The sequence below is a fragment of the Luteimonas sp. Soil_N_1 genome (genome assembly GCF_057656255.1).
Map to the genome: position 1 here is coordinate 2,381,384 of NZ_JBDGKS010000001.1, position 113,109 is coordinate 2,494,492.

Sequence of the window (113,109 nt, forward strand, 5' to 3'; positions counted from 1 at the left end):
AGCCGCCGTGCGTAGTCGCCGCACTGCCGTTGGCGGCGTGGGTGGGCTCGCCCTGCACCGGGGCCTGGATCCAGTCGAGCTTGCCGGTCGCCAGCAGGTCGCGGATGGCGTCGTTCGATTCGATGAAGCGGGCCATGCCCAGCAGGGGTGTGCCGTGGCGGTGTTCGTGGCGGACCCAGCTGCGGGCGCGGGTTTCGAAGGCGTGGGCGACGAGGTACAGCAGGGACTTGTTGTAGACGCGGGCGCAGTGGTCGTCCTGTTCGGCGCGGTCGGTCAGGGTGAACAGTGCGGCGTTGCCGATGGTGCCGGCGGCGAGTGCGGGTGCCAGCGTCTCTTCGAACAGGGCCATCGTCATGGCCGGCGCCCAGAGATTCAGGCTGGCGATGCGCTGGCCGATGCCCGGCATGCTGGCGGCCGGGCCTGCGGATACGAGGCCGTCGGCGGTCAGCAGTTGTGCCAGCGGTGCCAGCAGCACCGAGCCGGCGCTGTGGCCGACGAGGTGCAGTTCGACGTCGGGATCGGCCCGCATCCAGTCGCCCAGCAGGCGGGCAACCTGGGCGGCGCCGCCGGCTTCGGTGAGCTGGTCGCCGTTGCGCACGACGGCGGTTGTCGCCAGCAGCGCGTTCTCCTTCATCTCTTCCCACATCGCCTTACCGCCCAGCGCGCGCGCCAGCGGTTCGATGGTGTCGTCGATGCGGTCGAGCAGCACGCCCTTGGCCCGGTCCATCAGGCCTTCGCTGCGTGGGCGCACGGCGTCGCGCAGCAGGTTGCCGAGCGTGCTCCAGAAGCCGGTCTTCCACACGAAGCACAGCGGGTAGACCTGCTGCGGCAGCATCAGCTCGCGCAGGTCGGCGACGCGCTGGATCGCGGCCTGCTCGGGCACCAGACCGCCGTGGGCGTAGAGCATGATCCGCTTCTTCGGCCAGTCGCGGGTGATGCGCGGCAGGTCGTCCTGGATGAGGTTGCGCACCGCATCGGCGCTGGTGCCGAATCGGCCGCTGGTCCGCAGGCGGCCGTCGTTGCCGAGGCTGACGATGTGCGGGCGCAGGTCGGCCTGCGAGTAGCCGTTCGACTGCCGCGCCAGGGTGGAGTTGCTCGCCGCGACCGCTTCCACGCGCTGCAGGCGCACCGGCACGGCGAGGCGCGCGACCCAGACATCGGTACCGCGCTGCAGCCACTCGTCGTAGCTGACCCAGCCGTAGCCCTGCCGACCCCAGCCGGTGCCCCAGGAGTTCTGGATCCAGAAACCGTCGCGGTCGTAGCCGACGATGGCGAAGGCGTGCCAACCGGCGATGGCCTGCTCGGCCCAGTCGATGACGCCGCTCGTCGGCGGCGCGCGCCAGCCGGTGTGCACGGCGGCCGAGGCATACAGCACGCCGACCTCGGCGAACGCGGCGTGCATCGCCACCAGATCCTTGTGGTTGACGCGGTAGTAGGCGCCGAGCGGATGCGCCTGCGCGGCGCGCGCGCGTTCCTCGGTGTAGATCGCTTCCAGCGGGCCGGGCGTGGCAGGCCAGCATTCTTCGGCGCAGACGCCGTGGCGATGCCAGCCCTTCATCGCGCCGCGGCAGCTGGACCCGTCGTAGTCCTCGCCTTCCCACTCGTCGTAGCGGCGCGCCATGTCGTAGAGCATGCGGGTGCTCATGCGCTCGGTGACCGGGTCAGGCCGGCGGCGCCGCAGCAGGGTGTGCGCGACCGTCGCCAGGCCGTAGGCGGTGCAGGCGCCCTCCTCGCCCTGGTCGAGCACCGGCACGCCGAGTGACGTGAAGCGGGCCAGCGGCATTTCGCTGGGCACGTCGACCAGCGTGGGCTCGAACATGCGGTCGCGAAAATCGGCGGTGTCGGGGCGTGCGTCGAGCAGCCGCGTGATGGGGGTGGTCGTGCGGGGCGCCTTGCGCGCGCCGGTCGCCCTGGTCGTCATGTTGCCTCCTTCCGTGCATGCGATGAACGCAGCCGGCGACGGGCGCCGGCCTGGCGGATCCCCGTCCGCAGTGTGCACCGGAAGCGGCGCGCGTCGATGACAGGGCGGGCACCGCTGCGCTGCCTGCGTGCGTGACTGCGCGCGAGGGCGCGGACGGAGGTGCTGTGGTGCGGGTGCCGCGCGGATCAGGTCGTGCCGCGCGCGGCCCCACGCGCGGCGATCTGACCCTCGACCATCACGTCGAACGGCGCGAGCAGCGCCTCGAATCCGCCGCCCGGCTCCAGCATCTCCAGCGCGGTGGCGACGGCCTCGACGGTGGATAGCGCGCCGGGCTCGATGGCGCGCCGCACGCGGTAGCGTGATGGTGCTGCAGGTGCGAGCGCGAGGCGCGGCAGGTTTGCCAGCACGGGATTGAGCCGCAGCAGGCGCCGGGCCTTGCGCCAGGTGCCGTCGAGCACGATCAGTAGCGTGTCTGTCCCGGGTGCGGTGCTGCGCCACCCGGCCACATCCACGGCGGGCGCGCCGGGAAACAGCAGCATCGGGCGCAGGCCGGGCGCCGCGAGCAGGTCTTCGAGATCGTCGAAGCGTTCGCCGATCCGCAGGCAGGCGCGTTGCAGGCCGAGTGCGGCCAGGCGCGCTGTGTTGAGCGGATGCGCGGCTTCGTCCGGATGCTGCAGCAGCAGGATCCGGCTGCGACTGGGCAGGTCCGGAATCCATGCGCACAGGCAGTGCGAGGCCGGGCGCTGGCAATGGGAGCAGTGGGCGCGGGACATGGGTGTGGGCGCGATCGGCATCCGGGCAATGGCTTGGTGTGGCGCCCTGCCCGGCAGCTCAGTCCGGAATCGCCAGCGCCAGGGTCTCCTTGATCTCCTCCATGACGATGTAGCTGCGCGATTCGCGTACGTGCGGCAGCGTCAGCAGGCTGCTGCCGAGCAGTTCGCGATAGGCGGCCATCTCGGGAATGCGGGCCTTGATCAGGTAGTCGAAGTCGCCGGACATCAGATGGCACTCGAGCACGTTGGGCAGGCGCAGCGCGGCGCGGCGGAATTCCTCGAAGATGTCGCCCGACTTGTAGGACAGGCCGATCTGCACGAACACCAGCAGGCCGGCCTTGAGCTGCATGGGATCGAGCCGGGCGTGATAGCCCTGGATCACGCCCTCGCGCTCGAGCCGGCGCACGCGTTCGGTGCAGGGTGTGGTGGACAGGCCGACGCGCTCGCCGAGCTCGGTGAAGGAGATGCGCGCGTCTTCCTGGAGGATGCGCAGGATGCGCGCATCGATGCGGTCCAGCTCGCGGCTGCGGGTGTTGCGGGGCGTGGCCATGAATCCTCCAGCGGCGGTCTCGCCAGCAGGCTTAATCACCAGATAGACCCCGATAATCAGGGCAAAACACTGGACTTGGATCACTATACTGCGCGCATTCCGGGCCGCAAGCGCCCGGGGCGGCGGAATTTCTGGCGGAGATACGCAGATGCGGGTCCTGGTGTTGGGAAGCGGCGTGATCGGCGTGACGAGCGCCTGGTATCTGGCGCGCGCGGGGTTCGAAGTCACGGTGCTGGACCGGGCTGCCGGCCCGGCCTGCGAAACCAGTCATGCGAATGCCGGGCAGATCTCGCCGGGCTATGCCTCGCCGTGGGCGGCGCCCGGTGTGCCGCTGAAGGCGATGCGCTGGCTGATGCAGCGTCACGCGCCGCTGGCGATCCGGCTGACGTCGGACCCGCAGCAGTACCTGTGGATGGCGCAGATGCTGCGCAACTGCACCGCCGCGCGCTATGCGGTCAACAAGGAACGCATGGTGCGGCTGGCCGAGTACAGCCGCGACTGCCTGGATGCCCTGCGCGCCGAGACCGGCATCGCCTACGAGGGCCGGCAACTGGGCACGCTGCAGGTGTTCCGCACGCAGGCGCAGCTGGAACACGCCGGTCGCGACATCGCCGTGCTCGACGAGGCCGGCGTGCCCTACGAACTGCTCGACCGTGCCGGCATCGTCCGCGCGGAACCGGCCCTGGCCGGCGTTGCCCACCGCCTGACCGGTGCGCTGCGCCTGCCCGACGACCAGACCGGCGACTGCCGGCTGTTCACCGAACGCCTCACCGAACTGGCGCGCCAGGCCGGGGTGACGTTCCGCTTCGGGGAGACTGTGGAGCGCATCGAGGGCAGCGGCGACCGGATCGAGGGCGTGCGCATCGACGGCCGCCTGGAGACCTTCGACCGCTATGTGCTGGCGCTGGGCAGCTGGTCGCCCGCGCTGCTGCGGCCGCTGGGCCTGCAGGTGCCGGTGTATCCGCTCAAGGGCTACTCGCTGACCATTCCGATCCGCGATGCCGCGATGGCGCCGGTGTCGACGGTGCTCGACGAGAGCTACAAGGTGGCGATCACGCGTTTCGACACGCGCATCCGCGTGGGCGGCATGGCGGAGATCGCCGGGTTCGACATGCGTCTGGATCCGCGGCGCCGCGCGACGCTGGAGAAAGTGGTCGGCGATCTGTATCCGCAGGGCGGCGATGTCGCATCGGCCGACTTCTGGACCGGCCTGCGGCCGACCACGCCCGACGGCACGCCGATCGTCGGCGCGACGCGCTACCGCAACCTGTTCCTCAACACCGGCCACGGCACGCTGGGCTGGACGATGGCCTGCGGCTCGGGCCGCTATCTGGCCGACGTGATCGCCGCACGTCCCACGGCGATACGTGGCGACGGACTGGACCTGTCCCGCTACGGCCACGCACGCCGCGATGCAGTGCGCGCGGCGACACCCGTGGCTGCAGGCGCGACAATGGCGCGCTGACATCTGCTGCAAGGACACCCCCGCATGCGCCCCGCCCGCGCACTGATCGACTTCGACGCGCTGCGCCACAACTATCGACTCGCCCGCCACCTCGGTGGCGGCAAGGCCCTGGCGGTCGTCAAGGCCGATGCCTACGGTCACGGCGCGGTCCGCTGCGCGCAGGCGCTCGAAGGCGAGGCCGACGGCTTCGCGGTGGCGTTTCTGGAAGAGGCGCTGGTGCTGCGCGAGGCCGGCATCCGCGCGCCCATCCTGCTGCTGGAAGGCGTGCTGTCCGCCGACGAAGTGCCGCTGCTGGTCGAACACGACCTGTGGACGGTGGTACACGCGCCCTGGCAGGTCGAGGCGCTCGAACGCGCGACGCTGGCGCGGCCGGTCGATGTCTGGCTCAAGCTTGATTCGGGCATGCACCGGGTCGGCATCGATGCGGTCGACTACGTCGCCACCTGGACCCGGCTGCGCGGACTGCCGCAGGTCGGGCAGCTGGTGAAGATGACCCACTTCTCCCGCGCCGACGAACCCGACCACCCGCGCACGCGCGAACAGATCGCGACGTTCGCCGAAATCACGTCGGGCCTGCCCGGCGAGACCAGCCTGAGCAATTCGCCGGCGTTGCTGGCATGGCCGGAGACGGGCGGCGACTGGGCGCGCGCAGGCCTGATGCTCTATGGCGCCTCGCCGTTCGCGCCGGGGCACGCGGCCGATGCGCAGCTGCAGCCGGTGATGACGCTCGAATCAAAGATCATCGCGGTGCGTGACCTGCCGGCGGGCGAACCGGTCGGCTACGGCGGCGTGTTCGTCGCACCGCGCCCCACCCGCGTGGGCGTCGTTGCGATGGGCTATGCGGACGGGTATCCGCAGTTCGCCGCCACCGGCACACCGGTCGCGATCGACGGGCGCCCGGGCGCGCTGATCGGACGCGTGTCGATGGACATGCTGACCGTCGATCTGACCGACCATCCCGACGCGGGTGTCGGCAGCCACGTCGAACTGTGGGGACGTCACGTGCCGGCCAACGCGGTGGTCGCGCGCAGCCACACCAGCGCCTACCGCCTGCTGTGCGGCATCAAACGCGTGCCGTTGCAGTCGGCCGGTTGATCACGGCCCGGCCGCGGCTGCGGCATCTGCCGATGACGCTCCGGTCCGGCGTATCTGCGATGCTGGTCGGCCTGCCCCAACGCATCCTCCGGCCGTCCCCTCCATGAAGAAGCGCGTCAAGAAACTCATCGGCTGGGGTCTGTTCACGCTGCTGGTGATGGCGGTGAGCAGCATTTTCGTGGCCGACCGGCTGCTGCCGCCGGCGACCGGACTGCCGGGCCATACGCTGCCGCTCGCCGACGACGCGACGTCGCTCGATCGCGAACTGGTCCCGCTGCTGGCGCGCCACCCCGGGCAGACCGGCGCGATCCTGCTGCCAGATGGCGTGGACGCCTACGCCGCGCGCGCGATTTCCGCGCGCCAGGCCGGACGCAGTCTCGACCTGCAGTACTACATCTGGCGCGACGACCTGACCGGCCGGATGCTCGCCAACGAAGCCTGGAAAGCCGCCGAGCGCGGGGTGCGCGTGCGCATCCTGCTCGACGACATGGGCATCGGGAAGATGGATGCCACGCTGCTGGCGATGGACTCGCATGACAACATCGAACTGCGCGTCTACAACCCGTTCCGCAACCGCACCGGCGTGATGCGTCTGCTGGAGATGGTGCAGCGCGCGTGGGGCGTGAACCACCGCATGCACAACAAGGCCTGGATCGCCGATGGCCGCGTGGCCGTGGTCGGTGGCCGCAACGTGGGCGTGGAGTACTTCAGCGCGGCCGAGGAGTTCAATTTCCACGACCTGGACATGGTGCTGTTCGGTCCGGCGGTCGCCGATGCCAGTGCGATCTTCGACGACTTCTGGAACAGCGAAGCCGCGGTGCCGATCGAGGCCCTGAACCGCAAGCAGAGCGAGACGCTGCGGACGGTGCTGGCGCAGATCCACGAAGAAGCCGGCACGCCCGAGGCGCGGCGCTACCTCGACGCGATGGAACTCTCGCCCAGCGTGCGCCGGTACTTCTCGCAGGAACTCACGCCGATCTGGAGCGAAGGCATCCGCATCCTGTCCGACCCGCCGATCAAATGGCGCGGCGACGACCGCGAGAACTGGCTGGTCGAACACCTTGTCGACAACATCGCCGAGGCCCAGCGCACGGCGCTGCTGATCTCGCCCTACTTCGTGCCCGGCGTCGACGGCACGGAGGGACTGGTGGGCCTGTCGCAGCGCGGCGTGCACGTGTCGGTGGTGACCAACTCGCTGGCGGCCAACGATGTAGTCGCGGTGCACGGCGGCTATGTGCGCTACCGCAAGACCCTGCTCGAGGGTGGCGTGCATCTGTTCGAGACGCGCAGCCAGTCCGACGTGAAGGCAGGCAGCAGCCTGTTCGGCAGCAGCGGCGCCAGCCTGCATACCAAGGCGGTGCTGGTGGACGGGCGCCGGGGCTTCGTCGGCTCGTTCAATCTCGATCCGCGCTCGGCCAACCTCAACACCGAGATGGGCGTGCTGTTCGACGACGCGGCACTGGGCGCGGCCCTGCTCGAGGAATACCGCCATCTCACCTCGCCGGGCCTCAGCTACTGGGTGTATCTGGACCCCGACGGCGATGTGCGCTGGCTGGACCGCGACGAAGATCCGCCCGAGGTCCTGCAGCTCGAACCCGACAGCACGCGCATGCAGCGGGTGATGGCGAACGTCGTGCGCTGGTTGCCGATCGAGTCGCAGCTTTAAGTCCGGGCGATGCTTTTCTGCATCCGCGCGGCATCGACTGCGCGTGCGCATATCGTTCCAAGCTGCTCTCCGCAGCGTGAGTGTCCTCGACTGGAATGTCTGATCGAACTGCCCGCGCCCTGCACGTCGCGATTGGTGCGGTGCGTCACGTATTCCAGTGACGGGATGCGCCCGGGAACCGCATGAAACCCGTTGATCCTGAAGGCATTCCACATCTCCGGCTGCGGCGTCGACCAATCCTCCGGAGGACGGGCGTAAAATGCCCGGATAACTCGACACCCTGCGGCCCTGCCGGATCGAACCGGTCGCCAAGACCGACCCGCACAGCCCCCTCGCCGCCTTCTGCCACCTGACGTCGGGCCTTCCGCCCGTGACGGAGTTTTGAATGATTTTCGAGCACCTCGACACCTACGGCCACGAGCAGGTCGTGTTCTGCCACAACAAGGACGTGGGTCTGAAGGCGATCATCGCGATCCACAACACCGTGCTGGGTCCGGCGCTCGGCGGCACCCGCATGTGGCCCTACGACTCCGAGCAGGACGCGCTCAACGACGTGCTGCGCCTGTCGCGCGGCATGACCTACAAGAACGCGGTCGCCGGCCTGAATCTCGGCGGCGGCAAGGCGGTGATCATCGGTGATCCGGCGTCCGACAAGTCCGAAGGCCTGTTCCGCGCGTTCGGCCAGTTCGTCGAGTCGCTGGGCGGCCGTTACATCACCGCCGAGGACGTCGGCATCGACGTCAACGACATGGAACTGGTCTATCGCGAGACCCAGTTCGTCACCGGCGTGCACCAGGTGCATGGCGGCTCGGGCGACCCGTCGCCGTTCACCGCCTACGGCACGATGCAGGGCCTGCTGGCCTCGCTCAACCGCAAGTTCGGCAACGAGGACGTCGGCAACTACAGCTACGCCGTGCAGGGCCTGGGCCATGTCGGCATCGAGTTCGTGAAGCTGCTGTCCGAGCGCGGCGCGAAGGTGTTCGTCACCGACATCAACAAGGATCGCGTCGCACGTGCGGTCGGCGAATACGGCGCCGAGGCCGTGGGCCTGGACGAGATCTACGACGTCGACGCCGACGTCTACTCGCCGTGCGCACTGGGCGGCACGGTCAACGAGCAGACGCTGCCGCGCCTGAAGGCCAAGATCATCTGCGGCGCCGCGAACAACCAGCTCGCCAACAACGCGATCGGCGACGAAGTCGAGAAGCGCGGCATCCTCTACGCGCCCGACTACGCGGTCAACGCGGGCGGCGTGATGAACATCTCTCTGGAGATCGACGGCTACAACCGCGAACGTGCGATGCGCATGATGCGGACGATCTACCACAACCTCACGCGCATCTTCGAGATCGCCGAGCGCGACGGCATTCCGACCTACATGGCTGCCGACCGTCTGGCCGAGGAACGCATCGAGATCATGGGCAAGCTCAAGCTGCCGCTGGGCCGGGCACAGCCCCGCTTCCAGGGCCGCGTGCGCGGTGCCTGATCCGCTGCTGACGTCATGACGCAGAACGCCACCTCCGGGTGGCGTTCTGCGGTGTGGTCCTCAAGCCGTGTGTCGTTCGAACAAAGGCCGCCCCTGGGCGGCCTTTTTCCATCCGATCCAGCGGATCTCAGAACCCGTAAGCAAATCGCATCGACGCCATCCGATCGCTGCCGCGCGGCCCGAAACGCTGATCGACGCCCAGCATCATTCGCGCACGCGGCGTCAGCCAGGATTCGAAACCGACGCCCACGAGGCCACCCGAACGTGCCGGTGCGAGTCCGGCGATCGGTGACCAGGCCTCGATGCCGGTGAAGCTCGCCTGCAGGTCGAAGCCGCTGGACGACAGCGTCTGCTGCCACTCGCCGTAGCCGTGCAGCGAGAAGTTGCGCGCATCCCAGCGCGCGCGCATGCCGGCGATCGCCTGGCTGCGCTGCACGTCCCAGCCACTGCTGCGCAGACCGAAGCCGTCGCCACCGGCTTCATCGAAGCCGTCGCTGCGCAGGCGCATCTGCTCGGCACCGATGTAGGGGCCGAATGCGGTGGTGCCGACGCGCCACTGGTGACCCGCCTCCACCGCCGCCTGCGTGAAGTTGCCGGCGTAGCGCGTCGATACACCCTGCCAGTCCGCGCCTGCGAACACCTGCCGCTGCATGTCGCGGTCGAAACGACCGCTGCCGAGCTGCGCCATGACGTAACTGTCGCCGAAGCTGCGCGCGAGATACGCCTGCGCCTGCGTCTGCCGATCGCGATTGCGATCACCTCGCGCGGCGGCGATACCGTCGCCGCGCAATTCGCCGAACGCGAAGCCCGCCACCAGCCCGTTGCCGAGCAGATGATCGCGCCCGATGCTCCAGCCATCGACGCTGAAACCATCGCGCGCGAAACCACCACTGCCGCCCTGCCCCAGCGATTCCTTCCACACGCCCACCGCCGCGTCGCGCGCAGCCAACGCGCCCACGCGCGATGCGATCGCTCGCCGCCCCATGTCGACGTTGTCGAACGTCGCCGTCAACGCCGCGGCATGCTGCGCACCGGACATGCTCGCGAACGCGACTTTCGCCGAGGCCGGGTCATCGATGCCTTGGAGTTCTCCAGCACGAAGCCTGAAAGCGGTAGTGCTGTCCGAATTCTCCGCAGGAAGCGCGTCCAATCCAGAGAACGCGGTTTCGAGACGGCGCGCAGAAGACAGCGACGCGGGCTCGATGACACCAAGTCCTGAAGCAACGGCCAGTACATCGAGACGGGCAATGTCGAGGTAGACCGTCCGCTTCGATTCGTAGCGGATCGACCCTTCGAAGAACAATCGTCCGGCATCGTGCGTCAACGTTGCGAACTCGCCTTCGAACCCGTTGAGCGCTCTGAACACGGACACGGAATTCTGCGCCGTGTAACCCGAGCGGACACCCGACACATGCAGACCACCATCCAGCCGGGCCGCTCCATGCGCTTCCAACGCGCCATTGCCCAGGACCACGTCGAGGCGGCCAGCCGGCGTCTGCAGGAAGTCACCGAACACGCGCTGCGATGACAGCGTACTGACGCTCACCACGCCATCGTTCCTCAGATCCCCCCACAAAGCTCCGCCAATCAACAGCCTGCCGGCTGATCCGACTTCTACATCCGATTTCCGCAGTTCCCCGGTTACCAGCAGGCTGCCGGACTCGACGCGAGTGACGCCCGTGTAATCGTTGTATCCCGCAAGTTCCAGCGTGCCGCCGCCGCGCTTGATCAACCCGCCGTCACCGGAAATTCCGTTGCTCCAGCGCGATGTTCCATTGTTCATGGAGACCGTCACATCGCCCCAGTCGAAGCGCGCGGGGCCTTGCGCGGCCTTGGAAACGTTCAACAGGCCATAACCGAACACGTCATCGACACCTGGAGCCCCCAGGTCGGTCGCGGTACCGAGCAACGTCTGACGTACGAGATCGTTGTCGAAGTACGGAAACGCCTCCCAGACGAGTGCTGCCGCCCCGGAAACCTGCGGCGCAGCGAACGACGTGCCGCTGCCGTAGTAGAAGTCCGGTGCATCGCCCGGTCTCATCTCGAAATCGGGAAACGCCACCGTGCCGGGTGCGACCAGGCAGTAGCGCATCGCAAGGCCGCACGCGTTCGAGTAGGACGCGAGTCGCCCTGGATTCGCGGTGTCGAGGGCGGCAACCGCCAACCAGCCCTTCTCGAGATCAGCCGCAGACAAAGCACCGTTGCGACCAGGCTGGCTTGGCAACGCAGCCATATCGGTCGGATTCGCCTTCGACTCGTTCCCGGTCGCGAACACCACCAGACCATCGTGATCACGGATGAAACTGCGGTATTCCTCTGCGATCGGCGCGGTCTCGTCAGGCGAGTTCCAATAGAGACCACCCCAGGAATTGTTCATGATCCGCATGCCGCGATCGATCAGATCCTGGTGAACGGGTTCGAGGCCCAGACCCTGCCCGCCACCGACCTCGTTCCCGTTGCCGGAACCGTCGTCCACTGGCGGCGTGTCACTGATGATGCGCGCGGACAGCAGTCGCGCGCCGGGCGCGATGCCACCGGGCCAATCGCCCACCTTCTGTCCCGCTGCGATCATCGCGACGATGGTGCCGTGGCCGACTTTGTCGCCAACCGTCAGATCGTTGCGCTGAGGATTGAGATACACCAGGTTTGCGGCGACACGCCCGCCGAATGCCGGATGTCCCGCATTGATGCCCGAGTCGATAATGCCGATCGTGGTGCCGTGCCCAGTCAGACCGGAGGCGAGCGCCTCGCCCGCACGCGTGATCAACAGGTGGGCGTCCAGCGAAGGCGGCGGCGTTGCGGGTGTTGGTGGTGGCGGCTCCGGCGGCGGCGAAGTAGGTGGCGGTGCCACCGGTGGCGGCGCCACTGGCGGAGGCGCAACAGGCGCCTCTGATCTGACATTTCCGCCTCCGCCGCCGCATGCGACGAGTCCCGTCAGAACAGCAACCGCCAACCCCGAACGGCGCAGCAGGCGCAGCGTCGCGACATCATTCAACATGGACATCCCCTGTATTCCCCGTGGCGCTTCATGCGCACCCGCGTACTCTAGCGGGAAGGAATCAGGACTGACCAGACTTGGCAGCAGACATTGAATCTGTCTGCACCCAGGAAGAAAAAGGCCGCCCCTGGGCGGCCTTTGTCCATCCGATCCGACGGATCTCAGAACCCGTAAGCAAATCGCATCGACGCCATCCGATCGCTGCCGCGCGGTCCGAAGCGCTGATCGACGCCCAGCATCATCCGCGCACGCGGCGTCAGCCAGGATTCGAAACCGACGCCCACGAGGCCTCCCGAACGTGCCGGTGCGAGTCCGGCGATCGGTGACCAGGCTTCGATGCCGGTGAAGCTCGCCTGCAGGTCGAAGCCGCTGGACGACAGCGTCTGCTGCCACTCGCCGTAGCCGTGCAGCGAGAAGCTGCGCGCATCCCAGCGCGCGCGCACGCCGGCGATCGCCTGGCTGCGCTGCACGTCCCAGCCACTGCTGCGCAGACCGAAGCCGTCACCACCGGCTTCATCGAACCCGTCGCTGCGCAGGCGCACCTGCTCGGCACCGATATAGGGGCCGAATGCGGTGGTGCCGACGCGCCACTGGTGACCCGCCTCCACCGCCGCCTGCGTGAAGTTGCCGGCGTAGCGCGTCGATACACCCTGCCAGTCCGCGCCTGCGAACACTTGCCGCTGCATGTCGCGATCGAAACGACCGCTGCCGAGCTGCGCCATGACGTAACTGTCGCCGAAGCTGCGCGCGAGATACGCCTGCACCTGGGTCTGCCGATCGCGATTGCGATCACCTCGCGCGGCGGCGATACCGTCGCCGCGCAATTCGCCGAACGCGAAGCCGGCCACCAGCCCGTTGCCGAGCAGATGATCGCGCCCGATGCTCCAGCCATCGACGCTGAAACCATCGCGCGCGAAACCACCACTGCCGCCCTGCCCCAGCGATTCCTTCCAGACGCCCACCGCCGCGTCGCGCACAGCCAACGCGCCCACGCGCGATGCGATCGCTCGCCGCCCCATGTCGACGTTGTCGAACGTCGCCGTCAGTGCCGCGGCATGCTGCGCACCGGACATGCTGTCGAGCGCCGCGACTGCCGCGGCTTCGTTCTGGATGCTCTGGAAAGCGCCCGCCGCGCTGATGAATCCCGGGTCGATCGGTGCCCCGCTCGTCGAGGACTGTCCATCGATCTGCGAGAACGCACCTTCCACCCGCTCTGCCGCGCCCAGCGACTGGGCGGTGATCGTGGACATCGACATCGCGGTGGCGGTGACATCGAGACGGGTGATGTCGAGGTAGGCGCGATTGGCTTCATAGCCCAGTGCGCCCTCGAGGAACACACCCGTCCCGCGCGTGAGGCTGGCGAAGGTACCCGACACACCGCCTCCCGCCTGCACGACCGTTTCGCGGGCCGCGTGGGTATAGCCACTGATCCTGCCGGCGACCTGCAACTCGCCGGCGAGACTCGCGGTGCCGGACACCTGCAGGGGCGCGCCGACCTGCCACGCAAGACGGCCGCTCGATGTCTGCTGGAAATCGCCTGCGACCGTGCGTCCTGCGGTATTGCCGGTGACCGCCAGCGTGCCGCGGTTGACGACGTTGCCGCCGATGCGTGCGCCCCCGAACTGCAGGGTGGCGCCGGCCTCCACGGTCGCGGCGCCCGGGATCGACGATGCGAACGCGAGCGTGCCGCCTTCCGCCCGCGTGGCGCCGCCGTAGGCGTTCGTGCCGGTCAACCGCAGCGTGCCGCTTCCCCGCTTCACCAGGCCGCCGGCACCACTGATGTCGTTGGCCCACGTCGAGGTGCCGCTGCCGAACTCCGCGGTGACATCGCCCCAGTCGAACTTCGCAGGTCCGAGGATGGCCTTGCCGACGTTGAGTGCGCCGTAGCCGAACACCGGATCGACACCCGGCGCACCGATGTCGGTCGCGGTGCCCAGAATGGTCTGGCGCACGAGGTCGTTGCCGAAGTACGGAAAGGCCTCCCAGACCAGCGCCGCCGCGCCGGACACCAGCGGCGCGGACAGCGAGGTGCCGTTGTAGCGGTAGTAGGTCGGTGCAGTCGGCGCATCGTTGGTGCCGGTGACGATCACCGTGCCCGGCGCGACCAGGCAGTAGCGCATCGCCACGCCGCAGGCATTCGAATAGTCGGCGAGCTGGGTGGTGCTGCCATCCGCAAGCGCCGACACCGTCAGCCAGCCGCGTTCGAGATCGGCGGCCGGCAGGCTGCCGTTGGGTCCACGCTGGCTGGGCAGTGCCGCCAGATCCGAGGGATCGGCGCGCTTCGAGTTGCCCGACGCGAACACCACCAGGCCGCCGTGGTTGACGATGAAAGGCCGGTATTCGCCCGCGATCGCACCGGCTGCGGCATCGCCCGTCAGATACAGGCCACCCCAGGAATTGTTCATGACCCGCACGTCGCGGCGGATCAGTTCGGCGTGGATCGCTTCGACACCGATCCGGCCGGTGACCGGGTTGCCGTTGCCGGTGCCGTCATCCACCGGCGGCTTGTCGTTGATGATGCGCGCCGACACGATTTCCGCGTTCTGCGCCACGCCACCGGGCCAGGCGCCGAACGGCCGTCCCGCCGCCGTCTGTGCGATCGCGGTGCCATGGCCGTCCACGTCGTCCACCGACAGATTGTTGCCGGCGCCGACGTAGTTGAGGTTGGCGACCACACGGCCGCGCAGGGCCGGATGGTTGCGGTTGACGCCGCTGTCGAGAAACCCGATGCGCACGCCGCGCCCGGTAAAACCGGCATCGTGCGCGGCGTAGGTGTTGGTATCGACCAGATGCCTGCTGTACGCGGGATCCGGTGGGTAGACGACGGTCGGCGGCGGGCTCGTGGGCGGCGGCGCCAGTGGCGGCGGCGGTGTCGGCATCACCAGCCCGCCCCCCGAACCCCCTCCGCAGGCCGCGAGTACCGCGCCCAGTGCACACGCGAGTGTGGTGCGCCGGATCTCCATTGCGCCAATGCGCGCCCTCTTCGCATTCGACATCTGTCTTCTCTCGTTTCTGGCGGACACTGGATCCGCGCCTTTCCCCTGTCGCGGCATCTATACGCGCAATCGCAGACCCGTGCCATCGGGGCCCGTACCAGGGCGTACGACGCGGCCTTGCGCCGGGTGCGATAATCGCCGGACCAAGCAGTCCACCCAATTGGAGTCACCTCCCCCATGACTGACATCGTCATCGTCGGCGCCAAGCGCACCGCCATCGGATCCATGCTCGGCCAGTTCACCGGCGTTCCCACGACGACCCTCGGCGCGACCGCGATCACCGCCGCGCTCGAACACGCCGGCGTGTCGCCCGATCTCATCGACGAAGCCATCATCGGCTGCGTGCTGCCGGCCGGTCTGGGCCAGGCACCGGCGCGCCAGGCATCGCGCGCGGCAGGCATTCCCGACAAGGCCGGCTGCGTGACCATCAACAAGGTCTGCGGCTCGGGCATGCAGGCGGTGATGTACGGCCACGACCTGATCAAGGCCGGCACCGCGAAGTTCGTCGTCGCCGGCGGCATGGAGTCGATGACCAATGCGCCGCACCTGCTCAAGGGCTCGCGCACCGGCATCCGCTACGGCAGCACCGAGATGCTCGACCACATGGCGTGGGACGGCCTGACCAATCCCTACGACGGCAAGTCGATGGGCGTGTTCGGCGATGTCGCGAGTCACAAGTACGGCTTCAGCCGCGAGGATCTCGACGCCTACGCGATCGAGAGCGCGAACCGCGCCAAGCACGCGATCGAATCGGGCGCGTTCAAGGACGAGATCGTTCCGGTGACCGTTGCTTCGCGCAAGGGCGACGTGTCCTACGACACCGACGAGCAGCCGGGCCGCATCCAGACCGACAAGATCCCGACCTTGCGCGCGGCGTTCGGCAAGGAAGGCGTGCTGACCGCCGCCAGTTCGTCGAGCATCTCCGACGGCGCCGCAGCGCTGGTGCTGACCTCGTCCGACGAAGCGGCCGCGCATGGCCTCAAGCCACTGGCGCGCATCGTTGCCCACGCACGCCACTCGCAGGAGCCGGAGTGGTTCACCACCGCGCCGGTCACCGCGATCCGCAACGTGCTCGAGAAGGCCGGCTGGTCGATCGAGGATGTCGACCTGTTCGAGGTCAACGAGGCGTTCGCCAACGTCGCAATGGCGCCAATGAAGGATCTCGGCATCCCGCACGACCGTCTCAATGTGAATGGCGGTGCACTGGCGCTCGGTCATCCGATCGGCGCGAGCGGCGCGCGGCTCATCGTCACGCTGATTCACGCACTCAAGGCGCGCGGCCTAAGTCGCGGTGTGGCCACGCTTTGTATTGGTGGCGGCGAAGCGACCGCAATTGCCGTGCAAATGGCGTGAACTTCGGATAACGTGTTTTTTACGAAATTACCACGCACGTCCCGCTTGACAGCCGTCTGAGGCTTGTCATCATGTCGGCGGCGCGCATTAAGCGCGTTGCCCAAACTTTCAGACGAGGAAGACACAATGACGATCAACAAGGCTCTGCTTGCCCTGGCTCTGGGTATGGCGCTGGCTGCTTGCAGCAACGCCGACCAGGCCAACAGCTCGGCTGAAGGCGCTGCTGAAGCCGCCGCGGACGCGCAGGTTGCGGCCGACCAGACCGTGGATCCGGCTGTCAGCGACACCGCCCAGGCTGCTGCTACCGACGCCGCCACCGCTGCCGACGCTGCTGCTGACGCCGCTGCCGACGCTGCCGCTGCCGGCACCGACGCTGCTGCCGAGCACGCTGCCGATGCTGCTGACCACGCGGAAACCAAGGCCGAAGAAGCCAAGGACGCTGCGGAAGAAGTCGCACCGTAATCTTCGCGATGGCCTAGTGCCATCTGCAATGATTGCGAAGGCCGCCAGGTATCCCCTGGCGGCCTTTTTTTTGGCGCGTGCGCAGGCGCCCGTGACCGGCGATCAGCCGGTTCAGCGACGGCTCGGTTGCAGACGCTTTTCTTTGCATCTCCCTCACGCAGCCGCATTCACGCTGCGCACCGGGATCTGCCCCATAGGAGACATGCCATGCATTTCAAGCCGATGACCGCCATTGCCGCCATGCTGGTGCTGGGGCTGTCCGCCTGCAGCAACTCGAACGACGCCGAACGCGAACGCGCGCAGGCCGCCGCTGCCACCGACCGCGCCGGCGAGGCGATTTCGGACGCTGCCGCCGCCACGGCGGACGCCGCACGTGCCACCGCCGATGCCGCCGGCCAGCACACCCGTGATGCGGTGCAGGATGCCGAAGTCGCCGCGCAGGACGCAGCGCGTCGCGCCGACGCCGCTGCCGAGGAAGCGGCCCGCGCCGCCGGTCAGGCGACGCAGGATGCAGGCCAGGCGATCGAGAACGCGGGCGAGCGCGTGGAAGAGCGCGCAGACCGCTGATCCTTCGACCCTTGGAAGAACGGAAGCCCGCCGATCGGCGGGCTTTCTGTTTGTGGGGCCTGCGGCAGGCTGCGACGGGCAGCGGATCGCCGCGCGAGTGCTTGAGCGGGCGATCGTGCAATGTGCAGAACCGGCACGGCACGGGCGCGTACCCTCGCCGCCTGGCGGGCGCTTCGAGGACACGGAAACCGCGTCACCGGCGCGTGATCACGACCTCGGGCAACGCTTCTTGAACATTCGGCAAGTCCTTGCTGGATCACGATTCCGGACCGTCGGTCACACTCGGGTGTCGTGATTTGCGTGCTAGGCTCGGACTCCGCGCTTGCCTGACGCGGCGGCGCGGAAATACCTGTTCGAGCGGCCTGTTCCGCTCTCCTGTCTGTCCATTTCCGAGGTAACGCGCGACATGGCCATTTTTCCGCAGTCCGGCACCGCCAAGAAGGATTCCCCCGCTTTCGGCACAGATGCTCCGCCGCCGCCCGCACCGGCTCGCGAGACGGCACAGCCGGCGGTGGCCGACTTCCCGACCGCGACGCACACGCCTGCCCAGACGGCCAGCGCACCGGCGCCGGTTGCAGCGCCGAGTGCCGCAGCGCCGGTCAGCAAGGAATCGATCATTGCCGCCGATCTCACCATCGAAGGCAAGATCGAAGGCTCGGGTGATGTCCGCATCGCCGGCCGCTTCAAGGGCGACGTCAATGTGCAGGGCAACCTGACCATCGAACACGGCGCCAAGCTCAATGGCGGCGTGCGCGCCAAACAGGTTCTGGTCTCGGGCGAGCTCGAGGGCAACATCGAATCCGCCTCGCTGGTGGAGCTGCGCGATTCGGCCGTGCTGACCGGCGACCTCAAGGCGGGCTCGCTGACGGTGGCCTCCGGCTGCAAGATCCGCGGCCATATCGAATGTGGCTGGGGCGACGTCAAGCAGCCGCCCGCCGGCAACGCCAAGGACAAGGCCGCCAACGACAAGTCCAGCGACTGACCGTGAGCAGCCGCCCGGGCGCGGCAGGTGCCATACGCACCTGCCCGCACTGCAAGACCACGATCCTGGAGAGCGCTGCGCGCTGTCCGGCGTGCCAGCAGTCCGTGAAGATCGAAAGCGCGCCCGGCTCGCCGATCGTCGCGCGCCATACGGTGCAACGCGAGGAATCGACCACTGCGCTGCAGGTCGAAGGCCGGATCCGGCACCCCTCCGAAGGCGGCGCCTGGGAGTACTCGGTGGTCCTCGTGATCCGCGACCAGGACGGCAAGGAGATCAACCGCCAGGTCGTCGGCGTCGGCGCCCTGCTGGTGGGCGACGAACGCACCTTCAATCTGTCGGTGGAAGTCACGCCCACGTCCGACATGCGTCGTCCGACGCGCTCACCGCTGAGTCGCGGCCGCCACTGATCACGCGTGGCGGTCACGTCTTCGGGTGACCGGAGACGTGACACATCACGTCTCACACGCCGCGCCCGGAACAGGCGCCTCTAAGGAAAGCCGCTGCGGGTGCTGGCGTGTGACGTTACCGGCTGCGTGGCAATGCGTTCCGCGCGCCCGCCCTGGCCGTTGCGATCCCCATCGCGCGTTTCCTGCATGGCATGGGGTGCCCGGGAATTCCGTCAGACAACAGGATCGACGTCCGCACGTCCGCTGCGGCGTGCGCGACACTGCGCGCAGTCGCGTCCGGGCGTCAGGAGGAGCGGTCAGCGGCCACACCTTCAACCCGCGTCGAGCGGACTGTCGCCGCAGTCCTTGCCGGACCACCGGACACCCGTTCAGGCCTCCGCCCGGCCGCCATCCGGCGCAACAACGCGGCCGCGGATCTGGTGTATATGCTGGAACCCATGGACCTGCCGATCGGCGTCGACCCTGCCCTGTGTGCCGGCTGCGGCAATCGGCCGGCCGGCACGCGTCGATGCCCGATCGGGCGCAGGACCGCGGCGGCATCGACGGGACGCAGATGAACCAGGCGCCGGACATGGAAGAGATCGTGATGCAGGGCGACCGGCAGCAGCACGTACCGCTGCCGGATGCGCTGGCGGACGCCGCTGCAGATCCCGACCTGCCCGATGCGACCCGCTACCTGCTGCTGCAGGCACACCGCGCGCTGGTGGCGATCCGCTCCGAGGCCGACGCCGCGCACCTGCGCTATCACGCATTGTTCGATGCCGTGCCCGACCCGGTCAGCATCCTCGATGCCGACGGCATCGTGCTCGATCTCAACCGTGCCGGTGAACAGGCCTATGGCCGGCCGCGCGCGGACATCGTCGGCCAGCCGATCGAGGTACTGAATCCGGACCTGCCGCGCGACCATCTCGCGCCGGTCTGGAACGCGGTGCATCGCGGGCGCACCTACGTCATCGAAGTCACGAACATGCGCGGCGACGGCTCGCGCTTCCCGGTCGAGGTGCACACCGCGGGCTTCGAGCACGAAGGGCGGCCGTGCCTGGTCGCGGTGGCACGCGATCTGAGCGAGCGCCGCGAAGCCGAGGTGCGCTATCGCGAACTGATGGACGTCGTCGATCGCGGCATCGCGATCCACGATGTCGCAGGCCGCTTCGTCTACGGCAACCCCGCGGCGCTGCGTCTGCTCGGCATCCGCCAGGGCACCGCGCTGGGCGACACATCCAACCTCGGCGACTGGGTCGCGATCGCGCCCGACGGTGACGAGATGCCCTGGGACGCGCTGCCGCCGGTGCGTGCGCTGCGCGACGGTCGCATCGTCGAGAGCACCCTGGTCGGTCTGTATCACCGCATGCGCCGCGAGCTGTATTGGCTCATGGTCACCGCCGTGCCGCAATACCCGCCCGGCGGCGACCGGCCGCACCAGGTGCTGTCGCTGTTCTCCGACGTCAGCGCGCTCAAGCGCGACAGCGCGATGTTCGATCGCGTGCAGGCACTGGCCCACATCGGCGGCTGGGAACTCGATTGCGGCACCGACCGGCTGTATCTCACTGCCGAGGCCGCGCACATCCTCGACCCGGCGCAGCCGCCGCCGACGATGGAAGCGCTGGTCGGTCTGTTGCTGCCGCCCGACCGCAGCCGCCTGCGCGACGCGCTGGGCGCGGCGATGCTCGAGGCCGCCGGCTTCGACATCGAACTGCAGGGTCTGCGCGGCGATGGCAGCGCGTTCTGGGTGCGCGCGATCGGCGGGCCGCGCCAGGGCGATCCGGCGACCTCCCGCCTGACCGGCACGCTGCAGGACATCGCGCGCGACAAGCACGACGAGGCGATCCTGCGGGCGCAGGCGCGCACCGATCCGCTGACCGGCCTGCTCAACCGTGACGCGATCCTGTGCGAGCTCGAGGCGCGCATGGCCGATCCCGCGCGCGCCGGCGTGGCGGTGCTCTACATCGATCTCGACCGCTTCAAGTTCGTCAACGATGCGCTCGGCCATGCTGCCGGCGACGAGTTGCTGATCGCCGCCGCGCACCGCATCGGCCAGGCCGTCGGTGCGTCGGGCAGCATCGCCCGCTTCGGTGGCGACGAGTTCCTCGTGGTCTGCGACGCAGGTGCGGGCGCCAGCCATGCCGAGCGCGTCGCCAATGCGATTCTCGATGCCTTCGGCGACGGCTTCCGCTTCGACACCGAAGAGTTTTCGATCACCGCAAGCATCGGCATCGCACGCGCGCCCGAAGACGGCGACCGGCCGCAGACACTGATCCAGAACGCCGATGCGGCGATGTACGAGAGCAAGCGCCGCATCCGCAACGGCTGGCAGCTGTTCACCCCGACTCTGGCGCAGACCCAGCAGGACCGGCTGCGCGTGGAAACCCACCTGCGCCGCGCGATCGACAACGACGAGTTCCATCTCGTCTATCAACCGCAGGTCGACCTGCGCAGCCGGCGCGTGATCGCCGCCGAGGCGCTGATCCGCTGGCGCAACCGGCAGCTGGGCGAAATGCGGCCCGACCACTTCATCGATCACGCCGAGAGCACCGGCGACATCGTCCGCATCGGCGCCTGGGTGCTGCGCGAGGCTTGTCGCCAGACCGCGGCATGGCGCGATGCCGGACTCGGCGTCATGCGCGTGGCGGTGAACGTGTCCTACCGGCAGTTCCTCGGCGACGAACTCGCGGCGCACGTGCGTGACGTGCTCGAGGAATTCGGCTTGCCGGGCAGCGCGCTGGAACTGGAGTTCACCGAACGCGTGCTGATCGAGGATGCGCCCGACACCGTGCGCACCTTCGCCGCGCTGCGCGACATGGGCGTGCAGCTGAGCATCGACGATTTCGGCGAGGGCTACAGCGGTCTGAACTATCTGCGTCGCCTGCCCATCCACGGGCTCAAGCTCAGCCAGCTGTTCGTCGGCGGCGTACCGGGCGACCGCTCCGACGTCGCCGTGTGCCAGGCCGTCGCGGGCATCGCGCGCAGCCTCGGACTGGGTCTTGTGGCCGAAGGCGTGGAGTCGGAAGCGCAGCGGCGCTTCCTGCTGGATCTCGGCGTGTCGATCGGCCAGGGCTTCCTGTTCGCGCCGGGCCTGTCACCCGATGAGTTCGCACGACGCCTGCAGGACGAAGCCGGGGGCGCGTCTGAACACGCCTGACCGGCGCGTGCGGCCGGCCGGTTAAACTGCGGGTTTTCCGTCCAAGGATCCGCACATGACGCCCGATTCCGTCCGCGCCCTCATCACCGGTGGCGTCTCCGGCCTCGGCCTCGCCGTCGCCCGCCACCTCGTCGCCGGCGGCGGCAAGGTCGTGCTGTTCGACGTCAACGACGACAAGGGTGCCGAAGCGGTGGCCGCACTGGGCGACGCCAATGCGCGCTATCTGCGCACCGACGTGACCGACGAAGCCGGCGTGGTCGCGAACGTCGCCGCCGCCCGCGAATTCCTCGGTGGGCTCAACGTGGCGGTGAACTGCGCCGGCATCCTCGGCGCCGGCCGCGTACTCGGCCGCGAGGCGCCGATGCCGCTGGAGACCTTCAGCCGCACCGTCATGGTGAATCTCGTCGGCAGCTTCAACGTGGCCAAGGCCGCAGCCGCTGCGATGCAGGGCAACGACCCGGGCGAGGACGGCGAGCGTGGCGTGATCGTCAACACCGCATCGGTCGCGGCGTACGAAGGCCAGATCGGCCAAGCCGCGTACTCGGCGTCCAAGGGCGGCGTGGTCGCGATGACCCTGCCGATGGCGCGCGAACTCTCGCGCTTCGGCATCCGCGTCAACACGATCGCACCGGGCATCTTCTGGACGCCGATGGTCGACGGCATGCCGGACGAGGTGCAGCAGTCGCTGTCGGCCTCGATCCCGTTCCCGTCGCGCCTGGGCCGCCCGGAAGAGTTCGCCGAACTCGTCGCCTACATCGTCGGCAGCCGCTACATCAACGGCGAGACCATCCGCCTCGACGGTGCGGTGCGTCTCGCGCCGAAGTGATGCGCCGCGCCGTCCCGACATCGTGGATCGCATGTGGACTGGCTGCGCTGCTGTGCGGCTCACCCGCTCTTGCGCGCGAGTCGACGCCGATGGCGCTCGCCGCCGCGCTGACACCGGCGGGCTACACCGCGGTGGCGCTGACGCGTCACGGCGATTCGCATCTCACGGTCGACGTCCGCATCAACGGCGTCGCCGGCACCTTCATCCTCGACACCGGCGCAGGCCGCACGGTCATCGACCGCGCGGCGCAGTCGCGCTTCGACGAAGGCCGTGACGTGGTGGCCGGCGGCCAGGCCACAGGCGCAGGCGGCACGGGCATGGCGATCAGCGCCCTGCCCGGCAACCGCCTGCGCATCGGCGACTACCGCGATGATGCGTTCACCGTGCATTTCCTCGCGCTCGACCACGTCAATGCCGCGTTCTCGCAGCGCGGCGAAACGCCGGTCGACGGCGTGATCGGTGCCGACATCCTCGAACGCGGCGGCGCCGTAATCGACTATCCCAACCTGCGGCTCTATCTCCGCAATCCGGCTGCCGCGGATGCGGCGGCGTCCTCTCCATCCAGCAGCGAACAACGATGAAAGCCTACGACGTCAAGAAAGGAAACGTGATCGAACACAACGGCACCGTCTATCAGGTGCGTGATATCGAGCGCAGCGCGCCGCAGGGTCGCGGCGGCGGACTCAAGATGCGTTTCACGCTGTACAGCGTGCCGGGCGGCAACAAGTTCGACCTCAACATCGGCGGCGACGACGATCTGAAGGAAGTCGAACTGCAGCGCCGGCAAGCGACGTTTTCTTACAAGGATGGCGACGCATTCGTGTTCATGGATGACGAGGATTACACGCCCTACACGCTCGACGCTGATGTCGTTGGCGACGCCAGCGGCTACATCACCGATGCGTTGTCGGGCTGCTACGTGCAGATCATCGACGAACAACCGGTCGGATTGCAGCTGCCGCCGAACGTGGTGCTGGAAGTGATCGAGACGCCGCCCGAACTGAAGGGCGGGACAGCGACCAAGCGCCCGAAACCGGCAAAGCTCAACACCGGCATCGAAATCCAGGTCCCGGAGTACATCACCAACGGCGAGCGGATCCTGGTCAGCACCAGTACCGGCGAGTTTGGCGGTCGCGCGGACTGAGCGTGCCATGGCGGCGCGCTGCAGAGACAGCGCGCCGTTATTCTGCGGACGAAGGCGCATGCACGTGGCTGTTTGCGGCCGCGACCCAAGCCTGCAAAAGGCAGGACGCACCTTCGCAGGATGGGTGGAGCCCCGCGACACCCATCGCCGATCACTCAGTCCAGCTGCAGCCCACCCGCTTCTCGATGCAGCGCGCGCAGTCGCGCACCGAGCGCGTCCACATTCCGGTCCAGCGCCGCGATTCGCGCCTGTGCCTCGGGCGCCAACGCCGCGCGCGCTTCATTCTCAAGCTGTCCACGCAGTCCGCGCAGCCCTTGCGCACGCGTTTCCACATCGACCTGAAGCAACTCACGTTCCGCCGCCTGCGGCAAGCCGTATCCCTCGGTCAGCAACTGCGCCGGCCGACTGAGGCTGTTCCCCGCCGCCAGCAGTGCGCGCAGGGTCGCGATGGCCGGCGCCGCATCGGCAGCGTGCCGCGGATCGAGCAGCTGACGCTTCAGCACCTCGCGCAACCGCAGTTCTTCCCGTCGCCGCGCCGCATGTTCGAGCACCAGTAACGCCGCGCCATCGCGCAGCTGGGCCCCCGCGAGCCATGGCGCGCGCGCATCCGGCGGTAGATCCAGCCAGTCATCGAATCGCGCAACCGGCAACGGCTGCACCGCGCGTGCGATGTCCAGCAGCGCCTGATACTCCGCATCTGCAGACGGAAAGTAGTAACCAGAACGCACCGCATCCTCGCGGTCGAGCACGCTCTGATCCGCATCGCCACTGCGCACGAGTTTCCGCAACAATCTGGTCGGCGTGATGCTGCGCAGCCGCGCGTCGGCGAGCCGCGGCACGCCTGTCTGCAGCAGTTTCCAGGTCTCGACCGCGCAGTTGTTGCCGACGAAGTAGTAACGCCCGTCGTAGCTCCAGTGCAGGTTCGCGGCTTGCGTCAGCAACGAGGTGATTTCGTCCGGCGACAGCTGCAGCGTAATCGACTGCAGCCCGCGCAACTCGATCCGTGTGTACTCGTCGATCACCTGGTCGAGCGGCAATACGAACAGGCGGGATGGATAACGGCCGGTCAGTCCGCGCAAGCTGGAGATCTGCACATCGTCGACGAAGGCGCGGAACGACAGCACGCGGTGATGCGCGAGATCGAGGCGGCAGTCAGGCCCCGGCGCGCGGCCGGGCGCGCAAATCACCAGCCGCAGCATGCTGTGGCCCCAGCGGCTCATCGGTCGCGCGTTGCCCTCAGCGAGCAGGTATTCGACGGCGTAGACGCGCGCCGGATCCAGCGCGAGCAACGGCGCGACGTCGGCACCCGGCTCGGCTTCGACGAACGGCAGATCCGCCGCGCAAGCAGCCTGTGGCGGCGCCCAGTCGAATTGCGTGGCGAAGTAGGCGTGCAGCGCGGGGCGCCGACAGGCGTATTCGGCGTCGAGCAGAAAGTGTTCGAGATTGACCGCGACAAACTCGGCCGGCGATACGAGCTCGTAAACATCGGGACTGCGATCGCGCATCGCGTTGTCGCGCACGCGCAAGCCGAAGCGCAGTGGGCGCTGGGGCCAGCCTGCGAGATCAAGCAATCGTGGATCGCGCGACAGGCCGCCATGGGTCGAGCGGTCGTAGCGATGGGCGAATTCGTGCAGCAATGCAGCCTGCAGGGGCCGCGCTGCCGCGTCATCGGTCAACAGCGTACGTTGCAGACGCAGATGGGCGCCGAAGGTGCGACCGTGTACGTCGTCAGGCAGGTCCTCGCGCCAGTCGATGACAACATCGAGTCCCGGCGCATCACGCCAGTTCGGTGGCAATCGCGCCTGTGCGTCGGAGATCGCGGCGTCGGCACGCGCCGACTCGGCGGCCGTCAGCGGCGCACCGGCTGCCTGTTGTGCAACCGACCAGCCGGCCGCCGACGCGACCGGCGCCAGCAGAAACGCGACAACGGACAGGGCGGCGCGCAGATACAAGCGCGCCTGCCGGATCAACGCGCCAGGATCGCCTGGGCGAGTGCGAGATCGGACGCGTCGCGCGCGGCGCTCTGCGTCTCGCGCAGATGACGCAATGCCGCTTCCAGTCGTGCGCCGCGGATGCGGCCCTCACTGGCGACGAAGCCGGCAGCGTCTTCGCGCGCCTGCAGCACCACCTTGTCGTCGCCGGACGTGCTGCCCGACGACGCCGACGACCCACCGGACGAGGCGCCCGCGCTGGTGCCGGCGAAACTGCCGGCGAACGCCGACGCGGACAGACCGGTCAGCAGAAGAACGAGTGCGGTACGGACCATCATGCGGGGACTCTCCGGGCGGGAACGGCAGCCGACACTCTAGCGTCGGCGTGTTGTAGCGGGCTGAACCGGACTCAATCGAACAGCTTGCCGGGATTGAGGATGCCGGCCGGATCCAGCGCATGGCGGATGCCGCGCATCACCGCGATCTCCGCCGGGCTGCGCGTCGAACCCAGATACGGCTTCTTGACCAGGCCGATGCCGTGTTCGGCCGAAATACTGCCGCCGTGCTCGGCCAGCGTCGCCGCCAGCAGCTTGGTCACGCGTTCGCACTCGACGACGAAATCGGCGTTCGCCATGTCGGCCGGCTTGAGCACGTTGATGTGCAGGTTGCCGTCGCCGATGTGGCCGAACCAGACCACGTCGAACTGCGGGTACTCGGCGGTCAGCAGGGCCTGCGTGCGGGCGAGGAAGGCCGGCATCGCCGAGATCCGCACCGACACGTCGTTCTTGTACGGCACGTGCGGCGCGAGACTTTCGGTGATCCCCTCGCGCAGGCGCCACAGCGCCGCGGCCTGGGTGTCGCCGTGGCTGATCACGCCGTCCTCGACCCAGCCCTGCTCCATGCAGTACTCGAACGCCGAGAGCACCTGCACCTCGCCGGCTTCGCCTTCGCAGGCGAACTCGGCCACGACGTAATACGGATACACGGCCTCGAACGGCGGCTGCGCGCCGTGGGCGACGACGTGGTGCAGCGCGCGATCGGTGAAGAACTCGAAGGCTTCCAGCGGCAGGCGCGCGCGCAACGCCTGGAAAACCTCCATCAATACTTCGAACGACGGCAGCGCCAGCAGCATCACCCGCGTCTCCGGCGGCGGCGCGGCCAGCCGCAGCGTCGCCTCGACGATGATGCCGAGCGTGCCTTCCGATGCAACGACCAGATGCCGCAGGTCGTAGCCGCTGGAGTTCTTGACCAGGCCGCGATTGAGATCGAGCAGCTCGCCGGTCGCGGTCACCAGCTTGACCCCGGCCACCCACTCGCGCGTGTTGCCGTAGCGCACCACGCGGATGCCACCGGCATTCGTCGCGATGTTGCCGCCGATCGAACACGAACCGCGTGCGGCAAAATCCACCGGGTATTGGAGATCATGCGAACGGGCCGCTTCGTGCACGGCTTCCAGCGCGATGCCGGCCTCGACGGTGAGCAGACGATCGGCCGGCTCGAAGCCGAGCACCTTATTCATGCGCTGCAGGCTCAGCACGAGTTCGCCGTTCGCCGCGACCGCGCCACCTGACAGACCGGTGCGGCCGCCCGATGGCACCACGGCCACGCCTTGCGCGTGCGCCCAGCGCATCGTCGCCTGCACCTCTTCGACATCGGCCGGCAGCGCGATCGCCAGCGGCGCCGGCGTCCAGCGGCGGGTCCAGTCGACGCCGTAATGCGCGAGATCCGCAGGCTCGGTCAGCAGCCGCAGGGTCGGCACAGCGGCCTGGAGACTGGAAACGCGGGAATCGGACATCGTCGGGCGCCGGTCGAACGGGACGCCAGCGTGCCAGCGCACCCGGGACGCGTCCAGCGGTGCGGCGCAACACGCCCGGCGCGATTCTGGCACCATGGCCCGCGCTGTCCCCCACGCGCGAATCCAACCCGATGAAGACCTCGTTTCCCCGGCAGGACATCCGCGTCCTGCTGCTCGAAGGCGTCAGCCAGAGCGCTGTCGATACCTTCCACGCCGCCGGCTACTCGCAGGTCGAGATCTATCCCAAATCGCTGCCGGAAGACGAGCTGCGGGCGAAGATCGCCGACGCGCACATCGTGGGCATCCGTTCGCGCACGCATCTGAGCGCCGAAGTGCTGGCCGATGCGCGCCGGCTGATGGCGATCGGCTGCTTCTGCATCGGCACCAACCAGGTCGACGTGGACGCGGCGGAACTGGCCGGCATTCCGGTCTTCAACGCGCCCTACTCCAATACGCGCTCAGTCGCCGAGCTCGTCGTCGCCGAGGCGATCATGCTGCTGCGCGGAATTCCGCAGAAGAACGCGGAGTGCCATCGCGGCGGCTGGAGCAAGTCCGCGCTCGGCAGCCACGAAGCGCGCGGCAAGACGCTGGGCATCGTCGGCTACGGCCACATCGGCACCCAGGTCGGCGTGCTGGCCGAATCGCTGGGCATGCAGGTGCTCTTCCACGACATCGAAACCAAGCTGTCGCTGGGCAATGCGCGCAGCGCGACGAGTCTGGAAGACCTGCTCGCGCGCAGCGACGTGGTCACCCTGCACGTGCCGGAAACGCCGTCGACGAAGCTGATGTTCGGCGCGGCCGAAATCAACGCGATGAAGCCCGGCGCGCATCTGATCAACGCCTCGCGCGGCACCGTGGTCGACATCGACGCGCTCGATGCCGCATTGCGCAGCGGCCAGGTCGGCGGCGCGGCGATCGACGTGTTCCCGGTCGAGCCCAAGGGCAACGACGACGCGTTCGAATCGCCGCTGCTCGGCCACGACAACGTGCTGCTGACCCCGCATGTCGGCGGCAGCACGCTGGAAGCGCAGGACAACATCGGCATCGAGGTCGCGGCGAAACTCGTGCGCTACAGCGACAACGGCAGCACGCTGTCGGCGGTCAACTTCCCCGAAGTCACCCTGCCCGAGCACATCGGCAGCCATCGCCTGCTGCACCTGCACCGCAACGTGCCCGGCGTGCTGTCGAAGATCAACGAAGTGTTCTCGCGCGAAGCGATCAACATCGACGGCCAGTACCTGCGCACGAATGCGAACGTGGGTTACGTGGTCATCGATGTCGCCGCAACCGAAGAACAGGCCGCGCATCTGCGCAGCGAGCTGCAGAAGATCGACGGGACGATGCGGACGCGTGTGCTGTACTGAGTCGTCAGCCGAGCGTGGCGACGGATGTCGCTGCGCTCACGGCCCCGACAGACGCAACTCCGGCGGCAGTCAGACGGCCGGCACGTCCAGGCAGCGACGTGCCATGCGGCGCAGCGAGGCGTCATAGGCTTCGCCGTCCACAACATCGCGCAGCGGCACCCAGGCCAGCGCGTGCGATTCCTCGCTGACGGCGAACGTCTCGTCCGCGCCCGCGCGCACGACGTAGCGCACGTCGTAATGCCAATGCCCGGGAACGCTTTTGTGCTCGGGAATCCAGTGCCGGTCGAGATCGAAGATCCCCGGCTGCACGGTCACGCCGACAAGACCGGTTTCCTCTTCGGTTTCGCACAGGGCGACACGCGCGAGATCTCGGTCGCCGTCGGCGTGGCCGCCCGGCTGCAGCCACATGCCGAGCTTGCGGTGATGCGTCAGCAGCGTTCGCGCACCGTCACTGCTCACGACCAGCGCTGACGCGGTGAAATGCCCGGCCAGTCGTGCTCGCTCGAACGGATCCTCTGCATCGCCGAGCAGCTCGATGAATGCGTTGGCCAGCACCTGTTGCGCAGGCTGCAGCACACCGAACCGGGCGAGCTCGTGCGCCAGCGCCTGCACCGCGACAGGCAGGAGCGCAATGCGTTCGGAAACAGGCGTGGACGGGTTCGACATGGGCGGATTTGCTGCAGCGCGGCGTGACGGGAGCGGCAGCATCGGCGTTCCCGTGCGTGCGCACAAGCTGCGGCTGTGTTGCTTGTGCCGGAACGCAGCGTTTGGCATGGTACGGCGATTGCCGCGTGGCCGCGGGGGACTCGACGGCACGTCCGTCAGCCATCACGGACCGCACCGAACGACCAACCGGGGACACCGATGTTCAAGAACCTGATGATTACCAAGCCGATCGCGGCGCAACCGCATGTGGATGCGGGCGAGCCGGTCGAGGGCAGCCTCGGCGGCGAAGTCGGCTTCAAGCGCACGCTGACCGCCAAGCATCTGGTGATGCTGGGTCTGGGTGCGGTCATCGGTGCCGGCATCTTCGTCATCACCGGTACCGCGGCGGCCAACCACGCCGGTCCGGCGATCATGCTCAGCTTCGTCATCGCCGGCTTCGCCTGCGCGATGGCCGGCCTGTGCTACGCCGAGTTCGCGGCGATGATCCCGGCCTCGGGCAGCGCCTATAGCTACACCTACGCGACGCTCGGCGAGGCCCTGGCCTGGTTCGTCGGCTGGAGTCTGGTGCTCGAATACCTGTTCGCGGCCTCGACCGTTGCGGTGGGCTGGTCGGGGTACACGGTCAGTTTCCTCGACAGTCTCGGCGTGCATCTGCCTGCGGCACTGACGCAGGCGCCGATCAATTTCTGTACGCACGAGGCGGCGCAGGCTGGTCTGTGCGAGTTCGGCAAGTTCGTCACCACCGGGGCGCTGTTCAATCTGCCTGCGGTGCTGATCATCGGCGCGGTCGGCGTTCTCTGCTATGTGGGCATCACTCAGTCGGCGACCGCGAACGCGATCATCGTGTCGATCAAGGTCCTGGTGATCCTGCTGCTGCTGGCCTTCGGCGCGCAGTACGTGAACGCCGAAAACTGGCTCCCCTTCATCCCGGAAAACCAGGGCGGCGACCGCTTCGGCTGGGAAGGCGTGCTGCGCGGTGCGTCGATCGTGTTCTTCGCCTACATCGGCTTCGACGCGGTGTCGACCGCAGCGCAGGAGGTCAAGAACCCGCAGCGCGACATGCCGATCGGCATCCTCGGTTCGCTGTTCCTGTGCACCCTGATCTATATCGCGGTGTCCGCAGTGCTGACGGGCATGGTCCCCTACACCACGCTGGGCACGGCCAAGCCGGTCGCGACCGCGCTCGAGGCGTACCCGAGCCTGTTGTGGCTCAAGACACTGGTCGAAATCGGCGCGATCGCCGGCCTGACGACGGTGATCCTGGTGATGCTGATGGGCCAGCCGCGCATCTTCTTCTCGATGGCGCAGGACGGCCTGCTGCCGCGCTTCTTCGGCGCGATCCACAAGCGTTACCGCACGCCCCACAAGGGCACCGTGCTGGTCGCGTTCGTCGCGGCGATCATGGCGGCGTTCCTGCCGATCCAGCTGCTCGGCGACGTGGTGTCGATGGGCACCTTGGTCGCGTTCGCCACGGTGTGTCTGGGCGTGATGGTGCTGCGTCGCACGCAGCCGAACCTGCACCGCCCCTTCCGCGTGCCGGCCGTGTTCCTCGTCGGCACCCTCGGCGTGCTGGCCTGTCTCGGTCTGGTCGCGACGATGCCGCTGCTGAACTGGATCGTGCTGCTGGTGTGGACGGTCATCGGTTTCACCATCTATTTCCTCTACGGCTACAAGCACAGCAAGCTGCGGCAGCAACTGCCGCCGCGCTGATCCGAACCAACCGCACGGCCCGCCTTCCGCGGGCCGTGTGTCCATAGAGCCTCCAGACCTGCGGCCGTTCGCGCCGCCCTCCACGCGGATCGCACGATGTCCACGACTTCCACGGCCAAGAAGATCGGCCCGGTGCTGGCGACCTTCATGGTCGCCAACAACATGATCGGTTCCGGTTTCTTCCTGCTGCCGGCCACGCTCGCGCGCTCGGGCGCGGTGACGGTGTTCTCGTGGCTGATCGGCACACTGCTGGCGGTCGCGCTCGGTGGTGCATTCGCGCGGCTCGCGCGCCAGTACCCGGATCTCAACTCGCCCGACGACTACATCCGTCCCACCCTCGGCCGCGACATGGGCTTCCTGGCGACCACGCTGTACTGGCTGTCGTCGTGGATCGGCAACAACGCGATCGCGGTCGCCGCCGTCGGCTACCTGGTGATCCTGCTGCCGGTCAGCGAGACGCCCGGTGTGCAGGTAGCGGGACAGGTGCTGCTGATCTGGGCGATGTTCGCGTTGAACCTGCTCGGCCCGCGCAACATCGCGCGCTTCCAGTCGTTCTGCGTGGTGTTCGGCCTGCTGCCGGTCGCCGCGATCCTGATCGCCGGCTGGGCCTACTTCGATCCCGACATCTATCGCGCCGGCTGGAACGTCAGCGGCCAGTCCGATGCGGCGGTGGCGATCGGTTCGCTGGCGACGGTGTTCTGGGCCTTCATCGGACTGGAGACCGGCGCGATGGTCGCCGGCGTGGTGCGCAATCCCGAGCGCAACGTGCCGATCGCGACACTCGGCGGCATCCTGCTCGCAGGCGTGGTCTACATGGTCTCGTCGGTGCTGATGATGGGCATTGTGCCGGTCGACGAACTGGCGGCTTCCAGCGCGCCGTTTGCGCTCGTTGCCGGGCAGATGTTCGGCGTCTGGGCGATCCCGGTGATCGCTGCGGCCGCTGCGCTGAAAGCCACCGGAACACTCGGTGGCTGGATGCTGGTCACCGGCGAGTCCGGCGCGCGCGCTGCGCAGCGTGGGTTCCTGCCGGCGATCTTCGGACGCCTGCTGAAGAACGGCGCGGCCGGTCCCGGCCTGCTGATCGTCGTGTCGTCTATGACGCTGATCGCGTTCATCACCGTGACCGATACCGTCGGCAGCCAGTTCGAAACCATCATCAACATGGCGGTGACCCTCGTGGTCATGGCCTACGCCGCTGCCGGTCTGAGCCTGATGCTCGGCAACCGCCAGCACCCGGCCGGGCGACGCGAACGCCTGCTCGGCATGGGCGCGCTGATCGCCTGCGGCCTGCTCGTGTGGTCGACGCCGATCGACACGCTGATGGGCGCGGCAATCATCGCGCTGCTGGCCTGGGCCGCGTATCGCGGCTTCTCCTCGCGTCGCCGCGACGCACCGCCCGCGCCATGAGTGACCGGCGCGACGACTACTGGTTTCCGGCGAAGACGCTCGGTTACGGCTGGGGCCTGCCGCGGCGCTGGCAGGGCTGGGTGGTGCTGGCGGTGTATCTGGGCGCGATCGCGGTCAGCGCATGGCGGCTGCCGCCTTCGACACACTCGATAGCGTTCGGCATCTGTGTGCTCGTGGCGACGGCGCTGCTGATCGCGGTGTGCGCACTGAAAGGCGAACCGCCGCGCTGGGGCTCGACACGCTGACGCAACGACGGCGCGTTAGAATCCGCGGCATGTCCGACACGCCCACGCCCTACGACATCCACCGCCTGCGCGAGCTCGCCGGCGAGCTGATCGTCAACATCCGCGAACTCGCCCAGTCCGGCTGGACGCCCGCCACCAGCAGCAACTTCTCGCGCCGCCTCGATGATCGCCACGCGGCGATCACGGTCTCCGGCCGCGACAAGGGCAAGCTGAAGGAAGGCGACATCATGGTCGTCGACTTCGATGGTCTCGCGGTCGGCAGCGACCACCGCCCGTCTGCCGAAACCCTGCTGCACACCCAGCTGTATCGCCGGTTCCCGGAGATCGGCTGCATCCTGCACACGCATTCGCCGACCCAGACCATCGCCTCGCGCCTGTTCGCCGACGAGGGCCATGTGCGTCTGGAAGGCTACGAACTGCTGAAGGCGTTTGCCGGCAACAGCACGCACGAGATGGCGGTCGACGTGCCCGTGCTGCCCAACAGCCAGGACATGCAGGTGCTGTCGGCGCAGGTCGAATCGCTGCTCGACGCCGGCCCGATGTGGGGCTATCTGATCGACGGTCACGGCCTCTACGCCTGGGGCCGCGACATGGCCGAAGCGCGCCGCCATCTGGAAGCCTTCGAGTTCCTGCTGCATTGCGAACTCGAACTGCGCCGTCTGCGCGCGACGCACTGACGCCTCCGGCGTCACCAGCGGTGGAACGACGGCGTTCCGCCGCGGTCAACGTTGCGGACATGCGGCTTTGCTAGGCTGGACGGCCCGCCACGCGCCGAGCCAGACCGCCATGAGCCGCCTCCGCATTTTCGATGCCACCGCCCCCGACACGCCGCTGTTCGACAGCCGCGACGGCGACGCGATCGCCCGCGAACTGCAGACGATCGGCGTCACCTTCGAACGCTGGCAGGCCGCCCAGCCGGTGGGTGCCGGCGCCTCGCAGGACGAGGTCATCGCCGCCTACAAGGCCGACATCGACCGCATCAGCGCCGAGCGCGGCTTCAAGTCCGTCGACGTGATCAGCATCGCGCCCGACAACCCGAAGCGCGAAGAACTGCGCGCCAAGTTCCTCGACGAACACTTCCACAAGGAAGACGAAGTGCGCTTCTTCGTCGACGGCTCGGGCCTGTTCACGCTGCACGTCGAGGGCAAGGTCTACGAAATCGAATGCGTCAAGGACGACCTGATCGGCGTGCCCGACGGCGTGACCCACTGGTTCGACATGGGCAGCGAGCCGCGCTTCGTCGCGATCCGCTTCTTCGAGCAGCCCGACGGCTGGATCGGTCACTTCACCGGCTCGGATATCGCGCAGAAGTTTCCGCGTTACGAGCCGGGTTCGCGCTGAGACGTGTGTCTGCGCGCCTGACCCGGGCGTCGTCGGGACGCGAGTTCGCCCTTACACTCTGACGCCCCACGACCACCGGCTGACGCGCGGATGATCCTGACCGACATCGAAGGCACCACCAGCAGCATCTCGTTCGTCAAGGACGTGCTGTTTCCCTATGCGCGCCGCGCCCTGCCCGGCTTCGTCGCCGCGCATCGCGACGATCCGGAAGTGCGCCGCTGGCTCGACGTGGTCGCGACCGAACACGGTGCGATCTGCGACGACAAGGTGATCGTCGAGACGCTGCAGGGCTGGATCGACGCCGACCGCAAGCACACCGCGCTCAAGGCGCTGCAGGGCATGATCTGGTCGGCCGGTTACCAGGACGCCGACTTCACCGCGCACATCTATCCCGACGCCGCCGACGCGCTGCGCCGCTGGCATGCGGATGGCGAAACGCTGGCGGTGTACTCGTCGGGCTCGGTGCCGGCGCAGAAACTGTTCTTCGGCCACAGCGACGCGGGCGATCTCACCGGACTTGTATCGAACTGGTTCGATACCGAGGTCGGTGGCAAGCGCGAGGCGGAGAGCTATGCGCGCATCGCCGATGCGCTCGATGCGGCGCCGGCGGAAATCCTGTTCCTGTCGGACGTGGTCGAGGAACTCGACGCCGCGCGCGACGCCGGCATGCGCACCGTGTTGATCGACCGGCTCGACGATTACCCGCAGCCGCGCGACGCGACCGCCGCGAACGGTCACACGCGCGTGACCGCGTTCGACCAGATCGACGCGATCCGCTGACATGCGGCCGGCGTCCGGTCGGCCCATGCTTCAACACTGGATGCAGGCGACAGCGCTGCTGTGCCTGCTCGTCTGCGCGCCGCTGCAGGCGACCGAACCGCTCGCGACGCGTGACCACGCGCTGATCGATGCTGCGGTTTCGGCGATGCCCGCAGGCACAGGCGATGCCCCGGCGCTGTACGTCGTGGGCGTGGCCGGCGACGCCAGTGAGGACGTGTTCCGCAACGAAGTGCGTTTTCTCACCGAACGGGTGGCGCCGCGTCTCGGCGCAGGCACGCGTGCACTCGCGCTGGTCAACCACATCGACAGTCTGAAAGGCGCAGGCACCCCGCTCGCGACCGGGTCGAACCTGCAGCATGCGTTGGCCGCGCTCGGTGCACACATGGACCGCGAGCGCGACGTGCTGCTGCTGTATCTGACGATGCACGGCTCTCCCGATCACGCGCTCGGCCTGGCACTGCCCGACGGCAGCGAGGACACGATCACGCCCGACGCATTGCGCGCGGCGCTCGACGCCTCCGGCATCGTGAATCGCGTGGTCGTGATCTCGGCCTGTTACTCGGGTGGCTTCGTGCCCGCGCTCAAGGATCCCGACACGCTGGTGCTGACCGCGGCGCGTCCCGATCGGCCGTCGTTCGGTTGCGGCAGCGAATCGACGATCACGTTCTTCGGCCACGCCTGGCTGCTTGACGGACTCAATGCGGATCGCGATTTCGCGAACGCCTACCGCTCGGCAGCACGCGCGATCAAGCAGCGCGAACGCAAGCTCGGCTACGAACGCTCCGGTCCGCAGATCGCCGCTGGCGCGCGCATTGGCGAAACGTTGTCGCGCTGGCAGGCCACGCTGCCTGCAGAGCCGCCGCCTGCGGTGTATCCGTACCCGATCGCGCCGTGAGCGAAAGTCCCAGAGCCACGCAGCGCCGGCTTCAAGCGCAGTTTCTGTCGTTAGGAATGCGCTGACGCGCAATGGGACTGTCCCAGCCGCACCATCACGGGCAAGCGCGCTCTGACGTCCGAATCGATCCGCAAAGAACCGCCCTTCCGAGAGTGATTCTCGTTTCGTCATGGCCCTGCGGTGCCTCGATAGAATCGCACCGCGCCGCACGCCAGCCATCGCCAGCAAGCGACGCGCACGACCCGCCCGCCAGCCTTCGCGCGCCAGCCGGTCATCTTCGAAGAACCCGCCACGTGCGGGTTTTTTGTGGCTGCCATCCATGGCAGCCGCCCGCCGAGCCGTCGCGCTGCGACGTCAAAAATCGCGCCGGCGATCTTTTGTTGCCTGCGACCCAACGGGTCAGCCGTGCAGACGCTCGCCCCGCGCGAGCATGTCCGCCAGTGCCTGCGCCCGGCGCGCGCGTCCAGCCGCGGTCTTCAACGTCGCGACCCGGAAGCACACCGCATAGCGGTTGGTCCGGTCGAGCGTGTCGAATGCGGCCTGCGCGCCGGGCGTCGCCGCGAGTGCGGCCTGCAGTTCGTCCGGTGCCGCCATCGAGGCTGCGCCGGCATAGGCGGCGTCCCAGCGACCATCCGCCTTCGCCGCGTCGATTTCGCGTTGCCCGGCCGGGCCGATGCGCCCGGCCGCGTGCAGACGTCCGACATGCGCGACGTTGCGCTCAGACCAGAGACTGCGCGCGCGTCGCGGCGTGAAGCGCTGCAGGAACCACGCGTCATCGAAGCCGCGTTTCTGGCCGTCGATCCAGCCATGGCACAGCGCGACATCAAGCGCCTGCGCATAGGTCACCGACGGCATCGCATTGCCCTGCTTGGCGATCTTCAACCACACCCCCGTGGCATCCGCATGCGCGAGCAGCCACGCTTCCCATGCTGCCTCGTCGGCGAATGCCTGGACCGGCAGGCCGTCGGGCTGCGGCGAACTCATGACCCGGAACCAGCACTTTCGAAACGGTCGAGGCGATACGTGGTGCGCGCACGCTGTTCGCCCTGCCAGGCGTCGAACACGCGCACTTCGACATTGTGTTCGCCGACCTCGCGATCGGTCGGCAGCGCGCCACGCCACAGATGCATCGACGGTGTCGCTTCCGGCGAACGGTCCAGGCCGCGCAGCGCCTCGGCGAGATCGTCGCGTGCGTTCTCCAGCAGCAGGCGCGGATCGGCGCGCTCGACGCGACGCATCGGCGCCCACGCGCCATCGCCGACGCGGAACTCGACGCGCGTGTCGGCCTGACCCATGTAGACGTTGGCGTAGACGCCCCAAGCCGGATACGCGCCCTGCCGCAGCACACGCGGCGCGTGCAACGCCATGGCCTGTGTGGTCGCCGGATCGTCGGATGTGCGCGCCGGATGCCAGACGAGGCGATAGGCGCCATCGGCTTCGATGTGCAGTGTCGCGAAGCCGTTCGGCGTGCCGTCGGCCATGGTCGCGTCGGGAATGCCGTCGGAATCCGGCGCGCCACTCCAGAACGCGCCGCTGACCGCGCCGACGTTGTATTCGTGCAGCGGCGTCCCGCCGTGCCAGCCGGTTGTCGCGTCGTGCCACACATGTTGCTGGGTGTGGCGATGGCCGGTGAGCAGCAGCACGCGCGGGTGTCGCTGCAGGGCGGCAAACAGCCGAGCGCGATCGGCGCTGCGCATCGTCTCCGGCGCGCCGGCGGCAGCGGTGTTGAACCAGGGCACATGCGCGGCCACGACCAGCAGGCGATCGACCGGCGCCGCGGCGAGATACGCCTCGACGAATGCGAACTGGTCCTCCCGCAGACCGCCGACGTAGGCCGGACGTGCGCCCGGCTGGTAGATCACGTTGTCGAGCACGAGCACGTTCGCCTGCGGCGTTTCCCAGGCGTAGGTCTCCGGGCCGTAGGCGGCGCGGAACGAGGCTGTCGAACCCGCATCGTCCGTCGCATCGAAATCCAGATCGTGATTGCCCGGCGCGTGCAGCCACGGCGTGTCGAGACGCGCGGTCGCGCGATCGATCAGCGGATACAGCGCGGGATCGTCATTGGTGACATCGCCGAGCATCAGGCCGAGCCCGAACGGGCCGACGGCGCGCGCGGCCTCGACCACGGCGCGGTCGTAGTAACCCACCTCGTCCGCGGTGCCGGTCTGCGGATCGGCGAATACCGCGACATCGAGCGTGCCCGCCGCTTCACCTGCCTGCAGTGCGAACGTGCAGGCATCACCATGGCTGCCGGCCGCGCGCCAGAACGCGGGATTCGCGCCCTCGCGCGGCGGCGTCCAGCCCGCAGGCTTGATCACGAACACCGGCGCGTCGCGACCGGAGAGGCCCTCGAACCGCCCGTCCGCACCGGTTTCGACGATGCGGCGGCCATCCGACACACGCACGCCCGCAATGCCTGCGCTGGCGCCATCGGCCTGCGTGCCGACCACGCGACCCGCATCGCATGCGAACGCGACGCCTGTCGACAGGAGCAGCGATACGAACGCGACCGGCAGGAACGGACGACGGTGAATGGGCGACATCGGCGGCACCTGTGTTGCAGGGGAATCTGCCTGATTATGCCGCTGGATGCTTTCGGCCGGCCGCTGGTCTACGCTTCTGCCGTTGGGGTGTCCATGGAGATGGACATGGACAGTGCAGGGATGCAGGACTCCGGGGCGGACACATGACGTGGATGGGCGGGGCGACGTCGGGATGGTGGCGCTGGCTGCTGCTGGCCTGCCTGTGCTGCGCGTTCGTGGACGCGCGCGCGGATGTGATCCTCGCTGCGGGGACCGACAGCGTGGCGCTGGCCCCCCACCTGCGGTATCACCGGAGCCCTGACGACAGGCAGGACCGTCCCGATGTCTGGCAGCACGTGGACGTCGGCGACATGGCGCCCCTGCCCGGCGGCAACGACGCGTTCGGCTTCCAACGCGACACGTTCTGGTTCCACGCGCGCGTGGTCAACCAGCATCCCGGCGAGACACGCTGGATGCTGGTCCAGGAATATCCGCTCAGCGACGAGATCGACGTCTACGTGCGCTACGCCGACGGACGCCGCATCCACGTCGCAGGCGGTGACCACCGCCCGTTCGCGTCGCGCAGCGTGCGGTACAGGCACCCGAACTTCAGTCTCGAACTCCCGCTGGACGAGCCGGTCGACCTGCTGGTGCGCGTGCGCAGCCAGAGTTCGATGCAGGTGCCGTTGAAGCTCTATACGCCCAGGGCATTCACGGAAGTCTCGCGTGACGCGCAGCTGGCGATCGGCCTCTACTACGGCATCCTGCTGGCCCTGTTCTTCTACAACCTGGTGCTGTGGCTCTCGCTGCGTGATGCCAGCTACTTCTGGTATCTGTGCCACATCTCCGCGTTCGGCCTGGTGCTGTTCACGCTCAACGGCCTGGGCTTCGAATACCTCTGGCCCGGCTCTTCGTGGATGGCCGACCACATGGTGCCGATCTCGATCTGTCTGGCCCTGATCGCGATGCTGCAGTTCTCGCGCACCTTCCTCGAACTGCCGCGACGCTGGCCACGCGGCAACCTGCTGCTGCTCGCGCTGATGGCGTTCTTCGTACTGTTCGGCATCGCCTCGATCTGGCTGCCGCTGCGCATCTCCACACCGGTGGCGTCGCGTGCGGTGCTGCTGGGCGTGCTCGGCATCGTCGTCGCGACGGTCGTCGTGTTGCGTCGCGGCTACGCACCGGCCTGGCTGCTGCTGCTGGCCTGGTCGATGTTCCTGCTCGGTACCGCGGTGTTCACGCTGCTCGCGTTCGGCCTGCTGCCCAAGAATTTCGCGACCGAGTACGGGGTGCAGATCGGATCGGCGCTGGAGATGCTGCTGCTGTCGATCGCGCTGGGGCATCGCTACGCGGCACTGCGCAACGAGAACCAGCGCATCAGCGCCGACGCCAACCAGAAGCTCGAACGCAAGGTGGCCCAGCGTACGCAGGAAGTCCGCAGCGCCCTGCTGCAGCTGGAAGAGGCACATGCCAGGCTGCGCGACTCCAGCCGGCGCGACGGCCTCACCGGGCTCTACAACCGCACCTGGTTCCACGAGGCGTTGCGCGAGCTGGCGCAGCAGGCCAGCGACGGTGGCAAGCCGCTGGCCGTGCTGATGATCGATCTCGACCACTTCAAATCGATCAACGACCGCCACGGCCATCTGGCCGGCGACGACTGCCTGCGCTGGGCGGCGCGACGCATCGGGCGCATCCTGCGTCCGCACGATGCCCTGCTTGCCCGGTTCGGCGGCGAGGAATTCATCGCCGCGATCCCGGACCGCGACCTCGACGCGGCGTGGCGCATTGCCGAGGAGATCCGACAGGCGCTCGGCGCGGAGTCCTGCCCCAGCAGCGACATCGAGATCCGGGTCACCGCGAGCATCGGTGTGCATGTGGTCGCGCCGGACGCCACCGATCCCGTCGACGCGGCACTTGCCCTCGCCGACCGAGCGCTCTACACCGCCAAGGCCAACGGCCGGGACTGCGTGGAACTGTCTCCGGACGCCTCCTGAGCCGGCCCTGCTACGCCCGCCTCCGGCCCGACGGTTTCGTGGGGCTGCGGCAGTCCGGTATCCTGTGCGGCTTCACGGCCCCGTAGCTCAGCTGGATAGAGCGTCCCCCTCCTAAGGGGAAGGTCGCCCGTTCGAATCGGGCCGGGGTCACCAATCGCGACTTCCCCCGCCGGCCCTGCGCCGCGTCGCGCCGCTTCCCACCGTACGTCCGTCGATGGCCACATCGGCGGCGTCCGCTCACAAGGAGTTCTGTCCATGACCCATTCCGTCCTCACCGCGCTCGGCCTGTCCGGCACCGAATCGGGCACCTATCTGGGCAACGGCGAGTGGTCGAAGACCCGCGATGCCGGCGTCATCGAACCCGTCAACCCGACCGATGGCGAAGTCCTCGCCCGCGTGCAGGCCTCTTCGCAGGCCGATTACGACCTGATCGTCGAGCGCGCCCAGGCGGCGTTCAAGATCTGGCGCAAGACGCCCGCCCCGCGCCGCGGCGAAGCCGTGCGCCTGTGCGCCGACGCGCTGCGCACGCACAAGGATGCGCTGGGTTCGCTGGTCGCGCTGGAAATGGGCAAGTCGAAGCCGGAAGGCGACGGCGAAGTGCAGGAAATGATCGACATCGGCGAATTCGCCGTCGGCCTGTCGCGCCAGCTCTACGGCCTGACGATGCACTCCGAGCGTCCGGGCCACCGCATGTACGAGCAGTGGCACCCGATGGGCGTGGTCGGCATCATCAGCGCGTTCAATTTCCCGGTCGCGGTGTGGGCCTGGAATGCGCTGGTCGCCGCGGTCTGCGGCAACATCTCGATCTGGAAGCCGTCGCCGAAGACGCCGCTCTCCGCCATCGCGTCGATGAAGATCTGCAACGAGGCGCTGAACAAGGCCGGCTTCCCGGACATCTTCTTCCTGTTCAACGATGCCGGCAGCGATCTTGCGCAGGGCTTCGTCGACGACAAGCGCATCGCGCTGGTCAGCTTCACCGGCTCGACCAAGATCGGCCGCCAGGTCGGTGAGCGCGTCGCCAAGCGCATGGGTCGCTCGCTGCTGGAACTGGGCGGCAACAACGCGATCATCGTCGACCCGACCGCCGACCTGAAGCTGGCGATCCCCGCGATCGTATTCGGCGCCGTCGGCACCGCCGGCCAGCGCTGCACGACGACGCGCCGCCTGTTCGTGCACGAGTCCATTTACGACGACGTGCTGGCCAAGCTCAAGACTGCCTATGGCCAGGTCGAGAAGAAGATCGGTGATCCGACCGATGCCGCCAACCTGATGGGCCCGCTCAACAGCCGTGACGGCGTGCAGGCGTATCTCGATGCGGTCGCCAAGGCCAAGGCCAGCGGCGGCACGATCGAGAGCGGCGGCCGTGCACTGGATGACCGCAAGGGCAACTTCGTGCTGCCGGCGCTGATCAGCGGTCTGACCAACGATGCCGAGGTCGTGCAGACCGAGACCTTCGCCCCGATCCTCTACGTGATGAAGTACAGCGATCTGGAAGAAGCGATCGATCTGCAGAACGACGTGCCGCAGGGCCTGTCGTCGTCGCTGTTCACGACCGACCTGCGCGCGTCCGAGCAGTTCCTCGCCGCCTGGGGTTCGGATTGCGGCATCGCCAACGTCAACATCGGCACCAGCGGCGCGGAAATTGGCGGCGCATTCGGTGGCGAAAAGGAAACCGGCGGTGGTCGCGAATCGGGTTCGGACGCGTGGCGCGCCTATATGCGCCGCCAGACCAACACGATCAACTATTCCGACTCCATGCCGCTCGCCCAGGGCATCAAGTTCGACCTCTGAGGTCGATCACGGGCGTCGCGGATTCGATCCGCGGCGCCTGCGTGCTTGCGCGCGACGCCCTGGTGTCTGAATAATCGTGTCTTCCCCCGCTTTCCCTGGACCGCCGCCGATGGCGCCGCGAATTCCGGCCTGCATGCCCGCCGCGACGCGCAACTGCGCGTCGGCTTCGCCTGTGTCCGATCCGGTACGAGGTCCACACGCATGAATGCTCCCGTCGCCTTCCGCCAGACCAGTGCGATGGCGATCGTCAGTCTCGTTGCCGGCCTGCTCGGCTGGTCGCTGCTGCCGGTCATCGGCAGCGTCGTCGCGATCGTCACCGGGCATCTGGCCCGCGGCGAAATCCGCCGTCGCCCCGACGCGCTCGAAGGCGATGGCCTCGCGGTCGCGGGCCTGGTGCTCGGCTATCTGATGGTCGCGATGGCAGTCGTCGGGTTCCTTTTCATCTTCCTGTTCTTCGGCGGCCTGCTGGCCTTCATCGCGGCGGCGTCCTGATGTACGCGAGCGCCCGTCCGCTGCTGTTCCGGCTCGATCCCGAGCGCGCGCACGGGCTCACGCTGACGGCAATGGACACGCTGCATCGCGTGGGCCTGTCGTCGCTGATCGCGACACCGCCGCAGCCGCTGCCCACCGAAGCCTTCGGTCTGCAGTTCCCGAATCCGGTCGGTCTCGCCGCCGGGCTCGACAAGAACGGCGATCACATCGATGCACTGTTCGCGCTGGGTTTCGGTTTCGTCGAGATCGGCACGATCACGCCGAAGCCGCAGGACGGCAATCCGAAGCCGCGCATGTTCCGCCTGCCGCGCCACCGCGCGCTGATCAACCGTCTGGGGTTCAACAACCAGGGCGTCGATGCGCTGGTCGCCAACGTGGGCCGCGCAAAACGCGCCGGCATCCTCGGCATCAACATCGGCAAGAACAAGGACACGCCGAACGAATCGGCGGCCGACGACTATCTGTTCTGCCTCGAGCGTGTGTATCCGCTGGCGGACTACATCACCGTCAACATCTCCTCGCCCAACACGGCCGGCCTGCGCGAACTGCAGGAAGAGCAGGCACTGCGCCGGCTGATCGGCACGTTGCGCGACGCGCAGGAGCGCCTGGCCGCGCAGCACGGCAAGCGCGTGCCGTTGCTGGTCAAGGTGGCGCCCGATCTGAGCGACGACGACATCGAGGCCGCGGCCCGGGTGCTGTCGGATCTGCAGGTCGACGGCGTCATTGCAACCAACACCACGATCTCGCGCATCAGCGTGCAGGACGACCGCCGCGCCGACGAGACCGGCGGGCTGTCCGGCGAGCCGCTGATGAACAAGTCGACCACCGTGCTGCGGATGATGCGCACGCGCCTCGCCAGCGGGATTCCGCTCATTGGCGTGGGCGGCATCCTGTCGGGCGCCGACGCGGTCAAAAAGATGGCCGCTGGTGCGTCGCTGGTGCAGGTGTATTCGGGTCTGGTCTATCGGGGGCCGGCGCTGATCGGTGACTGTGTCGAGGCGATCCGTCGCCGCCGCGAAGCCCCGAGCCGCGGCAACCTGCCCAGCCTCTGATCGCAGCGATGTCCGATTCCTTCCGTCTGCTGCAGCCGGCCGATCTGCGCCCGCGCAACACCTTCGGCGTGGCCGCGCATGCGCGTCGGCTGATCGAAGTGCTCGATGCCGCGGCCGTGCCGCAGGCGCTCGCCGCGCTCGACGGCGATGCATGCCCGCTGGTCATCGGCGGCGGCAGCAATCTGCTGTTCGCGGGCGACGCCGTCGATGCGCTCGCGATCATCGATGCGCGACGCAGCGTGGTCTCGGACGATGGCGAGCGCGTCGTCGTGCGCGCTGCTGCCGGCGCCGACTGGCACGGCTTCGTGCTGTGGACGCTGGCGCAGGAGCTCGGCGGGATGGAGAACCTGGCGCTGATTCCGGGCACGGTCGGCGCCGCGCCGATCCAGAACATCGGCGCGTATGGCGTCGAGGTCGGCGAGCACGTGGTCGCGGTCGAAGCCTTCGACCAGGACACGCGCAACTTCGTGCGACTCGATCGTGAGGCCTGTCGCTTCGGCTATCGCGACAGCGTCTTCAAGCAACTGCCGGATCGCTGGATCGTCACTGCTGTGGAATTCGCGCTGCACCGCTTCGCCGAACCGGTGCTCGATTACGCGGGCCTGCGCGATGTGCTGGCCGCGCGCGGCATCACCGCGCCCCGTCCGCTCGACGTGGCCGAAGCTGTCATCGACATCCGCCGCAGCAAGCTGCCGGACCCTGCGGTGATCGGCAACGCAGGCAGCTTCTTCAAGAATCCGATCGTGCCGGCCGCACAAGCCGCCGCACTGGTCGCCGCGCATGCGGGCATTCCGGTGTTCGCGGTCGATGAAGGACTGCGCAAGCTTTCTGCCGCGTGGCTGATCGATCGCTGCGGCTGGAAGGGCCATCGCGACGGCGATGCCGGCGTCGCGTCCGGCCATGCGCTGGTGCTGGTCAATCACGGCAACGCGCAGGGCACCGAACTGCTGGGCCTGGCCCGACGCATCGCGGCCTCGGTGCAGATGCGCTTCGGCGTGGTGCTGGAACCCGAACCGAAGATCGTCGGCGCGACGTGGTGAACGCAAGCGCCCTGCTCCGCTGGCGACCCGCGACCGTGCAGGGACAGGCCGCGCTGCTGATGCTCGGCAGCACCTCGGCGTTTGCGCTGATGGCGATCGCGATCCGCTACGCGTCGGCCACCATCCCGACCACGGAAGTCGCGTTCTTCCGCAACTTCTTCGGCCTGCTCGCCCTGCTGCCGATCCTCCTGCGCAGCGGCGCCGGCCTGCCGCGCACGCGCAATCTGGGCCGCTACGTGATCCGCACCGTCGTCGGACTCGGCTCGATGCTGTGCGCGTTCTGGGCGATCGGCCATCTGCCGTTGTCGCAGGCGATCTCGCTGTCGTATGCGGCGCCGCTGTTCGCGACGATCGCCGCGGTGATCTGGCTCGGCGAGATCGTGCGCATCCGGCGCTGGATGGCGGTGTCCGCCGGTTTTCTCGGCGTGCTGGTGATCCTGCGACCGGGCGTGGCGTTCACGGCTGCAATGCTGGTACCGGTGGTCGGCGCGCTGCTCGCGGCGCTGGTCGCGATCCAGATGAAGCAGCTTTCGAAGCTGGATCCGCCGGACACGATCGTGTTCTACACCTACCTGCTGTGGGTGCCGTTTTCGCTGATACCCGCCCTGTTCCAGTGGGTCTGGCCGGGCCCGACGGTGTGGCTGTGGCTGGTCGCGACCGGCGTGCTCGGCACGTTGGGCCAATGGCTGTGGACGCGGGCGCTGCGCCTGGGCGAAGTGTCCGCGCTGCAGCCGATCAGCTTCGTGCAGCTGCCGATCGTCGTGTTGTTCGGCTGGCTGCTGTTCGGCGAGGTCATCGACATGTGGACCGCGATCGGTGCCGGCATCGTGTTCGGTGCGAACGGGTACATCGCGCACCGCGAAGCGGTGCTGTCGCGCCGGGCCGCGACACAGCGGCCGACTGAAGCAGCGAAGCCGAGCGAATAGATCCTGCAGGCGCGGCAGCTGCCGCGCGCAGCAACCTCAGACGTCGTCTTTCGCGACCTCGCGCAGCTTGCCCTGATGCAGCTCCATGACCCGGTCGAGTTTGCGCGCGAGCCGGCGGTCATGCGTCACCAGCACCAGGCTGGTGTGCTGCGCGCGGTTGAGTTCGAGCATCAGCTCGAACACCGTGGCCGCAGTACGCTCGTCGAGATTGCCGGTCGGCTCGTCACCGAGCACGCAGGCCGGCTTGTTGACCAGCGCACGCGCGACCGCAGCTCGTTGACGCTCGCCGCCCGACAGCTCGCCCGGCTTGTGGGCCAGACGATGGCCGAGACCGACGGTCTCCAGCAGATCGCGCGAACGCTTCGTTGCGTCGGCATCGCTGGCACCGTTGAGCAGCGCCGGCAGCATGACGTTCTCCAGCGCCGTGAACTCGGGCAGCAGGTGATGGAACTGGTAGACGAAGCCCAGCGAGCGATTGCGCAACGTGCCGCGCGCGGCGTTCGACAGCGTGCTCATCTTCTGGCCGGACACGTACACCTCGCCAGCCGTCGGCGTATCCAGCCCGCCGAGCAGATGCAGCAGCGTGCTCTTGCCGGCGCCGGATGCGCCGAGAATCGCGACGGTCTCGCCGGCACGCACCGCGAAGTCCAGGCCGTCGAACACGGGCGTGTCCAAGGTGCCTTCGGCGTAGGTCTTGCCCAGGCCTTCGGCCGCGAGCACGACGGTATCGGGCGCGGTCGTGGGTGCAGCCGTGATCGTGTCACTCATAGCGCAGCGCCTCCGCCGGTGCCGTGCGCGCCGCGCGCAGTGCCGGATAGATCGTCGCGAGGAAGGCCATCACCAGCGCGACGCTGGCGATCATCACCACGTCGCTGACCTGCAGATCGATCGGCAGACCGGTCACGTAATAGACGTCCTCGGGCATCAGCACGACGCCGAACAGGCGTTCGATCGCGCCGAGGATGTGTTCGAGATTGAAGGTCAGCAGCAGCCCACCGGTGATGCCGAGGATCGTGCCGATCACCCCGATCATCGTGCCCTGCACCATGAACACCTGCATGACCCCGCCGGGCGTGAGCCCCAGCGTGCGCAGGATCGCGATGTCAGCCTGTTTGTCGGTCACCAGGCTCACCTGCGACGCGACGAGATTGAACGAGCCCATGACGATGATCAGCGACAGCAGGATGCCGATCATCGTCTTCTCGAGTTTGAGTGCGCGGAACATGTTCGCGTTCTCGATGCTCCAGTCGCTCACCCGGTACACGCCGCCGAGCTTGTGCACGAGGTCGCGCGTGACCTGCTGCGCGCGATCCATGTCGTGCAGTTTCAGACGCACGCCGGTCACGCCGTCGCCGATCCGCAACAGCCGCTGCGCATCGCTGAGATTGACCACCGCGAGGCGCCGGTCGAAATCCTGGTAGCCGGCCTCGAAAATGCCGCTGACGGTGAAGCGTTTGAGCTGCGGCACCGCGCCCATCGGCGTGACCTGGAAGTCGGTGGTCACGATGACACTGTCGCCGACGCCGACACCGAGCCACAGCGCGAGTTCGCGCCCGAGCACGATGTTGAACGTGCCCGGCTGCAGATCCTCGAGCTTGCCGATGACCATCGACGTGGTGAGGTCGGACACCTGCGCTTCGTCCTCCGGCACGATCGCGCGCACCGCGGCAGGCTCGTTGCGACTGCCGCGCAGCAGGGCCTGCGTGTCGACGTAGGGCGCGGCGCCGGCGACGCGGGGATCCTCGCGCGCGACATCGACCGCGCGTTGCCAGTTCGACAGCGTGTCGCCGTCGGCGCTGATCGTCGCGTGCGCGACCATGCCGAGCATGCGGTCGCGGATTTCCTTCTGGAAGCCGCTCATCACCGCGAGCGTCGTGATCAGTACGGTCACGCCGATGGCGATGCCGAGGATCGAGGCCAGCGAGATGAAGGAGATGAAGCCGTTGCGCCGCTTGGCCCTGAGATAACGCAGGCCGATGGCGGCAGGAATGGGTCTGAGCATGGACGTCCGGTCATGGGGGCCGCGGCGTCCGCGGCCGCCGGGCCGGTACGCCGCCCGCCCGGGGCGCCGCTATGGTGCCATCGAATCCGGTGTCGGTCGCGTCACGAGCGCGGACGCGGCCAGACGGAGTTCACGTCGCGCGGGCGGCGGCAGCGTATCGGGCCACCACAGCAGGCGACGCACGCGGCGCCCGTCGCGCCAGCGCAGGACCGCCAGCGGGCCGCGCCATTCGAGTTGCGGCGTATCGAGAACGACGCCATCGAGGTGGGCGGCACCTGCGGCATCGATCACGAGTGCGCGCACCGGTGCACGTCGCTCGACGGCGATGCGATGCAGGCTCGCGGCGATGACCACCGGCATCGCGCAGAGGGTGGCGATCATCGGCAGTTCGGACAGCCACAGCGCGATGCACGCACAGAAGCCGATCGCTGCGAGCGCGGTCTGCAGCAGGATCGAAGGTCGCCACGCCAGCCGCAGCGGCAATGGCTCAGCCGGGCGGGAGCTGCCGGATCGACTGGACGAGGGTGTCGAGCTGCGCATCGTCGGAACGCTCATGGCCGAGGAACCACTTCCAGAGCCTATCGTCCTCGCAGTCCAGCAGTCGTCGGAAAACCTCGCGCTCGGCTTCGGTGGATGTCGCCCAGCAGCGGTCGAGCCAGCGCTCGAACAAGCGGTCGAGCTCGCGCATGCCACGCCGGCTGCGCCAGCGCAGGCGACGGAGTTCGGTGGCGTCGTCGTAGGTCATGCCGCCCTCAATCCCGTACAGGCCGAGCATGCTCAGCCGTCATTCCAGAAAACCCGGAATGACGGGCCTCGAGCACACGGTTGCGCATCCTCGGCGCGTCCGATCGATGCATCGCATCGACCAGACGCCTGCCGATCAGCCGCGACGCGCCAGCATCAGCTGCTTGATCTCGCCGATCGCTTTCGCCGGATTCAGGCCCTTCGGGCAGGTCCGGGCACAGTTCATGATCGTGTGGCAGCGATAGAGCTTGAACGGATCTTCCAGATCGTCCAGACGCGCACCGGTGTCTTCGTCGCGGCTGTCGATGATCCAGCGGTAGGCCTGCAGCAGCACGGCCGGGCCGAGATACCGCTCGCCGTTCCACCAGTAGCTCGGGCAGCTGGTCGAGCAGCAGGCGCACAGGATGCACTCGTACAGACCGTCGAGCTTGGCGCGGTCTTCCTTGGACTGCAGACGCTCGCGGTCCGGCGGCGCCGCGCTCTGCGTGCGGATCCACGGCTGGATCGACGCGTACTGCGCGTAGAAGTGGGTCAGATCGGGCACCAGATCCTTGACCACTTCCATGTGCGGCAGCGGGTAGATCGGCACCTCGGCCTTCTTGCAGTCCTCGATCGCGCGGGTGCAGGCCAGCGTGTTCGTGCCGTCGATGTTCATCGCGCACGAACCGCAGATGCCCTCGCGGCACGAACGGCGGAAGGTCAGCGTCGGATCGATCTCGTTCTTGATCTTGATCAGCGCGTCGAGAACCATCGGACCGCACTTGTCGAGATCGATCTCGTAAGTGTCCGTCGACGGGTTGCGGCCGTCGTCGGGGTTCCAGCGATAGACCTTGAAGGTGCGCGTGCGCTTGGCGCCCGTGGCCGGGAAGTGCCGGCCCTGCTGCACCTTGGAATTCTTCGGAAGCGAAAATTCTGCCATCTGGGTTCCCCGGCTCAGTAAACGCGTGCTTTCGGCGGCACGACTTCGACTTCGTCGTCGAGCGTGTACATGTGCACCGGGCGGTAATCGATCGTCGTGTTGCCGGCATTGTCGGCCCAGCACAGCGTGTGCTTGTGCCAGTTCTCGTCGTCACGGTCCGGGAAGTCCTCGTGCGCGTGCGCGCCTCGGGATTCCTTGCGGTTCTCGGCCGAGACGATGGTGACCAGCGCCTGTCCCAGAAGGTTCTGCAGTTCCATGGTCTCGATCAGATCCGAGTTCCACACCATCGAGCGGTCGCTGACCTTGACGTCGGCGAACGAGGCGTGGATCTCGCGGATCTTGTCGACGCCCTCGGCCAGCGTCTTGCTGGTGCGGAACACCGCGGCGTCGTTCTGCATCGTGCGCTGCATGTTGTCGCGGATCACCGAGGTCGGCGTGCCGCCGGTCGCATGACGCAGCGCGTCGAGGTTGGCCAGCGACTTGTCGCAGGCATCCTTGGCGAGCGGCTTGTGGCGCGCGCCCGGCGTGAGCGTCTCGGCGCAGCGATTGGCCACCGCGCGACCGAACACCACCAGGTCGAGCAGCGAGTTCGAGCCCAGACGGTTGGCGCCGTGCACCGACACGCAGGCAGCTTCGCCGATCGCGTACAGGCCCGGGACCACCGCATCCGGATTGCCGTCCTTCAACTGCACGACTTCGCCGTGGTAGTTGGTCGGAATGCCGCCCATGTTGTAGTGGACGGTCGGAATCACCGGAATCGGCTGCTTCTCGACGTCGACACCGGCGAAGATCCGCGCGCTCTCGGCGATGCCGGGCAGTTTCTCGTGGATTTCCTTCGGGTCGAGATGGGTCAGATCCAGATGGATGTGATCCTTGTGCTCGCCGACGCCGCGGCCTTCGCGGATTTCCATCGTCATCGAACGCGAGACGACGTCGCGCGAGGCGAGATCCTTGGCATTCGGTGCGTAGCGCTCCATGAAGCGCTCGCCACTGGCGTTGCGCAGAATGCCGCCTTCGCCGCGCACGCCTTCGGTGATCAGACAACCCGCGCCGTAGATGCCGGTCGGGTGGAACTGCACGAACTCCATGTCCTGCAGACCCAGACCGGCGCGCAGCGCCATGCCGCCACCGTCGCCGGTGCAGGTGTGCGCGGAGGTCGCGGAGAAGTACGCGCGGCCATAGCCGCCGGTCGCCAGCACCACGCCCTGGGCGCGGAACAGGTGCAACGTGCCCTCGGCCATGTCGAGTGCGAGCACGCCACGGCAGGCGCCGTCCTCGTCCATGATCAGGTCGAGCGCGAAGTACTCGATGAAGAACCGCGCGTCATGCGCCAGCGACTGCTGGTAGAGCGTGTGCAGGATCGCGTGGCCGGTGCGGTCGGCCGCCGCGCAGGTGCGCTGGGCGATGCCCTTGCCGTATTCGGTGGTCATGCCGCCGAACGGACGCTGGTAGATCTTGCCTTCTTCGGTGCGCGAGAACGGCACGCCCTGGTGCTCGAGCTCGATGATCGCGGGGATGGCCTCGCGGCACATGTACTGGATGGCGTCCTGGTCGCCCAGCCAGTCGGAGCCCTTGATCGTGTCGTAGAAGTGGTAGCGCCAGTCGTCGTCGCCCATGTTGCCGAGGGCTGCAGAGATGCCGCCCTGCGCTGCCACGGTGTGCGAGCGCGTCGGGAAGACCTTGGTCAGACATGCGGTCTGCAGGCCCTTGTGGGCCAGGCCGAAGGTCGCGCGCAGGCCAGCGCCGCCGGCGCCGACGACGATCATGTCGTAGGTGTGTTCGGTGATCTTGTAAGCGTTGGTCATGTGGTTCTCAGCCCAGCAGTGCGATGCGCGCAATCGCGTACAGCGATGCGAGCGCGCCAGCGGCGCAGGCGAATGTGACGAGGAGCTGGAGGCTGACCTCCAGCGCGCGCTGGTGGATGTAATCCTCGATCACCACCTGCAGGCCGAGCTTGGCGTGCCAGAACATCGCAATGGCGAACAGCGCGAAGGCGATCGCATTGAACGGACGCGCGATGACCGTCTGCACGGTGACGAGGTCGGCGCCGGCGAGCGACACCAGCGTGCCGATGAACCACGCGACCAGCGGCACCAGTGCCACGGCGGTGACACGCTGCCACCAGAAATGACCGGTACCGGTCTTGCCCGAACCGAGGCCGCGAGCGCGACCGACCGGCGTACGGAAATCAGGCCGCTGCACGGCCTGGTCCGGCGTCTTGGACTCGCTCATGCGCCACCCCGCAATGCAATGAACCAGATCACGGCGGTCAGCACGACGGCCAGGGTGATCACGGTGTACCCGGAGCGATAGACCTCCGGCAGTTCGAAGCCCATGCCCGCATCCCACATCAGGTGGCGGATGCCGTTGAGCAGGTGATAGACCAGCGCGAACGAGAACGCGATGAGCGCGAGCGTGCCGAGCGGCGAACCGAGGCAGGCCGATGCGTTCGCGTAGGCGTCGCCGCCTTGCGCGACCGCCAGCAACCACCAGGCGAGGCCGAATGCACCGACCGAGGCGATGATGCCGGTGACCCGGTGCATCAGGGACATCACCGACGTGATCTGCAGGCGATAGAGCGTGCCGAGCATGAACGGTGACAGGGGGCGGTTACGGTGTGCCATCGTTGTACTGCTCTCCTCGCTGGCGGCGTCTCGCCGCGTGGCTGGTATTGCGGATCTGCCCGCCAGACACGACGTGACGGATCAAAAATCGATGCAACGACCGTTCTTTTCCCAGTCGCCATACCGCGTGGGATCGAGACCGTTGCGGCCTCCGATCTCTTCTGCGGGCGGCGATGCCGGAACAGGCATTTCCGCAGGCGTCGACGACGGTGTGTCCGTGTCCTCGCCTATGATGTCCGGATTGGTCATTCGTTCAATTTTAGTTCCCACAGGCATGTCAGACAAGCTGCAATCCACTTCCGTTGCTGCATTCGCGCTTCCGGACATCGCGTCGTTGACGCTTCGCGGACGCGATTGCATCGCATTCGCGCAAGCACAGTTCATGAGCGACATCGCGACGCTCGGCGACGGACAGTGGCAGTGGAGCGGTTGGTTGACCCCGAAGGGACGCGTGATCGCCCTGTTCGCCGTGCTTCGCCACAGTGCCGAACGGCTCGATCTGATCGTGCTCGATGCCGATGTGGATGCATTGGCGACATCGCTGAAACGCTACGTCTTCCGCAGCAAGGTCTCGATCGAGGTGCGCAGCGACGTTTATGCGACGGGACGGTTCGCATCACCGTCGATCGCGCAGAACGCGACCGCGGCAATCGGCGCCGTCGGAATCGAACTGGACTTTGGCTCGCCCGCCGAACCGCGCACGCTCGTACTGCACGCAACCGATCCCAACGCCGCACCCGATGCCGATGCGCAGCGGCGCTGGCGCGCGTTCGACATTGCCCACGGCCTGCCCCGCCTCGACGCGGACCAGCGCGAGCAGTGGACGCCGCAGCAGCTGTCGCTGGAACGTCTGCGCGCCTTCAGCGTCGCCAAGGGCTGCTATCCGGGACAGGAAATCGTCGCGCGCACGCACTTCCTCGGGCAGGCAAAACGCGGCCTGGCCGTTCTGCGCGGCGCTGCCGATGCCGCAGCTGGCGAAGACGTGCGGTCCGGCGAACAGACGCTGGGCAAGGTCGTCTCCGTGGCCGGCGATCTTGCGCTGGCCGTGCTGCCGCTCGAACGGGCCGATACCCCGCTGCAGATCGGCGGGGTCGATGTGGTCGACACGCCGCTGCTGGACGGCCTCGCCCGCTGATCCCACGGGCGTTTCCGGCCCGCCCTGATCGCCATCCGACTGTCGTGATCCGGCTGCTATGCTCGGCCGCGACAGGGGGCGCACGCGCCCGGGGGAATGTCGAAGCCGTCGCCGCACAGGCCGAGGCCGGTGTGGCGACATGGATCAGGGGAACCATCCAAGGGGTCGTCATGAAGCACAGTTCGCTGTCCGCGGCATTTGCCGCGTCTGTTGTCGCGTGTGTACTCGCCGCCTGCGCCAGCTCCAAGCCGGTACAACCGCCCGCGCCGCCACCGCCGCCGCCCGAACCCACCGCGTTCGTCGAACAGCTCGACGCCGACGGTCTGTTCGCATTCGGCAAGGCCGATATCCGAGACATCAGCCCGGCAGGCCGCGCGGCACTCGATGCACTCGCCGGTCGCCTGTCGGGCCGCACGCTCGATGTCGTCCACGTCATCGGTCACAGCGACCGCATCGGCAACCCACAGGGCAACCTCCGCCTGTCGAACCGCCGCGCCGAGGCCGTGCGCGCTTATCTGGTCGAAAACGGCGTGCCGTCGGACCGCATCACCGCGGTGGGTCGTGGCGATGTCGAGCCGGTGACCGAGTGCACGTCGGAGCGCGGCCAGGCGCTGATCACGTGCCTGGCGCCAAACCGGCGCGTGGAAGTGCGGGTGCGCTTGGCGGACTGAATGACTGGAAGACGCGCGACGGTGTCAGCTTCGCGCAACCCGCACCACATGCAATGTCAGAAGGGAATTCGAGCCCCTCTCCCTCAGGGAGAGGGGTTGGGGTGAGGGCAGACGCGCACGTCATCGCGAACCGAGCGATAACCGTCGCCAATGGAGATGCAAAGCAATCGCTGCGCCTCACACCATCGTCAGCGCCGCCGCAACGATGTCCGCCTCAGACGGAATCACCAGGAACGCCGCACCCGCCAGCGGCGTGAAGGTGTCGGCGCCCACCACGCGACGCAGCGGCATGTCGCCGAAGCCCGCTTCGGCGATCGCAGTGACGATGCCCTCGCCCACACCCGCGCTGCGACGCCCCTCGTCGACGACCAGCACGCGTGCGCATTCGCCGACATGGTGGGCGATCTCGCCTTCGTTGAGCGGCAGCAGCCAGCGCAGATCGACCACACGCACCTTCCAGCCGCGCTCGGCTTCGATCAGCCGCGCCGCGCGCAGGCTCATCGGCACGCCGTTGCCGAACGTCAGCACGACCAGATCGGTGGCCTCCGCGTCGTAGACACGCGCTTCGCCGAACGGCATCGCCTGGTCCGGCGGCGGATAGGCCGTCGACCATGCACCGTCGCCGGCCGCATACAGATCCTTGGTCATGTACAGCGCGATCGGCTCAAGGAACAGACACACGCGACCGTCGACCTTCGCCATCGCGGTGAGCGAGCGCAGCATCGTCGCCGCGTCGTCGCCGCGCGAGGGGCAGCCTACGACGATGCCTGGAATGTCGCGCAGCGCCGCGATCGAATTGTCGTTGTGAAAATGCCCGCCGAAGCCGCGCTGGTAACCCAGCGACGCGATGCGCACGACCATCGGATTGCGGTACTGGCCGTTGCTGAAGAACTGCAGGCTCGCGGCCTCGCCGCGAATCTGGTCACCGGCATTGTGGAAATACGCGAGGTACTGGATCTCGGGCAGCGGGAGCATGCCCATATTCGCGAAACCCTGGGCCAGACCGAGAATCGTCGTTTCGTCGAGCAGCGTATTGAACACGCGCCGCCCACCGAAGGTCTTCTGCAGGCCCTTGGTGACGGTATAGACACCGCCCTTCTGCGCGACGTCCTCGCCGAACAGCAGCGCTTCGGGATATTTCGCGAACAGGTCGTGCAGCGCCTGGTTGATCTGCACCGCCAGATGCTTCGGCGGCTGGCGTTCGGGCAACGCAGCCTCGCTGCCGAAGGCAGCGATGCGCGCATCGGCATCAGGCACACGTGTCGCTTCGGCGTGTACCCGCTCGGGCGAATACGGCGCGAGCGGTGCCATCACATCGTCCAGCCGGGTCAGGCGCGGACGGCTGTCGGCATCTTCAGCCGCGGCGAAACAGCGCACGCGCATGGCTTCGTACAGTTCCAGCAGTTCGTTCTTCGAGAGCAGTCCGGATTCGAGCGCAATCGCCGCGCCGCGCAGCAGCGGATCGCTGGCCTCGACAGCGCACAGCTCCGCCAGCGCGCGCCATTCGATCTCGAAGTCCGTGCCGGCGTGGCCCATGAGCCGGGTCGTGCGCAGATGCAGGAACGTCGGTCGCCGTGTGCGCCGGCAGTGCGCGACCGCGCGTTCGACATCGCCGTAGCCGGAGGCCAGATCCAGCCCGTCGGCCGCGAAGTAATCGAGATCCGGCCGGTTCGCGAAGTTGCGCGCGATCCAGCCATCCGGCGTCTTCACCGAAATGCCGATGCCATTGTCCTCGCAGACGAACAGCACCGGCGCAGGCAGCTTCTGGTACGCGCTGTACGCCGCGGCGTTGAACGCGGTCTGCGCGGTCGCGTGATTGCTCGACGCATCACCGAACGAGCACACCACGATGCTGTCGGCCGGCACCGGCAGTGCATGACCGATGCGACGCGCGTGCTCGATCGCGATCGCGGTGCCAAGGGCCTTGGGCAGATGCGAGGCGATCGTCGAGGTCTGCGGCAACACCCACAGCGGTTTGCTGCCCCAGACCTTATGCCGGCCGCCGCTGGCCGGATCGTCCGCGCTGGCGGCGAACGACAGCGCCGAATCCATCACCGGATCCATGCCCGGCACCTTGCGGAAACGCTCGGCCATGAAGCCGCCACTGCGGTAATGCAGGAACGCCGGATCGGTATGCCGCGTGGCGCGCGCGACCATCGCATTGCCTTCGTGGCCACTGGAACCGATGGTGTAGAAGACCTTGTTCTGCACGCGCAGCACGCGCGCCATCAGATCGAGATGACGGCTGATCAGCTGGGATTCGAAGAGCTCACGGAAGCCACGTGCATCAAGCGCGCTGCCGTCGAGGATCATCTCGTGATCGGCCGGCGCCATGTCGCGCGAGCCGTCCCATTCGCGGACGAACTGTTGGAAATTCGCGTCGCAGATTTCGGCGCGGTTGAGGCCCTTCATGCGGGCCGGGATCGGATCGGGAACGACTGCAAACATCGAGTCACCTTCAGTCCGTGGCCGCGAGCCTCGCGGCGTTGACCGGCGCGGGCGCCGGAATGTCGATGAAACCCGGCGTGCCGCGGACGCGCGCGAGCCAATCGCGCAGCGCCGGATACGGGGCCAGGTCGAAGCCGCCGTCGGGCGCGACGGCGGTATAGGCGAACAGCGCGATATCGGCGACGCCATAGGCGCTGCCGGAGAACCACGGCGCGCCGCCAGCAAGATGGTTGTCCATCACCTCCAGCGCGCGGTGGCCACGCGCCTGCAGCGCGGGCAGCTCCGCGCGGCGCGGCGAATCGGCGTCGGTCCAGCCGCGGATGAAACGCGCGACCGCGATCGCCGGCTCATGGCTGTACTGCTCGAAGAACATCCAGCGCAGCGCCTGCGCGTGCTGCCAGGGATCGCTCGGCAGCAGCGGCGTTCCGGCGGCGAGAAAACACAGGATCGCGTTCGACTCGACCAGTACGCGGCCGTCGTCGAGTTCCAGCATCGGCACCTGGCCGTTCGGATTCTTCGCGAGGTAAGCCGGCGTACGCGTCTCGCCGCGACTGCTGTCGGTTTCGATCCACGTATACGGCTGACCCAGCTGCTCGAGCAGCAGACGCACCTTGTGGCAGCTGCCGGACGGCGAATAGCCGTGGACGACGGTCACGTGCGGGTCGCCCCGCCCGCCTGCCACTGCGCACGCGACTGGCCCCATATCTCCACCTGGTCGGTGTCGAACGGTGCAGGCAGCAGGCCCATGCGCAGAAAGCGGGAGCCCAGCTTTTCCGCGACGCGTTTTGAGCCGGAATTCGCCAGCGCGATGGTGTGGATCACCTCGTCCCAGCCGAGCGTGTCGAACGCCCACTCGATCGTCGCGGCGGCCGCTTCAGGCCCGTAGCCCTGCCCCCACGATGCGCGACGCAGGCTCCAACCCACCTCGGTGCCCGGCCAGCCGAACGGCTGCCAGGGCCCGACCCGGCCGATCCAGTCACCACTGGCTTTCTCGATCACCGAAAACATGCCGAATCCGAGCAGGTGCCAACTGCCCAGCAGTCCGGCGAAGCTGCGCCAGGCGACCGGCGGTGGCTGTACACCACCGAGGTGACGCATGGTCTCCTCGTCGCTGGAAAAGTCGGCGTAGGGCTCGAAATCCTCGCGCCGCGGCAGGCGCAGGATCAGGCGTTCGGTTTCGAGCTGGACATCCGGATACGACACGTCATGTCTCCTGGAACGTCGTTGCAGCGGCACTGGACCCGGACGCATGTACGACGCCCGGACGCCTCGATTCAGAACGCGTTGATGCCGGTCAGCTCGCGTCCGACCACGAGCTGGTGCACGGTCTCGGTGCCCTCGTAGGTGATCACCGATTCGAGGTTGAGCGCGTGGCGGATCGGGCTGTGTTCGGTGGTGATGCCGGCGCCGCCAAGCAGGTCACGCGCCTCGCGCGCGATGTCGATCGCCATGCGGCAGTTGTTCCACTTCGCCAGCGACACCTGCGTGGGTTGCATGTTGCCGGCGTCCTTCAGACGGCCGAGCTGCAGCGACAGCAGCTGCGCGCTGGTGATGCGGCGCGCCCAGTCGGCCATCTTGATCTGCGCACTCTGCGTCGCCGCGACCGGGCGCTCGAACAGGATGCGTTCCTTGGAGTAATTCAATGCCTCGTCGAGACAGGCGATGGCTGCGCCAATCGGCCCCCAGGTGATGCCGTAGCGCGCCTGCGTCAGGCAGCCCAGCGGCCCCTTGAGTCCCTTGACGTTCGGCAGGCGGTTCGCCTCCGGCACACGCACGCCATCGAAGTACAACGCGCTGGTCACCGACGCGCGCAGGCTCATCTTGTGCTTGATCTCCTGCGCGGTGAACCCGGCAAAATCCCGCTCGACGAGGAAGCCCTGGATGCCGTCGTCGGTCTGCGCCCAGACGATCGCGACGTGCGCCAGATTGCCGTTGGTGATCCACATCTTCGAACCGTTGAGCACCCAGTCGTCGCCGTCGCGTTTGGCGTGGGTCTTCATGTTCGCCGGGTCGGAGCCGCCATGCGCTTCGGTCAGACCGAAGCAGCCGATGACCTCGCCCTTGGCCATGTCCGGCAGCCAGCGCTGGCGCTGCGCTTCGCTGCCGTAGGCGAAGATCGGATACATGCACAGCGAGGACTGCACGCTCGCGAAACTGCGCAGCCCGGAATCTCCGCGCTCGAGTTCCTGGCAGATCAGGCCGTAGCTGACCGAGTTGAGTCCGGCGCAGCCGTATTCCTCCGGCAGCGTCGCGCCGAGCACGCCGAGACTGGCCATCTCGGGGATCAATTCGTCCGGAAAGCGCGCCTGGTCGAAGCAGTCGCCGATGATCGGCAGCACCCGCTCGTCGGTGAAACGCGCCACCGCGTCCTGCACCGCCCGCTCCTCGTCGGACAGCAGCGAACGCACGTCGTACAGGTCGTAGGGATGCAGGGCCATGGCGGGCAATCCAATCGTTGGAGACGCAAATTATAAAACGCGGAACGGATGCACAACGTAGAAAAAGTTTCTGATGAAGATACTTTTTTTACACAAATTGTATGCCTGAATTACACATATGGGGATCTGAAGCAGTTTTTCTTTACATTTTTCATATTGCAAAGAAATTTATTGCATCGCACAAAGCTGGAACGATTGACTGCCCGGGGGGGCGACCGATGGGAACCGGACCGTGGACGCGCCGCCATGCCCTGAAGCTGGCCATGTATGGCCTTCCGTTGGCGCTCGCCGGCGGCCGGGCCGATGCAGCGCCCATAAGGATAGCCCCCGTTGATCCGCTGGCCGGCCTGCCGCCGGTGGTCTTCGATGCGTTGGGAGAAGTCCGGACGGTCTACACCCCTGAACTGGTCGAACAGATCCTCAGCAGCGGTACGCGGGCGATCTCCATCACGCTGACTGACCCGAAAGCCCCCGAAGTCGATGCGTTCGACCTGCTGCTGAAAGATCTGGCCGACTACAACGTCTACTTCCGGCGCCACGCCGACGTGTACGTGCGCGCGAACGCCGTCGCAGATGTCCGTGAAGCAGTCGAGTCGCGACGGTTGGCCGTGTTCTACAACCTGCAGGACTCCTCGCCGGTGGAGGGCGACCTGACACGCGTCGCACTGCTGCGGCAACTCGGGGTCACGAGCATCCAGCTCACCTACAACCAGCACAACCGGGCCGGCTCGGGCTGTTTCGAGAATCCGGATACCGGTCTGACCCCGTTCGGACACGCACTGATCGCCGAAGTGGAACGCCAGCGAGTGCTCCTCGATCTGTCCCATGCCGGCATGCGCACGATGGCCGATGCGATCGCTGCGTCTTCGCGACCAGTGGTGATCTCGCACACCGCATGCAAAGCGCTGCGTGCCCATCGCCGCAACACCACCGACGAGAACATGCGTGCAGTCGCGGCAGGCGGCGGTGTAGTCGGCATCACCCAGATCCGGACGTTTCTCACCGACGCGCGCAGCGACAACCTCGACGTCTACTTCGATCACATCGATCACGCCATCCAGATCGCTGGGATCGACCATGTCGGCATCGGCAGTGATCGCGACCATCGCGTCATCCCCGATACACCGGAAGAACTCGCGATCCTGCTGCAGGAAGAAGGTGCGCAGATCTCGCCACAGGATTGGCCGCTCTATCTCGAACGACTCAACGGACCGCATCGCATGGACGTGATCCGGGACGAACTGAAGAAACGCCGCTATTCGCAGGCCGACATCGATCGGGTCATGGGCGGCAACGTCCTGCGCCTCTATGCGGATGTCGTGGGCTGATCCACTCCAGGACCTTTCATGAAATCGAAGACCGTGTTCGGGGCGCTGCTCGCCGCCCTCGTGCTTTCCGCTGTCTGCAATCCGGCCTCGGCCCGGGACGACACCCGTCACCCGCAGGGCAATGACCTGTTCGGGCGGCCGATGTACACCACCAGCACCAACCCGATGAACGTCACCAGCGACGATGCCCTGCAACGCGCAGTCGCCGAGGCGAAAGCCGCTTACGAAGCCGCGCCGACCGTCGACAACGTCACCTGGTACGGCCGCCTGCTCGGCTACCAGGGCCTGGCCCGCGAGGCGGTCGCGGTGTATTCCGCCGGACTCGAACGCCATCCGGATTCGGCCAAGCTCCTGCGTCATCGCGCACATCGCTACTTCAACCTGCGCGAGTTCGATAGATCGATCGGTGACGGTCTGCGTTCCGCCCAGCTCTATCGCGACCGGCCACTCGAACGCGAGCGACTGGGACCCGATTATTTCCCGAGCACAGCGGACGTTGTGCAGTTCTATCTCTACTACCACCTGGGTCACGCCTACTTCGCCAAGCAGGACTACGCGCAGGCTGCGGACTGGTTCGGCAAGGCACGCGAGGTCGCAACGGGCACCCAGGACGCCTCGAGCGTTACGGCCGGCGTCTACTGGCAATACATGAGCTTGGCGCGCAGCCAGCGCTACGACGCGGCGGATGCCCTGCTCGCCGATTACACCCTGACGCTCGTCGATCTCAAGGACAACATCGAAGCGAACTACTACTTCGACGGGATCCAGCTCTACAAGGATCTGCGCGACCCCGAGACCTACTACAGCACCCTCGACAGCGGCAAAGCCTTCAGCACGTCCGACGCCATCAGCGCCGGTACCGCCTATTCGTTGGCCAACTACTGGCTCGTCCGCGGCGAGACCGCCAAGGCCAAGGACTTCCTGCGCATCGCCGCCACGGTTGACACCTGGAGCTTCTTCGCGCGGGTGCAGGCCGAAGCCGACTGGATCGCCCTGTTCGGCAACGAGACGCCCTGACCGACGCCGCGCTTTCGCCTTACCCGTACCCCTCTCCGATCCACGCCATCCGACAACCGAGCACACGGACACCGACATGACCATCAAACCACTCCGGACACACCTGTTGACCCGCGGCGTTGCCATCGCGCTGGTTGCGGCGGCGCCACAGTTCGCCTTCGCACAGGCGACCGGCACCACGTCGCAAGCCGGTAGCAACGACGCAGTCACGCTCGACAACGTCGTCGTGACGGGCTCGCGTATCCGCAGCAAGAACCTGATGAGCTCGACGCCGGTGACCGGCATCAGTCAGGAAACGATGAAGATCAGTGGGTCGTTGTCGGTGGAGGACTACCTCAACACCCTGCCGCAGTTGACCGCGGGCAACACCAAGTCCAGCAACGTCTTCGGCGATTCCGACCAGACTTCCACGCTGAACCTGCGCGGCCTTGGTGCGAAGCGCAGCCTGATCCTGGTCAACGGCAAGCGCTACATCGGTTCGGGCCCGAACGGCGTCGTCGACGTCAACAACATTCCTGCGTCGCTGGTCGATCGAGTCGAGATCGTTACAGGTGGCGGCTCAGCGGTTTACGGCTCCGATGCGATGGCGGGTGTCGTGAACTTCATCCTGAAGGACAAGTTCGAAGGCCTGCAGGTCGAGGCCCAGTACGGCATGTCCGGCGAAGGCGACGCCAGTGTCTGGAGCACATCGGCGACGATGGGCGGCGCCAGCGAGCGCGCCTCGGCGTGGCTGCACGTCAACTATGAAGAACGTGAACTGCTGCGCGGCAACCAGCGCGACCTGTCGCGTTACGCGTTGGCCGACAACGGTAACGGCTTCACGCGCACGGGCTCGGCCAGCCGGCGCGGCGGCACGCTGCTCGCGATTCCCACGCCGAATGGATCCGGCGGCTTCAGCAACCGTGACTACGCGCTCAACGATCTCGTGCCGACGCCGTACGTCGCCGCGCGCGATGCGTTCTTCGATGCGACAGGTGACTACGCCATCCAGACACCGATGGAGCGCACCAACATCTTCGGCCGCTCGGAATTCTTCTTCAACGACTACACCAGCGCCTACGCCGAGATCAGCCATAACAAGATCCGGTCGGCCGCCGCGTTGTCTCCGTCCGCGCCCAACGTGCGCGCCACATTCAACGCACCGCCGATGCCTGCGAACGCGTCATGGATCTCCCCGGAAATCCGTGCCCTGCTCGACGCACGACCCGATCCGGATGCGCCCTTCGCCGTCCGCTTCCTGGTGCCTGACTCGTTCCCGAAACGCGAAATCTCTTTCAACCGTGACACCTCGCGCATCCTTGGCGGCCTCAAGGGCCAGTTCGAATCCGGCTGGGCATGGGATGCGAGCTACAGCTACAGCACCGTCGACACCACCGAAATCCAGCTCGGCGACGTGTCCCGTCGAACGATCGTCGAGGCGTCGACCCCGAGCCCGACCGACCCGACCCGCTGTGCGAACGGAAATCCCGCGTGCTCGCTGATCACCAGCCTGACCGAGTGGACGCCTGCGCAGATCGCCTACCTGCGTTCGGACAATCTCAGCACGATCAAGACGACCGAGAAGGTGTTCTCGGCGTCCGCCACCGGCGACCTGTTCAATCTGCCGGCGGGCCCTGTGGGATCGGCATTCGGCGTCGAGTGGCGCTCGGTATCGGCGCAGGACAATCCGGCACCGATCGTCCGGGACTTCATCTCCGCCGGCTTCGGCGAGCGCAGTGCGACTGCGGGCGAGTTCGACGTGTGGGAAGTCTATGGCGAGGCCAATATCCCGCTGCTGACCGATGCCACGTTCGCCGATTACATCGGCCTCGAGATCGCCGGCCGCTACTCCGACTACTCGCTGGCCGGCAGCGTGAGCACGTACAAGGCCGGCGGCGAGTGGCGGGTGAATCCCTCGTTCCGCTTGCGCGGTGTCTATCAGCGCGCCGCGCGTGCGCCCAATATCAACGAGCTGTTCGGCGGCGCGACCCAGACCTTCCCGCAGATCGTCGAGCCCTGTTCGGCGACGGCCAATCCGACCGGGGCGATCCGCGACCTGTGCATCGCCCAGGGCATCCCGGCCGACCAGATCGGGATCTACCAGCAGAACGGTGCGGCAATTTCGGGCCTGCTCGTCTCCAATCCGAACCTGCAGCCGGAAGAGTCCGACACCATCACCCTCGGCTTCGTCGTGACGCCGGCCTCGCTGCCCGCGCTCAACGTGACCGTGGACTACTACGACATCAAGATCTCGAACGCGATCGAACGTCTGGCGGGTGGTGCTATCGGCACACTCAACGCCTGTTTCCAGAGTCTCGATGTCAACAGCGAGTTCTGTCAGACCATCCAGCGTTCGCCGACCAACTACGAAATCGCCGATTTCCGCGTCCCACTCGCCAATGTCGGCGCGCTGCGGACCTCCGGTGTCGACGTTGCCGCGAACTATGCGTGGAATCTCGATGGTTTCGGACTGCCGGGCAACGGTTCGCGACTCGCGCTCACCACGTTGTTGACCTGGGTCGAGAAGAACACCTTCCAGGCCAACCCGAGCTCGGCGGTCATCGACCGCGTCGGCACCGTCGGTGGCGACATCGCAGCGATCCCGGAATGGTCCGCCAACACGCTTCTCAACTGGAGCACCGGTGGCCTCAACGTCACATGGGCCACGCAGTACATCTCGTCGTTGAAGGACCGCAAGTACGCCAACGCACTCGACGCAGGGAGCGCCAATCCCCGGGCAGGCATCACCAATCCCGAAGTGCCGTCGTACTGGTATCACCATCTGAACGCCTCCTACGCCTTCGGCGACGGCTCCTTCAAGGTGTTCGGCGGCGTCCGGAACCTGTTCGACAAGCAGGCACCGCTGCTGTCATCGCCGATCGAGGGCAATACGGACGCCAACACCTATGACGTGATCGGTCGCTACTTCCACGTCGGATTCTCGAAGAAGTTCTGATCGGGATCAGGATGAAAGCCGCCTGCACGCCACGCCGGCCCCACTTCGGGGTCGGCGGATCATCCCTTCCCAGCTGCAGACACGCGCGGACATCCGCGCGCGCCTCAGTCTTCGGAATGGCTGCTCATCAGCACCATCGCGGTGTGCGTTCGATGGACACCATCCATCGCGACGATCTGGGTGAGGATCTGATCCATGCGGGAGAAGTTGCCCGAGTCGACCTTGAGCTCGACGAGCACGTCGTACTGACCGGTGATCGTATGGAACGACCGCACCTCTTCGATCTCCGTCATCGCGGCCCGCATTTCCGCCCAGTGCTTCGGGTCGCGGATCATGAAAATGAAGGCGCGGATGAAGGTGTTGTTGAACTCCGGCTTCAACTGGACCGTGTACTTGTCGATGGCGACCGCATCAAGGCGGTCGAGCATCGACTGCACGGTCGGACGCGACAGCGACATCTCACGGGCGAGCGCCGAGACGGTTTTCCTCGAGTCCTTTCTGAGGATCTTCAGCAGCTCCGCCTCTTTCTCGCTCAGGATCATCAGCACGCCTCTTGCCGGAATGTCGGACACGACGACTCTACACCGGAGAAACCCGATCGGGGCCCGGTTCCAGCCAGCAAAAACCGTATGAATCGAGGACATGGCCCATGGGCTTACTGACGGCGATCACCCGACGCAAAAGCATCGAATCCCTGCATGAGCAGCTGGGCGCGCGGCGGGACTTTCCACGCACGCTCGGTCTCTGGCAGCTGACGAGCATCGGACTGGGCAGCATCATCGGTGTCGGCATCTTTGTCCTGGCCGGACAGCAGGCCGCAGTCAATGCAGGACCCGCCGTCGCCCTGGCCTTCATCATTGCGGGCATTGCCAGCGCGGCAGCCGCACTGTGCTACGCCGAGTTCGCGGGCATGATCCCGGTGACCGGCAGCTCCTATACCTATACCTACGCGGTGCTCGGTGAGCTCGCTGCCTGGCTGATCGCATGGGATCTGCTGCTCGAGTACGCGTTGATCGTGGCCGCGGTCTCCAGCGGGTGGGCGGGCTATCTGCACAACCTGCTCGATGCCGCAGGCATGTCGTTGCCCATATGGGCGCGCGGAGCGCCCGGCAGTGGTGACGGCCGCGTTTTCAACGTGGTGGCCGCGCTGGTCGCGATGGGCGTCGCGGTGCTGCTGAGCCTGCGTACGGAATGGGGCGCGCGCTTCAATACCGCGATCGTCATCGTCAAGGTCATCGGCGTGCTGCTCATCATCGGCGTCGGAATCTTCCACATCGATCCCGCCAACTGGCGGCCCTTTATTCCCGAGCAGACCATCGATGCTGCGGGTATCGCCCAGTACGGCGTCTCCGGTGTCGTCTCCGCCGCGGCGGTCGTGTTCTTTGCCGTGTTCGGCTACGACACGCTGACGACCGCGGCCGAGGAGTCGAAGAATCCGCAACGGGATCTGCCGCGGGCGATCCTGCTGTCACTCGGCATCTCGATGGCGATGTACATCGCCATCTCGATGGTGCTGACCGGCATCGCCCATTACTCCACGCTCGACAACGACGCGCCTGTCGCCAACGCCTTCAAGTCGATCGGACTGGGATGGGTGGCGGTCGCAGTGTCGATCACGGCAGTGACAGGCATCATCAGCGTGGTGTTCGCCTTCATGCTCGGTGCGGCGCGCATCTGGTTCTCGCTCGCGCGCGACGGACTGCTGCCAGCCTGGTTCGCGAAGGTGCATCCGGTGCACGGCACGCCCTACCGGCCGACGCTGATCATCGGCGCGTTGACTGCAATTGCGGCGGGCATGCTGCCGATCGGCGATCTTGCGATGCTGGTCAACATCGGCGCACTTTCGGCTTTCGTCGTGATCTGCGCCTCCGTGATGATCCTGCGTTACCGGCGTCCCGAGATCGAGCGCAAGTTCCGCACGCCATGGATGCCGTTCGTCCCGTTGCTCGGCATTGCCTTCTCGATCTGGCTGCTGGCGCAGTTGCCCGGCACGACATGGACACGATTCCTCGTCTGGATGGCAGCCGGTCTGGTCGTTTATTTCCTCTACGGCATCCGCAAGAGCAGGCTCTCGACATGACCGCAATCCGGCTCGGCGTCTTGCATCTGACGATGACTGTCGCGCTGCTGCTCCCCACGTGTCGGGACGCTGCAGCGCAGGGGCCTGCCACTGTCCTCGTTACACCGCAGTCGCTGATCGGCACGCCGCTGCGCAATCCAGCGTGGTCCGCAGACTCGCTGGCGAATCTCGAACAGGATGTCGCGATCGCGCAGGCTGCAATGGACATCGCACCCGACCGGGAAGCGTCCTACATCTGGCTCGGTCGCAGACTGGCCTATCTCAATCGTTTCGACGAAGCGATTGAAGTGTTCACCCGAGGCCTGGAGAAGTTTCCGGACAGCTACAAGCTGTTGCGCTTCCGCGGGCGCAAGCTGGCCCGCAGCCGGCAGTTCGATGCTGCCCTGGCCGACTACACACGCGGCATCGCGCTGGTCGAGAGGGTCCAGGACAGCTACGAGCCTGACGGCATCGCCAATGCCCGCAACCAGTTCCTCGGCTCCTACCGCAGCAACCTGCACTACTACCACGCGCAGACGAGCTGGGCCGTCGGCGACTACGCCACCACGCTGGCGGGGATGGAACGCTCGGCGCGGGAGCCGCTGGTACAGAACGAAGATCATCAGATCGCGATCCGCTACTGGCGGTATCTCGCCCTGCGCAAGCTCGGCCGGCATGAAGAAGCCGCATTGGCCGTAAGCGACACGCCAGCAGGTCTGGAACTGCTCGAGAACGACAGCTACTACGACGGTGTCCGCTACCTGCAGGGCACGCTGCCGGAAGCTGAAGTCCTCTCGAAGCACGATCCGGTCAGCGGATTTGCCGTCGCGATGCGGCATCTGTTCGAAGGCGACACCGCCGGCTCCGAAGCCCTCCTCGAGAAGATCATCGTCGAGAGCCCGCAAGGGTTCTGGCCTGCCGAAACCGAACTCGTTTCACTCAGAGCATCACGCGATTGATCCGGCTGTCCTCTCGACGCCCGGATCCACTGCGCACGAACACCGCAATCCGTTCTGTAATGCAGAACGCCACCGCTCATACCAGTTGGAGAACCTGATGGTCCGCAAGCTTCTTTTCATTCCGCTCGTTGCTGTCTTCAGCGCATGTGCCAGCGCTCCCTCGCCCGTCGATCGCAGCGGGATGACGCCGGCTTCGCAGTCCTCGACGACCACAACGACTGCCGCCGCGATTGCGCCGGTGACGTCGCTGTCAGGAAAGCCTTTGTTGCCGCCGGACCCATTGCCGCAACAGGCCAAGCTCGAAGCCGATCTCGCCCAGGCGCGCGCAGATCTGGCCGCCCGCCCGAACGATCCGGAAGCCGTCATCTGGGTCGCACGTCGCCTCGGCTACCTCTGGCGTTTCCAGGAGGCGGTCACCGTGCTCGATCAGGGCATTGCCCGGTGGCCGGACAATCCGAAGCTCTACAGGCATCGCGGCCACCGCCACATCACCCTGCGCCAGTTTCCGCAGGCCCAGGCCGATTTCGAGCGAGCAGCCCAACTGATCGCGGGCAAGCCGGATGAGATCGAGCCTGATGGCGCGCCCAATCCGTCCGGCATCGCGCGCACCACCCTGGCCTACAACATCTGGTACCACCTCGGTCTCGCCCGTTACCTGCAGGGCGACTACACAGGTGCGCTCGCCGCCTACGAGGAGCTGCTGAAGACGTCCGCCGCCAACAATGACGACTCCATCGTCGCCGTCACGGACTGGATGTGGATGTCGCAGATGCGTCTGGGGCACAAGGCCGAGGCCGCCGCGCTGCTCGACGGAATCACGCCGACGATGGAGATTCTCGAGAACGACGGATATCACCGCCGCCTGCTCATGTACAAGGGCATCGAGACGCCGGACGCACTGCTCGACACCGACACTGCGGATACGACGACCATCGCCACGCAGGGTTACGGCGTCGCGAACTACTACCTGGTGACGGGCGAAACCGAAAAGGCGAAGGCCGTCCTCGCGAAGATCCTGGACGGCGCAGGCTGGCCGGCCTTCGGTTACATCGCCGCGGAAGTCGACATGCAGCGACTGGAGCAGCGCGGCGCCAGGTAAGACAGACGCCTCGGGCGCAAACGAAGACGCCGCAGCCTTGCAGCTGCGGCGTCTCCGGGATCATCAATGAAACACTCGCCAGCCCGAGGGCGGCTCAGTTCTGACGCGATACCGCAGTGCCCAGATCACGATCCTGCGTTGTATCGAGCGCAGCGGTCATGACCCGCCCGTTGATCACCGGCAGACGCTCTTCCGGACGCTCGTCCATGCGGATCGTGCGCTCGGTGCCCTCGTACACATAGGTCACGTCGTAGCCGACCGTGCGCTCTTCGTCGCCCAGCAGGATGCGGTTGCCCGGCTTGGCGTCGGTGCGCATCGAACCGGTGGTGCCATCCGGATTGCGGTAGCTGACGTTGTAGGCGACCACGCGCGAGGACTGCGACGAATCCTGGACAGTGCGGCACTGGCGGTCGATGCGCTCCGTGACACGGCCGCCGACGTGGTTGCGGTCGACGCGGTTACCGACGAAGCCGCCGGCGGTCGCGCCGGCCGCGGTCGCCAGCTTGCGGCCGTTGCCGCTGCCGATCTGGTTGCCGACCAGGCCACCCACCAGCGCACCGACGACGGTGCCGCCGACATTGCCGTCGCGCTCGGGCAGACGCTCCTGCACCACGACGTCTTCGCAGACTTCGCGCGGCGAGCTGCTGGTCATGGTCTCGCGGATCGGTTCGCTGCCAAGCACCGTGGCGTAGAGCTGCCCGGTTTCGGTCACCGGACGGACATCCAGGACATCGGCGTAATCGACCGCATCCCGGGCCTGCTCGACGGACCCGGGCGCCTCGGAGCCCGGCGCGATACCGGCGCCCGGTACGGGACCCGCCGAATCGCGATTGTTGTGATAGGCACCGACGGCCACGCCGCCCACCAACAGGGACGCCAATGCGATTGCGATCGTGTTGCTCTTCATGGGGCTCTCCTTCGGGCCGTGGCGGCCAGTCATTCTTGCGTGACCCGATTGCAGCATCCTGTCCCTGAACAGCCACCCGAATCCAGGCCTCCAGGCTGACGCGGCACTAAACCGGGGTTGCAGAACGGCGTGCTAGCGTCCATCTGCATACCGATATCCAGTCGCAGGAGCCGAACGTGCCCAATCCACTGTCCGTCCCGCTCATCGCCTGGCTGTCGCGGCTGAGCTATCCCCGCCTTTTCATGGTGTCCGCGGTCCTGTTCGGCATCAATCTGTTGATTCCGGATCCGATCCTGCTGGTCGACGAAGTGCTGCTCGGCGTAGCGACCGTCGTGCTGGCCAAACGCAAGCGCACGCCCAAGCCTGGCGACGAGGCGCCGCGGCCGCCGCTCGACGGTGAGGCGCGCCGCTCCTGAGTCCCGCCATGCTGGTCGACAGCCACTGTCATCTCGATGCGCCCGGGTTCGATCCCGATCGCGACGCCGTCGTTACGCGGGCGCGTCAGGCCGGCGTCGCGCATCAGGTGATCCCGGCGACCCACGCGGCGGCCTGGCCGAAACTGCGTGAGGTCTGCGCCGCCGGGCCCGGACTGCACGCGACGTATGGCCTGCATCCGACCTTTCTGGCCCACCACGCGCCTGCGCATCTCGATGCGCTCGCCGAATGGGTCCAGCGCGAGCGGCCGGTCGCGATCGGCGAATGCGGGCTCGACCATTTCGTCGAGGGTCTCGATCCCCACGCACAACTGCATTACTTCGAAGGTCAGCTGCGCCTCGCGCACGCGCACGACCTGCCGGTGATCGTGCATGCACGGCGCGCGGTCGAAGAGACCATCGGCCTGCTGCGTCGTTTCGACGGCCTGCGCGGCGTGGTCCACAGCTTCAGCGGCAGCCTGGAGCAGGCGGCGCAACTGTGGAAGCTCGGATTTCTGATCGGACTCGGCGGACCGCTGACCTACGATCGCGCGAAGCGCCTGCACCGCGTGGCAGCGGACATTCCGCTCGAGCAACTGCTGCTCGAAACCGACGCGCCCGACCAGCCCGACGCCGACCACCGTGGCGAGCGCAACGAACCGTCGCGACTGGTCCGCATCCGCGACGTGGTGGCGCAGCTGCGCGGCATCACGCCAGAAGAAGTTGCTGCGCAGACCTCGCGCAATGCGCTGGCGCTGTTCCGGATCGCAGCGGACTGAAGCGTCCGCTCAGGCCGCAACTTCGGCCGGCGGCTTGAGCAGCAGTTCGATCGCGCGCCCCACGGCCGCGAACGCGAAGGCGCCGGTGATGTGCGTCGCCGCGCCCAGACCGCTGCCGCAATCCAGATTCAGTGCCGCGTCCGGACCCAGCTGGGGGCGGAGGCCGCAGACCGTGCCATCCGCCTGCGGATAACGCACGTTCTCCAGCGAATAGATCGCCGAGACGCCGAAATAACGCTTGGGCGTCTTCGGAAAGTTGAACTCCGCGCGCAGCTTCTTGCGGATCAGCGCGAGCATCGCGTCGTGTTCCGTGCGCGACAGGTCGCGGACGCGCACCAGGGTCGGATCGATGCGCCCGCCCGCGGCGCCGACGGTGATCACCGGCAGCTTGCGGCGACGGCACCAGGCGATCAGCTCGACCTTGCTGCGGAAACTGTCGCAGGCATCGATGACGAGATCGAAACCGCCGCCCAGCATCTCTTCCAGATTGGTCGGCGTCACGAAGGCCTGCACGGCATGCAGTTCCATCGAGGGATTGATCGCGCGGCAGCGCTCGGCCATCGCCTCTGCCTTGTTGCGCCCGTACTGTCCGGCCAACGCGGGCAACTGCCGGTTGGTGTTGGACACGCAGATATCGTCCGCATCGATCAGTGTCAGCGCGCCCACGCCGGTGCGCGCCAATGCCTCGGCGACCCAGGAGCCGACACCGCCCAGGCCCACGACCGCGACGTGCCGCTGCAGCAGGCGCGTGACGCTCCCCTGCCCGTACAGGCGTTCGATGCCGGAAAAGCGTGCGCGTGCGTTCTCGTCCATCCGCACAGTTTAACGGCGCCAGCTTCCGGCCGGCCGCGTGCTAAGGTCCCGCCGCCCCAGCGACCCGTCAGGAATCCATGATGTCCGACACACCGCCCTCTGCCGCGCCACCCCGCAATCCGTCCGCTGCGGCGGGCTATCTGGTGGTGTTCGCGATCGGGTTGCTCGTCGGCATCATGCTGATCGTCGTGCTGTTGCGCGCGTTCGAAAGCCGCAAGACCTGGCAGGACCGGTACCCCGCGGCGCTGATGCAGCTGTCCCAGGCGCAGATGGCCCAGCTTTCGGGCGCTCTGGAAGCGAACCGCTGCGCATCCGCCGACGCGCTCCCACACCTGCAGATGCTGCGGGCGCTGTCGAACGACCTGGAACCCGCGTTCCCGGACCTGCGCGACCATCGCCGCTTCTCTGCACACGCGGCGGAGAGTCGCCGCACGCTCGACGCGGCACTGTCGTCACCGCCCATGGACTGCGCACAGCTGCGCACCACGATCGACGCGGTCAGCGGGACCTGCAGCGCCTGTCACCAGGACATGCGGGGCTGAGAGAGCCGACACGATCGGACTGAACGGGTGCTGCATGTGTCAGTCCCAGCCAGCCGGATTGCTGCGCCATTCACGCGGAGATGCCTAGCGTTGGCATGTCGGGCACTGATGCCCGCGCTCCCTGAAATGCTGCAAACGCACCGGAGGTTGACCCCATGAAGACTGGTCTGATCGGCACCGCGGTCCTGGCCGCATCCGTCGCCCTCGCCGGCTGTGCGACTTCGCCCGGATACTCGTCGGGTTATGGCAACAGCGGATACGGCAACAGCGGCTACGGCCGCCCGTCCAACTGTCGCGACTGCGGCACCGTTACGCGGATCGAGACCGTCCGGGGTGACGGCAGCCCCAATGTCGCGGGCCCGCTGATCGGCGGCATCGTCGGCGCGGTCGCGGCGAAGGAACTCGCGCGTCGCAACACCGACAGTGAGGGTCGCCGCAACGTGGCGATCGGCGCGGGCGCGGTGGGTGGCGCCGTGGCCGGCAATGCGATCCAGAACCGCAGCCAGGGCGCCGGCGGTTACAACGTGCATGTCCGTATGGACGACGGCCGCACCGCGGTCCTGTCGCAGTCGGACGTGAATGGCCTCCGCGAGGGCGCCTACGTACGTGTGCAGAACGGACGCGCTTACGTCTATTGAGTCATCTGGACATGGAAAGGGGCTGCTCCTGGAGGGCAGCCCCGTCTTTCCGGCCCGGGAACACCAGGCCATCGTGGCCCGGTGAGACCCGACGGTCGATGGGTCAGGTCTTAACCGGTAGTTTTCGCCACGACGCGCAGCGGGTTGCCCAAACCGCCGGACGCCCCGTCAATCCGCAATCGCGTAGATGCCCGGCAGATTGCGGCCCTGCTCGTGGAAATCCATGCCGTAGCCGAACACGTAACGGTCCGGCACTTCGACACCGACATAGTCGGCCTCGATACCCTCGACCAGACGGTCGTGGTCCTTCACCGCGAGCACAGCCACGCGGACGTCGGCCGCGCCCTGGTCCTCGACCCACTGGCGCACGGCCTTGAGGGTGTGGCCTTCGTCGAGGATGTCGTCGACCAGCAGCACACGGCGACCCTGCAGCGGCGTCGCGGGACGATGCAGCCAGGCGAGGCCGGAGCCGGTGGTGTTGCCGCGGTAACGGGTGGCGTGCAGATAGTCGAACTCGAGGTCGACTTCGTTCTCGCCGATCGCGAACGCAAGCTGCGCGGCGAACGGCATGCCGCCGTGCATGATCGTGATGTACACCGGCGGCACGTCGTCGTCGCCGTATTCGTCGGCGATCTCTTCGGCCATCGATTCGATGGCGTCTTCGAGCGCGTCGCGGTCGAACAGCAGGTCGGCGGTGTCGATCACGTCATCGAGGCGTGGGACGTTCATGCGATGTCTCCGGTGCGGGGGGCGGTGGCGTCACCGGCGAGCGCGCCGTCCCAGCCGAGCGGACCGCGTCCGATCAGGCCGGTCAACGCCATGGTGTTGAGTGTGCGCCCTTCAACGGCGGCCAACGATTCGGCCACCAGTTCGGGATGGCAGACGAGGACGACATCGCAACCGGCGTCGAGGTGCGCGTCGACGCGCGACTTGATGCCGCCTGCAGAAAACGCCGCGGCCATGCCGATGTCGTCGGAGAACACCACGCCGCGGAAGCCCATCTGCTCACGCAGGATCGTGTTGATCCACAGCGGCGAATAGCCGGCCGGCTCCGGCGCGACCTGCGGATAGACGACATGCGCGAGCATCACCGCGTCGGCACCGGCATCGATGCCGGCCACGAACGGCACCAGATCGTGCGCACGGATGGCCTCGAGACTGCGGTTGTCGACGGCGTCGTCGAAATGCGTGTCCTCGCGCACCGAGCCGTGGCCCGGGAAATGTTTGAGCGTCGCGGCCATGGCGGCCTCGTGCATGCCATCGACATAGGCGCGCGTGAGTGCGGCGACGATCCGGGGATCTTCGGAAAACGCGCGATCGCCGATCGCGAGATTGCCGTGACCGACATCGACCACTGGTGCGAAGCTCAGGTCGACGCCGCTGGCGCGCACTTCCTGCGCCATCAACCGTGCATGTGCGCGTGACGCTGCGATCGCGGCGTCGGGATCGGCGAGATACTGCGCACCGAAGCCTGCCAGCGACGGCAGCTCGGAATAGCCATCCTGGAAGCGCTGCACGCGACCGCCTTCCTGGTCCACGCAGACCAGCTGCGGACGCGGCGCGGCATCGCGGATCGCGGCCGACAGTTCGGCGATCTGCGCGCGCGAGGCGAAGTTGCGCTTGAACAGGATCACGCCGGCGCAGGCATCGTGCTGCAGCCAGTCGCGCTCCTGCGCGGTGAGTTCGGTGCCGGCGACGCCGATCACGAGCATTGCGGACCTCTCCATCGAACACGCCCCATGGCGCGGACGGGCATTGTCGCAGATGCGGATGCGCGTGCCGTCAGGCGGCGCGGCGTGTTCAGTCGCAGCCGGACGGACCGCAGGCAGGCGCGGACGCAGCGCTCGGCGCAGCGCTGCCCAACGCCTGGCGCAATGCATCGGCCATCGCGTCCGGCGGTTGCGCGCCCTGCACCGCCAATCGCCCGTCGATCACGAAGGTCGGCACCGCGCGGATGCCCATCGCCTGTGCCTGCGCGATCTCCGCACGGACTTCGGCATCGAATTCGTTGGTGTCGAGCATCGCGCGGATGCGCTCCGCATCCAGACCGCCGGCTACGCCCGCAGCGACGAGCACCTCGGCATCGGCGAGATTGCGGCCTTCGGCAAAATGCGCGTGAAACAGCGCCTCGCCCACCGCATCGGCATCGCCCTCGCGTGCGGCCAGCATCAGCAGGCGATGCGCCGGCAGCGTCGTGACCCGGACCTGGTCGCGATCGAAATCGAAGGGCAGACCTTCGGCGCGTGCGGTGGCCTGCGTCTGCGCCAGCATCTGCGCGGTGCGCTCGGCGCCGCCGAACTTCTTCGCATACGCCTCGCGCAACGGCACCGGTGTGGCGTCGGCATCGGGGTCGAGCTGATAGGGATGCCAGTGGATCTCGAACGCCGGCGCGTCGTCGCCAAGCAGTTCGATACCGGCCTGCAGACGGCGCTTGCCGATCCAGCACCAGGGGCAGACCACGTCGGACCAGATGTCGATTCTCATGCGCGGATCATGCACCCGATGCGTGCGCGCGGAGACCTCAGCCGCGTTCCGCAGCGTCCCAGCGCGAGAACGGCCGCGCCGCGAGCGCGAGGTTGAAATAGCGCCGATGCGCAGTGACCTCGGCGCCGAGCCAGTCAGGGTGTGCGAAGACTTCGTCGGCAGCGTCGAGTTCAATCTCGGCCACCACGAGCCCGGCGTTGTCGCCGAGGAATTCGTCGACTTCCCACAGATGCGCGCCATGACGCACGAGGTGTCGGCGCTTCTCGACCAGGCCGCCGACACACAATTTCAGCAGCGCCTGCGCGTCGTCGACCGGCAGCGGCAGTTCGAACTCCTGCCGCGTGGTGCCTGCTTCGCGCGACTTGATGTTGAGGAAGGCGACATCGCCCTCGATTCGCACGCGCACCGACGCGTTCTGCGCGCCGCTGGCGATCGACGCGGCATCGTTGAGATACCCCTGCGCCATCGGCACCACCGCATGCGCAGCGGCGCGCCAGGCGTCGCTTGCGACGAGGAACTTGCGCTCGATCTCGATGCCCATGGGGTCCTCAGCGCTTCTCGAACAGGGCAATGGATTCGACGTGCGCGGTTTGCGGAAACATGTCCATGACCCCGGCGTCGGCCAGCGTCCAGCCGCGCTCGTTGACCAGATAGCCTGCATCGCGCGCCAGCGACGCCGGATGGCAGCTCACGTAGACGATGCGCTTGAAGCGCTCTAACGGCAGCTGGCGCAGCACGTCGATCGCGCCGGAACGCGGCGGATCGAGCAGCAATTTGTCGAAGCCCTGACGCATCCACGACGCGCTGCGCTGGTCCTGGGTCAGATCGGCCGCGTGGAACTGGGCGTTCGCCAGTCCGTTGTACGCCGCGTTCTCTTTCGCCCGCGCCACCAGTCCGGCCTCGCCTTCCACGCCGACCACCTCGCGCACGCGGCGCGCCAGCGGCAGCGTGAAATTGCCGAGTCCGCAGAACAGATCGAGCACGCGGTCGTCGGGCTGCACGTCGAGCAGCTCGAGCGTGCGCGCGATCATCGTGCGGTTGAGTCCGGCGTTGACCTGGATGAAATCCAGCGGCCGGAACTTCAGTTCGATGTCCCAGTCCTCGAGCCGGAACGACAGCGCCGGCGCTTCGGGCCACAGCGCATGCACGCTGTCATTGCCGCCAGGCTGCAGGAAGATCGCCATGCGGTGCTGCTGCCCGAACGCGAGCAGCGCGGCCACATCGGATTCGATCAGCGGCTGCAAATGGCGGAACACCAGCGCGATGCCATCGAACTCGGGGCGCGGATCGCCAGCGATGAACTCGATCTGTGGGATCGTGCTGCGCGCTTCCATGCCGTCGATGAGCTGCGCCAGCGCAGGGATGATCGCGGCGATCGGCGCGATCACCGTGTGGCATTCCTGCAACTCGGCGACGAAGCGCGGATCGCGCTCGCGGAAGCCCACCAGCGTCTTCTCCTTCTTCTCCACGCGCTTCACCGAGAACCGGCCCTTGCGGCGGTAGCCCCAGGCGTGATCGACCAGCGGCGCCATCCAACGCTTCGGCGTGACATGACCGATGCGCTCGAAGTTCTCCCGCAGCACGCGGTCCTTGGCGATGATCTGCTGCTCGGCATCGAGATGTTGCAGCACGCATCCGCCGCAGGTGCCGAAGTGCGGGCAGCGCGGCGTAATGCGGTGCTCGGAAGCCCGCAATACCTGAAGCGTCACCGCCTCGTCGAAACTGCGCGAACGCGCGAAGCGCTGGGCGACAACCTGCTCACCCGGCAGCGCGCCAGTGACGAACAGCGCCTTGCCATCCGGCAGTCGCGCGACGCCACGGCCGTCATGGGTGAGGTTGAGGACATCGACCTCGAAAGGGGTCTGATCGAGACGTTTACGGGCCACGTGGCGAAGGCTGCGGGCAGAAGGGCCGCGTATTGTCGCAGAAGCGGCGCGCAGGCCGCCCGGCCCGGAACGCAAAAGGCCGCCCGCAGGCGGCCTCCGCTTGCATCCACGATGCGCGTTACTTCTGCGTCCAGCTGCCGCCCTGCTGGTACCACCAGCCGGCGCGTGCGCTCGAAATCCACTGGCGCGCGAACACGTCGCGAATCTGCGATTCCCACTCGGGGTGTCCGTTCGCGACCGCGATCTCGCGATACACCGCCTGGCGGTCGCGATTGTCGTCGGCGACGGCCGAGTTCACCGCGACGCGGTCCTTGATCGGCAGCTGTGAGGCATCGCGCACGACGATCGAGCCATTGCCGCCGAAGCCCAGCGCGCCGGAATCGAAATGCGCACGCAGCGTGCCGTTGAAGCGCTGCTCCATGCGCGTCTGGATGGCCTGGATCGCCGGTGTGCGGATGCTGATGTCGGGCGTCTGCGCCTGCGCGCTGCCGATGCCGATCAGCATCCACGGGTCGAAGCGCGTCGACGTCTGCGCCATGCCGCCGCCGGGCACGGTCGCGGGCGGCGTGTCGGTCGCCGGCGCCTGGTCGCCAATCACGTTCTCGACGAACTCGCGCGCCGCTTCTTTCGCTTCGGCGGCGGGAAAATACACATTGATCGTCACGCAGGCGGTCAACGCCAGTGCGGCCACGGCCGGCAAACCCATCCAACGCGCCATCGACACTCTCCTGTCAGAAATTCGGGGCGCCGGTCATTCGATCACCGGCGCGACATCACCACCTGCGGCGGCCGCCAGACGCTCGACCAATGTGGGCCAGTCAACGTCGCGATTGAATCCCACGACATCGAGCCGCGGCAGGCCGGCACCTTCGACGATAGTAAAGGCGTTGCCCTCTGAACGCAGGCCGCCCATCCGGCAGACGGCGTTGCGCAGGCGGCACGAGATGCCGATGCCGCGATAGCCGAAGTCGTCGAACAGCGCGATCGCCCTGCCCTGCAAGGTCGTCACGAACGAGGCGTCGCCGACGCTGGAGATGTCCTGCACCGCGCGCTGGCTGATGCGCTGGCGCACGCCGCGCGCGGCCTCGGTGTGCAGTTCGGCATCGAAGGCGGTCGCATTCCAGTCGACCAGTCGCAGTCCGTCGATGCGCCCGTGCAGCTTGCCCTCGATACTGCCGAAGCCGAACACACCGGTCAGCGCATGCAGATCGAGCGCCGACAACGCGAGATCGCCGGTCACCGTCGGCAGCACACCGAACGGCCGCTCGATCGCCAGCGACGACACATCGATACGACCGTCGAACAGCTCCATCGACAGGCCGCCATCGAAATCGATGCGGTTGTCGGCATAGCGCACCGTCGGAATGCGACCGGCGAGCGTGCCTTCGAACGCGGGCCAGTCGAGCGATTTCGCCAGCACGCCGATATCCAGCGCATCGAGCCGCAGCTCGGTCTGCATGCGCAGGCCGGTGTCGCCGGCGGGCGGCTGCAGCTGCAGCGATTCGAAGCCGATCTCGCCCCCGAGGAACGAGAACGCGACCGGCTCGCGCAAGTGCAACATGCCGGCGCCGCTTTCCAGGCTCCACGCCGCCGCATCGAAGGGCATGCCGTACAGCGCACCCCCACGCCAGGCGAAGGCGCTGCGCACAGGGGCCGACGCGGAGTAGCGCACCGCGCCGTCGAGACGATCGAGCCGGAAGCGGCCGCCTGCATCGCCGATGTCGAGACGGCGCAGCGCGATGTCGGCGCTGCGCAGCGTCGCGCCTTCGAGTTCAAGGCCCGCCCGGAAACCGCCCGACAGCGACAGGCCCGGCACACCGGCCAGGCCCAGCCAACCGGACAGATAGCGCGCCGGCAACGCCGTGGCGTCGTCGCTGGCCAGGGTGAGTGCGAGCGCACCGATGCCGAAGTCCGGGGTCAGGCGCGCGTGGCCGTCGACGTGCAGGGTGTCGCCGTCGCGCCACTGCAGCCGAGGCAGCGTCCAGTCGCCGTCGCCGACACGGCTCATGTCCACGCCGATACCGACCGGCGTCTCCGGCAGCGACACATAGGCATTGCCGAACAGCAGCTCGCCGCCGCGCAGGCTGCCATCGACGCGCGCCTGCAATGCGTCATCAGGAAACGTCAGACGCACTTCGAGATCGCCACCGACGTCGCCGGCGGCGACGCTTCCGTCTTCGGTTTCGAGGGCCAGTCCCGCGATCGCGAGGTCCGCGTCCACACGCATCGGCCGGCCAGCCGGCGTCGCGATCCGGACGTCACCATCCAGCGTGCCGCCAGTCAACCGCGCGGAGCTCCAGCCGGCGCGGACCAGCGCTTCGACCCAGGCCGCTGGCACGCGTCGCAGGTCGATCCGGGTGGCATCGGGCGCCGCCGCGTTGCGCGACAGGCCGACACGCGCGCCACCGCCAGACAGCGTGGCCGTCGTGGTGGCCGCATCCAGCACCAGCGACAGCTGCAACGGCGCGCCCTGGCCGCTGCGCAGCGGGCCATCACAGCGCCAGCGGGTGTCGTCGCCCAAGGTCTCGCGGCGCAGCGGACAGCGCCAGTCGACATTCTCGAAGCGCCAGCCCAGCGCGCCGGCGTCGATGTCGCCAGCGCGGAGACGCAGCTGGCCATCCGGCGCCTCGGCCGGCCAGTCCAGCGTCAGGCGCGCGTCATGCAGGATCGCACCGGCCGCTTCCACCTTCGAAATCCGGGCCTGGATCGATTGCGCCTGCACCGCAATCGGTACACAGGCGAGAAACAGGGGTAGGATCGACAGGACGGGGCGCGGCATCGCCGCAGGATACCCGTGACATCGAGGACGCGATGAATCGATTGCTGCTGGTCGAGGACGACCCCACAAGCCGCAGTTTTCTGCAAGCCGCCAGTGCCGCACTGCCTGCCGATGTGGACGTCGCCGGCACGGCGGAGGACGCCTATGTGCTGGCCTCCGTGAACCGCTATGACGTCTGGCTGATCGACGCCAACCTGCCCGACGGCCGCGGCAGTGGCCTCCTCGCCCGCTTGCGGGCCGATGGACTGGCGACTCCGGCGATCGCGCACACCGCTGCACGCGAACGCCGCGCGCTCGATGCCCTGCGCGCCGACGGATTCGTGCTTGCGATGAGCAAGCCGGTCACTGCCGACATCTGGCGCGGGGCGATCCGCAGGGTCCTGGATCGGCAGCGCGCAGCGGAACCGCTGCCGTCTGCGCCGGCACAGGCGGACAGCACGGAAGGTCCGGCGGGTGGGCTCGCCCTGTTGTGGAACCGGGACGCCGCGCTTGCGGCGGTCGCCGGCGATGCCGGGAACGCGCGCGGACTCCAGGCCCTGTTTCTCGATGAGCTCGATGCGGTGCGCACACGCATCGCTTCGGCAGTAGACGCAGGCGACGTGGACGCGATCCGGGATGTCCTGCATCGGCTGCGTGCCGGATGCGGCTTCGTCGGCGCCGATCGTCTCGGACTGGCAGCCCGGCACCTGCATGCCCAGCCGATGTCCGCGCCTGCGCTCCACACGTTCTTCGACACGGTGGACGCGACCCGCGCCGGCAGCGTCGAGCGTCCGGTTTGAAACGGCGGAGCCGCAGCCGGCCACGCGGTCTCCACGCACACGGTGCCCGTGGCTTCAGCGCCGCGCCAGTTGCGCGGCCAGCTCCCAGGACTTGAGTCCCCGCGGTCCGATGTGGTGGGACAGGACACCGCGCAGCGCCCGTCGCAGGCTGGCCATGTCGGCAGACTCCGGCGCGATATCGGCGGCCAGTGAAAGCAGGGCTCGGCCGGTGGCGGCGTTGCTCCGGTCGGCCGCGTCGCCATCGTGATGCAGCCGGCGGGGTCCGTGCTCGGGATCGAGCCGGTAACGCGCCGCGGGGTCGATGTCTTCGCCATCGCCGTCGAGCCCGTACTCGAAGCCCAGACCGATCGCCTCCAGCAGATCACGTTCGAAGCGACGCAGCGTCCACGCCAGTCCCGGCACCGCCAGGCGCTGCCGGACCTCGCCGAACGCGGCATACAGCGCCGGCGCGGGGTCCTGTCTCGGCGCCAGCCGCAGCACCAGTTCGGCGACGTAGAAGCCGGCAAGCATGGCGTCGCCAACCAGGCGCGGCGCCGCATCCAGCGCCTCGGCTGCCCGCAGTTGTGCCAGCTCGCCACGCAGCACCGCGGTCAACCGCACGTGCTGCAGCGGCTGCAGCGCCGCGCGCAACACATGCTTCTTCGGGCCCTGCACACCGCGCGCCACGAGTCCGAGGCGGCCATGTTCGAGCGTCAGGACTTCGACCAGCAGACTGGTCTCGCGCCACGGTCGCGCGTGCAGCACGAATGCGGGCTGATCCTCGATGCGCACGGTTGCCCCGCGGGCGGCGTCAGCCGGCGCCGATACGGGCGAAGAACGCCTCGCCGGTCAGGCGTTCCTCCGACCCGTCAAGGGCGTACCAGTCCGGCTTGGCGTCGATGAAGATCTCGGCCTCGAAGTGCGCGCCGGGAATCGCATCGAACAGACCGGCGGCGATGTAGTACTGGGCATTGCCGGTACTGAAGAAGAACAGGCTGCTGCCGCAGGCGCTGCAGAATGCGCGCTCGGCCCATTCCGACGAGGCGAAGCGTCGCACCAGCGTCTCGCCGGCTTCGATGCGCAGATCCTCGCCAGCCTGGAGCACCATCGCCGGGCCGCCGTGCCAGCGGCGGCAGGCGCCGCAATGGCAGGCGTGCACGTCATGCGCACCGGCCGCCACGCTGAGCGCGACACCGCCGCACAGGCAATGTCCATGCAGACGGTCGGCGCTGCCGGCGGTTTCGCTCATGCGTGCGCGTCCTCAGTCGCCGTAGCCGAGCGCCTTGAGCGCGGCTTCGTCGTCGGACCAGCCTTCGCGCACGCGCACCCAGGTCTCCAGAAACACCTTGGCATCGAACAGACGCTCCATGCCCATCCGCGCCTTGGTGCTGATGTCCTTGAGGCGTGTGCCGGCCTTGCCGATCACGATCGCCTTCTGGCCCTCGCGCTCGACCCAGATCACCGCGCCGATGCGCAGCATCCTGCCATCCAGCGTGAAGCTCTCGATCTCGACCGTCGTCGCATACGGCAGTTCGTTGCCGAGCTGGCGCATCAGCTGCTCGCGCACGAGTTCACCGGCCAGGAAGCGCTGGCTCTTGTCGGTGATCTCGTCTTCGCCGAACAGCGCGTCCTGCGCCGGCACCAGTGGCAGTACCGTCGACTTCAGCTGCTCCAGCCCCTTGCGCTTGAGCGCGGACAGTGGGACGACGCCGGCGAAATCGCGGCCTTCGGTGACCTTCTGCAGGTACGGCAGCAGCAGGGACTTGTCCTTGATCCGGTCGACCTGGTTGACGACCAGCACCACCGGCACGCCGGCTTCGTGCAGCGCATCGAACGCCAGGCTGTCCTCGTCGTCCCAGCGACCGGCGACGACGACCAGCAGCGCCGCATCGACACCTTCCAGCGCGCCGCGTGCCGCGCGGTTCATGATGCGGTTCATCGCGCGCTTCTGCTCGTGATGGATGCCGGGGGTATCGACGAGCAGCAACTGGCCTTCCGGGAAGGTCGCAATGCCGAGCAGACGGTGGCGCGTGGTCTGCGGACGATTGGAAACGATGCTCACCTTGGCGCCGACGAGGGCGTTGACCAGGGTGGACTTGCCGACGTTGGGTCGGCCGATGACGGCGACGTAGCCGGCATGGTGGGGCGTGGTGTGGGGTTCGGTCATGCCGGCATTCTACGGAAATGCCGGTGGCGCGACGCGGCGCCCGTTCCAGCTGGCGTTGCTGGCGACTCAGCCAGGGCCTTCTAGCATGCCCATCACCGCTTCGGCGGCCTGCTGCTCGGCCGCACGGCGTGAACTGCCCTGCCCTTCGGCGGTGACGCCGGCATCGTTGAGCGCGCAGCGGACCAGGAACGTCTTGGCGTGTTCCTCGCCGCTCTCCGACAGCAGTTCGTAGACCGGCAGCGCTTTCTGCCGTCCCTGCAGCCATTCCTGCAGACGGGTCTTCGCGTCCTTGGCGACGCGGCCGCTGGCCAGCGCGACGAGGGTCTTCTCGAACAGCGGCAGCACGACGTCGCGGCAGGTGTCCAGACCGGCATCGAGATACACGGCCGCGATCACCGCTTCCAGCGCGTCGGACAGGATGGAGTCACGACGATGGCCGCCGGACTTCAGTTCTCCCGGGCCCAGGACCAGACGCGCGCCAAGGTCGAGTTCGCGCGCGACCGCAGCCAGCGACGACTCGCGCACCAGTTCGGCGCGGGCACGGGTCAGCGTGCCTTCGTCGGCGTTCGGCCAGCGGGCGTACAGGGCCTCGGCGACCAGTGCGCCGAGCACGGCATCGCCGAGAAACTCGAGACGTTCGTTGTGCGGTGCCCCCGCACTGCGGTGGGTCAGCGCCTGCGCCAGCAGCCCGGGATCGCGGAACACGTGGCCGGCGAACCGGCCCTGCTGGCGGTCAAATTCCGTCGCCACCACGGCTCAGCGTCTGGGTCGCGTGGAACTTGCCGACCACGTCGAGGTTGAACATCAGCGGACGACGCACTTCGTACTGCACGTCCATGCGCCAGCCGTTGTCCGCACGCTGGATCTTGAAGTGCTCGGGCTTCACGTTCTGGGTGTAATCGATGCGCATGCGCCGGAAAAACAGATCCTGGATGCGGGCCGGATCGGCGTTCGCGACCGCAGGGTCGCTGGCCATTCCCTTCAGCGCGGATTTGACGCTGTAGTACTCGGAATACATGGGGAACAGCTTCATGCCGACATACGCGAAGAAGCCGATGATCCCCAGGACCATGATGAATCCCAGCAGGGTGATGCCGCGTTGCGTGCGTTTCATGGACGTCCCCTCGAAGCCCGATGTCATGGTCAGCGGATGCCCTGACCGATTCTTCCCCAGTCGACCCAGCCGGGTGCAGCGGTATCGACGTTCATCCAGATCAGGAACGCCTTGCCGCGCAGCTGGGTCTCGGGAAGCGTACCCCAGAAGCGGCCGTCGTCGCTGCGGTCGCGGTTGTCGCCCATGACGAAATAATGGCCCTGCGGAACCTCGAACGTGCCCTCGCCCAGATGAAACGGCGCGGCCTGGTCGATGTGCAGGATCTCGTGGCTGCGGCCCGGCATCTGCTCGGTATAGACCGATGCGCCGGTCATCTCCGCGCCACGGCCCACGCCCTCGTAGGCACCGGTGCGCTGGTACTCGAACGGCGTGCCGTTGACGAACACCTGGTTGTCGCGGAATTCGACCGTATCGCCCGGCAGGCCCACGACGCGCTTGATCCAGTCCTGGTCCGGGTGCTGGGGCGGGCGGAACACCACGACCTCGCCGCGCGCAGGCTCGCCGATGTCGATGATCTTCCGGTTGGTGATCGGCAGCCGGATGCCGTAGCTGAACTTGTTGACCAGGATGAAGTCACCGATCAGCAGGGTGGGCATCATCGAACTGGACGGAATGCGGAACGGCTCGGCGATGAAGCTGCGCAGGATCAGCACCACGAACAGCACCGGGAAGAATGCCTTCGCGTAATCGACGACGATCGGCTCCTTCTCTTCGAGCAGACCGGCACGGCGCGCACGCGCCTTGGACAGCACCAGCTTGTCGAGCAGCCAGATGACGCCGGTGAGCAGCGTCAGCACGACCAGGGCGGTCTCAAACCATTTCATGCAGCATCCTCGAAACACGGGATCGGGCGGCCGCGCTGGGCCGCCGCTATGAAAACACGAATCAGGACTCGCGCGACGTGCTCAGCACCGCCAGGAAGGCTTCCTGCGGGATCTCCACGCGGCCGACCTGCTTCATGCGCTTCTTGCCTTCCTTCTGCTTTTCCAGAAGCTTCTTCTTGCGCGAGATGTCGCCGCCGTAGCACTTGGCCAGCACGTTCTTGCGCAGCGCCTTGACCGTCGTGCGGGCGATGATCTGCGCGCCGATCGCAGCCTGGATGGCCACGTCGAACTGCTGGCGCGGAATCAGTTCCTTCATCTTCTCGGTCAGCTCGCGGCCGCGGCGGTCGGCATGGCTGCGATGCACGATCAGCGACAGCGCGTCGACCTTGTCACCGTTGATGAGCGTATCCACGCGCACGAACGGACCGGCCTGGAAGCGCAGGAAGTGATAGTCGAGCGACGCGTAGCCGCGGCTGACGGACTTCAGCTTGTCGAAGAAATCCAGCACCACTTCGGCCATCGGCAGCTCGTAGCTGATCTGCACCTGGCTGGCCATGTACTGGATGCCGATCTGCATGCCGCGCTTGTCCTCGCACAGCTTGATGATCGCGCCGATATAGGCCTCGGGCGTCAGGATGTTGGCGCGGATGATCGGCTCGCGGACTTCCTCGATCAGGTTCGACTGCGGCAGCTTGGCCGGGTTGTCGAGCGATACCACTTCGCCGTCGGTCTTGAGTACTTCGTAGATCACCGTCGGCGCGGTGCTGATCAGGTCGAGGTCGTACTCGCGCTCCAGACGCTCCTGCACGATCTCCATGTGCAGCATGCCGAGGAAGCCACAGCGGAAGCCGAAGCCCATCGCCTCGGAGCTTTCGGGCTCGAAACGCAGCGCGGCATCGTTGAGGCGCAGCTTGTCCAGCGCTTCGCGCAGATCCGGATAGTCCTCGGCGTTGACCGGGAACAGACCCGCGAACACGCGCGGCTGCATTTCCTGGAAGCCGGCCAGCGGCTTGTCGGCGGGCTTGGCGGCGAGGGTCAGCGTGTCGCCGACCGGCGCACCGTGCACGTCCTTGATCGAGGCGGTGATCCAGCCCACTTCACCCGCGCGCAGCGCCGGCAGTTCCTTGCGCTTGGGCGTGAACACGCCGACCTTGTCGACGTCGTGGGTGCGTCCGGTCGACATCACCAGGATCTTGGTCCTGGGGGTGATCTCGCCCTGCATCACGCGCACCAGCGACACCACACCGAGGTAGTTATCGAACCAGGAGTCGATGATCAGCGCCTGCAGGCGATCGGTATCGCGCGGCTTCGGTGGCGGGATGCGATGCACGATCGCCTCGAGCACTTCTTCCACGTTGAGGCCGGTCTTGGCGCTCACCGCGACCGCGTCTTCGGCATCGATGCCGATCACCGCCTCGATCTCGGCCTTGGCCTTTTCGATGTCGGCGGTCGGCAGATCGATCTTGTTGAGCACCGGAATCACTTCCAGACCCTGCTCGATCGCCGTGTAGCAGTTGGCGACCGACTGCGCTTCCACGCCCTGCGCCGCGTCGACGACCAGCAGCGCGCCTTCGCACGCGGCCAGCGAGCGGCTGACCTCGTAAGAGAAGTCGACGTGACCGGGGGTGTCGATGAAGTTCAGATGGTAGATCTGCCCGTCGCGCGCCTTGTACGGCAGCGACACCGACTGCGCCTTGATCGTGATGCCGCGCTCGCGCTCGATCGGATTCGAGTCGAGGACCTGCGCCTCCATCTCGCGCGCCTGGAGGCCGCCGCAGAGCTGGATGATGCGATCGGCGAGCGTCGACTTGCCATGGTCGACGTGGGCGATGATGGAGAAGTTGCGGATGTTCCGCATCGGATCGTGGGTCATTGGGCGGCGGCCGGGCCGTCGTCGAAAAGATAACGGGCGATTATCGCACAGCGCCCTGTCGCACGCGGCGGGGCCGCCCGGCGTCCGAAGTGTTCATGCGGGACGCCCGCACACCCATGAAAAACGGCCCGCGGAATGCGCGGGCCGTCGGATGTGCGCAGACCGGGCGCCGGGATCAGCGATCGGCGGTTTCGGGCACCGAGACGGCGCGGTACTGGGTGGCACCCCCACGTCCGCGGACCAGCAGCATGACCGTATCGCCCGGCTTGACGTCGCGCAACGCGCGGTCGAGCGCCGCGACGCTGCCCACCGGCGTCCGGCCGACGCGCAGGATCACATCTCCCTGCGCGATACCGGAATTCGCCGCCGCGCCGCGGCCGGCACTGGCGATCAGCACGCCCTCGTCGGTGGCGAGGCCGAACTGGCGGCGTTGCGCGGCGTCGAGATCGCGGCCGGTGAGGCCGAGCGGATTGCCGGTTGATGCCGACGCGGACGCCGGCGCCGGCTCTCCACGCGCCGACGCGGACGCCGTATTCGAATCGAGCGCCGTCAGCGTGACGTCGAAATCACGGGTGCGGCCTTCGCGCAGGATGCTCATGCGCACCTGGGTGCCCGGCGTCTTGCCGCCGACCAGTGGCGGCAGTTCGCTCGAGGCGATGATCTCGGTGCCGTCGACCGCGCGGATCACGTCGCCCGGTTCGATGCCGGCCCGCTGCGCGGGACTGCCCGGCAGCACTTCCTGCACCAGCGCGCCCTTGGTATCGGGCAGGTTGAAGCCGGCTGCAGCCTCCGAGGTCACATTGGACACCTGCACGCCGAGCGACCCGCGCTGCACGCTGCCCGTCTTCTTGATCTGCTCGGCCACGTTCGCCGCCAGATCGATCGGAATCGCGAAACTCACGCCCATGTAGCCGCCGGAGTTGCTGAAGATCTGCGAGTTGATGCCGATCACCTCGCCCGCCACGTTCAGCAGCGGACCGCCGGAGTTGCCCTGGTTGATCGGCACATCGGTCTGGATGAAGGGCACGTAGCGCTGGTCGGCGTACTGGTTGGCGCGCTGCACCGCACTGACGATGCCGGCAGTCACCGACTGCTCGAAACCGAACGGCGAGCCGATCGCCACCGCCCACTGCCCGGCCTTCACGCTGGCGCCGTTGCCGTAGCGCAACGTCGGCAGGCCGGTGGCGTCGATCTTGAGCACCGCGACATCGGATTCGGCATCGCTGCCGACCACCTTCGCGGTGAACTCGCGACGGTCCGACAACCGCACCTTGACCTCTTCCGCCCCGTCGACGACGTGGTGGTTGGTCAGCAGGTAGCCGTCGGCGGAGATGATGAAACCGGTGCCCATGGAGGTCCCACGCGGCGCGTTGCCACCACGGCCCGGGCCACCCGGACCGCCCGGCATCTCGAAGCCGGGACCGAAGAAACGACGGAAGATCTCCGGGATCTGCGCGTCGTCGGGCATCTGCTGGCCGCGCGTCTGCCGCGCGCCGATCGTCGATTCGATGCTGACCACCGCTGGCGCCACGCGCTCGACCAGGCGGGTGAAATCAGGCAGGCCGGAAACCAGCGGTGCTTCGGGCGTCGACGACACGCTGGCCGCGGCATCGGCCGGCGTCTGCGCGCCGGACTGCGCGGTCGCGCTCGGCAGGAGGAAGGCGGTGGTGCCGGCCGACAACACGGCCACCAGCGACACGGCAAGCAGGGATTTCTTCATCGAGGACATGACGGACTCTGAAGGAGATGTTCGAGACGAACCGGTGCAGCAGCCGCGGCGCGGCGGCGCACGGACTCAGACGGCGCCGATGCGGCTCAGGGCACCGCGCGCAGCTGCGGGCGCGCGGCGTCGGCGGGATCGACCGGGAAGCTCGGCAACACATTGCTGCCCGACGCCTGCGGCGTATCCCAGGACGGTGCGGTGAATGAATCGCCATAGCGCACCGAAAAGCTGCTGTTGGCCGACAGCGACGAGGCCTTCGGCCACGGACGCGACACGGCTGGCGCTTCCGGCAGGCCGGCAGCGATCACCGATGTGGACGCCAGCGCACGCACCGGGGCCGCGGCCCCATCGTTCAACACCGCAGGCCGCGGCGGCGCGGCGGACGCGACCATGCGCGATTCCGGTGCCTGGCGCGTCTGCGTATTGCGCAATGCGGCGCGCTGCGACTGGCCGCGCGAGGCGCGATCGCCGTTGTTGCGACGCGGCACCTCGGCCACAGCCAGTGCGGCTGCGCCTGCCACCGCCGCGGTCGCTTCGATCGGCGACGCCGCCACGAGCGCGGATGCATCGGCAGTCGCGTCCTGGGCACCAGGCGTGGCGGGCGCGATGGGCGCGGCGTCGGCGATCATCGGCAGTGCATCCTCCGCGTCGTCGAACGACGTGCCGGTGCGCCCCACGAACAGCGCCACCAGTGCGACCGAGGCAGCCAGCGCAGCGCCACCGCCCCAACGCAGCAGACGCGGACGCCGGGTCGCCGCGACCGGCGCGATCACCACGTCGCCGGCGGCAATGCCACGCGCGATACGGTCTGCGAAATCGGGCGGCAACAGCGAGACCTGGCGGCCGCGCAGCACGTCGCCGCAGACCTGCCAGCGCTCGAAGCAGCCTGACAGTTCCGCATCGTGTTCGAGCCGGCGGCGCAGGAAACGCGCCTGGTCCTGCGACAGCTCGCCATCGAGCATCGTCGACAGTTGCTGGCGGTGGAACCGCTCCAGCTTGTCAGGATCGGGGCCGATCTGCAGGGTATCGATGTCGTCGGCAGTGTTCATCGGGTCACGCGCTCCACTTGTCTTTCGTTGTCCATCAAAGGTCGCAGTTCGCGATCGATCGCTTCACGCGCCCGGAAGATCCGGGAGCGGACGGTGCCGATCGGGCAGCCCATGCGTTCGGCGATCTCGTCGTAGCTCAGACCGTCGACCTCGCGCAGGTTGATCGCGACCCGGAGTTCCTCGGGCAGTGCTTCGACCGCGCGCATCACCGTTTGTTCCAGCTGCTGGCGCATCAGTTCACGCTCGGGCGTATCGCTGTCGCGCAGGCGGATGCCGCTGTCGAAATGCTCGGCGTCCTCGATGTCGATGTCGTCGGTCGGCGGCCGGCGGTTGTGCGCCACCAGGTGGTTCTTCGCGGTGTTGACCGCGATCCGGTGCAGCCAGGTATAGAACTGCGCATCGCCGCGAAAGTTCCCCAGCGCGCGATAGGCGCGGATGAAGGTTTCCTGCGCGACGTCCTGGACCTCGCTCCAGTCGGAGACATAGCGACCGATCAGCGCCGCGATCCGGTGCTGGTACTTGCGTACCAGCAGATCGAACGCTGCGGTGTCGCCCGCCTGCACCCGCTTGACCAGTTCCTCGTCCAGTTGAATCCGCTCCTGGCTGTGGTGTTCCTCGACCATCGGGCCGGATCTCCTTGGGACACCCGGCCTGGCTCGGGTAGTTAGGACAGGGCGCTGCGCGAAAAGTTCCGTCACAGTCGGTGTGGCATCGTCGCCACGTCACCGTGCTGCATGTCTTGGGGCGGCACAGGCGTCGCGCAAGTCGCGAAGACGCCATCGCCCGGCGACGCAGCAGGTGGACCGGTTCAAACGCCGCTTTCAAGCGCCGATTTGACGGCGTGGAAGCAACCTCGGGATCATAGGCGGATCCCCCATACCTTCAAGAATGGTGCCGTATGTTTGCAGGCCTCGACGGGCTTCGCTTCAGTCATTGGCAAGCCGAGCCGCGCGAAGACGGTGTGCTCGTGCTGTCCTTCGACCGCGCCAACGAATCGGTCAACACGTTCGCGCAGGATGTGCTGATCGAACTCGACACGCTGCTCGAACGCCTGGCGCTCGACCCGCCGAAGGCACTGGTCATCCGCTCGGCGAAAGCGAAGGGCTTCATCGCAGGGGCCGATATCCGCGAGTTCGCCGAGTTCGATGCGAAGGGCACGATCGGTGACACGATCCGCCGTGGCCAGATGGCGTTCCAGCGCCTGGCCGAACTGCCCTGCCCCACGGTCGCCGCGATCCACGGCTTCTGCATGGGCGGCGGCACCGAGATCTCGCTGGCCTGCGATTACCGCGTCGCCAGCGACGATCCGTCGACGAAGATCGGCCTGCCCGAAGTGAAGCTCGGCATCTATCCAGGCTGGGGCGGAAGTGTGCGTCTGCCGCGACTGGTGGGCGCGCCCGCCGCGTTCGACATGATGCTCACCGGCCGCGCCCTGTCGGCGAAAGCCGCGCGCGGCATCGGTCTGGTCGACAAGGTGGTCGAGCCTGCGCTGATCATCGATGCGGCGATCACGCTCGCGCTCCGCGGCACCACGCGTCCGTTCAAGCAGCGCTTCATGGGCTGGGCGACGAACATCTGGCCGGTGCGCCAGGCGCTTGCGCCGGTGCTGGTCAAGCAGGTGGCACGCAAGGCGAAGAAGCAGCACTACCCTGCGCCCTACGCGATGATCGAAACCTGGCGCCGCGCGTCGGGCGATACGCGCAGCCTGCTGGCGGCCGAGCGCAAGTCGGTGGTCAAGCTCGCCGGCACGCCGACCGCACGCAATCTCACCCGCGTGTTCTTCCTGATGGAGCGCCTCAAGGGCCTCGGCGGCAAAGCCGCGGACGGCCAGGCCCCGGTCCGGCGCGTGCATGTGATCGGCGCCGGCGTGATGGGCGGCGACATCGCGGCGTGGTCGGCCTACAAGGGCTTCGATGTCACGCTGCAGGACCGCGAGCAGACGTTCATCGACAAGGCCCAGGCCCGCGCCGCGACGCTGTTCGAGAAGAAGGTCAAGGATCCCGCCAAGCGCCCCGACGTCGCTGCGCGCCTGCGCTCCGATCTTGCCGGCGACGGCATCGCCGATGCCGATCTGGTGATCGAGGCGATCGTCGAAAACGCGGACGCCAAGCGCAGCCTCTACGCCGATGTCGAACCGCGCCTGCCCGCCGATGCGCTGCTGACCACGAACACCTCGTCGATTCCGCTCGACGAACTGCGCAGCGGCGTACGGCGTCCGGGCCAGTTCGCCGGCCTGCACTACTTCAATCCGGTCGCCTCGATGCCGCTGGTCGAGATCGTCCACCACGACGGTGTCGACGCGGTCACCGCGCAGCGTCTGGCCGCGTTCTGCAAGGCCATCGACAAGCTGCCCGTTCCGGTTGCCGGCACGCCGGGCTTCCTGGTCAACCGCCTGCTGTTCCCTTACATGCTCGAAGCCGCAAGCGCCTACGCCGAAGGCATTCCGGGCAAGGCGATCGACAAGGCGGCGGTCGACTTCGGTATGCCGATGGGACCGGTCGAGCTGATCGACACCGTGGGTCTGGATGTTGCGTCCGGCGTCGGCCAGGAACTCGCACCGTTCCTCGGCCTGCGCATTCCCGCCTCTCTGGCCACGCCGCCCGAACCGGGCCAGCGTGGCAAAAAGGACGGCCAGGGCCTCTACAAGTGGGTCGAAGGCAAGGCGCAGAAGCCCGAGCTGCCGAAGGATTACAAGGCGCCGGAGGATCTGCAGGACCGCCTGATTCTGCCGTTGCTCAACGAGGCCGTCGCCGCCCTGCAGGACGGTGTGGTCGCCGACGCGGATCTGCTCGATGCAGGTGTGATCTTCGGCACCGGCTTCGCGCCGTTCCGCGGCGGCCCGATCCAGTACATCCGCGAGACCGGCGCAGATGTGCTGGTCGAGCGTCTGCGCGCGCTGCAGGCACGCCACGGCGATCGCTTCGCGCCACGCCCTGGCTGGGACAATCCGGCGCTGCAGCCGGTACCGCGCACGGTGTGATGCGTCCACGGGCGCGGCTCAGGTCGCGCCTGTTCCCACGCCCCACGGGCGCTGTCAGGACCGCAGCGTGCGCGTCCCGTCCGCCGCATCACGGCATCGCGTTCTGAACCGAACGCCGGCCGCATCACGCGGCTGTCGAAACTCCAGGTGTTTCAGGGCCAGCGCTGAACACGCCGGTCCCCGACGCAACACCCGTCAACCCGAATGCCGCATCGCCAGTGCCGCCGCGCGCGATTCCAGCGCGGCGATCAGCGCGTTGCGCTCGGACGCCTTCAAATCGAGCATCTCGAACGCATCGCCGAAGAACAGGCCATCGAGCGCCAGCGTGACCAGCAGCGCCTCGATGAAATCCGGCCCCAGTTCGCGCAGCCGGGCGGCGTGCGTGGCGGCATGCTGCCGCGGCGCATCCATCAGCTCGGGCGTGTTGACCGCCGCCGCGATGAAGGACTGCGTCGCCTTCGGACCATGCAGGCGTTTGGCCTCCAGCCCCTGCCGCTGGGCATGCACGAAGGCCTGCAGATAACCACCGGGATTGGCCGGGAACATCGTTTCGGCCACTTCCAGGTCACGGTGATGCCGGTCCATGTGGTGCTGGACGACGCCTTTGAGCAACAGGTCCTTGCTCGCGAAGTGGTACAGCAGGCCGCCCTTGCTGACGCCCGCCTCGGCAGCCACCGCGTCGAGCGTCAGGTGCGCGGCACCGACGCGATCGGACACGACGAGTGCCGAATCCAGGATGCGCGCGCGGGCGTCGCTGCGGGGCTTGCGGGTGGCCATAGGACGAAGCGCATCTTGACGAAGGAACCAAGAGTCTAGACTATACCGTCCAGCCGGTTTAGTAAGCCTGAAGGATTTCCGTATGCACGCCCTTCCGAATCCGCCGCAACGCGAGCCGCACCGGGTGCAGCCTGCCGTACCGGACGCCTACGCGACGATGGGCTGGATCGAGGAATTCACCGAACTCGCGCGCCTGGCGATCGAAGAGGAGGACGACGAACTCCTGCGTCGCGACTACGAGGACGAGCTGCTGCGGCGCGCGGTATATCTGCGCGCGGCGGGACTGTTCGACGTCATGGAAATCCGGCACCCCGCCTTGCGCGCGATGCTAAACGACGCGCGCTGAGCGCGCCCGAAGACGATGCACGCCCGCGCGATGCGGGCGGCGGACTCACATCGTGTGGGTCGACTTCTCGGACTGCAGGGTGCCGGCGAGCAGGGTCTCGATCCGGTTCTTGACCGCCTCGCCTTCCGGCGTATCGGCGAACTGCACGCCCACGCCCGCGGTGCGGTTGCCCTGCGCGCCAGCCGGCGTGACCCACACCACTTTCCCGGCAGTCGGCAGGCGATCGCCGGACTCGGGAAGCGTCAGCAGCAGGAACACCTCGTCGCCGAGGAAATAGCGCTTGGGCGTCGGCACGAAGATGCCGCCGTGCTTGAGATAGGACATGTACGCGTTGTACAGCGCGGTCTTGTCCTTGACGGCCAATGACAGGATGCCCTGGCGTGCGCCTGCGGCAGTTGCGCTCATGGCTTGGTTCCCATCGAAGAAGTCAGTTGCGCCCGACGGTGCCGCGCCACGCCAGCAACAGCTCGGCGATGGCGAGGTCGGCACGCACCGTGGTCCTCAGGAGGTCACGGGTGCGGTTGGCGGCGTCGAACCACGCGGCCAGCTTCCCGATTCCCGCGACATCGGTCAAGCCGGATGCACGCGCGAGCGCGAGATCGGCGGCATGCGCGACGCGTTCGGCCGCATCGTCGCCATTCGCCCAGCGCTGCGCGGTGGCGACGACCGGCAGATCGCCCTTCGCCACACCGGCAATATCCTTGGCGACCTCGCGGCGCAGCGCCATGCCACCACCGTCGAGCCAGTCGGCCGCGAGGCCCGGATGTCCGCGCGCAGCGTCCAGCGCTTCGACCGCGTCGGCTTCGCGATGACCGCGACCGGCCAGCCAGGCCAGCGCTTCCTCGCGCGGCGGCAGGCGGAATTCGATGCGCTGGCAGCGGCTGCGGATCGTCGCCGGCAGGCGCAGCGGATTGGCCGCGACCAGCCACAGGTGACGGCCGGGCTGCGGTTCTTCCAGCGTCTTGAGCAATGCGTTGCAGGCGGACGTGTTGACCGCATCGGCCGGATCGACGATCGCGACCTGCGCGCTGCCGTACTGCGGCGTCAGCGACAGTTTGGCCGACAGTTCGCGGATCTGGTCGATGACGATCTCGGTGCGCAGCTTGGTGCCGTCCTTGGTCGGGACGAACGAGACGCTGTGGAAATCGGGATGCGTGCCGGCCGCGAGCAGTTGTGCGCTGCGGACCTCGCGATCGAGGCCGAGCACGTGTGCGGCGAGTGCATCGGCCACCGCGCGCTTGCCCAGACGCGCCGGCCCGCAGAACAGCAATGCATGTCCCAGCCGGCCGCTGTCGAGCGCGCTGCGCACCTGCTCATGGATGCGCGCCTGCCATGGCGCGAATGCGGGTTGCGCGCTCATGCCGCAGCCCGCGCCGCATGCAGCGCCTGCACGGCGTCGGCAGCGACGACATCGGCCGTACGTGTCGCATCGATCACACGGATGCGCTGCGGCTCGGCCTGCGCACGTGCGAGGAAGGCACTGCGTACGCGCTCGAAGAACGCGTCCTGCTCGGCTTCGATGCGATCGGGAAACGCATCGCGTCCACGCGCGCGTTCGCGCCCTTGCGCCACGCCGAGATCGAGCAGCAGCGTGATTGCCGGCGCGATGCCGACATGCGCGGTTTCGAGCGCGGCGATGCGCGCCGGATCGATGCCACGCCCGCCGCCCTGATAGGCGTAACTGGAGTCGGTGAAGCGGTCGCTGATGACCCAGGCGCCCCGTTCGAGCGCGGGCAGGATGGTCTCCTGCACGTGCTGCGCACGCGCAGCGAACATCAGCAGCAGTTCGGTGTCCGGGCGTGCGGGTTCGTGGCCGGGATCGAGCAGCAGCCCGCGGATCAGTTCCGCCAGCGGTGTGCCGCCGGGCTCGCGCGTGCAGACAACCTCGTTTCCATCTGCCGCCAGCGCATCGCGCAGCGCACGCAGTACCGTAGTCTTGCCGGCCCCCTCGCCGCCTTCGATCGACACGAAGCGGGGATATGTCCGCAGTGCGCTCATGCGTCGTCGTCCGCGCCGCCCGTGGCCGCTTCCACTTCGACTTCGTTGGGCGGCGCGGCTTCGGCACCCGCCGCCGCTTCGGCCGCGTTGCCGCTGCTGGCATCGCCGCGGCCGAACTTCGCGCGATACCTGCGCACGTACTCGCGCACCGCGACGTTGTGCGCGGCGTAGGTCGGCGAGAACACATGGCGGCCGCTGCCGTCGCCGACCGCGACGAAGTACAGCGCATCGCCGTCGGCCGGGTGCGTCGCGGCCTGGATCGCGGCGGCACCGGCCATCGCGATCGGCGTCGGCGGGAGGCCGTCGCGGGTATAGGTGTTGTAGGGCGTGTCGGTCTGCAGATCGCGGCGACGGATGTTGCCGGCGTAAGCGGTACCCATGCCGTAGATCACCGTGGGATCCGTCTGCAGGCGCATGCCGATCTTCAGCCGGCGGTTGAACACGCCCGAGATCGCCGGACGCTCGTCGGCGATGCCGGTTTCCTTCTCGATGATCGAGGCCAGCACCAGCACCTGTTCGCGATCCTGCAGTTCCAGACCGTCCGCACGCGATTCCCACGCACGGTCGACCTCGGCTTCCAGCGCGGTGTTCGCGCGCCGCAGCAGGTCCACGTCGCTGTCGCCGGTGGTGTAGAGATAGGTCTCGGGCAGGAAGCGGCCTTCTGGGTGCACGCCGCTCTTGCCGAGCGCCTCCATCAGCGCGGCATCGTCGATCTCCTGCAGCGTCTGCACCAGCGGCGTCGCGCGGCCGAGCGCGGCACGCAGTTCGCGGATGTTCCAGCCTTCGACGATGGTGAAGCGGTGATGGATCACCTTGCCGTCGCGCATCCGCAGCAGCAGCTCGCGCGGCGTGGTGGCCGGGTCGAGCGGATACTCGCCGACCTGGATCCGCGCATCGGCGCCGAGCTCGCGCGCCAGCAGACGCCATTCCAGCGCATGGCCTTCGACGGCGCCCGCCTCGCGCAGGCGGCCGAGCACCCGCTGGAATGAATCGCCGCGCGCGACCACCAGCGTGCCGTCGTCGGACAGACCCGCCAGCGGCGTGTCCGCGAAGCGGCTGTAGCGTGCGTGCAGGAACCAGGCGGACAGCCCGGCCAGCAGCGCGACGATCACGAGCGCGGACAGCAGGAGCCTGCCGATGCGGCGCTTCCGGGGTACTTCGGTTTCGGTCATGGGCGGCGCGGGCCGTCGATGCGGGACAGGGCGGGCAGGATACCGTGGCGGACGGAAGACCATGCGAGATGCGTGGCCGGTATGCGCCGTTCCGCGCGTCTGTGACGGACACAGGGGCCTTCATCACGGAGCACGTCATGCAACAGACCCGGATCACCGGATACCAGGTGATGTATTCGGCCAACCGCTTCCCGCCACGCATCTGGCTGCACGGCGAAAGCGGCTCGATCGGCCAGCTGGTCTTCCACGCCAATGGCGAAACCCTGCCCGAAGACGCCATCCAGGGCAGCGCGCCATCGCTGCACTATCACCTCGACGACTTCCACAACGCACTGGACGTGCTGCGCAACGAAAGCCCGGTCTGGCTGCTGTATTCGGGCAGCGGCGGCGGTTTCGAGAACGGGCTGCGGACGGACATGGAAGGCGTCGGCGAAGGCGAACCGCGGCTGCGTGCGATGGCGCGGATCGACTGACCGCAGGTCGCGCCGGCGCCTGTACGGGCCGGCGCGCGCAAGTGGGCCTCAGCCCGGAACGCCAAGCGCCCGCAGCGTGCCGCGCGCCTTGGCGCGGGTTTCCTCGAGCTCACGCGCCGGATCGGAGTCGGCGACGATGCCGGCACCGGTGCGGAAGCGGGCGAGATCGCCTTCGACCTCGGCGCTGCGGATCAGGATGTTGAGGTCGAGGTCGCCGTCGCGGTTGAGCCAGCCCATCGCGCCGGTGTAGGCGCCACGCCCCTGCCCTTCGAGCTCGGCGATGATCTGCATGCAGCGGACCTTGGGGCAGCCGGTGATGGTGCCGCCGGGAAACACTGCGGCGATGGTCCGGCCCGGTGCGACATCGGCGCGCAGGCGGCCGCGGACGTTGCTGACGATGTGGTGCACGTGGGCATAGCTCTCCACGCACATCAGTTCGTCGACCTCCACGCTGCCCGGCACGCAGACGCGCCCCAGATCGTTGCGCTCCAGATCGACCAGCATCACGTGCTCGGCGCGCTCCTTCGGATGGCCGACGAGTTCCTGCACGCGCGCGGCATCGTCGTCGCCGTCGAACCGGGCGCACGTACCGGCGATCGGGCGGGTCTCGACCAGATCGCCGCGCACCGACACGAGCCGCTCGGGTGACGCACTGGCCACTGCCCAGCCGTCGCCCTGCAGCAGGCCGGCGAACGGCGCCGGATTGTGTTCCCGCAGCCGCGCATACAGCGCGGCAGGATCGAGCGCGCCGTCGAAGCGCGCCTGCCAGCCCCGCGACAGGTTGGCCTGGAAGACGTCGCCGGCCGCGAGGTAGTCGAGGATCCGCTGCACGCCATCGGTGAAGCGCGCGGGCGCATCCTCGTCGAGCACCTGCGGTGCGCGCCACGGTGGCATCGCCGGGCCAGCCGACCGTGCGGCGGTCACCAGGTCGGCGAGCAGTGCGTCGGCGCCTGTCTCCGCCACCGCGATGCATTCGCCGGTCGCATGGTCACGCAGCACAGCAGCCGGACACCGCCAGGCAACCGCCACTGGCAACCCACCGGCGGCGCGCGGCAGGTCCAGTACCGGCTCCACCTGACGGGCGAGTTCGTAGCCCAGGTACAGCGCCCAGCCGCCCCGGAACGGCCAGCGGGGTTCCTCGCGCGGCACGCGCAGCGCCGACCAGCGGGCGTCGAGTGCGTCCAGAAATCCACCGTCGACCGGTGCGCCGTCGGCATCCCGTGTTGTGCCGTCGGCATCGAGCTGCAGACGCGTGCCGTCGGTCGCCAGCAGCAGGTCCCAGCGCGCATGTGCGGTGCCGTGCGCGACTGACTGCAGCAGCAGCGGATGCCGCGCGGGCGCGGCGCGCTGCAGCGCCAGCAGATCGGTGTCGGCGGGAAGTGCCTGGGTGATCAGCACGGCGTCGGGCCTGGTGGTCGGATGTGGAGGTGCGGACGCCTCAGGCGTCGAGTTCGGTCCAGCGCAGGAAGGCGGCGTCGAGCGCGTCCTGCGCCTCCTGCAGTGCCTGGCCATGGGCAGCGATGGCCGTGGCGTCGCGCTGGTAGAACGTGGCCTCGTGCATCTCCGACGTCATCTTCGCGATCTCGCCTTCGAGCTGCTCGATGCGCCTGGGCAACTGCTCGAGTTCGCGCTGGTCCTTGTAGCTGAGCTTGCGTTTTGCGACCGGCGCCGCAGCGGGTGCTGCAGGTGCCGCTTCCGCGGCCGGGGCGGACTTCGGCGCCAGCGTGGTTTCCGCAAGCGCATCACCCGGTTGCGGGCGCTGCCGCAGCCAGTCCTCGTAGCCGCCGATGTACTCGCCGACATGCCCGTTGCCTTCCATGACCAGCGTGGAGGTGACCACGTTGTCGAGGAAGTCGCGGTCGTGGCTGACCAGCAGCAGCGTGCCGGGATAGTCGCCGAGCAGTTCCTCGAGCAGCTCCAGCGTCTCGACGTCGAGATCGTTGGTCGGTTCGTCCATCACCAGCATGTTCGACGGCTGCGCGAACAGCTTGGCCAGCAGCAGCCGGTTGCGCTCACCACCCGACAGGCGGGTGATCGGCGCACGCGCGCGCTCGGGCGTGAACAGGAAATCCTGCAGGTAGCCGATCGCATGCTTGCGGGTGCCGTTGATCTCGACGAAATCCTGGCCCTCGGCGACGTTCTCCAGCGCGCTCCAGTCCTCGCGCAACGTCGCGCGGTACTGGTCGAAGTACGCGATCTGCAGCTGCGTGCCGCTGCGCACTTCACCGGCCTGCGGCTGCAGTTCGCCGAGCAGCAGCTTGAGCAGCGTGGTCTTGCCGGTGCCGTTCGCGCCGATCAGGCCGATCCGGTCGCCGCGGAAGATCGTCGTGGAAAAATCGTCGATCAGCCTGCGTTCGCCGAAGCCGAACGTCACGTCCTTCAGCTCGACGACCTTCTTGCCGGAGGCGCCGGCCGAGGCGGCCGCCATGCGCACGTTGCCGGTCAGGTCGCGGCGCTGTGCACGTTCCAGACGCATCGCCTTGAGCCGGCGCACGCGGCCTTCGTCGCGGGTGCGACGCGCCTTGATGCCCTGTCGGATCCACGTCTCTTCCTGGGCCAGCATCTTGTCGAAGCGCGCCTGTTCCTGGGCTTCGGCGTTCAGCCGCTCTTCGCGGCGGCGCAGATAGTTCTCCCAGTCGCCGGGCCAGCTGGTGACCCTGCCGCGGTCGATCTCGACGATGCGCGTCGCCAGTGCGCGCAGGAAGCGCCGGTCATGGGTGACGAACACGATCGCGCCCGGCCACTGCTTGAGGAAGCCTTCGAGCCAGTCGATCGCGGCGATGTCGAGGTGGTTGGTCGGCTCGTCGAGCAGCAGGATGTCCGGCGCCGACACGATCGCGCGCGCGAGCAGCACACGCCGCTTCATGCCGCCCGACAGACTGGTGAACGCGGCATCGCCATCGAGCTGCAGGCGCTCGAGCACTTCGCTCACGCGCTGGTCGATGCGCCAGCCGTCGAGTGCCTCGACCCGCGCCTGCACATCGGCGAGCGCGTCGTAGTCCTCCGCATGCAGCAGGCGGTGGTACTCGGCCAGTGCGGCGCCGGCATCGCCCAGGCCGCCGGCGACCACGTCGTACACGCTCCCCTCCGCGCCCGCAGGCACTTCCTGTTCGAGCCGCGTCACGCGCACGCCCTGCTCGCGGCGGATCTCGCCGTCATCGGGTTTGAGCTCGCCATCGATCAGGCGCATCAGCGTGGACTTGCCGGCACCGTTGCGGCCGATCAGGGCGACGCGTTCGCCGCGTTCGATCGACAGCTCGACGCCGTCCAGCAGCAAGGGTCCGCCGACGCTGTAGTCGACGTCATTCAAGGTCATCAAAGGCATCCGGCCATTCTAACGGGTCGGGATGGCCCGGATGCCGCCGGGCATGCACCGGTCATGAAGTGGCGCATCCGGCGGCGACGTCCGCTGCCGCGCGTGCCGGCATGAAACCGGCCCGCCGATTGGCTCCCGATCCTGCAGCAGCGCCCGCACCGGTCAGCGCCGGGCAGCAGGTCGGGCGATCAGGAACTGCAGGACAGCATCGAACAGCCCGCCTTCGTCCGCGCCCAGTCCGGGCGCCTGCCGGCAAACGCTTCGCGCCCGGGCTGTTCGTCATACGGCCGGCGCATGACATCGAGCAGCTCGACGATGCCGGACGGATCGCCGGCCCCGGCGCGGTCGATCGCCTGCTGCGCGAGATAGTTGCGCATCACGAAGCGCGGATTCGCCGCGTGCATCCGGGCGCGGCGCACGTCGCTGGACTCGCCTGTTTCCTGCAGCCGCGCAGCGTAGTCGCCGAGCCAGGCGTCGAACTCGCCCTGCACCCGCGCGCGCTTCGCATCGTCATAGAACGCATCCGCCACGACCTCCAGCGACGGCGCCTCGGCGTCGAGATCCGCCAGGCCGCGGAAGAACAGTGTCATGTCGACCTCGCCCGCCTGCAGCAGGCCGTGCAGACGCTGCATGCGCTCGACATCGTCGTCGCGGCACTCGGGGAGACCGAGTTTCGCGGCGATGGTCTCGCGATCCAGCCGCGCATACGTCGCGGCATAGGCATCGAGGCCGGCTTGCAGCGGCGCGACATCGCCGAACAGCGGCGCCAGCGCCTGCGCCAGGCGTCCGAGATTCCAGTGCGCGACGCGCGGCTGCCAGCCGAAGCGGTAACGACGGCCCTGCGCGTCGGTGGTGTTCGGCGTCCAGTCCGGGTCGTAGTCGTCGACCCAGCCGTAAGGGCCGTAGTCGATCGTCAATCCGAGGACGGACATGTTGTCGGTGTTCATCACCCCGTGCACGAAGCCGACGCGCATCCAGCCGGCAATCATCGCCGCGGTGCGCGTGCAGACCTCGGCGAACCAGTCGCCGTACAGGGCCTCGCCCTCGCCCGTCAGATGCGGGAAGTCGCGGGCAATGGTGAAGTCCACCAGCTGCCGCAGCAGCGCGGTATCGCCACGCGCGGACGGCAGCTCGAAATGACCGAAGCGGATGAACGACGGCGCGACCCGGCAGACGATCGCGCCCGGTTCGGGCGCGGCGTTGCCGTCGTAGAACATGTCGCGCACCACGGCGTCGCCGGTGCCGACCAGCGACAGCGCCCGCGTCGTCGGCACACCAAGATGGTGCATCGCTTCGCTGCACAGGAATTCGCGCACGGACGACCGCAGCACCGCACGACCGTCGGCGGTGCGCGAATACGGAGTCGGCCCGGCGCCCTTGAGCTGCAGCTCCCAGCGCCGGCCGTCGGCGGCCACGCCTTCGCCGAGGGTGATCGCACGGCCGTCGCCGAGCTGGCCGGCCCAGTGACCGAACTGGTGGCCGCCGTAGTTCGAGGCATAGGGCGTCATACCGGGTGTCAGCGCATTGCCGCCGAACACCGCGGCGAACTCCGGGGACGCGACCGTGCCGGCATCGAAGCCGAGTGCCTCGGCCATCTCCGCCGAGTACGCCAGCACGCGCGGCGACGCGACCGGGGTGGGCAACACCGGTGACCACAGCGCACCTTCGACCTGCCGACGTCGCGCGCCGGTCTCGGGATCGCCCGGCAGGGACTGGACGAAGCGGTTGTCGAACCTCAGCGCGTGCTCCAGCGGCACCGGTGCCGGCGCGTGCGGCGTGCCGGTCATCGGCCGAGCTCGAACGGACCGCCCGCCTCGAGTGCCCGCTGGTACGCCGGCCGCGCATGGATACGCTCGACGAAGCGGCGGATATTGGGGCCGACGCGATCGGCGGCGCGGACGACGGCCGCTTCCAGCGGAAAGCTCATCTGGATGTCGGCCGCGGTGAAGCGATCGCTGGTGAACCACTGATAGGCGCCGAGTTCGAGTTCGACGTAGTCCAGATGCGTCTGCAGCTGCGGGCCGATGAAGGTCCGCATGGCCTTGTCGGCAATGCCGCGCGCGATGGGCCTGACGAAGAACGGCATCGGCGCGCTGCGCAGGCGGCCGAACACCAGCGACAGAAGCAAAGGCGGCATCGCGGAGCCTTCGGCGTAGTGCAGCCACTGCCGGTAGCGCAGACGTTCGTCTTCATCATCCGGGGCGGGCGACAGCGCGTGATCGGGATCGAAACGCTCGACCAGCGCTTCGATGATCGCGCCGGACTCGACCAGGCGTCGGCCGTCGATCTCGAGCATCGGCGATTTGCCCAGCGGGTGCACGTCGCGCAGCGCCTGCGGCGCGAGCATCGTCTTGGGGTCGCGGGCGTAGCGCACCACTTCGTAAGGCTGGCCGAGTTCTTCCAGCAGCCAGAGCACCCGCTGCGAACGTGAGTTGTTCAGGTGATGCACACGGATCATGGCGCGGACTCGGGGGCGGAATCCGTCATGATGGGGGCGACATCGTCCGGACCGAAGCACCTGCAGGCACGATCGGCCGTATCCGGTGCCGCAGGTGAACGGCAGCCATCAACGTTCGGGAATCGGTTACAACACGACTGCGGCATCGCGGGGCGCCCGCTACACTATGCGGTTCCCCGACCGGCTGTGCCGGCGCTACGAGAGACCGCACCATGAGCGCCGAGTCGCCCATTACCCCTGTTGCCGACACCCCCAAGTTCACCGATCTCGCCCTGCCCGAGACCCTGCTGCGTGCCCTGACCGCAGTCGGTTACGAGTCGCCCTCGCCGATCCAGGCCGCGACCATCCCGCCACTGCTCGAAGGTCGTGACCTGCTGGGCCAGGCCCAGACCGGTACCGGCAAGACCGCCGCGTTCGCGCTGCCGGTGCTGGCGCGCATCGATCCCGCGCAGCGCAAGCCGCAGGCGCTGGTGCTCGCGCCGACGCGCGAACTGGCGATCCAGGTCGCCGAAGCCTTCCAGAAGTACGCGGCGTTCATGCCCGGTTTCCACGTGCTGCCGATCTACGGCGGCCAGGGCTACGCCCAGCAGCTGAGCGCGCTCAAGCGCGGCGTGCAGGTGATCGTCGGCACGCCCGGCCGCGTCATCGACCACCTCGAGCGCGGCTCGCTGGATCTGTCGGAACTGCGCGCCCTGGTGCTCGACGAAGCCGACGAGATGCTGCGCATGGGCTTCATCGACGACGTCGAGGCCGTGCTGAAGAAGACGCCGGAAACGCGTCAGGTCGCCCTGTTCTCCGCGACGATGCCGAGCCAGATCAAGCGCATCGCCCAGACCTATCTGAAGAATCCCGTCGAGATCGCGATCAAGGCGACCACGACGACGGCCGCCAACATCCGCCAGCGCTACTGGATGGTGAGCGGCGTCAACAAGCTCGACGCGCTGACCCGCATCCTCGAGGCCGAGCCCTTCGACGCGATGATCATCTTCGCGCGCACCAAGCTGGCGACCGAGGAACTGGCGCAGAAGCTGTCGGCGCGGGGCCTGTCGGCTGCCGCGATCAATGGAGATCTCGACCAGAAGCAGCGCGAGCGTGCGATCCAGAACCTCAAGGACGGCCGTCTCGATGTGCTGGTGGCGACCGACGTCGCCGCGCGCGGCTTGGACGTCGACCGGATCAGCCACGTGCTGAACTACGACATTCCCTACGACACCGAAAGCTACGTGCACCGCATCGGCCGCACCGGCCGCGCCGGTCGCAGCGGCGAGGCGATCCTGTTCGTCGCCCCGCGCGAGCGCGGCATGCTGGGTGCGATCGAACGCGCGACGCGGCAGAAGATCGAGCAGATGCAGCTGCCGAGCGTCGATACCGTCAACGAGGCGCGCGTGGCGAAGTTCCTCGAGAAGATCACCACCGCGCTGGGCAGCAGCGAGCTGGGGATCTTCCGCGACCTGGTGGAACGTTACGAGCGCGAGCACAACGTGCCGGCGGCCGAGATTGCCGCGGCGCTGGCCAAGGTGGTCCAGGGCGACACGCCGCTGCTGCTCGAGCCGCCGCGCAAGCCGGACAAGCCCGCATTCGAGCGCGAGTTCGTCGAGCGTCCGGGTGGCCGCGAGGCGTCGCGTACCGCGCGCGAACCGCGTGAAGCCCGCGAGCCGCGCGAAGCGCGTCCGCCGCGCCCGGACACCGGTCCGCGTGATCCGGACGTCGGCATGGAGACCTTCCGCATCGAAGTCGGCTACGTGCACGGCGTGCAGCCGGGCAACATCGTCGGCGCGATCGCCAACGAAGCGGATCTCGAGAGCAAGTTCATCGGCCGCATCGACATCCGCGACGACTACAGCCTGGTCGACCTGCCGGAAGGCATGCCGCGCGAGCTGCTTGAGCATCTGAAGAAGGTGCGTGTCGGCGGCCAGCCGATCCGCATCCGCCGCGCCGAAGATGCCGACATGACCGCGGCTCCGCCGCGCGCCAAGCGCCCCTTCGGTGCCAAGCCGCCGGGTCACAAGCCGGGCGGTTTCAAGCCGGGCGGCCCGCGCAAGGGACCGCCGCGTCGCGATCCGCGCTGAAGCGTGAGGGCGTGAGGGCGTGAGGGCGTGAGGGCGTGAGGGCGTGAGGGCGTGAGGATGCTGTCCGACGCTCTCGCGCCTGCTTCCGGAAGCGCAGTCGGGTTGTCGTCCATCCCGACTATGGCGATACCGGCGAAGACCCGTCGGCATCGCCGTCATCCGGCCGCTGACACGCGTGTGCGATATCCGGCTGGATGTCGCGCGCGCACGCGGGGACGTCTGTCGCCCGCACCGTCTGTTTAGAATCGTGACATGTCACGCATCCTCGTCTTCCAGCATGTCGCCGCAGAACCGCTGGGGACGCTCGATCCGCTGATCCGTCGGCGCGGGCATCGCATCCGCTTCGTCAATTTCGAACGCGAACCCGACGCGCAGCCGAGCGTGGACCGGTATCGCGGCCTCGTCGTGCTCGGTGGGCCGATGAATGTCGAAGAGCGCGACGCACGGCCACATCTGCGCACCGAACTGCGTGCGATCGAACGCATGCTCGAACTCGGCCGGCCTGTGCTCGGCATCTGTCTGGGAGCGCAACTGCTCGCGCATGTCCTCGGTGCACCGGTGCGGCGCATCGAACGACCCGAGATCGGCTGGTATCCACTGCTGACGACGGAAGCAGGTCAGTCCGATCCCGTGCTCGCCCCGCTCGGCGCCGCGTCGCCGGTGTTCCAGTGGCACGGCCGGCATTTCGAAGTGCCGTCGACTGCGGTGCACCTCGCCCGCACCGACAGCTGCGAACAGCAGGCCTTCCGCTACGGTGACAACGCCTACGGCTTCCAGTTCCATCTGGAGATGGATCCGCCGCTGATCGAGCGCTGGCTCGAGACGCCTGCGTACCGCGCCGAACTCGCCGCTTCCGGCCTGCCGCACGACGACGCCGCGATCCGCGCACTGACGCAGACCCACATCGCACCGATGCAGGCGCAGGCGGAGGCGGTGTTCAACAATTTCCTCGACCTCGTCGGCCGACCGGAGCGGCGCTTCGTCCTGCCGTCACGCGAGTTCGACTGAGTCCCACCGCGGACGGACTTCCGACGCGGCCTACGGAAGCCTGAGTTCCGGCAACGGGAGATCCGGCAGGTGCACGTCCGGCCCCAGCACATGGAACAGTTCGCCCAGTGTCGGCCAGCCGAACACGGGCGCGAGCCACCAGTAGGCGGCGATCACGATCAGCACGGTGACGATCAGCCGTAGCACCACGCCGGCGACCTTGAAGGCCAGCCAGATCCCGAGGATCACCAGAACGAACCCGAGCCAGGTCATGCGGGCACGCCGTCGCGCAGCGGGTGCAGTTGCGGATCGAGCGCAACGCGGTCGTCGAAGACGAAACAGCGTCCGTCGTAGCCGAATCCGCCGACCTGCTCGAAGTAACCGAGGATGCCGCCGTCGAGCTGCAGCACGTTGTCCATGCCGTCGGCGCGCATCCACAGCGCGGCTTTCTCGCAGCGGATGCCGCCGGTGCAGAAACTCACGACCGTCGCATCGCGCAATGCCTCGCGATGCGGGGCGAGTGCGTCGGGCAGTTCGGTGAAGTTGTCGATCGGCAAGGTCAGCGCATCGGTGAACGTACCGAATCCGAACTCCTCGCGATTGCGCGTGTCGAGCAGCACGAGACGTTTGCCGGCATCGTCGTGGCCCTGCGCGATCCATCGTGCCAGCGTGTGGGGCGACACATCCGGCGCGCGCGCCGGTGCGCCGAGCGGCATCGCTTCGGGCTTGCGGAAGCTGATGATCTCCGGCTTCACCTTGACCTTGAGTCGCGCGAACGGCAGCGCGTCGCTGCGGCTGCGCTTGACCTGCAGCGTCGCGAAGCGCGCATCGCCGCGTACGGTCCCGACCAGCGTGTCGATGGCATCGACGCTGCCGGCCAGGAACAGATTGATGCCTTCCGGCGCGACCAGCACCGTGCCGCGCAGCCCGCCCGCCTCGGCCAACGCGCGCAGCCATGCGGCGACGGCATCGGGATCGTCGAGGGCGACGAAGTGGTAGGCGGCGAGGTTGTCGATCATGGACGCAATTGTAGCGGGGGCACGCTTTCACGATCCGGAGCCAGAGCGGAAGGCCCGAGTGCCGGTCAGGCGGACGCGCCGCGAAACGTGGCCATCGGCGCGCCGCTCGACCGGAACACCATTGCCGTCCCGGGGCGACCGGACGCCTGGATGCCGGAGGGTGCATGGGATGGCGCGACCTGCGGACGGCCTGCCACCCCACGCCGGAGCCTCAACGCTCGTAGTTGTCCCGCACGAACCGGTCGAACAGCCGCACGCCGTACGCCGAAGCGCCCGCCGGCGTCGTCGACAGTTCATTGCCGTCGCGCCAGGCCATGCCGGCGATATCCAGATGCGCCCACGACCGACCGGCGTCGATCCACTCGCCGATGAAGTGCGCCGCCGTACCCGAGCCCGGGCGACCACCGCCGTTGCGCATGTCGGCGATCGGCGATTCCAGAAGCTTGCCGTAGCCCGGATGCATCGGCATGCGCCACACCGGCTCACCGGCCGCGTCGCCCGCGCGTTCCAGCTGCGCGGCCAGTGCGTCGTCGCGTGTGAAAAGGCCGGCGTAGTCGTTGCCCAGCGCGGTGACGATGGCACCGGTCAGCGTGGCGATGTCGACGATCACACGCGGGTTGTCCTGGCGCTGCACGTACCAGAGCGCGTCGACCAGCACCATGCGGCCCTCGGCGTCGGTGCTGATGACTTCATAGGTCTTGCCGGCCGCGGTGCGGATCACGTCGCCCGGGCGCGTCGCCGAACCCGAGGGCATGTTCTCGGCCAGCGCCGACACCGCCACCGCGTTGACGTTCGCATTGCGGCCGGCGAGCGCGAGCACGGCGCCGGTCGCACTGGCAGCGCCGGTCATGTCGTACTTCATGCGCCACATGTTCTCGCTGCCCTTGATCGAGATGCCGCCCGAATCGAAGGTGATGCCCTTGCCGACGAACGCGACCGGTGCTTCTCCGCGCGTGCCGCCGTTGTAGCGCACGACCAGCATCCGCGGCGGACGCACACTGCCCTGCCCCACTGCGAGCAGGCTGCCCATGCCGAGACGCTCCATCGCCGGCACGTCCAGCACTTCGATGCTCACGTTCGGCTTGCCCGCGAACGCTTCGCGCGTGCGGGCGACGAACTCCTCCGGCCCGAGTGCGTTGGCCGGCTCGGTGACCAGGTCACGGGCGAACTTCACGCCCTCGGCGACGGCCTTCCAGTCGTTGTCCCAGGCACTGGCGGCACCAGCACCCGCCGCACTGCGCACAACCAGCGTGCCGGTGCCGGCGGCATCGTCGGTCTTGCCAGTGGTGCGGTACTGGTCGAAGCGGTACTCGCCGAGCGCGGCACCGAAGGCCAACTGCGCGGCCGCATCGGCTTCGGCGCCCTCCCACAGCACGTCGACCTGCGGCGCCTTGCTGCGGGCGGCGAAGCGGCCGATCAAACCGCCGACATCCTCGATACGACGCGCATCGGGCGTGCCGCCGCCCGTGCCGACCAGCAGCACGCGATCGAAGCCGGCGATGCCGGGCAGATCCAGCTGGCTGTCGGCCTTGCCGCTGAAGCCGGCCGCGGTGATTGCACGCGTCAACGCGCCCTGGCTGCCCGCATCGATACGCGCGAACGCACCGTCGCGTGCGCCACCGTCCGCCAGTTCCGGCACTGCCAGCACCAGCGTCCCGCTGGCCGGCGCCTCGGCAGCCTCGAAGCGGATCTCGCGCTGGGCGGCGGCAGGCAGGGCGGTCAGTGCAGCGATCAGGACGATCGGGGCGGCGAACAGGGTGTGCGAGGGCGTGCGACGTGAGCGCATGGAATCTCCGGGCAATGGCTGGGGTCTGCCGCGTAGTGACGCGGGCAACCGTCGACCTTAACAAGCCTACGCCTGATGCAGGCCGTGCCGATGGTCATGCGCACGCCTCGATTCGCCTGTTCATCGTGGACGATCCGCCACACGCAGCGCATGCCGAATCGTCGCGCCGTGCGCCGTCATCAATGCGACGAACGCACACGGTAGTGCGTGGGCCTCGATCAATCCGATTTCGCAATCGCTTCAACCGCGACGCACGATCCGTCGACGGCTACGCCTTCGGCGAGCCGTTCCTGTCGAGATGGCTGCTGGCCCACATGTTGTCGACGAGATTCGGATAGCGGCGACCGGCTTCATCGGCCCGCTGACGGGCGCGGTCCTTTTGCGCGTCGCTCAAAGGCTCACGCGCGGCGCGCGGTTTTGGATTCGGCCGCGTCCACGGCTTCGTCTTCGGCCTGGGATGCGCGCGATCGTTTGGCGTGGTCATGGACTGAACTCTGGTTGCCCGCCCCCGCCCGGCGACATGACGCCGGCGCGAGCGGTAACGGACAGGCACGCAGTCTCGCGTGACAATCGTTGCCGCGGAGTGATGCAGGCGCAGACAGCCAGCGCGACTCAGCGCGACAGCATGTAGCCGGGCACGGCCATCAGGCCGATCAGGAACACGATCGCGATCACGATCAGCACGACGCGCTTGGGATCGTTGCGCACGATGTCAGCGAAGGTTTCGGCCGTGCCGTCACGCTCGGCCTGCGTCTGCACGGCTTTCGCCTGCGCCTGTCGTTCCTTCTGGTACTCGGCCATCAACGCTTTCGCGCGCGGCAGATCGTCGTTCTCGCGCAGCCAGATCCCGCCCAGCGAGATGCCGAACGGGCTCGGACGGGTCTGGTACCAGGGGATGCCGGCCTCGTCGAGAAACGCGCAGACATCGGCGGCTTCATCGTCGGGTACGTAACGCAGATTGAGCAGCAGTTTCGCCATGCCGCCATGATACCGGCATGGCCCTGCGGGAGCGCGTCAGCGCTTGGTCGTCACCGCGCGGCGCAGGTTGTGACGTGCCTGCGCGTCGAGCCGCGCGTGGAAGCCGTCGTCGAGATAGATGCGCGGTCGCGCGAGCAGCGATTTCAGGAAACGCCGCCGGTTCACCGCATACAGCCAGCGCGGCACGTGCCGGTACTCCGCGGCGATGCCACGGTCGTAAGCGTCGAACGCGACATCGTCGGCAGCGAGGATCGCCATGTCGCAATCGAGAAAACGGCGCGCGTCATCGGAGTGCGGATCGTCGGCAAAATCGTCCGGCGACAGCTGGCCGTGACGCGCGGTCAGACGGATCAGGTCGGCCACACGCCCGGCGTCGATGCCTGCATCGGGCAGCCAGCGGGCGATGGACTCGACCGCGAGCTCCGCCGAACGCGCTTCGTTGTCGCCCGCGCGCGCGTCGTAGATTGCATCGTGATAGAGGATCGCCAGCCGCACTTCGACCGGCTGCGCCCAGCCGTCACGCGCTGCGACCTCGTCGAAATGCCGCAGCAGGGTCTCGACGTGACCGAAGTTGTGATACGCCCGCGGCGGTGTGGCGTAGGCGGATTCAAGCGCGGCCTGCATCCCGGCCGGCAGCGGCATGATGGTGTCAGCATTCGACATCGATCACCCCGCCTGCCAGGGGCGCACGACCAGCAGCGCGCCGATGCCGACCAGCGCCGCACCAGCCAGGCGCACCGCATCGACAGGACGCGGCTGCGACAGCACGCCGTAATGATCGAGCAGCAGCGAGCCGACCAGTTGTCCGGCGACGATCAGGCAGATCATGCCGGCCGCGCCGAGCCGCGGCACCAGCAGCGTGCCGCAGAACACGAACACCGCACCGATCAGTCCACCGCACCAGAGCCACGGCGGCAATGTACTCAGCGTGCGCATCGACGGCAACGGCGTGCGCGTGACCAGCAGTACCAGCGCGAGAGCGAACGTGCCGACCGCGAATGACAGGAACGACGCGAACAGCGCACCTTCGGTCAATGCACCGACGCGCGCGTTGAGCAGCGCCTGCAACGGCAGCAGCATGCCCACCACAACGGCGACGACGATGCTCAGCAGCAGCCAGTGATGCATGCGCGACTCCGCGGCGAAAGACGCGCCAGTCTAGCGCCCGGCCGGCAGATCACCCGGCGCACCCTCACGTGGCAGCGTCCACAGCGCGATGAAACTCAGCACCGCCGCGCCGGCGAGATACCAGCCCACCGACGCCAGTCCATGCCGCTCGCCCAGCCAGGTCGCGATGTACGGCGCCAGCGATGCACCGAAGATGCCGGCCAGATTGAACGCCAGCGATGCGCCGGTGTAGCGCACCGCAGTCGGGAACTGTTCGGCCAGCAGCGTGCCGACCGGGCCGTAGGTCAGGCCCATCAGTCCGAGGCCGATCATCAGGAAGGCGAGCGTCGCAATGTGGCTGTCGGCGACGAACAGCGGCGCGAAGCACAGGCCGAACACCACGATCCCGGCGCTGGCGATCAGCATTGCGCGGCGGCGGCCGAAGCGGTCGGCATACAACGCGGAGATCGGGATCGTCGCCGCGAAGCAGACCACGCCGGCGAGTTGCAGCATCAGGAAATGCTCGCGCGAATAACCGAGTTGCGAGGTGCCCCAGCTCAGCGCGAACACCGTCATCAGATAGAACAGCACGAAGGTCGCCAATGCGAGCATCGTGCCGGCGACGACGCCGCGCCACTGGTTGACCAGCACTTCCTGCATCGGCAGGCGCACGCGCGCGCCCTTGTCGAGCACCTTCTGGAAATCCGGTGTTTCGGTGATGCGCAGGCGCACCCACAGCCCGACCAGCACCAGCACCGCGCTGGCCAGGAACGGAATGCGCCAGCCCCAGGCGAAGAACGCGTCGTCGCTCATCACCTCGGTCAGCACGAGGAAGATCGCCGTCGACAGGAAGAACCCCAGCGGCGCACCGAGCTGCGGAAACATGCCGTACCAGGCGCGCTTGCCGGGCGGCGCATTCTCGGTGGCCAGCAGCACTGCCCCGCCCCACTCGCCGCCCAGGCCCAGGCCCTGTCCGAACCGGCACAACGCGAGCAGCAGCGGCGCGGCGACACCGATCTGCGCATAGGTCGGCAGCAGGCCGATGACGACCGTCGAGATGCCCATCGTCAGCAGCGCCGCGACCAGCGTCGCCTTGCGGCCGACGCGATCGCCGTAATGGCCGAACACCGCCGACCCGATGGGGCGTGCGAAGAACGCGAGCGCGAACGTCGCCAGCGACTGCAGCGTGGCCGATGCGGGATCGGCCGACGGGAAGAACAGCTTCGGGAACACCAGCACCGCGGCGGTCGCGTAGATGTAGAAATCGAAGAATTCGATCGTCGTGCCGATCAGGCTGGCGAACAGCACGCGGCCCTTGGCGGGCGCGGTGGCGGCGGGTGCGGTCATCGGAATGCGCGAAACGGGGGAGCCGGCGATTCTGCCAGCCGCGCCGGGGTTCCTCGACCGTTGCAGGCGCAACCGGTGGTTTTCGCCCGCCGGAGGTCTCACGTCCGACCGGTACGTCCGGCCGCCTGCGCCGCAACGTGGAAACGCTCGATCGCATCACACGCGGACAAAAAAGAAAGGCCGGTCATGGACCGGCCCCTCGATCGGATCAGAACGTGCGGCTGGCTTACTGCGCGTTCTTCATCGCCAGCTTGCGGGTGCGCATCACGTCGTGACAGGCGCGCACTTCCGGCAGCAGACGGACGACGACGTCGCGGGCAGCCGGCGGCGTGTCGGCATCGCGCGAGGCCTCGTCGAAGGCTTCCAGCAGACGGTCCTCGGACTCTTCGAGCTCGGCCACATAGCCGTATTCCTTGTCGCCCAGCGTCGCACGGACCTTGCCGTACATCTGCTGCATGCTGCCGACGAACGTGCCAGAGTCTTCCGGCTTGCCGCCAGCGGCCTGCACGGCGGCGCTGAGCTCGCTGACGATCTGCGACTTGGTGGTGGCGATGCGTGCGAACAGCGTCTTCAGCTCGGCGTCGTCGACCTTCTGCGCGGCTTCTTCGTAGAAGTCCTTGCCGTCGCGGGCAATGGCGATCAGGTCGTTGAGGGTATGTGCGGTCTTGTTGGACATCAGGTTCTCCAATCGGGGGAATCTCAGGGGCGGCGTGTCGCTCTGCCGCATCGTCCGTGCGCCTGCCGGACAAGGCCGGTATCGCGGTGCGCATCCGGTGTTGCCGTGGCGCGGATCGATGGGAGGCAAGGTATCGATGCGGCGGGCAACGAGGCGTGACGCGCAGGCGACGGTGGCGTGAATGGCGTGCGCGTCCAGCGCTGCGGAGGCAGTGACGCTGAATGCCTGAGGGCGGAAGACGACGATTGGCTGGCGAGCGAAGAAGCCACCCACGGGCGGCGGAGGCGTTGCATCGACGCGCATGGAGTGCGCCACGCTGCGATGCAGATGGCAGTTCGGGATCCGTAGACACGAAAAAAAACCGCGCCGGAGATCGGCGCGGTTTCGTGATCATCGAGGGGCAGCGGCACTCAGCGCTTGGCGCCCTGCTCCGGCAGTGCGTAGTCGATCTCGTACGCCGGCGGCTCGCCGCCCGGACCCGTGAGGTAATGCGTCATCCACTGCATCAGACGCAGCGAATAGTCGTAGCGCGATGCGCCGCGGCTGTTGCCGTGGCCTTCGCCCGGATACAGCACCAGCCGCACCGGCGCCTGCCCGGCCAGCTGCAGGTAGCGGTACATCATGTACGACTGCATCACCGGCACGCGCGGATCGGCTTCGCCGTGCAGGATCAGCGTCGGCGTGCGCGACTTCTGCGCATGCGTGATCGGGC

The 113,109-nt window shown here is 67.7% G+C and carries 108 protein-coding genes and 1 tRNA gene (2 of these 109 only partly in view); 46 read left to right on the forward strand and 63 right to left on the reverse strand.

Annotated features, from left to right (window positions below):
• The 3 genes from AC3A4E_RS11000 to AC3A4E_RS11010 form a co-directional block, all read right to left on the reverse strand.
• Positions 1–1,921 carry the 5' portion of a C1 family peptidase gene (locus tag AC3A4E_RS11000; RefSeq protein ID WP_487631511.1) on the reverse strand. 158 nt of this gene lie to the left of the window's left edge, so only the first 1,921 of its 2,079 coding nucleotides appear in the window; the start codon lies at positions 1,919–1,921; its stop codon lies off the left edge, out of view.
• A 185-nt stretch (positions 1,922–2,106) separates the two neighbouring features.
• A complete protein-coding gene (locus tag AC3A4E_RS11005) occupies positions 2,107–2,694 on the reverse strand; it encodes a tRNA-uridine aminocarboxypropyltransferase (RefSeq protein WP_487631512.1) in 588 nt (195 codons plus the stop codon).
• Positions 2,695–2,752: 58 nt separating this feature from the next.
• Positions 2,753–3,244: an Lrp/AsnC ligand binding domain-containing protein gene (locus tag AC3A4E_RS11010; protein WP_487631513.1), complete on the reverse strand. Its 492-nt coding sequence runs from the start codon at positions 3,242–3,244 to the stop codon at positions 2,753–2,755.
• 148 nt (positions 3,245–3,392) lie between these two features.
• On the opposite strand from AC3A4E_RS11010, the gene AC3A4E_RS11015 reads away from it, so the two are divergent.
• The 4 genes from AC3A4E_RS11015 (at position 3,393) to AC3A4E_RS11030 (ending at position 8,956) form a co-directional block, all read left to right on the forward strand.
• The gene (locus tag AC3A4E_RS11015; RefSeq protein WP_487631514.1) at positions 3,393–4,709 is read left to right on the forward strand and encodes a D-amino acid dehydrogenase; all 1,317 of its coding nucleotides are present in this window, start codon (positions 3,393–3,395) and stop codon (positions 4,707–4,709) included.
• A gap of 24 nt (positions 4,710–4,733) precedes the next feature.
• Positions 4,734–5,804: an alanine racemase gene (gene alr / locus AC3A4E_RS11020; RefSeq protein ID WP_487631515.1), complete on the forward strand. Its 1,071-nt coding sequence runs from the start codon at positions 4,734–4,736 to the stop codon at positions 5,802–5,804.
• Positions 5,805–5,907: 103 nt separating this feature from the next.
• The gene (locus tag AC3A4E_RS11025; protein ID WP_487631516.1) at positions 5,908–7,470 is read left to right on the forward strand and encodes a phospholipase D family protein; all 1,563 of its coding nucleotides are present in this window, start codon (positions 5,908–5,910) and stop codon (positions 7,468–7,470) included.
• Positions 7,471–7,855: 385 nt separating this feature from the next.
• Positions 7,856–8,956: a Glu/Leu/Phe/Val dehydrogenase dimerization domain-containing protein gene (locus tag AC3A4E_RS11030; protein WP_487631517.1), complete on the forward strand. Its 1,101-nt coding sequence runs from the start codon at positions 7,856–7,858 to the stop codon at positions 8,954–8,956.
• A gap of 127 nt (positions 8,957–9,083) precedes the next feature.
• Here AC3A4E_RS11030 and AC3A4E_RS11035 read toward each other — a convergent pair whose 3' ends face one another.
• Positions 9,084–11,954: a S8 family serine peptidase gene (locus AC3A4E_RS11035; RefSeq protein WP_487632058.1), complete on the reverse strand. Its 2,871-nt coding sequence runs from the start codon at positions 11,952–11,954 to the stop codon at positions 9,084–9,086.
• A gap of 161 nt (positions 11,955–12,115) precedes the next feature.
• Positions 12,116–14,926, reverse strand: coding sequence for a S8 family serine peptidase (locus tag AC3A4E_RS11040; protein ID WP_487632059.1), 2,811 nt, complete (start codon positions 14,924–14,926; stop codon positions 12,116–12,118).
• 201 nt (positions 14,927–15,127) lie between these two features.
• Here AC3A4E_RS11040 and AC3A4E_RS11045 point away from each other — a divergent pair, with 201 nt between their 5' ends.
• The 9 genes from AC3A4E_RS11045 (at position 15,128) to efpL (ending at position 23,830) form a co-directional block, all read left to right on the forward strand.
• Positions 15,128–16,303 (forward strand): thiolase family protein, encoded by a 1,176-nt coding sequence (locus tag AC3A4E_RS11045; protein ID WP_487631518.1) that lies wholly within the window; start codon positions 15,128–15,130, stop codon positions 16,301–16,303.
• A 126-nt stretch (positions 16,304–16,429) separates the two neighbouring features.
• Positions 16,430–16,765, forward strand: a complete 336-nt coding sequence (locus tag AC3A4E_RS11050; RefSeq protein ID WP_487631519.1) for a hypothetical protein — start codon at positions 16,430–16,432, stop codon at positions 16,763–16,765.
• A gap of 207 nt (positions 16,766–16,972) precedes the next feature.
• Positions 16,973–17,332 carry a hypothetical protein gene (locus AC3A4E_RS11055; RefSeq protein WP_487631520.1) on the forward strand — a complete coding sequence of 120 codons (360 nt, stop codon included), beginning with the start codon at positions 16,973–16,975 and terminating at the stop codon, positions 17,330–17,332.
• Between the two features lie 406 nt (positions 17,333–17,738).
• Positions 17,739–18,314, forward strand: a complete 576-nt coding sequence (locus tag AC3A4E_RS11060; RefSeq protein WP_487631521.1) for a bactofilin family protein — start codon at positions 17,739–17,741, stop codon at positions 18,312–18,314.
• Between the two features lie 2 nt (positions 18,315–18,316).
• Complete coding sequence (locus AC3A4E_RS11065; protein WP_487631522.1) at positions 18,317–18,721, forward strand: hypothetical protein; 405 nt, start codon at positions 18,317–18,319, stop codon at positions 18,719–18,721.
• Positions 18,722–19,229: 508 nt separating this feature from the next.
• A complete protein-coding gene (locus AC3A4E_RS11070; RefSeq protein ID WP_487631523.1) occupies positions 19,230–21,860 on the forward strand; it encodes a sensor domain-containing protein in 2,631 nt (876 codons plus the stop codon).
• 55 nt (positions 21,861–21,915) lie between these two features.
• Positions 21,916–22,686, forward strand: coding sequence for an SDR family oxidoreductase (locus AC3A4E_RS11075; protein WP_487631524.1), 771 nt, complete (start codon positions 21,916–21,918; stop codon positions 22,684–22,686).
• A gap of 89 nt (positions 22,687–22,775) precedes the next feature.
• The gene (locus AC3A4E_RS11080; protein WP_487631525.1) at positions 22,776–23,267 is read left to right on the forward strand and encodes a retropepsin-like aspartic protease; all 492 of its coding nucleotides are present in this window, start codon (positions 22,776–22,778) and stop codon (positions 23,265–23,267) included.
• On the forward strand, positions 23,264–23,830 hold the full coding sequence (gene efpL / locus AC3A4E_RS11085) for an elongation factor P-like protein EfpL (RefSeq protein WP_232135741.1): 567 nt from the start codon (positions 23,264–23,266) through the stop codon (positions 23,828–23,830). The genes AC3A4E_RS11080 and efpL overlap by 4 nt, the downstream gene beginning before the upstream one ends.
• Before the next feature lie 155 nt (positions 23,831–23,985).
• Here the strand turns inward: efpL and AC3A4E_RS11090 are convergent, their stop codons facing one another.
• From AC3A4E_RS11090 to AC3A4E_RS11100, 3 genes are all read right to left on the reverse strand, one after another.
• Positions 23,986–25,800: a DUF7844 domain-containing protein gene (locus tag AC3A4E_RS11090; RefSeq protein ID WP_487631526.1), complete on the reverse strand. Its 1,815-nt coding sequence runs from the start codon at positions 25,798–25,800 to the stop codon at positions 23,986–23,988.
• Positions 25,797–26,096, reverse strand: a complete 300-nt coding sequence (locus AC3A4E_RS11095) for a DUF2388 domain-containing protein (RefSeq protein ID WP_487632060.1) — start codon at positions 26,094–26,096, stop codon at positions 25,797–25,799. The genes AC3A4E_RS11090 and AC3A4E_RS11095 overlap by 4 nt, the downstream gene beginning before the upstream one ends.
• A gap of 74 nt (positions 26,097–26,170) precedes the next feature.
• Positions 26,171–27,556, reverse strand: coding sequence for an FAD-binding oxidoreductase (locus AC3A4E_RS11100; RefSeq protein WP_487631527.1), 1,386 nt, complete (start codon positions 27,554–27,556; stop codon positions 26,171–26,173).
• Between the two features lie 131 nt (positions 27,557–27,687).
• On the opposite strand from AC3A4E_RS11100, the gene serA reads away from it, so the two are divergent.
• Positions 27,688–28,920, forward strand: coding sequence for a phosphoglycerate dehydrogenase (gene serA / locus AC3A4E_RS11105; protein WP_487631528.1), 1,233 nt, complete (start codon positions 27,688–27,690; stop codon positions 28,918–28,920).
• Positions 28,921–28,989: 69 nt separating this feature from the next.
• Here the strand turns inward: serA and AC3A4E_RS11110 are convergent, their stop codons facing one another.
• A complete protein-coding gene (locus AC3A4E_RS11110) occupies positions 28,990–29,586 on the reverse strand; it encodes an NUDIX hydrolase (RefSeq protein ID WP_487631529.1) in 597 nt (198 codons plus the stop codon).
• 198 nt (positions 29,587–29,784) lie between these two features.
• Here AC3A4E_RS11110 and AC3A4E_RS11115 point away from each other — a divergent pair, with 198 nt between their 5' ends.
• The 7 genes from AC3A4E_RS11115 (at position 29,785) to AC3A4E_RS11145 (ending at position 35,964) form a co-directional block, all read left to right on the forward strand.
• Positions 29,785–31,296, forward strand: a complete 1,512-nt coding sequence (locus AC3A4E_RS11115; protein WP_487631530.1) for an amino acid permease — start codon at positions 29,785–29,787, stop codon at positions 31,294–31,296.
• Positions 31,297–31,392: 96 nt separating this feature from the next.
• Positions 31,393–32,703 carry an amino acid permease gene (locus tag AC3A4E_RS11120; RefSeq protein ID WP_487631531.1) on the forward strand — a complete coding sequence of 437 codons (1,311 nt, stop codon included), beginning with the start codon at positions 31,393–31,395 and terminating at the stop codon, positions 32,701–32,703.
• Positions 32,700–32,948 carry a hypothetical protein gene (locus AC3A4E_RS11125; protein ID WP_487631532.1) on the forward strand — a complete coding sequence of 83 codons (249 nt, stop codon included), beginning with the start codon at positions 32,700–32,702 and terminating at the stop codon, positions 32,946–32,948. The genes AC3A4E_RS11120 and AC3A4E_RS11125 overlap by 4 nt, the downstream gene beginning before the upstream one ends.
• A 29-nt stretch (positions 32,949–32,977) precedes the next feature.
• The gene (locus AC3A4E_RS11130) at positions 32,978–33,625 is read left to right on the forward strand and encodes a methylthioribulose 1-phosphate dehydratase (RefSeq protein ID WP_487631533.1); all 648 of its coding nucleotides are present in this window, start codon (positions 32,978–32,980) and stop codon (positions 33,623–33,625) included.
• Between the two features lie 109 nt (positions 33,626–33,734).
• Positions 33,735–34,289 carry a 1,2-dihydroxy-3-keto-5-methylthiopentene dioxygenase gene (locus AC3A4E_RS11135; protein WP_232118519.1) on the forward strand — a complete coding sequence of 185 codons (555 nt, stop codon included), beginning with the start codon at positions 33,735–33,737 and terminating at the stop codon, positions 34,287–34,289.
• 90 nt (positions 34,290–34,379) lie between these two features.
• Positions 34,380–35,069 carry an acireductone synthase gene (mtnC, locus tag AC3A4E_RS11140; protein WP_487631534.1) on the forward strand — a complete coding sequence of 230 codons (690 nt, stop codon included), beginning with the start codon at positions 34,380–34,382 and terminating at the stop codon, positions 35,067–35,069.
• 25 nt (positions 35,070–35,094) lie between these two features.
• Positions 35,095–35,964: a C13 family peptidase gene (locus AC3A4E_RS11145; RefSeq protein ID WP_487631535.1), complete on the forward strand. Its 870-nt coding sequence runs from the start codon at positions 35,095–35,097 to the stop codon at positions 35,962–35,964.
• Between the two features lie 399 nt (positions 35,965–36,363).
• On the opposite strand, the gene AC3A4E_RS11150 is transcribed toward AC3A4E_RS11145, so the two are convergent.
• Positions 36,364–36,948, reverse strand: coding sequence for a YdeI/OmpD-associated family protein (locus AC3A4E_RS11150; RefSeq protein ID WP_487631536.1), 585 nt, complete (start codon positions 36,946–36,948; stop codon positions 36,364–36,366).
• Positions 36,945–38,507: a calcineurin-like phosphoesterase C-terminal domain-containing protein gene (locus AC3A4E_RS11155; protein WP_487631537.1), complete on the reverse strand. Its 1,563-nt coding sequence runs from the start codon at positions 38,505–38,507 to the stop codon at positions 36,945–36,947. The genes AC3A4E_RS11150 and AC3A4E_RS11155 overlap by 4 nt, the downstream gene beginning before the upstream one ends.
• 143 nt (positions 38,508–38,650) lie before the next feature.
• On the opposite strand from AC3A4E_RS11155, the gene AC3A4E_RS11160 reads away from it, so the two are divergent.
• The 7 genes from AC3A4E_RS11160 to AC3A4E_RS11190 all read left to right on the forward strand — a co-directional run bounded on the left by AC3A4E_RS11160 (position 38,651) and on the right by AC3A4E_RS11190 (position 45,781).
• Positions 38,651–40,480 (forward strand): sensor domain-containing diguanylate cyclase, encoded by a 1,830-nt coding sequence (locus AC3A4E_RS11160; protein ID WP_487631538.1) that lies wholly within the window; start codon positions 38,651–38,653, stop codon positions 40,478–40,480.
• Between the two features lie 76 nt (positions 40,481–40,556).
• A tRNA-Arg gene (locus AC3A4E_RS11165) sits at positions 40,557–40,633 on the forward strand.
• Positions 40,634–40,735: 102 nt separating this feature from the next.
• Positions 40,736–42,271, forward strand: coding sequence for an L-piperidine-6-carboxylate dehydrogenase (amaB, locus tag AC3A4E_RS11170; RefSeq protein WP_487631539.1), 1,536 nt, complete (start codon positions 40,736–40,738; stop codon positions 42,269–42,271).
• A 201-nt stretch (positions 42,272–42,472) separates the two neighbouring features.
• A complete protein-coding gene (locus AC3A4E_RS11175; protein ID WP_487631540.1) occupies positions 42,473–42,763 on the forward strand; it encodes a DUF4190 domain-containing protein in 291 nt (96 codons plus the stop codon).
• Positions 42,763–43,815 carry a quinone-dependent dihydroorotate dehydrogenase gene (locus AC3A4E_RS11180; protein WP_487631541.1) on the forward strand — a complete coding sequence of 351 codons (1,053 nt, stop codon included), beginning with the start codon at positions 42,763–42,765 and terminating at the stop codon, positions 43,813–43,815. Before AC3A4E_RS11175 ends, AC3A4E_RS11180 begins: the two co-directional genes overlap by 1 nt.
• Before the next feature lie 8 nt (positions 43,816–43,823).
• Entirely contained in the window at positions 43,824–44,855 is a 1,032-nt protein-coding gene (gene murB, locus AC3A4E_RS11185) for a UDP-N-acetylmuramate dehydrogenase (protein WP_487631542.1), read from the forward strand.
• Positions 44,856–44,914: 59 nt separating this feature from the next.
• Entirely contained in the window at positions 44,915–45,781 is an 867-nt protein-coding gene (locus tag AC3A4E_RS11190; RefSeq protein ID WP_487632061.1) for a DMT family transporter, read from the forward strand.
• 36 nt (positions 45,782–45,817) lie between these two features.
• Here AC3A4E_RS11190 and lolD read toward each other — a convergent pair whose 3' ends face one another.
• From lolD to AC3A4E_RS11235, 9 genes are all read right to left on the reverse strand, one after another.
• Positions 45,818–46,549: a lipoprotein-releasing ABC transporter ATP-binding protein LolD gene (gene lolD / locus AC3A4E_RS11195; protein ID WP_487631543.1), complete on the reverse strand. Its 732-nt coding sequence runs from the start codon at positions 46,547–46,549 to the stop codon at positions 45,818–45,820.
• Positions 46,542–47,783, reverse strand: coding sequence for a lipoprotein-releasing ABC transporter permease subunit (locus AC3A4E_RS11200; RefSeq protein ID WP_487631544.1), 1,242 nt, complete (start codon positions 47,781–47,783; stop codon positions 46,542–46,544). The genes lolD and AC3A4E_RS11200 overlap by 8 nt, the downstream gene beginning before the upstream one ends.
• A 69-nt stretch (positions 47,784–47,852) precedes the next feature.
• Complete coding sequence (locus AC3A4E_RS11205) at positions 47,853–48,266, reverse strand: hypothetical protein (RefSeq protein WP_487631545.1); 414 nt, start codon at positions 48,264–48,266, stop codon at positions 47,853–47,855.
• A 4-nt stretch (positions 48,267–48,270) separates the two neighbouring features.
• The gene (locus AC3A4E_RS11210; RefSeq protein WP_332077025.1) at positions 48,271–48,528 is read right to left on the reverse strand and encodes an FAD assembly factor SdhE; all 258 of its coding nucleotides are present in this window, start codon (positions 48,526–48,528) and stop codon (positions 48,271–48,273) included.
• Between the two features lie 135 nt (positions 48,529–48,663).
• On the reverse strand, positions 48,664–49,446 hold the full coding sequence (locus AC3A4E_RS11215; RefSeq protein ID WP_487628161.1) for a succinate dehydrogenase iron-sulfur subunit: 783 nt from the start codon (positions 49,444–49,446) through the stop codon (positions 48,664–48,666).
• A gap of 14 nt (positions 49,447–49,460) precedes the next feature.
• Positions 49,461–51,251, reverse strand: a complete 1,791-nt coding sequence (gene sdhA, locus AC3A4E_RS11220) for a succinate dehydrogenase flavoprotein subunit (protein ID WP_487631546.1) — start codon at positions 51,249–51,251, stop codon at positions 49,461–49,463.
• Positions 51,252–51,258: 7 nt separating this feature from the next.
• Complete coding sequence (sdhD, locus tag AC3A4E_RS11225; RefSeq protein ID WP_232135772.1) at positions 51,259–51,678, reverse strand: succinate dehydrogenase, hydrophobic membrane anchor protein; 420 nt, start codon at positions 51,676–51,678, stop codon at positions 51,259–51,261.
• Complete coding sequence (gene sdhC, locus AC3A4E_RS11230) at positions 51,675–52,037, reverse strand: succinate dehydrogenase, cytochrome b556 subunit (RefSeq protein WP_487632062.1); 363 nt, start codon at positions 52,035–52,037, stop codon at positions 51,675–51,677. Before sdhC ends, sdhD begins: the two co-directional genes overlap by 4 nt.
• Positions 52,038–52,151: 114 nt before the next feature.
• Positions 52,152–52,463 carry a DUF1674 domain-containing protein gene (locus AC3A4E_RS11235; RefSeq protein WP_487631547.1) on the reverse strand — a complete coding sequence of 104 codons (312 nt, stop codon included), beginning with the start codon at positions 52,461–52,463 and terminating at the stop codon, positions 52,152–52,154.
• Between AC3A4E_RS11235 and ygfZ the strand changes: the two genes are divergently transcribed.
• The gene (gene ygfZ / locus AC3A4E_RS11240; protein ID WP_487631548.1) at positions 52,345–53,205 is read left to right on the forward strand and encodes a CAF17-like 4Fe-4S cluster assembly/insertion protein YgfZ; all 861 of its coding nucleotides are present in this window, start codon (positions 52,345–52,347) and stop codon (positions 53,203–53,205) included. The two genes, AC3A4E_RS11235 and ygfZ, sit on opposite strands and share 119 nt — an antisense overlap.
• 170 nt (positions 53,206–53,375) lie before the next feature.
• Entirely contained in the window at positions 53,376–53,876 is a 501-nt protein-coding gene (locus tag AC3A4E_RS11245) for an OmpA family protein (protein WP_487631549.1), read from the forward strand.
• A 177-nt stretch (positions 53,877–54,053) separates the two neighbouring features.
• Here the strand turns inward: AC3A4E_RS11245 and AC3A4E_RS11250 are convergent, their stop codons facing one another.
• Genes AC3A4E_RS11250 through AC3A4E_RS11265 form a run of 4 tightly spaced genes read right to left on the reverse strand, consistent with a single transcriptional unit; the run spans position 54,054 to position 58,762 of the window.
• A complete protein-coding gene (locus AC3A4E_RS11250) occupies positions 54,054–56,324 on the reverse strand; it encodes a thiamine pyrophosphate-dependent enzyme (protein WP_487631550.1) in 2,271 nt (756 codons plus the stop codon).
• A 10-nt stretch (positions 56,325–56,334) separates the two neighbouring features.
• The gene (locus AC3A4E_RS11255) at positions 56,335–56,979 is read right to left on the reverse strand and encodes a glutathione S-transferase family protein (protein ID WP_487631551.1); all 645 of its coding nucleotides are present in this window, start codon (positions 56,977–56,979) and stop codon (positions 56,335–56,337) included.
• Positions 56,976–57,575: a GNAT family N-acetyltransferase gene (locus AC3A4E_RS11260; protein ID WP_487631552.1), complete on the reverse strand. Its 600-nt coding sequence runs from the start codon at positions 57,573–57,575 to the stop codon at positions 56,976–56,978. The genes AC3A4E_RS11255 and AC3A4E_RS11260 overlap by 4 nt, the downstream gene beginning before the upstream one ends.
• Positions 57,576–57,598: 23 nt before the next feature.
• A complete protein-coding gene (locus tag AC3A4E_RS11265; RefSeq protein WP_487631553.1) occupies positions 57,599–58,762 on the reverse strand; it encodes an acyl-CoA dehydrogenase family protein in 1,164 nt (387 codons plus the stop codon).
• A 101-nt stretch (positions 58,763–58,863) separates the two neighbouring features.
• Here AC3A4E_RS11265 and AC3A4E_RS11270 point away from each other — a divergent pair, with 101 nt between their 5' ends.
• The 3 genes from AC3A4E_RS11270 to AC3A4E_RS11280 all read left to right on the forward strand — a co-directional run bounded on the left by AC3A4E_RS11270 (position 58,864) and on the right by AC3A4E_RS11280 (position 64,042).
• Positions 58,864–60,090 (forward strand): dipeptidase, encoded by a 1,227-nt coding sequence (locus tag AC3A4E_RS11270; protein ID WP_487631554.1) that lies wholly within the window; start codon positions 58,864–58,866, stop codon positions 60,088–60,090.
• A gap of 18 nt (positions 60,091–60,108) precedes the next feature.
• Positions 60,109–61,107: a tetratricopeptide repeat protein gene (locus AC3A4E_RS11275; RefSeq protein ID WP_487631555.1), complete on the forward strand. Its 999-nt coding sequence runs from the start codon at positions 60,109–60,111 to the stop codon at positions 61,105–61,107.
• A gap of 76 nt (positions 61,108–61,183) precedes the next feature.
• Positions 61,184–64,042, forward strand: coding sequence for a TonB-dependent receptor domain-containing protein (locus AC3A4E_RS11280; RefSeq protein ID WP_487631556.1), 2,859 nt, complete (start codon positions 61,184–61,186; stop codon positions 64,040–64,042).
• Positions 64,043–64,146: 104 nt separating this feature from the next.
• On the opposite strand, the gene AC3A4E_RS11285 is transcribed toward AC3A4E_RS11280, so the two are convergent.
• A complete protein-coding gene (locus tag AC3A4E_RS11285; protein ID WP_487631557.1) occupies positions 64,147–64,614 on the reverse strand; it encodes an Lrp/AsnC family transcriptional regulator in 468 nt (155 codons plus the stop codon).
• Positions 64,615–64,691: 77 nt separating this feature from the next.
• On the opposite strand from AC3A4E_RS11285, the gene AC3A4E_RS11290 reads away from it, so the two are divergent.
• The 3 genes from AC3A4E_RS11290 (at position 64,692) to AC3A4E_RS11300 (ending at position 68,159) form a co-directional block, all read left to right on the forward strand.
• Positions 64,692–66,122, forward strand: coding sequence for an amino acid permease (locus tag AC3A4E_RS11290; protein WP_487631558.1), 1,431 nt, complete (start codon positions 64,692–64,694; stop codon positions 66,120–66,122).
• Positions 66,119–67,060: a tetratricopeptide repeat protein gene (locus AC3A4E_RS11295; RefSeq protein WP_487631559.1), complete on the forward strand. Its 942-nt coding sequence runs from the start codon at positions 66,119–66,121 to the stop codon at positions 67,058–67,060. Before AC3A4E_RS11290 ends, AC3A4E_RS11295 begins: the two co-directional genes overlap by 4 nt.
• A 97-nt stretch (positions 67,061–67,157) precedes the next feature.
• A complete protein-coding gene (locus AC3A4E_RS11300) occupies positions 67,158–68,159 on the forward strand; it encodes a tetratricopeptide repeat protein (RefSeq protein ID WP_487631560.1) in 1,002 nt (333 codons plus the stop codon).
• Between the two features lie 94 nt (positions 68,160–68,253).
• On the opposite strand, the gene AC3A4E_RS11305 is transcribed toward AC3A4E_RS11300, so the two are convergent.
• Positions 68,254–69,066, reverse strand: a complete 813-nt coding sequence (locus tag AC3A4E_RS11305; protein ID WP_487631561.1) for a glycine zipper 2TM domain-containing protein — start codon at positions 69,064–69,066, stop codon at positions 68,254–68,256.
• A gap of 176 nt (positions 69,067–69,242) precedes the next feature.
• Here AC3A4E_RS11305 and AC3A4E_RS11310 point away from each other — a divergent pair, with 176 nt between their 5' ends.
• Together AC3A4E_RS11310 and AC3A4E_RS11315 are read left to right on the forward strand one after the other, a co-directional pair.
• Positions 69,243–69,482, forward strand: coding sequence for a DUF6116 family protein (locus AC3A4E_RS11310; RefSeq protein WP_487631562.1), 240 nt, complete (start codon positions 69,243–69,245; stop codon positions 69,480–69,482).
• Positions 69,483–69,490: 8 nt separating this feature from the next.
• Positions 69,491–70,258, forward strand: coding sequence for a TatD family hydrolase (locus tag AC3A4E_RS11315; RefSeq protein WP_487631563.1), 768 nt, complete (start codon positions 69,491–69,493; stop codon positions 70,256–70,258).
• Between the two features lie 9 nt (positions 70,259–70,267).
• On the opposite strand, the gene AC3A4E_RS11320 is transcribed toward AC3A4E_RS11315, so the two are convergent.
• A complete protein-coding gene (locus tag AC3A4E_RS11320; RefSeq protein ID WP_487631564.1) occupies positions 70,268–71,071 on the reverse strand; it encodes a tRNA threonylcarbamoyladenosine dehydratase in 804 nt (267 codons plus the stop codon).
• Positions 71,072–71,151: 80 nt separating this feature from the next.
• Between AC3A4E_RS11320 and AC3A4E_RS11325 the strand changes: the two genes are divergently transcribed.
• Positions 71,152–71,613: a hypothetical protein gene (locus AC3A4E_RS11325; RefSeq protein ID WP_487631565.1), complete on the forward strand. Its 462-nt coding sequence runs from the start codon at positions 71,152–71,154 to the stop codon at positions 71,611–71,613.
• Between the two features lie 155 nt (positions 71,614–71,768).
• Positions 71,769–72,251: a glycine zipper 2TM domain-containing protein gene (locus tag AC3A4E_RS11330; RefSeq protein ID WP_487631566.1), complete on the forward strand. Its 483-nt coding sequence runs from the start codon at positions 71,769–71,771 to the stop codon at positions 72,249–72,251.
• A 168-nt stretch (positions 72,252–72,419) separates the two neighbouring features.
• Here the strand turns inward: AC3A4E_RS11330 and AC3A4E_RS11335 are convergent, their stop codons facing one another.
• The 7 genes from AC3A4E_RS11335 to AC3A4E_RS11365 all read right to left on the reverse strand — a co-directional run bounded on the left by AC3A4E_RS11335 (position 72,420) and on the right by AC3A4E_RS11365 (position 79,400).
• Complete coding sequence (locus AC3A4E_RS11335) at positions 72,420–72,980, reverse strand: hypoxanthine-guanine phosphoribosyltransferase (RefSeq protein WP_487631567.1); 561 nt, start codon at positions 72,978–72,980, stop codon at positions 72,420–72,422.
• Entirely contained in the window at positions 72,977–73,963 is a 987-nt protein-coding gene (gene nagZ, locus AC3A4E_RS11340; protein WP_487631568.1) for a beta-N-acetylhexosaminidase, read from the reverse strand. The genes AC3A4E_RS11335 and nagZ overlap by 4 nt, the downstream gene beginning before the upstream one ends.
• A gap of 88 nt (positions 73,964–74,051) precedes the next feature.
• Complete coding sequence (locus AC3A4E_RS11345) at positions 74,052–74,735, reverse strand: DsbA family oxidoreductase (RefSeq protein ID WP_487631569.1); 684 nt, start codon at positions 74,733–74,735, stop codon at positions 74,052–74,054.
• A 37-nt stretch (positions 74,736–74,772) separates the two neighbouring features.
• Positions 74,773–75,276, reverse strand: a complete 504-nt coding sequence (locus AC3A4E_RS11350; protein ID WP_487631570.1) for a CYTH domain-containing protein — start codon at positions 75,274–75,276, stop codon at positions 74,773–74,775.
• Positions 75,277–75,283: 7 nt separating this feature from the next.
• Positions 75,284–76,621 carry a 23S rRNA (uracil(1939)-C(5))-methyltransferase RlmD gene (gene rlmD / locus AC3A4E_RS11355; RefSeq protein ID WP_487631571.1) on the reverse strand — a complete coding sequence of 446 codons (1,338 nt, stop codon included), beginning with the start codon at positions 76,619–76,621 and terminating at the stop codon, positions 75,284–75,286.
• A 118-nt stretch (positions 76,622–76,739) separates the two neighbouring features.
• Entirely contained in the window at positions 76,740–77,339 is a 600-nt protein-coding gene (locus AC3A4E_RS11360) for a YdbL family probable chaperone protein (RefSeq protein WP_487631572.1), read from the reverse strand.
• A gap of 33 nt (positions 77,340–77,372) precedes the next feature.
• The gene (locus tag AC3A4E_RS11365) at positions 77,373–79,400 is read right to left on the reverse strand and encodes a hypothetical protein (RefSeq protein WP_487631573.1); all 2,028 of its coding nucleotides are present in this window, start codon (positions 79,398–79,400) and stop codon (positions 77,373–77,375) included.
• Between the two features lie 32 nt (positions 79,401–79,432).
• Between AC3A4E_RS11365 and AC3A4E_RS11370 the strand changes: the two genes are divergently transcribed.
• Positions 79,433–80,179, forward strand: coding sequence for a response regulator (locus AC3A4E_RS11370; protein ID WP_487631574.1), 747 nt, complete (start codon positions 79,433–79,435; stop codon positions 80,177–80,179).
• A 54-nt stretch (positions 80,180–80,233) separates the two neighbouring features.
• Here AC3A4E_RS11370 and recO read toward each other — a convergent pair whose 3' ends face one another.
• The 10 genes from recO to rpoE form a co-directional block, all read right to left on the reverse strand.
• A complete protein-coding gene (gene recO, locus AC3A4E_RS11375; RefSeq protein ID WP_487631575.1) occupies positions 80,234–80,950 on the reverse strand; it encodes a DNA repair protein RecO in 717 nt (238 codons plus the stop codon).
• Positions 80,951–80,969: 19 nt separating this feature from the next.
• Positions 80,970–81,407 carry a GFA family protein gene (locus tag AC3A4E_RS11380; RefSeq protein WP_487631576.1) on the reverse strand — a complete coding sequence of 146 codons (438 nt, stop codon included), beginning with the start codon at positions 81,405–81,407 and terminating at the stop codon, positions 80,970–80,972.
• A 12-nt stretch (positions 81,408–81,419) separates the two neighbouring features.
• Positions 81,420–82,325 (reverse strand): GTPase Era, encoded by a 906-nt coding sequence (gene era / locus AC3A4E_RS11385; RefSeq protein WP_487631577.1) that lies wholly within the window; start codon positions 82,323–82,325, stop codon positions 81,420–81,422.
• A 66-nt stretch (positions 82,326–82,391) separates the two neighbouring features.
• Positions 82,392–83,075 (reverse strand): ribonuclease III, encoded by a 684-nt coding sequence (gene rnc, locus AC3A4E_RS11390; protein WP_487631578.1) that lies wholly within the window; start codon positions 83,073–83,075, stop codon positions 82,392–82,394.
• Complete coding sequence (locus tag AC3A4E_RS11395; RefSeq protein WP_487631579.1) at positions 83,059–83,439, reverse strand: DUF4845 domain-containing protein; 381 nt, start codon at positions 83,437–83,439, stop codon at positions 83,059–83,061. Before AC3A4E_RS11395 ends, rnc begins: the two co-directional genes overlap by 17 nt.
• A gap of 29 nt (positions 83,440–83,468) precedes the next feature.
• Positions 83,469–84,263 (reverse strand): signal peptidase I, encoded by a 795-nt coding sequence (lepB, locus tag AC3A4E_RS11400; RefSeq protein WP_487631580.1) that lies wholly within the window; start codon positions 84,261–84,263, stop codon positions 83,469–83,471.
• Between the two features lie 61 nt (positions 84,264–84,324).
• Positions 84,325–86,121: a translation elongation factor 4 gene (gene lepA, locus AC3A4E_RS11405; protein WP_487632063.1), complete on the reverse strand. Its 1,797-nt coding sequence runs from the start codon at positions 86,119–86,121 to the stop codon at positions 84,325–84,327.
• A 190-nt stretch (positions 86,122–86,311) separates the two neighbouring features.
• Positions 86,312–87,856, reverse strand: coding sequence for a Do family serine endopeptidase (locus AC3A4E_RS11410; RefSeq protein ID WP_487632064.1), 1,545 nt, complete (start codon positions 87,854–87,856; stop codon positions 86,312–86,314).
• Between the two features lie 95 nt (positions 87,857–87,951).
• Positions 87,952–88,908: a sigma-E factor negative regulatory protein gene (locus AC3A4E_RS11415; RefSeq protein WP_487631581.1), complete on the reverse strand. Its 957-nt coding sequence runs from the start codon at positions 88,906–88,908 to the stop codon at positions 87,952–87,954.
• Positions 88,905–89,531, reverse strand: a complete 627-nt coding sequence (rpoE, locus tag AC3A4E_RS11420) for an RNA polymerase sigma factor RpoE (protein WP_487631582.1) — start codon at positions 89,529–89,531, stop codon at positions 88,905–88,907. Before rpoE ends, AC3A4E_RS11415 begins: the two co-directional genes overlap by 4 nt.
• Before the next feature lie 275 nt (positions 89,532–89,806).
• On the opposite strand from rpoE, the gene AC3A4E_RS11425 reads away from it, so the two are divergent.
• The gene (locus tag AC3A4E_RS11425; protein ID WP_487631583.1) at positions 89,807–91,888 is read left to right on the forward strand and encodes a 3-hydroxyacyl-CoA dehydrogenase NAD-binding domain-containing protein; all 2,082 of its coding nucleotides are present in this window, start codon (positions 89,807–89,809) and stop codon (positions 91,886–91,888) included.
• Between the two features lie 195 nt (positions 91,889–92,083).
• Here the strand turns inward: AC3A4E_RS11425 and AC3A4E_RS11430 are convergent, their stop codons facing one another.
• Positions 92,084–92,665: a TetR/AcrR family transcriptional regulator gene (locus AC3A4E_RS11430; RefSeq protein WP_487631584.1), complete on the reverse strand. Its 582-nt coding sequence runs from the start codon at positions 92,663–92,665 to the stop codon at positions 92,084–92,086.
• A gap of 82 nt (positions 92,666–92,747) precedes the next feature.
• On the opposite strand from AC3A4E_RS11430, the gene AC3A4E_RS11435 reads away from it, so the two are divergent.
• Complete coding sequence (locus tag AC3A4E_RS11435; RefSeq protein WP_487631585.1) at positions 92,748–93,011, forward strand: hypothetical protein; 264 nt, start codon at positions 92,748–92,750, stop codon at positions 93,009–93,011.
• Between the two features lie 45 nt (positions 93,012–93,056).
• Here the strand turns inward: AC3A4E_RS11435 and AC3A4E_RS11440 are convergent, their stop codons facing one another.
• From AC3A4E_RS11440 to mltG, 4 genes are read right to left on the reverse strand one after another with little or no spacing between them, the layout of a single operon-like run.
• Positions 93,057–93,416, reverse strand: a complete 360-nt coding sequence (locus AC3A4E_RS11440) for a PilZ domain-containing protein (RefSeq protein WP_487631586.1) — start codon at positions 93,414–93,416, stop codon at positions 93,057–93,059.
• 22 nt (positions 93,417–93,438) lie between these two features.
• A complete protein-coding gene (locus tag AC3A4E_RS11445; protein WP_487631587.1) occupies positions 93,439–94,371 on the reverse strand; it encodes a DNA polymerase III subunit delta' in 933 nt (310 codons plus the stop codon).
• Positions 94,368–95,009: a dTMP kinase gene (tmk, locus tag AC3A4E_RS11450; protein WP_487631588.1), complete on the reverse strand. Its 642-nt coding sequence runs from the start codon at positions 95,007–95,009 to the stop codon at positions 94,368–94,370. Before tmk ends, AC3A4E_RS11445 begins: the two co-directional genes overlap by 4 nt.
• Positions 95,006–96,181, reverse strand: a complete 1,176-nt coding sequence (gene mltG / locus AC3A4E_RS11455; protein ID WP_487631589.1) for an endolytic transglycosylase MltG — start codon at positions 96,179–96,181, stop codon at positions 95,006–95,008. Before mltG ends, tmk begins: the two co-directional genes overlap by 4 nt.
• 137 nt (positions 96,182–96,318) lie before the next feature.
• Here mltG and AC3A4E_RS11460 point away from each other — a divergent pair, with 137 nt between their 5' ends.
• The gene (locus AC3A4E_RS11460; RefSeq protein ID WP_487631590.1) at positions 96,319–96,654 is read left to right on the forward strand and encodes a hypothetical protein; all 336 of its coding nucleotides are present in this window, start codon (positions 96,319–96,321) and stop codon (positions 96,652–96,654) included.
• Between the two features lie 48 nt (positions 96,655–96,702).
• On the opposite strand, the gene AC3A4E_RS11465 is transcribed toward AC3A4E_RS11460, so the two are convergent.
• The 4 genes from AC3A4E_RS11465 to AC3A4E_RS11480 all read right to left on the reverse strand — a co-directional run bounded on the left by AC3A4E_RS11465 (position 96,703) and on the right by AC3A4E_RS11480 (position 102,428).
• Positions 96,703–98,052, reverse strand: coding sequence for an aminodeoxychorismate synthase component I (locus tag AC3A4E_RS11465; protein ID WP_487631591.1), 1,350 nt, complete (start codon positions 98,050–98,052; stop codon positions 96,703–96,705).
• A gap of 40 nt (positions 98,053–98,092) precedes the next feature.
• Positions 98,093–99,979 (reverse strand): ATP-binding cassette domain-containing protein, encoded by a 1,887-nt coding sequence (locus AC3A4E_RS11470; RefSeq protein ID WP_487631592.1) that lies wholly within the window; start codon positions 99,977–99,979, stop codon positions 98,093–98,095.
• 179 nt (positions 99,980–100,158) lie between these two features.
• Positions 100,159–101,757, reverse strand: coding sequence for a protein adenylyltransferase SelO (locus AC3A4E_RS11475; protein WP_487631593.1), 1,599 nt, complete (start codon positions 101,755–101,757; stop codon positions 100,159–100,161).
• Entirely contained in the window at positions 101,754–102,428 is a 675-nt protein-coding gene (locus AC3A4E_RS11480; protein ID WP_487631594.1) for a glutathione S-transferase, read from the reverse strand. The genes AC3A4E_RS11475 and AC3A4E_RS11480 overlap by 4 nt, the downstream gene beginning before the upstream one ends.
• A gap of 230 nt (positions 102,429–102,658) precedes the next feature.
• Between AC3A4E_RS11480 and AC3A4E_RS11485 the strand changes: the two genes are divergently transcribed.
• Positions 102,659–104,497 carry a DEAD/DEAH box helicase gene (locus AC3A4E_RS11485; RefSeq protein WP_487632065.1) on the forward strand — a complete coding sequence of 613 codons (1,839 nt, stop codon included), beginning with the start codon at positions 102,659–102,661 and terminating at the stop codon, positions 104,495–104,497.
• Positions 104,498–104,749: 252 nt separating this feature from the next.
• Entirely contained in the window at positions 104,750–105,505 is a 756-nt protein-coding gene (locus tag AC3A4E_RS11490; protein ID WP_487631595.1) for a type 1 glutamine amidotransferase, read from the forward strand.
• A 30-nt stretch (positions 105,506–105,535) separates the two neighbouring features.
• Here AC3A4E_RS11490 and AC3A4E_RS11495 read toward each other — a convergent pair whose 3' ends face one another.
• From AC3A4E_RS11495 to AC3A4E_RS11540, 10 genes are all read right to left on the reverse strand, one after another.
• Positions 105,536–105,757 carry a hypothetical protein gene (locus AC3A4E_RS11495; RefSeq protein WP_487631596.1) on the reverse strand — a complete coding sequence of 74 codons (222 nt, stop codon included), beginning with the start codon at positions 105,755–105,757 and terminating at the stop codon, positions 105,536–105,538.
• Positions 105,754–106,503, reverse strand: a complete 750-nt coding sequence (locus tag AC3A4E_RS11500) for a sulfurtransferase (protein ID WP_487631597.1) — start codon at positions 106,501–106,503, stop codon at positions 105,754–105,756. Before AC3A4E_RS11500 ends, AC3A4E_RS11495 begins: the two co-directional genes overlap by 4 nt.
• Positions 106,504–106,714: 211 nt before the next feature.
• Entirely contained in the window at positions 106,715–108,289 is a 1,575-nt protein-coding gene (locus AC3A4E_RS11505) for a leucyl aminopeptidase (protein ID WP_487631598.1), read from the reverse strand.
• 268 nt (positions 108,290–108,557) lie between these two features.
• Entirely contained in the window at positions 108,558–108,773 is a 216-nt protein-coding gene (locus AC3A4E_RS11510) for a hypothetical protein (RefSeq protein WP_487631599.1), read from the reverse strand.
• Positions 108,774–108,901: 128 nt separating this feature from the next.
• Positions 108,902–109,267, reverse strand: coding sequence for a DUF6164 family protein (locus AC3A4E_RS11515; protein WP_487631600.1), 366 nt, complete (start codon positions 109,265–109,267; stop codon positions 108,902–108,904).
• 36 nt (positions 109,268–109,303) lie between these two features.
• The gene (locus tag AC3A4E_RS11520) at positions 109,304–109,930 is read right to left on the reverse strand and encodes an HD domain-containing protein (protein WP_487631601.1); all 627 of its coding nucleotides are present in this window, start codon (positions 109,928–109,930) and stop codon (positions 109,304–109,306) included.
• Between the two features lie 3 nt (positions 109,931–109,933).
• On the reverse strand, positions 109,934–110,395 hold the full coding sequence (locus tag AC3A4E_RS11525) for a DMT family transporter (RefSeq protein WP_487631602.1): 462 nt from the start codon (positions 110,393–110,395) through the stop codon (positions 109,934–109,936).
• A 30-nt stretch (positions 110,396–110,425) separates the two neighbouring features.
• Positions 110,426–111,721, reverse strand: coding sequence for an MFS transporter (locus tag AC3A4E_RS11530; protein ID WP_487631603.1), 1,296 nt, complete (start codon positions 111,719–111,721; stop codon positions 110,426–110,428).
• Positions 111,722–111,947: 226 nt separating this feature from the next.
• Positions 111,948–112,397 carry a PA2169 family four-helix-bundle protein gene (locus tag AC3A4E_RS11535; RefSeq protein WP_487631604.1) on the reverse strand — a complete coding sequence of 150 codons (450 nt, stop codon included), beginning with the start codon at positions 112,395–112,397 and terminating at the stop codon, positions 111,948–111,950.
• Positions 112,398–112,807: 410 nt separating this feature from the next.
• Positions 112,808–113,109, reverse strand: the end of a protein-coding gene (locus AC3A4E_RS11540) for an alpha/beta hydrolase family protein (protein WP_487631605.1). Its footprint extends 1,747 nt past the window's final position; the window shows 302 of its 2,049 coding nt (coding positions 1,748–2,049); its start codon lies off the right edge, out of view; its stop codon occupies positions 112,808–112,810.

Bases quoted from the DNA above. Each gene is read 5' to 3' on its own strand.
- AC3A4E_RS11005 (WP_487631512.1), bottom strand. From the start codon at position 2,694: ATGTCCCGCGCCCACTGCTCCCATTGCCAGCGCCCGGCCTCGCACTGC.
- AC3A4E_RS11010 (WP_487631513.1), bottom strand. From the start codon at position 3,244: ATGGCCACGCCCCGCAACACCCGCAGCCGCGAGCTGGACCGCATCGAT.
- AC3A4E_RS11015 (WP_487631514.1), top strand. From the start codon at position 3,393: ATGCGGGTCCTGGTGTTGGGAAGCGGCGTGATCGGCGTGACGAGCGCC.
- alr (WP_487631515.1), top strand. From the start codon at position 4,734: ATGCGCCCCGCCCGCGCACTGATCGACTTCGACGCGCTGCGCCACAAC.
- AC3A4E_RS11025 (WP_487631516.1), top strand. From the start codon at position 5,908: ATGAAGAAGCGCGTCAAGAAACTCATCGGCTGGGGTCTGTTCACGCTG.
- AC3A4E_RS11030 (WP_487631517.1), top strand. From the start codon at position 7,856: ATGATTTTCGAGCACCTCGACACCTACGGCCACGAGCAGGTCGTGTTC.
- AC3A4E_RS11035 (WP_487632058.1), bottom strand. From the start codon at position 11,954: ATGTTGAATGATGTCGCGACGCTGCGCCTGCTGCGCCGTTCGGGGTTG.
- AC3A4E_RS11045 (WP_487631518.1), top strand. From the start codon at position 15,128: ATGACTGACATCGTCATCGTCGGCGCCAAGCGCACCGCCATCGGATCC.
- AC3A4E_RS11050 (WP_487631519.1), top strand. From the start codon at position 16,430: ATGACGATCAACAAGGCTCTGCTTGCCCTGGCTCTGGGTATGGCGCTG.
- AC3A4E_RS11055 (WP_487631520.1), top strand. From the start codon at position 16,973: ATGCATTTCAAGCCGATGACCGCCATTGCCGCCATGCTGGTGCTGGGG.
- AC3A4E_RS11060 (WP_487631521.1), top strand. From the start codon at position 17,739: ATGGCCATTTTTCCGCAGTCCGGCACCGCCAAGAAGGATTCCCCCGCT.
- AC3A4E_RS11070 (WP_487631523.1), top strand. From the start codon at position 19,230: ATGCCCGATCGGGCGCAGGACCGCGGCGGCATCGACGGGACGCAGATG.
- AC3A4E_RS11075 (WP_487631524.1), top strand. From the start codon at position 21,916: ATGACGCCCGATTCCGTCCGCGCCCTCATCACCGGTGGCGTCTCCGGC.
- AC3A4E_RS11080 (WP_487631525.1), top strand. From the start codon at position 22,776: ATGGCGCTCGCCGCCGCGCTGACACCGGCGGGCTACACCGCGGTGGCG.
- efpL (WP_232135741.1), top strand. From the start codon at position 23,264: ATGAAAGCCTACGACGTCAAGAAAGGAAACGTGATCGAACACAACGGC.
- AC3A4E_RS11095 (WP_487632060.1), bottom strand. From the start codon at position 26,096: ATGGTCCGTACCGCACTCGTTCTTCTGCTGACCGGTCTGTCCGCGTCG.
- AC3A4E_RS11100 (WP_487631527.1), bottom strand. From the start codon at position 27,556: ATGTCCGATTCCCGCGTTTCCAGTCTCCAGGCCGCTGTGCCGACCCTG.
- serA (WP_487631528.1), top strand. From the start codon at position 27,688: ATGAAGACCTCGTTTCCCCGGCAGGACATCCGCGTCCTGCTGCTCGAA.
- AC3A4E_RS11110 (WP_487631529.1), bottom strand. From the start codon at position 29,586: ATGTCGAACCCGTCCACGCCTGTTTCCGAACGCATTGCGCTCCTGCCT.
- AC3A4E_RS11115 (WP_487631530.1), top strand. From the start codon at position 29,785: ATGTTCAAGAACCTGATGATTACCAAGCCGATCGCGGCGCAACCGCAT.
- AC3A4E_RS11120 (WP_487631531.1), top strand. From the start codon at position 31,393: ATGTCCACGACTTCCACGGCCAAGAAGATCGGCCCGGTGCTGGCGACC.
- AC3A4E_RS11125 (WP_487631532.1), top strand. From the start codon at position 32,700: ATGAGTGACCGGCGCGACGACTACTGGTTTCCGGCGAAGACGCTCGGT.
- AC3A4E_RS11130 (WP_487631533.1), top strand. From the start codon at position 32,978: ATGTCCGACACGCCCACGCCCTACGACATCCACCGCCTGCGCGAGCTC.
- AC3A4E_RS11135 (WP_232118519.1), top strand. From the start codon at position 33,735: ATGAGCCGCCTCCGCATTTTCGATGCCACCGCCCCCGACACGCCGCTG.
- mtnC (WP_487631534.1), top strand. From the start codon at position 34,380: ATGATCCTGACCGACATCGAAGGCACCACCAGCAGCATCTCGTTCGTC.
- AC3A4E_RS11145 (WP_487631535.1), top strand. From the start codon at position 35,095: ATGCTTCAACACTGGATGCAGGCGACAGCGCTGCTGTGCCTGCTCGTC.
- AC3A4E_RS11150 (WP_487631536.1), bottom strand. From the start codon at position 36,948: ATGAGTTCGCCGCAGCCCGACGGCCTGCCGGTCCAGGCATTCGCCGAC.
- AC3A4E_RS11155 (WP_487631537.1), bottom strand. From the start codon at position 38,507: ATGTCGCCCATTCACCGTCGTCCGTTCCTGCCGGTCGCGTTCGTATCG.
- AC3A4E_RS11160 (WP_487631538.1), top strand. From the start codon at position 38,651: ATGACGTGGATGGGCGGGGCGACGTCGGGATGGTGGCGCTGGCTGCTG.
- amaB (WP_487631539.1), top strand. From the start codon at position 40,736: ATGACCCATTCCGTCCTCACCGCGCTCGGCCTGTCCGGCACCGAATCG.
- AC3A4E_RS11175 (WP_487631540.1), top strand. From the start codon at position 42,473: ATGAATGCTCCCGTCGCCTTCCGCCAGACCAGTGCGATGGCGATCGTC.
- AC3A4E_RS11180 (WP_487631541.1), top strand. From the start codon at position 42,763: ATGTACGCGAGCGCCCGTCCGCTGCTGTTCCGGCTCGATCCCGAGCGC.
- murB (WP_487631542.1), top strand. From the start codon at position 43,824: ATGTCCGATTCCTTCCGTCTGCTGCAGCCGGCCGATCTGCGCCCGCGC.
- AC3A4E_RS11190 (WP_487632061.1), top strand. From the start codon at position 44,915: ATGCTCGGCAGCACCTCGGCGTTTGCGCTGATGGCGATCGCGATCCGC.
- lolD (WP_487631543.1), bottom strand. From the start codon at position 46,549: ATGAGTGACACGATCACGGCTGCACCCACGACCGCGCCCGATACCGTC.
- AC3A4E_RS11200 (WP_487631544.1), bottom strand. From the start codon at position 47,783: ATGCTCAGACCCATTCCTGCCGCCATCGGCCTGCGTTATCTCAGGGCC.
- AC3A4E_RS11210 (WP_332077025.1), bottom strand. From the start codon at position 48,528: ATGACCTACGACGACGCCACCGAACTCCGTCGCCTGCGCTGGCGCAGC.
- AC3A4E_RS11215 (WP_487628161.1), bottom strand. From the start codon at position 49,446: ATGGCAGAATTTTCGCTTCCGAAGAATTCCAAGGTGCAGCAGGGCCGG.
- sdhA (WP_487631546.1), bottom strand. From the start codon at position 51,251: ATGACCAACGCTTACAAGATCACCGAACACACCTACGACATGATCGTC.
- sdhD (WP_232135772.1), bottom strand. From the start codon at position 51,678: ATGAGCGAGTCCAAGACGCCGGACCAGGCCGTGCAGCGGCCTGATTTC.
- sdhC (WP_487632062.1), bottom strand. From the start codon at position 52,037: ATGCTCGGCACGCTCTATCGCCTGCAGATCACGTCGGTGATGTCCCTG.
- ygfZ (WP_487631548.1), top strand. From the start codon at position 52,345: ATGTCAGACAAGCTGCAATCCACTTCCGTTGCTGCATTCGCGCTTCCG.
- AC3A4E_RS11235 (WP_487631547.1), bottom strand. From the start codon at position 52,463: ATGTCGCTCATGAACTGTGCTTGCGCGAATGCGATGCAATCGCGTCCG.
- AC3A4E_RS11245 (WP_487631549.1), top strand. From the start codon at position 53,376: ATGAAGCACAGTTCGCTGTCCGCGGCATTTGCCGCGTCTGTTGTCGCG.
- AC3A4E_RS11250 (WP_487631550.1), bottom strand. From the start codon at position 56,324: ATGTTTGCAGTCGTTCCCGATCCGATCCCGGCCCGCATGAAGGGCCTC.
- AC3A4E_RS11260 (WP_487631552.1), bottom strand. From the start codon at position 57,575: ATGCGTCCGGGTCCAGTGCCGCTGCAACGACGTTCCAGGAGACATGAC.
- AC3A4E_RS11265 (WP_487631553.1), bottom strand. From the start codon at position 58,762: ATGGCCCTGCATCCCTACGACCTGTACGACGTGCGTTCGCTGCTGTCC.
- AC3A4E_RS11270 (WP_487631554.1), top strand. From the start codon at position 58,864: ATGCCTGAATTACACATATGGGGATCTGAAGCAGTTTTTCTTTACATT.
- AC3A4E_RS11275 (WP_487631555.1), top strand. From the start codon at position 60,109: ATGAAATCGAAGACCGTGTTCGGGGCGCTGCTCGCCGCCCTCGTGCTT.
- AC3A4E_RS11280 (WP_487631556.1), top strand. From the start codon at position 61,184: ATGACCATCAAACCACTCCGGACACACCTGTTGACCCGCGGCGTTGCC.
- AC3A4E_RS11290 (WP_487631558.1), top strand. From the start codon at position 64,692: ATGGGCTTACTGACGGCGATCACCCGACGCAAAAGCATCGAATCCCTG.
- AC3A4E_RS11295 (WP_487631559.1), top strand. From the start codon at position 66,119: ATGACCGCAATCCGGCTCGGCGTCTTGCATCTGACGATGACTGTCGCG.
- AC3A4E_RS11300 (WP_487631560.1), top strand. From the start codon at position 67,158: ATGGTCCGCAAGCTTCTTTTCATTCCGCTCGTTGCTGTCTTCAGCGCA.
- AC3A4E_RS11305 (WP_487631561.1), bottom strand. From the start codon at position 69,066: ATGAAGAGCAACACGATCGCAATCGCATTGGCGTCCCTGTTGGTGGGC.
- AC3A4E_RS11315 (WP_487631563.1), top strand. From the start codon at position 69,491: ATGCTGGTCGACAGCCACTGTCATCTCGATGCGCCCGGGTTCGATCCC.
- AC3A4E_RS11320 (WP_487631564.1), bottom strand. From the start codon at position 71,071: ATGGACGAGAACGCACGCGCACGCTTTTCCGGCATCGAACGCCTGTAC.
- AC3A4E_RS11325 (WP_487631565.1), top strand. From the start codon at position 71,152: ATGTCCGACACACCGCCCTCTGCCGCGCCACCCCGCAATCCGTCCGCT.
- AC3A4E_RS11330 (WP_487631566.1), top strand. From the start codon at position 71,769: ATGAAGACTGGTCTGATCGGCACCGCGGTCCTGGCCGCATCCGTCGCC.
- AC3A4E_RS11335 (WP_487631567.1), bottom strand. From the start codon at position 72,980: ATGAACGTCCCACGCCTCGATGACGTGATCGACACCGCCGACCTGCTG.
- nagZ (WP_487631568.1), bottom strand. From the start codon at position 73,963: ATGCTCGTGATCGGCGTCGCCGGCACCGAACTCACCGCGCAGGAGCGC.
- AC3A4E_RS11345 (WP_487631569.1), bottom strand. From the start codon at position 74,735: ATGAGAATCGACATCTGGTCCGACGTGGTCTGCCCCTGGTGCTGGATC.
- AC3A4E_RS11350 (WP_487631570.1), bottom strand. From the start codon at position 75,276: ATGGGCATCGAGATCGAGCGCAAGTTCCTCGTCGCAAGCGACGCCTGG.
- AC3A4E_RS11360 (WP_487631572.1), bottom strand. From the start codon at position 77,339: ATGGCGCGTTGGATGGGTTTGCCGGCCGTGGCCGCACTGGCGTTGACC.
- AC3A4E_RS11365 (WP_487631573.1), bottom strand. From the start codon at position 79,400: ATGCCGCGCCCCGTCCTGTCGATCCTACCCCTGTTTCTCGCCTGTGTA.
- AC3A4E_RS11370 (WP_487631574.1), top strand. From the start codon at position 79,433: ATGAATCGATTGCTGCTGGTCGAGGACGACCCCACAAGCCGCAGTTTT.
- AC3A4E_RS11380 (WP_487631576.1), bottom strand. From the start codon at position 81,407: ATGAGCGAAACCGCCGGCAGCGCCGACCGTCTGCATGGACATTGCCTG.
- era (WP_487631577.1), bottom strand. From the start codon at position 82,325: ATGACCGAACCCCACACCACGCCCCACCATGCCGGCTACGTCGCCGTC.
- AC3A4E_RS11395 (WP_487631579.1), bottom strand. From the start codon at position 83,439: ATGAAACGCACGCAACGCGGCATCACCCTGCTGGGATTCATCATGGTC.
- lepB (WP_487631580.1), bottom strand. From the start codon at position 84,263: ATGAAATGGTTTGAGACCGCCCTGGTCGTGCTGACGCTGCTCACCGGC.
- lepA (WP_487632063.1), bottom strand. From the start codon at position 86,121: ATGCGGAACATCCGCAACTTCTCCATCATCGCCCACGTCGACCATGGC.
- AC3A4E_RS11410 (WP_487632064.1), bottom strand. From the start codon at position 87,856: ATGAAGAAATCCCTGCTTGCCGTGTCGCTGGTGGCCGTGTTGTCGGCC.
- AC3A4E_RS11415 (WP_487631581.1), bottom strand. From the start codon at position 88,908: ATGAACACTGCCGACGACATCGATACCCTGCAGATCGGCCCCGATCCT.
- rpoE (WP_487631582.1), bottom strand. From the start codon at position 89,531: ATGGTCGAGGAACACCACAGCCAGGAGCGGATTCAACTGGACGAGGAA.
- AC3A4E_RS11425 (WP_487631583.1), top strand. From the start codon at position 89,807: ATGTTTGCAGGCCTCGACGGGCTTCGCTTCAGTCATTGGCAAGCCGAG.
- AC3A4E_RS11430 (WP_487631584.1), bottom strand. From the start codon at position 92,665: ATGGCCACCCGCAAGCCCCGCAGCGACGCCCGCGCGCGCATCCTGGAT.
- AC3A4E_RS11435 (WP_487631585.1), top strand. From the start codon at position 92,748: ATGCACGCCCTTCCGAATCCGCCGCAACGCGAGCCGCACCGGGTGCAG.
- AC3A4E_RS11440 (WP_487631586.1), bottom strand. From the start codon at position 93,416: ATGAGCGCAACTGCCGCAGGCGCACGCCAGGGCATCCTGTCATTGGCC.
- AC3A4E_RS11445 (WP_487631587.1), bottom strand. From the start codon at position 94,371: ATGAGCGCGCAACCCGCATTCGCGCCATGGCAGGCGCGCATCCATGAG.
- tmk (WP_487631588.1), bottom strand. From the start codon at position 95,009: ATGAGCGCACTGCGGACATATCCCCGCTTCGTGTCGATCGAAGGCGGC.
- mltG (WP_487631589.1), bottom strand. From the start codon at position 96,181: ATGACCGAAACCGAAGTACCCCGGAAGCGCCGCATCGGCAGGCTCCTG.
- AC3A4E_RS11460 (WP_487631590.1), top strand. From the start codon at position 96,319: ATGCAACAGACCCGGATCACCGGATACCAGGTGATGTATTCGGCCAAC.
- AC3A4E_RS11470 (WP_487631592.1), bottom strand. From the start codon at position 99,979: ATGCCTTTGATGACCTTGAATGACGTCGACTACAGCGTCGGCGGACCC.
- AC3A4E_RS11475 (WP_487631593.1), bottom strand. From the start codon at position 101,757: ATGACCGGCACGCCGCACGCGCCGGCACCGGTGCCGCTGGAGCACGCG.
- AC3A4E_RS11480 (WP_487631594.1), bottom strand. From the start codon at position 102,428: ATGATCCGTGTGCATCACCTGAACAACTCACGTTCGCAGCGGGTGCTC.
- AC3A4E_RS11490 (WP_487631595.1), top strand. From the start codon at position 104,750: ATGTCACGCATCCTCGTCTTCCAGCATGTCGCCGCAGAACCGCTGGGG.
- AC3A4E_RS11495 (WP_487631596.1), bottom strand. From the start codon at position 105,757: ATGACCTGGCTCGGGTTCGTTCTGGTGATCCTCGGGATCTGGCTGGCC.
- AC3A4E_RS11500 (WP_487631597.1), bottom strand. From the start codon at position 106,503: ATGATCGACAACCTCGCCGCCTACCACTTCGTCGCCCTCGACGATCCC.
- AC3A4E_RS11505 (WP_487631598.1), bottom strand. From the start codon at position 108,289: ATGCGCTCACGTCGCACGCCCTCGCACACCCTGTTCGCCGCCCCGATC.
- AC3A4E_RS11510 (WP_487631599.1), bottom strand. From the start codon at position 108,773: ATGACCACGCCAAACGATCGCGCGCATCCCAGGCCGAAGACGAAGCCG.
- AC3A4E_RS11515 (WP_487631600.1), bottom strand. From the start codon at position 109,267: ATGGCGAAACTGCTGCTCAATCTGCGTTACGTACCCGACGATGAAGCC.
- AC3A4E_RS11520 (WP_487631601.1), bottom strand. From the start codon at position 109,930: ATGTCGAATGCTGACACCATCATGCCGCTGCCGGCCGGGATGCAGGCC.
- AC3A4E_RS11525 (WP_487631602.1), bottom strand. From the start codon at position 110,395: ATGCATCACTGGCTGCTGCTGAGCATCGTCGTCGCCGTTGTGGTGGGC.
- AC3A4E_RS11530 (WP_487631603.1), bottom strand. From the start codon at position 111,721: ATGACCGCACCCGCCGCCACCGCGCCCGCCAAGGGCCGCGTGCTGTTC.
- AC3A4E_RS11535 (WP_487631604.1), bottom strand. From the start codon at position 112,397: ATGTCCAACAAGACCGCACATACCCTCAACGACCTGATCGCCATTGCC.